Source organism: Nostoc sp. ChiQUE02 (assembly GCF_034531305.2).
In the GTDB taxonomy this organism is placed as follows: Bacteria; Cyanobacteriota; Cyanobacteriia; order Cyanobacteriales; family Nostocaceae; genus Nostoc.
In genome coordinates this window covers 57,672-173,014 of sequence record NZ_JAVRBN020000006.1, presented here as the reverse complement: position 1 = coordinate 173,014, position 115,343 = coordinate 57,672, and the positions used below count along the sequence as shown (strand labels likewise).

Annotated in this window: 91 protein-coding genes and 2 pseudogenes (2 of these 93 cut by a window edge); 53 read left to right on the top strand and 40 right to left on the bottom strand. The window is 40.4% G+C overall.

Annotation, left to right across the window (positions count from 1 at the left end; translation table 11 throughout):
• The 16 genes from RM347_RS08625 to RM347_RS08550 form a co-directional block, all read left to right on the top strand.
• On the top strand, positions 1–673 hold the 3' portion of the coding sequence (locus RM347_RS08625) for a phytanoyl-CoA dioxygenase (protein ID WP_322719926.1). The gene continues 179 nt to the left of window position 1, outside the view; only the last 673 of its 852 coding nucleotides appear in the window; its start codon lies beyond the left edge, outside the window; it ends in the stop codon at positions 671–673.
• A 286-nt stretch (positions 674–959) separates the two neighbouring features.
• A complete protein-coding gene (gene rfbC / locus RM347_RS08620; RefSeq protein WP_322719927.1) occupies positions 960–1,517 on the top strand; it encodes a dTDP-4-dehydrorhamnose 3,5-epimerase in 558 nt (185 codons plus the stop codon).
• A gap of 107 nt (positions 1,518–1,624) precedes the next feature.
• On the top strand, positions 1,625–2,863 hold the full coding sequence (locus RM347_RS08615; RefSeq protein WP_322719928.1) for a glycosyltransferase: 1,239 nt from the start codon (positions 1,625–1,627) through the stop codon (positions 2,861–2,863).
• 236 nt (positions 2,864–3,099) lie between these two features.
• On the top strand, positions 3,100–4,413 hold the full coding sequence (locus RM347_RS08610) for an NAD(P)H-dependent oxidoreductase (RefSeq protein ID WP_322719929.1): 1,314 nt from the start codon (positions 3,100–3,102) through the stop codon (positions 4,411–4,413).
• Between the two features lie 500 nt (positions 4,414–4,913).
• Positions 4,914–6,014: a glycosyltransferase gene (locus RM347_RS08605; RefSeq protein ID WP_322719930.1), complete on the top strand. Its 1,101-nt coding sequence runs from the start codon at positions 4,914–4,916 to the stop codon at positions 6,012–6,014.
• A 125-nt stretch (positions 6,015–6,139) separates the two neighbouring features.
• Positions 6,140–8,368: a GumC family protein gene (locus RM347_RS08600; RefSeq protein WP_322719931.1), complete on the top strand. Its 2,229-nt coding sequence runs from the start codon at positions 6,140–6,142 to the stop codon at positions 8,366–8,368.
• Between the two features lie 769 nt (positions 8,369–9,137).
• Entirely contained in the window at positions 9,138–9,857 is a 720-nt protein-coding gene (gene hepC / locus RM347_RS08595) for a heterocyst development glycosyltransferase HepC (protein WP_322719932.1), read from the top strand.
• Between the two features lie 109 nt (positions 9,858–9,966).
• Positions 9,967–11,817 carry a heterocyst formation ABC transporter subunit HepA gene (gene hepA / locus RM347_RS08590; RefSeq protein WP_322719933.1) on the top strand — a complete coding sequence of 617 codons (1,851 nt, stop codon included), beginning with the start codon at positions 9,967–9,969 and terminating at the stop codon, positions 11,815–11,817.
• Between the two features lie 204 nt (positions 11,818–12,021).
• Complete coding sequence (locus RM347_RS08585; RefSeq protein WP_322719934.1) at positions 12,022–13,182, top strand: glycosyltransferase family 4 protein; 1,161 nt, start codon at positions 12,022–12,024, stop codon at positions 13,180–13,182.
• 60 nt (positions 13,183–13,242) lie between these two features.
• Positions 13,243–14,229 carry a glycosyltransferase family 2 protein gene (locus tag RM347_RS08580; RefSeq protein ID WP_322719935.1) on the top strand — a complete coding sequence of 329 codons (987 nt, stop codon included), beginning with the start codon at positions 13,243–13,245 and terminating at the stop codon, positions 14,227–14,229.
• Between the two features lie 148 nt (positions 14,230–14,377).
• Positions 14,378–15,580, top strand: a complete 1,203-nt coding sequence (locus RM347_RS08575) for a glycosyltransferase family 4 protein (protein ID WP_322719936.1) — start codon at positions 14,378–14,380, stop codon at positions 15,578–15,580.
• Complete coding sequence (locus RM347_RS08570; RefSeq protein ID WP_322719937.1) at positions 15,498–16,454, top strand: glycosyltransferase family 2 protein; 957 nt, start codon at positions 15,498–15,500, stop codon at positions 16,452–16,454. Before RM347_RS08575 ends, RM347_RS08570 begins: the two co-directional genes overlap by 83 nt.
• 66 nt (positions 16,455–16,520) lie before the next feature.
• Positions 16,521–17,987 carry an O-antigen ligase domain-containing protein gene (locus tag RM347_RS08565; RefSeq protein WP_322719938.1) on the top strand — a complete coding sequence of 489 codons (1,467 nt, stop codon included), beginning with the start codon at positions 16,521–16,523 and terminating at the stop codon, positions 17,985–17,987.
• A gap of 35 nt (positions 17,988–18,022) precedes the next feature.
• On the top strand, positions 18,023–19,144 hold the full coding sequence (locus tag RM347_RS08560) for a glycosyltransferase family 4 protein (RefSeq protein ID WP_322719939.1): 1,122 nt from the start codon (positions 18,023–18,025) through the stop codon (positions 19,142–19,144).
• A gap of 377 nt (positions 19,145–19,521) precedes the next feature.
• Complete coding sequence (locus RM347_RS08555; protein ID WP_322719940.1) at positions 19,522–19,812, top strand: PqqD family protein; 291 nt, start codon at positions 19,522–19,524, stop codon at positions 19,810–19,812.
• 21 nt (positions 19,813–19,833) lie between these two features.
• A complete protein-coding gene (locus RM347_RS08550) occupies positions 19,834–21,015 on the top strand; it encodes a glycosyltransferase family 4 protein (protein ID WP_322719941.1) in 1,182 nt (393 codons plus the stop codon).
• A gap of 209 nt (positions 21,016–21,224) precedes the next feature.
• On the opposite strand, the gene RM347_RS08545 is transcribed toward RM347_RS08550, so the two are convergent.
• Positions 21,225–22,460 (bottom strand): glycosyltransferase family 4 protein, encoded by a 1,236-nt coding sequence (locus RM347_RS08545; protein ID WP_322719942.1) that lies wholly within the window; start codon positions 22,458–22,460, stop codon positions 21,225–21,227.
• 428 nt (positions 22,461–22,888) lie between these two features.
• On the opposite strand from RM347_RS08545, the gene RM347_RS08540 reads away from it, so the two are divergent.
• From RM347_RS08540 to RM347_RS08505, 8 genes are all read left to right on the top strand, one after another.
• Complete coding sequence (locus RM347_RS08540; RefSeq protein WP_322719943.1) at positions 22,889–23,038, top strand: hypothetical protein; 150 nt, start codon at positions 22,889–22,891, stop codon at positions 23,036–23,038.
• A gap of 273 nt (positions 23,039–23,311) precedes the next feature.
• Positions 23,312–24,325: a serine/threonine protein kinase gene (locus RM347_RS08535; protein ID WP_322719944.1), complete on the top strand. Its 1,014-nt coding sequence runs from the start codon at positions 23,312–23,314 to the stop codon at positions 24,323–24,325.
• A 52-nt stretch (positions 24,326–24,377) separates the two neighbouring features.
• On the top strand, positions 24,378–25,277 hold the full coding sequence (locus tag RM347_RS08530) for a glycosyltransferase (RefSeq protein ID WP_322719945.1): 900 nt from the start codon (positions 24,378–24,380) through the stop codon (positions 25,275–25,277).
• A gap of 4 nt (positions 25,278–25,281) precedes the next feature.
• Positions 25,282–25,434 (top strand): GDP-mannose 4,6-dehydratase, encoded by a 153-nt coding sequence (locus RM347_RS08525; RefSeq protein ID WP_322719946.1) that lies wholly within the window; start codon positions 25,282–25,284, stop codon positions 25,432–25,434.
• Between the two features lie 32 nt (positions 25,435–25,466).
• Positions 25,467–25,910 (top strand): lasso peptide biosynthesis B2 protein, encoded by a 444-nt coding sequence (locus tag RM347_RS08520; RefSeq protein ID WP_322719947.1) that lies wholly within the window; start codon positions 25,467–25,469, stop codon positions 25,908–25,910.
• A gap of 3 nt (positions 25,911–25,913) precedes the next feature.
• Entirely contained in the window at positions 25,914–27,731 is a 1,818-nt protein-coding gene (locus RM347_RS08515; RefSeq protein WP_322719948.1) for an ABC transporter ATP-binding protein, read from the top strand.
• Between the two features lie 7 nt (positions 27,732–27,738).
• Entirely contained in the window at positions 27,739–28,971 is a 1,233-nt protein-coding gene (locus RM347_RS08510; protein WP_322719949.1) for a nucleotidyltransferase domain-containing protein, read from the top strand.
• Positions 28,972–29,099: 128 nt separating this feature from the next.
• Positions 29,100–29,288, top strand: a complete 189-nt coding sequence (locus RM347_RS08505) for a transposase (protein ID WP_322719950.1) — start codon at positions 29,100–29,102, stop codon at positions 29,286–29,288.
• Between the two features lie 54 nt (positions 29,289–29,342).
• Here the strand turns inward: RM347_RS08505 and RM347_RS08500 are convergent, their stop codons facing one another.
• The 10 genes from RM347_RS08500 to RM347_RS08455 form a co-directional block, all read right to left on the bottom strand.
• On the bottom strand, positions 29,343–29,903 hold the full coding sequence (locus RM347_RS08500) for a DOMON-like domain-containing protein (protein WP_322719951.1): 561 nt from the start codon (positions 29,901–29,903) through the stop codon (positions 29,343–29,345).
• Complete coding sequence (locus tag RM347_RS08495; protein ID WP_322719952.1) at positions 29,900–31,018, bottom strand: phosphotransferase enzyme family protein; 1,119 nt, start codon at positions 31,016–31,018, stop codon at positions 29,900–29,902. The genes RM347_RS08500 and RM347_RS08495 overlap by 4 nt, the downstream gene beginning before the upstream one ends.
• Positions 31,019–31,213: 195 nt before the next feature.
• Entirely contained in the window at positions 31,214–32,524 is a 1,311-nt protein-coding gene (locus RM347_RS08490; protein WP_322719953.1) for a Tudor-knot domain-containing protein, read from the bottom strand.
• 188 nt (positions 32,525–32,712) lie between these two features.
• Positions 32,713–33,252 (bottom strand): WcaF family extracellular polysaccharide biosynthesis acetyltransferase, encoded by a 540-nt coding sequence (locus RM347_RS08485; protein ID WP_322719954.1) that lies wholly within the window; start codon positions 33,250–33,252, stop codon positions 32,713–32,715.
• Between the two features lie 22 nt (positions 33,253–33,274).
• Positions 33,275–33,754: a YdcF family protein gene (locus tag RM347_RS08480; protein ID WP_322720063.1), complete on the bottom strand. Its 480-nt coding sequence runs from the start codon at positions 33,752–33,754 to the stop codon at positions 33,275–33,277.
• Between the two features lie 93 nt (positions 33,755–33,847).
• A complete protein-coding gene (locus RM347_RS08475) occupies positions 33,848–35,032 on the bottom strand; it encodes a glycosyltransferase (RefSeq protein WP_322719955.1) in 1,185 nt (394 codons plus the stop codon).
• Between the two features lie 34 nt (positions 35,033–35,066).
• A complete protein-coding gene (locus RM347_RS08470; protein WP_322719956.1) occupies positions 35,067–36,248 on the bottom strand; it encodes a glycosyltransferase family 4 protein in 1,182 nt (393 codons plus the stop codon).
• A 21-nt stretch (positions 36,249–36,269) separates the two neighbouring features.
• Positions 36,270–37,589 (bottom strand): oligosaccharide repeat unit polymerase, encoded by a 1,320-nt coding sequence (locus RM347_RS08465; RefSeq protein WP_322719957.1) that lies wholly within the window; start codon positions 37,587–37,589, stop codon positions 36,270–36,272.
• On the bottom strand, positions 37,576–38,814 hold the full coding sequence (locus tag RM347_RS08460) for a glycosyltransferase family 4 protein (protein WP_322719958.1): 1,239 nt from the start codon (positions 38,812–38,814) through the stop codon (positions 37,576–37,578). The genes RM347_RS08465 and RM347_RS08460 overlap by 14 nt, the downstream gene beginning before the upstream one ends.
• A gap of 39 nt (positions 38,815–38,853) precedes the next feature.
• On the bottom strand, positions 38,854–40,017 hold the full coding sequence (locus RM347_RS08455) for an acyltransferase family protein (RefSeq protein ID WP_322719959.1): 1,164 nt from the start codon (positions 40,015–40,017) through the stop codon (positions 38,854–38,856).
• Positions 40,018–40,571: 554 nt separating this feature from the next.
• Here RM347_RS08455 and RM347_RS08450 point away from each other — a divergent pair.
• Entirely contained in the window at positions 40,572–42,242 is a 1,671-nt protein-coding gene (locus RM347_RS08450; RefSeq protein ID WP_322719960.1) for a right-handed parallel beta-helix repeat-containing protein, read from the top strand.
• Positions 42,243–42,295: 53 nt separating this feature from the next.
• On the opposite strand, the gene RM347_RS08445 is transcribed toward RM347_RS08450, so the two are convergent.
• From RM347_RS08445 to RM347_RS08365, 17 genes are all read right to left on the bottom strand, one after another.
• The gene (locus tag RM347_RS08445) at positions 42,296–42,751 is read right to left on the bottom strand and encodes an acyltransferase (protein ID WP_428850532.1); all 456 of its coding nucleotides are present in this window, start codon (positions 42,749–42,751) and stop codon (positions 42,296–42,298) included.
• 102 nt (positions 42,752–42,853) lie between these two features.
• Complete coding sequence (locus RM347_RS08440; RefSeq protein WP_322719962.1) at positions 42,854–43,654, bottom strand: FkbM family methyltransferase; 801 nt, start codon at positions 43,652–43,654, stop codon at positions 42,854–42,856.
• A gap of 33 nt (positions 43,655–43,687) precedes the next feature.
• Positions 43,688–44,836 carry a glycosyltransferase family 4 protein gene (locus RM347_RS08435; protein ID WP_322719963.1) on the bottom strand — a complete coding sequence of 383 codons (1,149 nt, stop codon included), beginning with the start codon at positions 44,834–44,836 and terminating at the stop codon, positions 43,688–43,690.
• Positions 44,836–45,879: a glycosyltransferase gene (locus RM347_RS08430; protein ID WP_322719964.1), complete on the bottom strand. Its 1,044-nt coding sequence runs from the start codon at positions 45,877–45,879 to the stop codon at positions 44,836–44,838. The genes RM347_RS08435 and RM347_RS08430 overlap by 1 nt, the downstream gene beginning before the upstream one ends.
• Positions 45,861–47,000, bottom strand: coding sequence for a hypothetical protein (locus RM347_RS08425; RefSeq protein ID WP_322719965.1), 1,140 nt, complete (start codon positions 46,998–47,000; stop codon positions 45,861–45,863). Before RM347_RS08425 ends, RM347_RS08430 begins: the two co-directional genes overlap by 19 nt.
• A 130-nt stretch (positions 47,001–47,130) precedes the next feature.
• Complete coding sequence (locus RM347_RS08420; protein ID WP_428850531.1) at positions 47,131–48,132, bottom strand: glycosyltransferase family 2 protein; 1,002 nt, start codon at positions 48,130–48,132, stop codon at positions 47,131–47,133.
• A gap of 369 nt (positions 48,133–48,501) precedes the next feature.
• Positions 48,502–49,422 (bottom strand): glycosyltransferase, encoded by a 921-nt coding sequence (locus RM347_RS08415; protein ID WP_322719967.1) that lies wholly within the window; start codon positions 49,420–49,422, stop codon positions 48,502–48,504.
• Between the two features lie 275 nt (positions 49,423–49,697).
• Positions 49,698–50,636: an NAD-dependent epimerase/dehydratase family protein gene (locus RM347_RS08410; protein WP_322719968.1), complete on the bottom strand. Its 939-nt coding sequence runs from the start codon at positions 50,634–50,636 to the stop codon at positions 49,698–49,700.
• Between the two features lie 117 nt (positions 50,637–50,753).
• A complete protein-coding gene (locus tag RM347_RS08405) occupies positions 50,754–51,749 on the bottom strand; it encodes a glycosyltransferase family 2 protein (RefSeq protein ID WP_322719969.1) in 996 nt (331 codons plus the stop codon).
• On the bottom strand, positions 51,742–52,770 hold the full coding sequence (locus RM347_RS08400; protein WP_322719970.1) for a polysaccharide deacetylase family protein: 1,029 nt from the start codon (positions 52,768–52,770) through the stop codon (positions 51,742–51,744). Before RM347_RS08400 ends, RM347_RS08405 begins: the two co-directional genes overlap by 8 nt.
• A complete protein-coding gene (locus RM347_RS08395; protein WP_322719971.1) occupies positions 52,767–53,528 on the bottom strand; it encodes a class I SAM-dependent methyltransferase in 762 nt (253 codons plus the stop codon). The genes RM347_RS08400 and RM347_RS08395 overlap by 4 nt, the downstream gene beginning before the upstream one ends.
• A 39-nt stretch (positions 53,529–53,567) precedes the next feature.
• Positions 53,568–54,884: a Rieske 2Fe-2S domain-containing protein gene (locus RM347_RS08390; protein ID WP_322719972.1), complete on the bottom strand. Its 1,317-nt coding sequence runs from the start codon at positions 54,882–54,884 to the stop codon at positions 53,568–53,570.
• Positions 54,885–55,186: 302 nt separating this feature from the next.
• Complete coding sequence (locus RM347_RS08385) at positions 55,187–56,224, bottom strand: polysaccharide pyruvyl transferase family protein (RefSeq protein ID WP_322719973.1); 1,038 nt, start codon at positions 56,222–56,224, stop codon at positions 55,187–55,189.
• Positions 56,225–56,324: 100 nt separating this feature from the next.
• On the bottom strand, positions 56,325–57,587 hold the full coding sequence (locus RM347_RS08380; RefSeq protein WP_322719974.1) for an ABC transporter ATP-binding protein: 1,263 nt from the start codon (positions 57,585–57,587) through the stop codon (positions 56,325–56,327).
• Positions 57,588–57,685: 98 nt separating this feature from the next.
• On the bottom strand, positions 57,686–58,528 hold the full coding sequence (locus tag RM347_RS08375) for an ABC transporter permease (RefSeq protein ID WP_322719975.1): 843 nt from the start codon (positions 58,526–58,528) through the stop codon (positions 57,686–57,688).
• A gap of 50 nt (positions 58,529–58,578) precedes the next feature.
• A complete protein-coding gene (locus RM347_RS08370; RefSeq protein WP_322719976.1) occupies positions 58,579–59,007 on the bottom strand; it encodes a hypothetical protein in 429 nt (142 codons plus the stop codon).
• Between the two features lie 127 nt (positions 59,008–59,134).
• Positions 59,135–60,484 carry a glycosyltransferase family 4 protein gene (locus RM347_RS08365; RefSeq protein ID WP_322719977.1) on the bottom strand — a complete coding sequence of 450 codons (1,350 nt, stop codon included), beginning with the start codon at positions 60,482–60,484 and terminating at the stop codon, positions 59,135–59,137.
• A gap of 1,468 nt (positions 60,485–61,952) precedes the next feature.
• Here RM347_RS08365 and RM347_RS08360 point away from each other — a divergent pair.
• The 8 genes and pseudogenes from RM347_RS08360 to RM347_RS08325 all read left to right on the top strand — a co-directional run bounded on the left by RM347_RS08360 (position 61,953) and on the right by RM347_RS08325 (position 74,893).
• The gene (locus RM347_RS08360) at positions 61,953–64,130 is read left to right on the top strand and encodes a GumC family protein (protein ID WP_322719978.1); all 2,178 of its coding nucleotides are present in this window, start codon (positions 61,953–61,955) and stop codon (positions 64,128–64,130) included.
• A gap of 511 nt (positions 64,131–64,641) precedes the next feature.
• Positions 64,642–65,352: a response regulator transcription factor gene (locus tag RM347_RS08355; protein WP_322719979.1), complete on the top strand. Its 711-nt coding sequence runs from the start codon at positions 64,642–64,644 to the stop codon at positions 65,350–65,352.
• A gap of 238 nt (positions 65,353–65,590) precedes the next feature.
• The gene (locus RM347_RS08350) at positions 65,591–67,408 is read left to right on the top strand and encodes a CHASE2 domain-containing protein (RefSeq protein ID WP_428850530.1); all 1,818 of its coding nucleotides are present in this window, start codon (positions 65,591–65,593) and stop codon (positions 67,406–67,408) included.
• 100 nt (positions 67,409–67,508) lie between these two features.
• On the top strand, positions 67,509–68,240 hold the full coding sequence (locus RM347_RS08345) for a DUF928 domain-containing protein (RefSeq protein ID WP_322719981.1): 732 nt from the start codon (positions 67,509–67,511) through the stop codon (positions 68,238–68,240).
• Positions 68,241–68,480: 240 nt separating this feature from the next.
• A pseudogene (locus RM347_RS08340) lies at positions 68,481–70,669 on the top strand (filamentous hemagglutinin N-terminal domain-containing protein).
• Between the two features lie 116 nt (positions 70,670–70,785).
• Positions 70,786–74,196, top strand: coding sequence for a filamentous hemagglutinin N-terminal domain-containing protein (locus RM347_RS08335; RefSeq protein WP_322719984.1), 3,411 nt, complete (start codon positions 70,786–70,788; stop codon positions 74,194–74,196).
• Positions 74,197–74,382: 186 nt separating this feature from the next.
• The gene (locus RM347_RS08330; protein ID WP_322719985.1) at positions 74,383–74,667 is read left to right on the top strand and encodes a BrnT family toxin; all 285 of its coding nucleotides are present in this window, start codon (positions 74,383–74,385) and stop codon (positions 74,665–74,667) included.
• Positions 74,642–74,893 (top strand): BrnA antitoxin family protein, encoded by a 252-nt coding sequence (locus RM347_RS08325; RefSeq protein WP_322719986.1) that lies wholly within the window; start codon positions 74,642–74,644, stop codon positions 74,891–74,893. Before RM347_RS08330 ends, RM347_RS08325 begins: the two co-directional genes overlap by 26 nt.
• A gap of 156 nt (positions 74,894–75,049) precedes the next feature.
• Here the strand turns inward: RM347_RS08325 and RM347_RS08320 are convergent, their stop codons facing one another.
• Positions 75,050–77,737, bottom strand: coding sequence for a CHAT domain-containing protein (locus RM347_RS08320; protein WP_322719987.1), 2,688 nt, complete (start codon positions 77,735–77,737; stop codon positions 75,050–75,052).
• A 464-nt stretch (positions 77,738–78,201) separates the two neighbouring features.
• On the opposite strand from RM347_RS08320, the gene RM347_RS08315 reads away from it, so the two are divergent.
• The 3 genes from RM347_RS08315 (at position 78,202) to RM347_RS08305 (ending at position 81,343) form a co-directional block, all read left to right on the top strand.
• Entirely contained in the window at positions 78,202–78,756 is a 555-nt protein-coding gene (locus tag RM347_RS08315) for a hypothetical protein (RefSeq protein ID WP_322719988.1), read from the top strand.
• 441 nt (positions 78,757–79,197) lie between these two features.
• Positions 79,198–80,925 carry a ShlB/FhaC/HecB family hemolysin secretion/activation protein gene (locus RM347_RS08310; RefSeq protein ID WP_322719989.1) on the top strand — a complete coding sequence of 576 codons (1,728 nt, stop codon included), beginning with the start codon at positions 79,198–79,200 and terminating at the stop codon, positions 80,923–80,925.
• Positions 80,926–81,001: 76 nt separating this feature from the next.
• The gene (locus RM347_RS08305; RefSeq protein WP_322719990.1) at positions 81,002–81,343 is read left to right on the top strand and encodes a hypothetical protein; all 342 of its coding nucleotides are present in this window, start codon (positions 81,002–81,004) and stop codon (positions 81,341–81,343) included.
• Between the two features lie 500 nt (positions 81,344–81,843).
• On the opposite strand, the gene RM347_RS08300 is transcribed toward RM347_RS08305, so the two are convergent.
• Complete coding sequence (locus RM347_RS08300; protein ID WP_428850529.1) at positions 81,844–86,031, bottom strand: beta strand repeat-containing protein; 4,188 nt, start codon at positions 86,029–86,031, stop codon at positions 81,844–81,846.
• 409 nt (positions 86,032–86,440) lie between these two features.
• Here RM347_RS08300 and RM347_RS08295 point away from each other — a divergent pair, with 409 nt between their 5' ends.
• The 4 genes from RM347_RS08295 to RM347_RS08280 all read left to right on the top strand — a co-directional run bounded on the left by RM347_RS08295 (position 86,441) and on the right by RM347_RS08280 (position 91,231).
• A complete protein-coding gene (locus tag RM347_RS08295) occupies positions 86,441–88,702 on the top strand; it encodes a M10 family metallopeptidase (RefSeq protein WP_322719992.1) in 2,262 nt (753 codons plus the stop codon).
• A gap of 431 nt (positions 88,703–89,133) precedes the next feature.
• Positions 89,134–89,451 carry a hypothetical protein gene (locus RM347_RS08290; RefSeq protein WP_322719993.1) on the top strand — a complete coding sequence of 106 codons (318 nt, stop codon included), beginning with the start codon at positions 89,134–89,136 and terminating at the stop codon, positions 89,449–89,451.
• A gap of 366 nt (positions 89,452–89,817) precedes the next feature.
• The gene (locus RM347_RS08285) at positions 89,818–90,687 is read left to right on the top strand and encodes a zinc metalloprotease HtpX (protein WP_322719994.1); all 870 of its coding nucleotides are present in this window, start codon (positions 89,818–89,820) and stop codon (positions 90,685–90,687) included.
• Between the two features lie 109 nt (positions 90,688–90,796).
• Positions 90,797–91,231: a hypothetical protein gene (locus RM347_RS08280; RefSeq protein ID WP_322719995.1), complete on the top strand. Its 435-nt coding sequence runs from the start codon at positions 90,797–90,799 to the stop codon at positions 91,229–91,231.
• A gap of 111 nt (positions 91,232–91,342) precedes the next feature.
• Here the strand turns inward: RM347_RS08280 and RM347_RS08275 are convergent, their stop codons facing one another.
• Together RM347_RS08275 and RM347_RS08270 are read right to left on the bottom strand one after the other, a co-directional pair.
• Positions 91,343–93,466, bottom strand: a complete 2,124-nt coding sequence (locus RM347_RS08275) for a pentapeptide repeat-containing protein (protein WP_322719996.1) — start codon at positions 93,464–93,466, stop codon at positions 91,343–91,345.
• A 452-nt stretch (positions 93,467–93,918) separates the two neighbouring features.
• Positions 93,919–94,557 carry a type I restriction enzyme HsdR N-terminal domain-containing protein gene (locus RM347_RS08270; RefSeq protein WP_322719997.1) on the bottom strand — a complete coding sequence of 213 codons (639 nt, stop codon included), beginning with the start codon at positions 94,555–94,557 and terminating at the stop codon, positions 93,919–93,921.
• 141 nt (positions 94,558–94,698) lie between these two features.
• Here RM347_RS08270 and RM347_RS08265 point away from each other — a divergent pair, with 141 nt between their 5' ends.
• From RM347_RS08265 to RM347_RS08250, 4 genes and pseudogenes are all read left to right on the top strand, one after another.
• Entirely contained in the window at positions 94,699–94,908 is a 210-nt protein-coding gene (locus RM347_RS08265) for a type II toxin-antitoxin system HicB family antitoxin (protein WP_322719998.1), read from the top strand.
• 62 nt (positions 94,909–94,970) lie between these two features.
• Positions 94,971–95,135: pseudogene (locus RM347_RS08260) on the top strand (type II toxin-antitoxin system HicA family toxin); the annotation flags it as partial.
• Positions 95,136–95,303: 168 nt separating this feature from the next.
• The gene (gene aspS, locus RM347_RS08255) at positions 95,304–97,091 is read left to right on the top strand and encodes an aspartate--tRNA ligase (RefSeq protein WP_322719999.1); all 1,788 of its coding nucleotides are present in this window, start codon (positions 95,304–95,306) and stop codon (positions 97,089–97,091) included.
• A gap of 145 nt (positions 97,092–97,236) precedes the next feature.
• Entirely contained in the window at positions 97,237–97,680 is a 444-nt protein-coding gene (locus tag RM347_RS08250; protein WP_322720000.1) for a GNAT family N-acetyltransferase, read from the top strand.
• On the opposite strand, the gene RM347_RS08245 is transcribed toward RM347_RS08250, so the two are convergent.
• Together RM347_RS08245 and RM347_RS08240 are read right to left on the bottom strand one after the other, a co-directional pair.
• Complete coding sequence (locus RM347_RS08245; RefSeq protein WP_322720001.1) at positions 97,666–97,821, bottom strand: hypothetical protein; 156 nt, start codon at positions 97,819–97,821, stop codon at positions 97,666–97,668. The two genes, RM347_RS08250 and RM347_RS08245, sit on opposite strands and share 15 nt — an antisense overlap.
• Before the next feature lie 163 nt (positions 97,822–97,984).
• The gene (locus RM347_RS08240; protein ID WP_322720002.1) at positions 97,985–98,140 is read right to left on the bottom strand and encodes an arginine synthesis PII-interacting regulator PirA; all 156 of its coding nucleotides are present in this window, start codon (positions 98,138–98,140) and stop codon (positions 97,985–97,987) included.
• Between the two features lie 109 nt (positions 98,141–98,249).
• On the opposite strand from RM347_RS08240, the gene RM347_RS08235 reads away from it, so the two are divergent.
• The 3 genes from RM347_RS08235 (at position 98,250) to RM347_RS08225 (ending at position 101,042) form a co-directional block, all read left to right on the top strand.
• Positions 98,250–99,053, top strand: a complete 804-nt coding sequence (locus tag RM347_RS08235) for an SAM hydrolase/SAM-dependent halogenase family protein (RefSeq protein WP_322720003.1) — start codon at positions 98,250–98,252, stop codon at positions 99,051–99,053.
• Positions 99,054–99,696: 643 nt separating this feature from the next.
• Positions 99,697–100,353, top strand: coding sequence for a DUF2301 domain-containing membrane protein (locus tag RM347_RS08230; RefSeq protein WP_322720004.1), 657 nt, complete (start codon positions 99,697–99,699; stop codon positions 100,351–100,353).
• Positions 100,353–101,042 (top strand): ElyC/SanA/YdcF family protein, encoded by a 690-nt coding sequence (locus RM347_RS08225; protein ID WP_322720005.1) that lies wholly within the window; start codon positions 100,353–100,355, stop codon positions 101,040–101,042. Before RM347_RS08230 ends, RM347_RS08225 begins: the two co-directional genes overlap by 1 nt.
• Positions 101,043–101,101: 59 nt before the next feature.
• Here the strand turns inward: RM347_RS08225 and RM347_RS08220 are convergent, their stop codons facing one another.
• Positions 101,102–102,181 carry an alpha/beta hydrolase gene (locus RM347_RS08220; RefSeq protein WP_322720006.1) on the bottom strand — a complete coding sequence of 360 codons (1,080 nt, stop codon included), beginning with the start codon at positions 102,179–102,181 and terminating at the stop codon, positions 101,102–101,104.
• Positions 102,182–102,487: 306 nt separating this feature from the next.
• On the opposite strand from RM347_RS08220, the gene dprA reads away from it, so the two are divergent.
• The 3 genes from dprA to RM347_RS08205 all read left to right on the top strand — a co-directional run bounded on the left by dprA (position 102,488) and on the right by RM347_RS08205 (position 105,760).
• Positions 102,488–103,630 carry a DNA-processing protein DprA gene (gene dprA, locus RM347_RS08215; RefSeq protein ID WP_322720007.1) on the top strand — a complete coding sequence of 381 codons (1,143 nt, stop codon included), beginning with the start codon at positions 102,488–102,490 and terminating at the stop codon, positions 103,628–103,630.
• Positions 103,631–103,929: 299 nt separating this feature from the next.
• Positions 103,930–105,036 (top strand): saccharopine dehydrogenase family protein, encoded by a 1,107-nt coding sequence (locus RM347_RS08210; RefSeq protein ID WP_322720008.1) that lies wholly within the window; start codon positions 103,930–103,932, stop codon positions 105,034–105,036.
• 334 nt (positions 105,037–105,370) lie between these two features.
• Positions 105,371–105,760, top strand: coding sequence for a hypothetical protein (locus RM347_RS08205; protein WP_322720009.1), 390 nt, complete (start codon positions 105,371–105,373; stop codon positions 105,758–105,760).
• Between the two features lie 191 nt (positions 105,761–105,951).
• Here the strand turns inward: RM347_RS08205 and RM347_RS08200 are convergent, their stop codons facing one another.
• On the bottom strand, positions 105,952–107,250 hold the full coding sequence (locus RM347_RS08200; protein ID WP_322720010.1) for a cation:proton antiporter: 1,299 nt from the start codon (positions 107,248–107,250) through the stop codon (positions 105,952–105,954).
• Positions 107,251–107,666: 416 nt separating this feature from the next.
• Here RM347_RS08200 and RM347_RS08195 point away from each other — a divergent pair, with 416 nt between their 5' ends.
• Both RM347_RS08195 and RM347_RS08190 read left to right on the top strand, forming a co-directional pair.
• On the top strand, positions 107,667–107,936 hold the full coding sequence (locus RM347_RS08195; RefSeq protein ID WP_322720011.1) for a hypothetical protein: 270 nt from the start codon (positions 107,667–107,669) through the stop codon (positions 107,934–107,936).
• Positions 107,937–108,410: 474 nt separating this feature from the next.
• A complete protein-coding gene (locus RM347_RS08190; RefSeq protein ID WP_322720012.1) occupies positions 108,411–108,782 on the top strand; it encodes a hypothetical protein in 372 nt (123 codons plus the stop codon).
• 140 nt (positions 108,783–108,922) lie between these two features.
• Here the strand turns inward: RM347_RS08190 and RM347_RS08185 are convergent, their stop codons facing one another.
• Both RM347_RS08185 and RM347_RS08180 read right to left on the bottom strand, forming a co-directional pair.
• Positions 108,923–110,080: a glycosyltransferase gene (locus tag RM347_RS08185; protein WP_322720013.1), complete on the bottom strand. Its 1,158-nt coding sequence runs from the start codon at positions 110,078–110,080 to the stop codon at positions 108,923–108,925.
• Positions 110,081–110,125: 45 nt separating this feature from the next.
• Positions 110,126–111,286, bottom strand: coding sequence for a glycosyltransferase family 4 protein (locus RM347_RS08180; protein ID WP_322720014.1), 1,161 nt, complete (start codon positions 111,284–111,286; stop codon positions 110,126–110,128).
• A 537-nt stretch (positions 111,287–111,823) separates the two neighbouring features.
• Here RM347_RS08180 and RM347_RS08175 point away from each other — a divergent pair.
• Positions 111,824–114,046, top strand: coding sequence for a hypothetical protein (locus RM347_RS08175; protein WP_322720015.1), 2,223 nt, complete (start codon positions 111,824–111,826; stop codon positions 114,044–114,046).
• A gap of 13 nt (positions 114,047–114,059) precedes the next feature.
• On the opposite strand, the gene RM347_RS08170 is transcribed toward RM347_RS08175, so the two are convergent.
• Both RM347_RS08170 and RM347_RS08165 read right to left on the bottom strand, forming a co-directional pair.
• Positions 114,060–114,416 carry a hypothetical protein gene (locus tag RM347_RS08170; protein ID WP_322720016.1) on the bottom strand — a complete coding sequence of 119 codons (357 nt, stop codon included), beginning with the start codon at positions 114,414–114,416 and terminating at the stop codon, positions 114,060–114,062.
• 99 nt (positions 114,417–114,515) lie between these two features.
• A protein-coding gene (locus tag RM347_RS08165; RefSeq protein ID WP_322720017.1) for an aspartoacylase crosses the window boundary here: on the bottom strand, positions 114,516–115,343 show its 3' portion. The gene runs 72 nt beyond the window's last position; 828 of the gene's 900 nt are visible here — the last part of the coding sequence; its start codon lies off the right edge, out of view; the stop codon is at positions 114,516–114,518.

Genomic DNA, 115,343 nt, shown 5'->3' with positions numbered 1-115,343 from the left:
TAGCTCCGAACTGCTCAAAGCTGCTTACCACCAATTGTCTCAGATGGAAAATCCCAACAACGGCCATCTAGATGAAAAGTTACCACAAATTTCCACAGTTACAGGTTTACCAGAATTTTATGCCTGGGGGATAGAGAAAAGACTGGTCAACATCATCGAAAATTATATTGGTCTTCCCATTGCTTTTCATGGTGTACATTTACGCAAAGATTTTCCTAGTAGACATCAGTTTGGGACGCTACTATGGCATAGTGATGCAGAAGATCGTCGGATTATCAAAATCTTTATTTACTTGAATGATGTAGAAGAAAAAACTGGGCCTTTTGAATACATTCCCCGTTCTTTAACTTCCCTATTTAGTTGGAATTATTTTCGACTTTATTACAAACTTTGGAAGTCAGGCTATATGGGTATCGATGATGAAGAAGTAAAACCAGTCATCCCCAAATCAGCTTGGAAATCCTGCCCAGGCCCAGCAGGTACAGTCATTATTGTAGATACGAAAAATGCTTTGCATCACGGCACAGTCCGCACAGAAGAACGGTCAGCGCTATTCTTTTGTTACACCGCCAACCCGCCCGAACGACCAGACCTCTGCACTCAATACTGGGATGATACTTATCCCAGAGCAGAGTTACGTTCTTCATCAGATGCAGTTAAAGTTCCTACTTAATACCCTTTCGTAGGGCGCGTGGAACTCACCCTACGAAGTTGAAGGTGATTAAATCCACTTTATTACAATACGCTTGGGTTAAGAAGAATAGTAGGTTGGGTTGAGCAACAGCGAAACCCAACAAAGCCTTGATAATGTTGGGTTTCGTTCCTCAACCCAACCTACGCCAGTTTTAGTTTTTAGCCTTAACCCAAGTGTATTGCACTTTATTGCTGTTATTTTCTGGCGTAAATACTAAGCAGTTAACAAGTATTTCTGTACTCAATAATTATCTCAAAGGAATCACATGATTTTTACCGAAACCGTACTCAAAGACGCATTCATTATTGATTTAGAAGAAAAGCCAGACCACCGTGGTTTTTTTGCTCGGTCTTTCTGCGCTCAAGAATTTGAAGCACACGGATTAAAGCCAACAGTTGCTCAATGTAACCTGTCTTTTAACTACAAAAAAGGCACTATCCGGGGAATGCATTATCAGATTCTGCCAGCAGCAGAAACAAAATTAATTCGCTGTACTAAAGGCGCAATTTATGACGTAATTATTGATATGCGTCCTGAATCTCCCAGCTTTTTATCACACATTGGTGTAGAGCTAACCCCAGAAAACCGCCGCGCTTTATATGTTCCAGAAATGTTTGCTCACGGCTATCAAGCACTCACAGATGAGACTGAAGTCGTATATCAAGTGGGTGAATTTTACACCCCAGGGTATGAAAGAGGTTTACGCTATGACGACCCATTCTTTAACATTGATTGGCCTCTAGATGTGACTGAAATATCTGAAAAAGATTTAAATTGGCCTTTGTTGAGAATGATGACTGTTGGCGGTACAGCTTCCAGATAACTATAGGCTCTTTCTCTGCACGATGCCAGTTGTTACAACGCGGGGAAACCGCGCAACACACTGGCTCATCTGCGTGAGGTAAAAAATAATTAATTAGGTAGAAATAAATGCCAAATAAAATTCTATCTCGTGTCGGTAATACTATCTCTTTTGTATCCAAAAAAGTCCAAGCTCGGATCAATTACGCTAAGACTTTACAGGTTGTTTCCCTAAAGCCTAAACAGCCTTCCAAAGGAAATGTACTTCTTTCTTATCGGATTGAACCATTTCTCATCAAACCAGGTCAGCCTATCCCCAATGACCAAAGTTGGAACTGGGAATGTCTACTAATCGCCCAAACTTTTTTAGACTTGGGCTATAACGTTGATGTCATCCAATTCCATAATGATAAATTCGTTCCTCAAAAGGACTACGCATTTTTCATTGATATCCGTCATCGTCTAGAAGCGCTTGCACCAAAGCTTAATAAAGATTGCATCAAGATTTTCCACGTTGACATTGCCAATATGGTGTTTCGCAATGCAGCTGAATGCAACAGACTTCTAGAACTCCAACATCGCAGAGGAATTACTTTACGTCCACAGCGATTTGAAACGCCCAATTTGGGAATTGAATATGCCGATTATGCTACCGTATTAGGCAACAATTTCACAGTTGATACATTCAAATATGCGAACAAACCAATGTATCGTATTCCCATTTCTTCGTCACTCGTTTATCCCTCTCCCAACGAAAAAGACTTTGAAGCGGTAAGAAAGAATTTTATCTGGTTTGGTGGTAGCGCTCTAGTTCTCAAGGGATTAGACTTGGTTTTAGATGCCTTTGCCCAAATGCCGGAATACCATTTAACAGTTTGTGGCCCGGTAAGCAATGACAAAGAATTTGAGCAAGCTTTCTATAAAGAACTGTATGAAACACCCAACATCCACACCTATGGTTGGATTGATGTTAGCAGCCCTGACTTTTTAAAGATTACAAATAATTGTTTGGGACTTGTTTATCCTTCCGTTTCTGAGGGACAGGCAGGAGCAGTAATCACTAGCTTGCAAGCCGGATTAATTCCGATTCTGAGCTACGAATCTGGTGTTGATGTTCATGATTTCGGTGTGATTTTCGATAATCTTTCCCTTGAAGAAATCAAGGCGAAAGTTAGAAGTATTTCCAATTTGCCTGTTGAAGACCTAAAGTTGATGTCTCAGAAGGCGTGGGAATATGCAAGAGCAAATCATACCAAAGAAAAGTTTGCCCAAGCCTACAGAAATGCTGTGGAGCAAATTATCGAAAATCACAGCCAGAAAAAACAGACTGGTTCTATAGCATCTAGCAAACAGCTAGTTAACACTTAGCCCTGGCGATTAGAAATCGCGGCTATACAAACCAAGTCCGCCTGCGCGGACTGATGAAAATTAAGGGTTTCAAATCCGCGCAGTCCAGTTTTGCGACTTCTAGTAGCTTGGTACAAGATGTCGCTAATTCCAATTCCCATGAAAATGTACTTAATATTTAGCTGTAACAAATTATTAAGTGCAAAATTATCGAGAATTTGTATCACAATAAACAGTTCCAAAAAGGAGTTTAGTTCATGATTATTATCGATCGCGCCTTACGAGCTAGAGCAGCAGCAGGCAATCCCATCAAAGTGGGAATGATTGGTGCTGGTTTTATGGGTCGAGGAATTGCCAACCAAATTGTCAATTCAGTGCCAGGAATGGAGTTAGTTGCTATATCCAATCGCCAGATTGATGCAGCTAAACAAGCTTATTCGGAAGCAGGAATTGAAGATATTCAAGTTGTTGCAACTGTCAGCGAATTAGAAGATGCGATCGCTAACGGTAAGTATGCAGTCACAGAAGACGCTAAGTTACTGTGTCGGGCCGAGGGCATCGATGCATTAATCGAAGTCACGGGTGCAGTGGAATTTGGCGCTCAGATCGTTATGGAAGCGATCGCCCATTGCAAGCATGTGATCATGATGAATGCCGAACTCGACGGCACCATTGGCCCCATCCTGAAAGTGTATGCCGATAAAGCTGGCGTCATTCTCAGCGCCTGTGATGGCGATCAGCCAGGGGTACAAATGAACCTTTACCGCTTTGTCAAAAGCATTGGTTTAACTCCGTTATTGTGCGGTAACATTAAAGGACTCCAAGACCCCTATCGCAATCCCACCACCCAAGAAGGATTTGCTAAACGTTGGGGTCAAAAGCCCCACATGGTGGCTAGCTTTGCCGATGGAACCAAAATTTCCTTTGAGCAAGCGATCGTTGCCAATGCCACGGGTATGAAAGTCGCCAAACGGGGAATGCTGGGATATGACTTCAACGGTTATGTCGATGAAATGGCCCATATATATGATGTTGAACAACTCAAAGAACTGGGCGGCATTGTCGATTATGTTGTTGGAGCAAAACCTGGCCCAGGCGTATATGTATTTGCCACTCACGACGACCCCAAGCAACAGCACTATCTCAACTTATACAAATTAGGCGAAGGCCCACTTTACAGCTTCTATACTCCTTATCACCTCTGCCATTTTGAAGTTCCCTTGTCCGTAGCGCGTGCTGTTCTGTTCGGTGATGCGGTTATGTCTCCACTAGCAGGCCCGCTAGTAGATGTTGTCACCACCGCCAAAATCGACCTGAAAGCAGGAGAAACCTTAGATGGCATCGGCTACTACATGACCTACGGACAATGTGAAAATTCCGATATTGTCCAACAGCAAAATCTTCTACCAATCGGTTTAGCTGAAGGGTGTCGCCTCAAACGAGATATTTCTAAGGATCAAGTCCTCACTTATGAGGATGTGGAATTACCTGAAGGCAGACTCTGCGACCAACTACGAGCCGAGCAAAACACTTATTTCGCCACAGAAAAAATCTTGGTAGCAGTTGGGTAATATCGGTTCCAAAAATATTTGCCACAAATGAATTGGCTGTAGGGGCGTACAGCTGTATGCCCCTATATGTTTGTCGCTAGAATTTCATCAAGAGGATAGGAAGTTATATTGCTGAACACTAAAGTTGTTGATAGTAATATCAAGTCCGGGTAATTAGTTATGATTTCCACAGTCATTGCACCCCACCCCCAACCCCTCCCCGCAGGCCTACGGTGTACACACAAGTCCCATTACCCCCCTCAATCCCCCCTTATAAAGGGGGGAAGCCGGAAATCTAGTTCCCTCCCCTTTCCAAGGGGAGGGTTAGGGTGGGGTAAAACCTTGGTTAATCAGCTATTTCAGACTTGTGTGTACACCGTAGCCCCGCAGGCGGGGAGGGGAGACAAAGCGTAGCTTTGGCGGGGTGGGGTTCTTGAGGTTTAATGAGTAACTAAGCGGACAGGATAGTAACTTGCTGGGGAGCGTTTAAACAAACCTGATCGAAACTTTAGGTCAAATTCATGAAAATTGCTCTAGTCCATGATTATTTAACCCAGCGAGGTGGGGCAGAGCGTGTGTTTGAACTGCTTTGTAAGCGCTATCCCGAAGCAGATATTTTCACATCTTTGTACGATCCACAAAAAACTATTGATCTAGGCGATCGCATAGTCAACACAACTTTCTTACAAAAGATTCCTGGTGCGGCAAAATATTTCAGGTCGATGGCTCCTCTATATTTTCCTGCCTTTCGTGCCTTGGATCTACAAGACTACGATTTAATTATTAGCAGTAGCACCAGCTTCGCCAAAGCAGTGCGAAAAAATCCCAATGCCCGCCACATTTGTTTTTGCCATAATGTCACTCGTTTCTTATGGGATACAGCAACTTATTTAAGAGAGTACGGAGACTATAGATATTTTGCTCCTTTAATCGAACAAATATTTCAAGTAATGAGAAAGGTAGACCTGAAATATGCACAGGAACCTGACCTTTATATTGCTAATTCTAGTGTTGTTGCCCGCCGGATTGAAAATATTTATGGCAAAAAGGCAATGATGGTGAACTATCCAATTGATACTAGTAAATTTGTTTTTTCAGATATAAAAGATGAATATTATCTGGCCTCCGCTCGGATGATCAGTTATAAGCGACTTGATATAATAGTCGAAGCTTTTAATTGGTTAGGGTGGCGGTTATTAATATCAGGCGACGGGCCAGAACTAGCACGGTTAAAATCTAAAGCATTACAAAATATTGTGTTCTTGGGACACGTAAGTGATAGAACCCGCAAAGACTTGTTTTCCAAAGCCAAGTCTATTATTGTCGCAGCCCTAGAAGACTACGGATTAGTTCCGGTAGAGGCTAACGCCAGCGGCACACCAGTCATCGCCTATGGTGCAGGTGGAGTATTAGATACTCAAATACCAGGTGAGACAGGAGTCTTTTTCAAAAGACAAACACCCGAATCTTTACAAGTTGCATTACTAGAAGCCAATGGCATTTCTTGGGATTACGATCGCATCCGTAATCATGCAGTAGCAAATTTTTCAGAAAATGCCTTCTTTGGGAAAGTTGAGCAAATTATTAACCAAGCTTGTGGCGTGCATCAAATATTCATTTGATTTCTGAATCTCTTTCCATGATAAGATTACCTATTTATTTTTGCTCTCGTCCTTGGCGGTTCGTAAAAAAATAGGTATTCTTCGGAGAATCTCTTAGCGTAAGTCTTGAAGACAAGGATATAAAAGTGGTTCAAACTAGTCTAAATCCTCAAATAAGTGCAGCTTCTGAAAGTGAACCAAGTTACGGACAAATGTTTGCCGTATTTGTGCGGAGATTTCCTTGGTTTTTAGCAGTATTAGTTAGTTCTATTGCTATTGCAAGCATAGTAACTGTAAAGACAAAGCCTACTTATAAAAGTTCTATGCAACTGCTAGTAGAACCTAACTATCAAGGTAAGACAGAAGGTGCTGGGTTAGACAATCAGTTTACTGACTCTAATGTGGTCATCGATACTGCGACCCAGCTTAACTTGATGCAGAGTTCGGGACTTATCCAAAAAGCAGTTGATAAACTTCAGTCTGATTATCCAGATATAAGTTCAGGTGAAATTAAAGCTTCTTTGGTCTTAACTCAAATCAGGAGCAAAGAAGATAATGTCGCTACTAAAATATTTCAAGTTGAATACACCGCTGGAGATCCAGAAAAGACCCAAAAAGTTCTGGGTGCAATTCGACAAGTTTATGTGGAATATAACAAACAGCAACAGAGTTCGCGTTTGCAGAAAGGTCTACAAATTATCAGGGAACAATTAAGTAAAGCCAGTGAAGAAGTAAACGCTGCTGAGACAAATTTACAAAGGTTTCGTAGAAACCAGAACTTAATTGATCCAGAGTCACAGGCCAAAGCAATTGAGACAGCTTTGAACAATCTTGCCCAAGAAAGACAGACAACTCGTGCTCAGTATGGCGAGGCTTTGGCACGTCAAAAATCTTTGGAAGAACAACTTAACCGTTCTCCCCAAAATGCTCTAGTTGCTTCTCGCTTGAGTCAGTCTACTCGCTACCAAAGCTTACTCAACGAAATCCAAAAAACCGAACTAGCACTAGCACAGGAACGTTTACGGTTTACAGATCAAACTCCGAGTGTGCAAAAGCTCAAAGAACAGCTTCAGGGCCAGAAGGAGTTATTGCAACAAGAGGTAGGAAGAACTTTAGGCGGAAAGTCTGCTGGTGCATTCACTTCTGGAGACTCTCTTCTTGAACGAGGACAGCTCGGTGAAATTGATCTCAGCCTTGCGGGTCAGCTAGTAGAAACGCAGACCAATATAGTTGCTTTAACTGCTCGCGATCAAAGTTTGGCTCAAAAAGAAAACGAGCTGCGTTTTGAAATCAAACGCTTCCCGCCTCTGTTGGCTTATTACAACCGGATGCTACCGCAGTTGCAATTTAGCCGTGAAAGGTTAGAACAGCTTTTAAGAGCAGAGCAGCAATTGCGGCAAGAACTTTCCAAGGGTGGATTTAATTGGGAAGTGGTAGAAGATCCTCAAAAAGGCGCACAATTAGGCCCCAATCTCCAACAGAACTTGCTGTTAGGTGCTGTAGTTGGGTTAATGTTAGGAGGCATTGCTGCCTTTATTCGAGAATCGGCTGATGATGCAGTTCACACTACTGCTGAATTAGAGAAGCAAATGGCCATGCCGTTGTTGGGAACAACTCCCAAGTTACCGCCAGCCAAACCCAAAGAATCAATGATCAAGTTGCCTTTTGGCAAGCCAGAAGTTCTCGCCCCCTGGACAATTCAGGTATTGCAATCTCCACCGCGTTGGGAATCGCTGGATCTGATTTACAAAAACATTGAACTTTTAAATACTGTTACTAATTTAAAATCTTTGATGATTACCTCAGCTTTAGCCGATGAGGGTAAATCAGCTTTGGCGTTGGGTTTGGCAATGAGTGCTGCCCGTTTACACAAAAGGGTACTGCTGATTGATGCCAACTTACGCGATCCCAGTTTGCACCACCAACTAAATCTTCCCAATGAGCAGGGGCTTTCAACTTTATTGGCGAGTGATACAACTCTACCCAACCAAATTAGTCTTCAATACTCAGGCTCCGCCTACATCGATATTTTGACCGCTGGCCCCAAACCTGCTGACCCAGCTAATCTGTTGAGTTCCCCCCGGATGATGCAATTAATGGCAGCATTTGAGGAAAACTATGATTTGGTACTGATAGATGCTCCCCCAGTTCTTGGTTTAGTCGATGCCATGCTCACTGCCTCATCTTGTCGTAGCGTGGTCATGGTGGCAAGCATTGGTATTGTGACGCGAAGTCAACTTAATCAAGCGACAGCCATGCTGAGTAAGTTAAATCTGATTGGGGTTGTAGCTAATGGGGTATCAAACTCTAGTAGTAATTACGTACCTTATATCAAACAACAGCAGTTAGCTCTACGTCAAGCTGTAGAAAAGTAGCTAGTACCGCTAGATGCTAGATCCCCGGCTTCGTAAAAGTTGCCGGGGATTTGGCGTTTCGCATTTGTAATCAAAATTTCATTTTGTTGCGATCAGGATAAAATCAGTATATTTATGCTATCTTTATTGGTTTTCAGAGAAATCACTGGCTCTTTAAAGAGTAAATAAAGAATTTATTTGAGCGATCGCTATTTCTACATAGTCTTATATTCTAGAGATTAAAGCACCTTCATAAAGGCTAGAAGACAAGAGTGGACTGGTTTTTTTAAATCTCTCGACACAATGAACACCTCAACGTAATTAAACGTAGTGGCCTGGCACAGCTAAAATGATGCATTAGATGTAGGTTGGGTTGAGCAACGCGAAACCCAACATTAATAGGAGTGTTGGGTTTCGTTCCTCAACCCAACCTACAAATTTTTTTGCAACAATTTAGCCTTGCCACGCCAGTAGATATAGATTCATGGGTAATTTCCCTCTACACTTCTCTACTGTCAGTAGTTCCCGGAAAATCATAATTTACCCATGAATGTTAATAGTAGCGGTGATTGCTACCTATCTAATTAGTATCTCTCTAATTTCTACATCTCTACACCAGCAGAATTCTGCACGATATGTGCTTGGCTGAGTGGCAAATAGCAATAACATATTTTGCCCTCAATTATCTCCAACTTTTTGGACTTACAACAAGATTCGGATTTGGGTCTTTGGCATTAATAGCCTTTGATAACGCCTCAGTAATTCACTCCTGTATAAACCCAAAGACATTATGACAACTTCAATAATTCCAACTCTAGAGAATTTATATGATGTAACCCAGGAACACCAAGGTAATCGTGGGTACTGCACACTCCAATGGCGGCGGGGTAAGCTGTTGGTGAAGGCACCTGGACGAGTTAAACAACCATATCTACCTGCATTAGATAGTAAGCGATCGCTAGTAGAATGCTTACAACATTCTCCTGTAAATTTGGTAAGCATAGATCCAAAATTGGGTGAAGCTTTACTCAGGTTTTGGGCAGATGCATGTGAAGAAGCTCAAAAGCCAATATTCCTCAGCATACCCGCTGGAAAAAAACTGCCTAACGAACCCTTCAGACAATTGCAGCGAGTAATTGATTGGATTGCTGCTTTCGTGTTGCTGCTATTAGTAAGTCCAGTCATGTTGGGATTGATTGTATTAATCCAGGTTTACTCACCAGGGTCACTTTTTTGCCATGAATGGCGTGTTGGAGAACGGGGTAAACTCTTTCAAGCGATGAGCTTTTGCACGCACAATATCACACCGCTAGGGCGTTGGATGGGTAAATACAATCTCCACAATCTGCCACAGTTATTTAACGTGCTGCAAGGTGACATGAGTTTGACAGGATCTCATTGTTGGACTTTAGAAGATGCAGTACAGCTAAATAAACTACCAGAAATTACGGCTTCATGGGAAGTAGAGGCACAGTCTCACCTGTTACATCTGGATAGCCAAACCCTGTAATTTATCTGTGCGGTAATTGATGAAATCATCTACCGCACTGAGGCTAATCCAAAAATTGCTTACATCTATAGCGGTCTATCTACCTTGCCAAACTATTATTATAAAATCCATGCATTCCCAATTTCCTCAAAAATTTCGTAGTCTGCTCAAAGCTACCAGCTTTTGGCAAGATAACTATTTGATATTGCAAGAATTTAAACACTTTCGCAAAATTGCAATTTTAGCTCTGATATTCTCGGTTTTGGCGGCAACCTTTGAAGGTGTAAGTATTGGTTTCTTACTTTCCTTTTTGCAAAGTTTAACCAGCCCCAACGCTCAACCTGTGCAAACAGGAATAGACTGGTTTGATATTTGGATTTTGGGAGCTAAGACATCAGCAATTAATCGCCTCTACCGTGTATCTTTACTAATTTTATTGAGTACTTGGTTACGTGCCACTTTCAATTATTTTTCTCAAGTCTATACTGAATTATCTCAACTACATCTTGCCGACCGCTTACGTAAGCAAATTTTTGAACAGTTACAATCTTTATCGCTAAGTTACTTTGCTAAAACTCGTTCTGGTGAACTAATTAACACAATTACCACAGAAATTGAAAGGATTAGACAAGGTTTTAGTGGCGGGGCATTTTTAGTAACAAGAGGACTAACAACCTTTGTCTACTTAATATCAATGTTTTTGATATCATGGCAACTAACGCTGATATCAGCATTACTATTTACACTTTTAGGTGTGGGGTTGTCGAATCTGAATGCTAGAGTCAGAGAATCAAGCTTTGGCATGACCACTGCTAATGCCAATTTTACATCAACAGCCATAGAATTTATTAATGGCATTCGCACTGTTCACTCCTGTGGTACTCAAGAATTTGAGCGTCAGCGTTACTATAAGGCTAGTGATAAAGTAATAAGTACTACAACCAAAGTTGTATTCACCTGGACACTTGTTAAGCCAATTGCCGAAGGGGTAGCGACTACAGTATTGGTCGGAATGATTATTTTGGCGTTCACTAGCCTTGTTACCAATGGAACACTACAAGTTGCTTCTTTGCTAACCTTTTTCTTTGTGCTGTTTCGCTTCATCCCCTTCGTTCAAGATATTAACGGCACGAGAGCATATCTTAGTACTCTACATGGCTCGGCAGATAATATTAAAAATCTCTTGACCAGTGATGAAAAATATTACTTTCAAAATGGCAAACTTGAGTTTAAGGGATTAAAAAGGTCAATAGATTTAGTATCTGTAGATTTTGGCTATGATGAAGAAAATTTAGTGCTGCATAATATTACCCTGACCATTGAAAAAGGGAAAATGACAGCATTAGTTGGAGCATCTGGTGCTGGTAAAACAACCCTTGCTGATTTAATTCCACGGTTTTATAATGCTACAGATGGATATCTTTACATTGATGAGGTTGATATCCGGCAGTTTGAAATTAACTCCCTACGTCGCAAAATAGCTGTTGTCAGTCAAGATACTTTTATTTTCAATACTAATGTTTGGGAGAATATTTCTTACGGTACTCCAGAGGCGACTAATGATGAAATTGAAGAAGCAGCTAAACTAGCAAATGCACTAGAATTTATTTTAGAAATGCCCGAAGGTTTTGATACCCAATTGGGAGATCGGGGTGTTAGGTTATCTGGAGGACAAAGACAGCGAATTGCTATTGCGCGTGCTTTACTGCGGAACCCAGAAATTTTGATTTTGGATGAAGCAACTAGCGCCTTAGATTCGCTATCTGAGCGTTTAATTCAAGATTCATTAGAAAAGCTATCTGTTGGGAAAACAGTAATTGCGATCGCTCACCGTCTTTCTACTATTTCTAAGGCAGATAAAGTAGTAGTTTTAGAACAGGGACGGATAGTAGAACAAGGTAAGTATCAAGAACTTCTGGAACTCAAAGGCAAGCTTTGGAACTATCATCAAATGCAGTATGAAGTAAGGCAATCAGATTAGACCAATATCCAATTTTCAAAATACTTTCAACCTATAAATCGGCTGTATATTCTACAGCCGTATGCCCATAACTATTTATCTGTATCAGTAATTTGATGAAATAATATCAACAAAAAAACAGTACTCTAAAGGTTGATTATCTCAGAAGATAATTTTTTAGTAACTATTAAACTTAGTGCAATATATTAATCAATAACAGAAAAAATGTACCAAAAATTAATTGATCCAAATCTGATTTATCAATGCTCCAATTTTGAGGTAGGTGAAGGCGGGGGTGTTGAAACTTATTTAGCTTCTCTATTTGAACATCGACCAGCAGAAGTTAGCGATCGCGTGATAAAATCACTTAAAAATGTCGATCAAAGCCAATTCAAACTGCTGCACATCCACAGCCCAGATTTACTATTGCAGCTTACAGGCGAATGTCCCGCAGTTTTCAGTGTTCATAATCATTCATTCTACTGTCCTAGCGGCACAAAGTATTTAGCAGGGCAGCGGACAATCTGCGATCGCAACTTTTCTTACTTAGGATGTACCTGGGGTAAATTAGTAGATAAATGTGGTAGCCGTAGACCGTTAAGAACTCTTCAAGAACTGCAAACTACTCATCAGTTTTTAGATGTTTTAAAAAAGGTAAAAATTACTTTTGTTGCTAATAGCGAATATGTGCGGCAAGAATTGATTCAAAATGGTGTACCCCCTGAGCAAACTGTAACGCTACACTGTGGAATTTCAGTACCGCAAACAGCAACTGCACCCCTAAGTTTAGAAGTTCACCAAAATCATAGAATTTTGTTTGTTGGTCGCATTGTTTCTGATAAAGGTTTGGAATGGTTACTCAAAACTTTAATACATACAGACCCGCAAATTCAACTTGATATCGCAGGTGAAGGCTGGGAACGACCCCTCTTAGAAAAGTTAGCAAACACCCTCAAATTGAGTAACCGGATCACTTGGCATGGTTGGTGCGATCGCAACAAATTAAATCAACTTTATCAACAGTGTTTTGCAGTCATCTTTCCTAGCGTTTGGCCTGAACCTGCGGGTCTTGTGACTCTGGAAGCATACTCTCGTTATCGACCTGTAATTGGTAGTGCAGTCGGAGGAATTCCAGAACATTTACGAGATGGAGAAACGGGTATTCTTGTTCCAGGTAATAATATCAAAAAACTGGCTGATGCCATTAATGAGTTGTATCTAGATCATCAAAAAAGCCGATATATGGGCGAACAAGGTCATGCTTTGTTGATGAAGGAATTTACAATGAATGCTCATGTAAAAAACCTGCAAACAATTTATGCAAAAACAATAGCAGAATTTCCTTCTAGAGCGAAAAAAATATATAGCCTATCTCAAGCTAAATAAGCTGAATTTGGTCAAAATAGCAAATGGCGCATCTTTGAAGTAAATATAAAGGTAAAAAATATGTCATTGCATCAAGAATCCCAACAACCTTTAGTTAGTATTATTATCCCCACCTATAATCGACCAGAGTATCTCAAGCAAGCGATCGCAAGTGCTATAAAACAAACTTACCGAAATATTGAAATTATTATTTCTGATAATTGTAGTTCAGAAAACCCCCAAGCAATTGTCGCATCTTTTGGTGATTCACGCATCAAATTTTGGCAGCATCAGCAAAATGTTGGCATGTTAGCTAATCAGCAGTATGGCTTCAATTTGGCGCGAGGTAAATATGTTGCTAGTCTACATGACGATGATATTTGGAATGAAGACTTTTTAGCAAAGCTTGTACCACCGTTAGAATTAAATTCTGATTTAATTATCGCTTTTTGCGATCAATATATCATAGATGCTAACGGTATAATCAATGAGATTGGAACTGAAGAAAATACACGGGGTTATAAGCGAGATAAACTAGCAAAAGGAATTCATCAACCTTTCTATAAAATTGGGTTGGTAGATAAAAGTATACCTACTGCTGCATCTTGCGTAATTCGCAATAATTCGGTGGATTGGTATAGTATTCCCTCAGAAGTTGGCGGTATGTGGGATTTATATTTAACCTATCTGTTCTGTATATCTGGTCGTGGCGCTTACTATTATCCAGAAAGATTGACACGATATCGCGCCCATGAACAAACTGATACTATGCTCAGTGGTAGTCGAGATGTGCAAGCAAAAATTCGTAAAGCTAAAAGCGAAATGTTTTGTTATCAAGTCTTTCTAGAAGACCCTCGTCTACAGGAATTTAGAACTCATTTTCAACAGAAATGGTTAGAAGCTAATACCACTTTGGGAATTGGTTTGCTACGAAGTGAACAAATAGCAGCAGCACGTCATTATTTTTGGCAGGTGCTGAATAAACAAAAATTTGATGTGCGAACTCTGGCAGCACTTGGTCTCAGTTTTACGCCGCGATTTTTAGCAAATAAGTTAATGAAAATATAGAAATAATAGAGCAATCATGTCTGAGTCTTAGAAATTATTATTTTTACAAACTACAGAGATGCAGAGGATATGGTAAGAGTAAAAATCAGAATATTTTAACTTTATTTTGCATCTTTACGTGAGTTGATATTACTAAGGAAAAGAGTGGATGAAACTTTGTATTGTTACTCATAAAATCAAAAAAGGTGATGGTCAGGGTCGGGTAAATTATGAAGTTGCTCAAGAAGCAATTCGTCGTGGTCATCAATTAACATTATTAGTTAGTGAAGTTGCACCAGAACTAGAAGAAAATAGTCAAGTTCATTGGATCTCAATTCCAGTCAAAGGCTATCCCACAGAATTTGTTCGTAATTTCATATTTGCCCAAAAAAGTGCCGATTGGTTACGTAAACATCGCTCTGACATTGATTTAGTTAAAGTCAATGGAGCAATTAATATGGCTGCGGCTGATGTGAATGCTGTACATTTTGTCCACAGTTCATGGTTGCGATCGCCAGTTCATATTTCCCGCAACCGCCGCGATTTATATGGTTTATACCAATGGCTGTTTACGGCTTTTAATGCCCGTTGGGAAAAACAGGCTTTCCAAAAAGCGCAGGTTGTTGTAGCTGTATCCGAAAAGGTAGCCCAGGAATTAGTCAACATTGGTGTACCGCGTTCTCGGATTCGCGTAATTGTTAATGGCGTTGACTTAGAAGAGTTTACCCCTGGCCAAAGCAATCGCCAAAAATTAGGTTTACCGGAGAACGTCACCTTAGCACTGTTCGCCGGAGACATCCGCACACCTAGAAAGAACTTAGATACGATACTGCACGCCTTGGTGAAAGTTCCCGATTTACATCTGGCGGTGGTAGGTCATATCGAAGGTAGTCCTTTCCCACAACTAGCAGCTTCCTTGGGGTTAAGCGATCGCGTGCATTTTGTTGGATTTCGCCGTGATATCCCCGAAATTATGCGGTCAGTAGATTTATTTATTTTTCCTTCCCGATATGAAGCTTGTAGCCTCGTATTGTTAGAAGCACTTTCTTCAGGACTACCAGTAATTACTGCCGCAGCTACCGGAGGTGCAGAGTTGGTGACATCAGAATGTGGCATCGTCTTACCCGACTCAGATGATATCGATGCTTTGGCTGTAGCGCTGATGTCTTTAGTGAGCGATCGCCCGTTGATGCAGCAAATGGGTCAAGCAGCTCGCTCTGTGGCAGAACAACATAGCTGGATTACTATGGCACAAACTTATGTGGATCTATTCGAGGAGTTAAGCAAGAATGCGGAACACCGTTCTCATACCGACTTATCGTCGTCCACAAGACCTATCACGCTGCCTTTTGGCGCTACAGGAGCAAACTAAACCCGTCGATCAGGTGATAGTGGTTGTCCGTGATACGGATGCAGAAACTTGGGAATTTCTGGCCCAATTCAAAGCGGACAATTTGCCACTACATACTGTGAAAGTGACACAACCGGGCGTAGTAGCAGCCCTCAACGCCGGATTAGCAGCAGTGGAGGGCGATATCGTTTCCGTTACTGATGATGATGCCGCACCTCACGCAGATTGGTTAGAGCGCATTGCCGCTCACTTTAGCTTTGATAGTTGCATTGGCGGTCTGGGTGGGCGTGATTGGGTACACCACGGCAGCAAATTAGAAGATGAATCCCGCCTATTAGTCGGTCGATTGCAGTGGTTTGGGCGAGTGATTGGCAACCATCACCTGGGAGTGGGAGAACCCCGTGAAGTCGATATTCTCAAGGGTGTGAACATGAGTTTTCGTACCCAAGCAATCGGGCAATTGCGCTTTGATGAGCGGATGCGTGGTACAGGAGCGCAGGTACACTTTGAAATGGCATTCACTCTGGCATTAAAGCGGGCTGGTTGGAAGATAATTTACGATCCTAACGTTGCTGTAGATCACTATCCGGCACAACGTTTTGATGAAGATCAACGAAATAACTTTAATGAAATTGCCTTTATTAACTTAGTCCATAATGAAACTTTAGTTTTACTAGAGCATTTGTCACCTCTACGCCGGATTGTATTTTTGTTCTGGGCAGTATTTGTGGGTACATGCGATAGTTTGGGCTTAGTACAATGGCTGAGATTTTTGCCCAGCCAAGGGCAATTGGCGGGGAAAAAGTTATTAGCATCCTGGCGTGGGCGTTGGCAGGGATATAAACAATTCAAAATACAGAATTCAGAATTCAGAATGAGGCAGAGCCTCGAATGACTTCATTCCCAGGCTAGAGCCTGGGAACGAGTTGAACTTATTTTTTATATGTACATCTAAAATTGAATGAATTCTAAGCAGATACTTTTCAATAGTTTTTTACAAGAAAACTATTCTCCCGAAGAGCGATCGCTACAGGGTTGGATGGCGATCGCAGGCTTTATATTACTGACTGTAGTTTGCTATTTTGCTGGTGCTACTGCCGCATTACGCCTAATTTACCCGGTGACAGCTTTAGTAGTAGCCGTATTTTTATACTTACGGCATCCCATCCTCTACATCAGCTTTACCTGGTGGATTTGGTTTCTCACACCCTTAGCTACCCGCTTAGTTGACTATCGGGTGGGCTGGGATCCTACCCGTCAAATGCTTATAGCGCCCTACTTAGTGGTGTTTATAACCATAGCAACATTCTTACGACACTTTCCCCGTGCTTCTCGCCAAGGGGGCTTGCCGTTTGTTTTGGCTTTTATTGGAGTCTTCTATGGCTTTCTAATCGGTCTGATTTATAATGCACCAATCCCTGTAGCCCGCGGTCTGCTAGATTGGCTCAGTCCGATCATCTTCGCTTTTCACTTATTTAGTAACTGGCGAGATTATCCCAGCTATCGCCAGAACATTCAGCGAACATTCCTCTGGTGTGTGTTGCTTTTAGGAGCTTATGGCGTATATCAATTTGTGGTAGCTCCTGAGTGGGATAGGTACTGGCTCATAGAATCAAAACTATTCATGAGTTCTGGAAACCCTGTGCCTTTTGGGATGCGCGTCTGGAGTACATTGCACTCAGTCGGCCCCTTTGGTTCCGTCATGCAAGCTGGGTTGTTGTTGTTATTTACCAGTTCGGGAAATTTAATTTTTCCTGCTTCCGCTGTTGGTTACTTATCCTTCCTGTTGACACAAGCACGTACTAATTGGGGAGGCTGGTTGTTTGGAGTAATTATGATTATGGGTTCAGTCAAGGCCCGGATTCAAATGCGCTTAATCACCATAATTGTGGTGATGGCAATTTGTGTTGTGCCATTGACAACTATCGAGCCAATTTCTGGGGTTGTAGCAGCTCGTTTGGAAACTTTGTCCAATATTCAAGAAGATGGCAGTTTTAAAGATAGATCGGGAAGTTACGACAAAAACCTTAGTTTAGCCCTTTCTAATGGTCTAGGTAACGGGTTAGGAAATATCTGGAAAGTCAACGAAAAAACTGGTCAAATTGAAGTAGTGGTAATTGACAGTGGCATTTTAGATATGTTTTTCACCCTTGGTTGGTTTGGAGCCATCTTTTATATGGGTGGATTAATCTTATTAATTGTTAGCGTTAGCAGCTATGGTGAAGGTCGTTTCGATAGTTTTATCAGTGCTGCCCGTGCAATTGGGATCAGTTCCGCTGCACAGTTAGTTATCGGTAGCGGCATGTTGAGCGTGGCAGGGATGATTCTTTGGGGATTTTTAGCTATGGCTATGGCAGGACATAAGTACTATAGCAATCCTCAAATTTCTTCTAAGATCCCTGACTTTTTAGAGAAGTCGAGGATCTGATAAATCTTACAACTTAAATAGGATTGTTATAGATTATGAAAGTAATTATTGTAATGCCACTAGCCGAGCAAAGAGGCGGCGGTGAAATGATGCTCTGGGATTTGGTACAGCAGGGACGTAATGCTGGTGTTGAGTGGCTGGTGATATTTTTAGAAGACGGCCCGATGGTAGAGCAAGTAAAGTCCCTCGGTATTGATACGCGAGTTGTGGAAAGTGGACGTTTGCGCCAAATCCACCGTTTTATTGGCGCTGTTTTGCGGATAGCTGCGATCGCTCGCCGCGAACGTGCAGATATAATTGTCAATTGGATGTGGATCACGCATATATCTGGAGGTTTGGCAGCAATGCTGGCAGGGCTGCCTGCTGTTTGGTATCAACTAGAAGTACCTAGTGATAAAACTTGGTTGGTACGACTCGCTACTTTAATCCCAGCGCGGGCAATTATTACCCTCTCGCAAGATGGTAAGCAGGCACAGGCAGAGATTTGGCCCCACAGACCAACACCGTTGGTTTATCCTGGTGTCGCATTAGATCGATTTGAGCCTGATGCTTTACCAACTCCAGAAGAAGCACGGCGGAAACTGGGCTTACCTTTACACGGGCCGTTGATTGGAATTGTTGGGCGATTGCAACGATGGAAGGGAATGCACGTATTGGTGCAAGCGATGCCCAAAATTTTACAGAAGTATCCCGATGCCCATTGTGTGGTGGTTGGCGGTAAGCATGATTTAGAACCGGATTATGAAGACTTTTTAAAAGCAGAAATCGCCGCTTTGGGCTTGAATGACCAAGTAATTATGGCTGGGCTACAGCGTAATATCCCAGAGTGGGTGCAGGCGATGGATGTATTCGTTCATGCATCGGATAAAGAGCCGTTTGGGATTGTGATTATTGAGGCGATGGCGCTGGGTAAACCTGTAATTGCTGGCAGTGCAGGCGGCCCGACAGAGATTATTACCGATGGCATGAATGGACTATTAACACCTTACGGCGATGCGGATCAATTAGCGATCGCAGTTCTTCGCTATCTTGATGAGCAAGAATTTGCCCAGAGTGCAGGAGTAGCTGCCAGGCAACGCGCCCTCGATTTTTCAACGCAGAATTATGCCCAAAATTTCATTAATGCAATTCGTTCTGCAATGCCTAGTGTTTCTTAAGTTAATGTAGCATTTTCCTAATGTGGGAAATTGGTTGATAGGGAGAGTTAACAAAGATTTGGTTTGAACAATCAAACGAGCAATCACCACGTGCAACATCATAGGTTGCAGACTTGCTAGCATCCAAGAGAGGCACTATGTTTATAGAACCCATTAGTTACAGGTTTTGGTTGATGCCTAATCTAGACCACCTCTATTTTTAGCGAAGGTATTGTTATACACTACCTAAAGTATGTATTTATTAGTTGTGAATACTAACCTTTTAACTTGCGACGATTCAACCTCACGTAAGCTTGACGCAATTGTAAGGCAATTGGTAGTCCGAAGTAACAGCTTAATGAACACTAATTAACCAGACTCGATATATTCTGTAAAAAATGACACTACAAATAGCCTTAAATCAAAAAGTGTCCTTATCTGCAAATGTTCTGACTCAAGACTTAGCAGGGGAATCAGTTTTACTGAATCTGCAAACTGAAGAATATTTTAGTCAAAACGAAGTTGGTACAAAAATATTCTTTGTGCTAACTGAGTCAGATTCTATCCAGACAGCTTACGACACCTTGCTAAAAGAGTATGAGGTCGAGCCAGAAAAGTTAAAACAAGACTTGCTCAAGTTTATTGATAAATTAGTTAAGGCTGGACTAGTGGAAATTACTGATTCTTAACTTGAAGCAAATAATCAAATCATGCGTGTACTGATGATTGGTGCTGGGGGCGTTGCCTTGACAAGACCCTTAGATTGGGCAGTCAAAGCAGGTTATGAAGTTTGGCTACTAGGAGATGTAGACCCCTATGAAACTGAAGCTCCTAAAAATTACCGCTATTTCCCCACTGTTTGGCGAAAGTATCTAGAGGAGTTTACCAACACCTACCCATACGAAGATCAGATGGCCGAGGAAATGGCGGAGCCATTACGTAAACTTGCAGACGAATTCCAGCCTGATATTATCCATGTCCACGCCATTGGTTGGCACGCCCAGTGTTGTGTCCTGGCAAATCTAAGCCCTCTTGTCGTCTCTGCTTGGGGCTTTTTAAATCATTTGCTACAACCAGAAAGGGAACTAAGCAAGCATAAGGATAGGGTTAGCCAAGTGTTCAAGAACACTGGTGTGCTGATTGTAGAGACACCTAGTTTGATTGAGAAATCCAAAGCACTGCTAAACCCTAATCAACGAGTAGAATTAATTCCTTTAGGGACAAACCCCCAACATTTTCGCACTGGAGTCACCAAGGATTTGCCAAAGTGGCGGCGGGAAGTATTGAAGATTACCGAAGCACCCACAATTCTGCTTTCGCCCCGTGGTTGGTCTAAACTGTACAACCACGAGCAGATATTTGCAGCCTATGCACAGGCTTATCCCCAATTCACAAAACCGACGGTACTCGTCTTTTCAAAGCTAGGGCGTGGCGGTGGGGAGGAAGCAGTGGCTATTTACGAAAGCATCCGCAAAAAAGCAGAAGAACTCGGCTTATTAGAAAATCTGCGCTGGATGCCAGCCCTACCTTATAATTTCATGCCTACAGGCTACAACTTAGCAGATGTAATTATCAATTATCCTACCAACGATGCCTTTCCTTCGACACTCATTGAAGCAGTTGCCTGTGAACGCCCAGTGATTACCTGTGATTTATCAGCTTATCGAGGTACTTTTATTGAAGAATTTTGTACTTTGGTAGAACCTAAAAACCCAGATGCTCTAGCAGAGGCAATGATTAAAGTTGTCAATCAACCTCCCCAAGAGCGAGAAGCACATCTTGCACAAGCACGGCAAGTTATTGTCGAGCAGTATGATGAGGCGATTTTACAAAAGCGGCTGTTCCAGATATATGAAGATTTGGCATCTGCTACTAAGGTAATCTCTGCCTAAATTTTCCATCACTAAATTTGATTTCTGCAAGCCGCACACTCGTAACTTCCAGTCATGAATTAGGCGCTCCGTAAATGAAGTAAATTTGTAAGCTGTCACACATTTAAGTTGCATAAATAGGGCGGGCAAGATGCCCACCCCACAAGAGTTTGATTTAATCCGATTATGTAATTTATATGTTTTTTAGCTTATTAAAATTACTCTATTGTTCAGTTATAAAAACGAGATCCCATAGTTTCTCTTTTCTTAATTGCGCGAGCGTAGCTATTTTCTTGTAGTAGACCAATCCGTTCTATGTTGTACTCGTTCAGTACTCGTTTGCGTGCAGCTTGACCTAACTCCATTCGCAAAGATGGGTTGCGTAGTAATTCAACCACTGCTTTAGCAATCTGATTAGGGTTATGAGGGGGAACGAGTCTTCCACATTTACCATGATTGAGTTGCTCAACCATACCTCCAGAACTACTTCCAACTATTCCACGAGCAGCAGCCATAGCCTCAAGACAAACGAACGGAAAGTTTTCCCATAAACTAGGAAATACGCACAGATCAGTGGTTCCTAAATAAGATGGAATTTTGTCAAGTGGTACGAAACCTATGAACTCAAGTGAATTTATATAAGGTTGCAACATACTTTCAATATACTGTTGCATATCTAAATTAGGGTTAGGTGAAGGACGTTTTCTGCCAATAAATCGAAAGCTTACTTCCGGGTGCTGCTTCAATACAATCGGTATTGCTTGAGCAAGATCAAGAATACCTTTTCGGTTTTCAAGTCTGCCAATAAAAGTTACTACATTAGTCTGATTCTCAACAGGAATCTCTAAAAGCTCCCTTGATGGAACATATGGGTAAGGTACAAGAGATATCTTGTTACGATTTAATTTCCAAGCCTTGATCAACTCATCAGCTATTGCTTGAGAAGGGGCGACAATTTCATCTGCTTTTAGAGCATGGATATATTCAATATCCTCTTTAAAATTATATTTCCAGTTGCGGTTAATACCTTTACTACGTAAGACTCCCATATCGATATATTTACGGACTTCATCTAACAATGAGGGCTTTTCTTTATTTATCTTTGCGGCCAAGAAAGCTGGCGTATGTAACTTAACTACAAGTGGGATTTCTGGAACAAGGTGAACAGCTTCTCGTGCATCAGCATTATAATCAGTGCCTTCGACCACATCAAACTTGACTAATGAGTGCCTTTCGGCAAAAAGTTGACCAATTCGCTTTACAAAGTTTGTTGGATCAGTTTCATTAATTCGATGAACTAGTATCTCGTTTTCAGTTTCGGTTCTAGTACGATACCTACTACATGCAAATACCTCAACTTGATGACCTCTTTGTTGTAGAACCCTAGCTGCCTGATATACATATGTAGCAATACCTCCATATGCTGTATCGGGTGGATATTCGTAGCTAATAAAAGCAACTTTCATGCGTCTTGACTTTTGGTGGACTATAACTGACTAAGTAAGTCGGCGTAAATAATTAAAGCTTTGTAGTGAGGACTAAAGTCCTCAAATGAGGGCTGAAGCTCTCACTACAAACTAATCTCAATATTTTTTACATTACTTAACCTAGTTTCATTTATTCTCGCCTACTTACTTAACCCAAAATCCTAATAAAACCCTATCACTGATCTATCAATTTTTAGAAGAAGAACCCTTTCGCAAGCTGCAAGGTTATTTCATCTTCCACAGGGCATGAGTAGTCAAGTTAATCTTGTCATTTGCACCGTAGCTAATTTACGCTACAGAGTACTAATAAATTTAACAATCTTCATGTAAATTTAATTTGGTGATGGTATTATTTTATAGTCTGATAACTCCAAATAAGTAAAACAAAAAAAATAAGGGTTTCTCAAATGGCTCAATCTGAAAACGCGAAAAAAAACTATTCTGAACCTGAATTAAAAGCTCACGGTAAAATATCTGGTTTGACACAACAAGTGGGTGGTAGCGGTGGTTTCGGCACTACAACCAGGCCCGTCCCAATCACTGGTCTTCCTTTTTAAGGAGCATCAAAAAATACAAAGATAGTCAATCAAGTTTCCGCGTGTAAATTCCCACTTTTTCAGATCAAGTGAACGAGTTTTATAGCGGTGTGCAGTTGAGTGAGATACAAAACACTTTCCTGAAATGCTTGCACAGTAAGGAATTTAGTATTTCATTCAATCGATAACCGCTATAACAACAGTAACATCAACCAACAGTTGAATTGGATGTCCTCGTAGCCACTGTAGCCAGTGGTTAGAAATCGTATTTTCTACCCCGTCAGGTTGTTGCAAATGTCGATTAAAAACGATAATTATTGCTATCAGTTTTATGGACTCAACCTGTCTATTAATAGACTGCTCCCAGGGTTAGTTACTGTTAACAGTTCTGCACCGATAGATGTTGCTATTCACTTAGTTGGTAAACAGCAGAGTCAACTGCCATTACTCGACCAAGCTTTTTGGAATGTGCCGCTTGAGTGGTATCAACAAACAGGCTTCCACCTGTGGACAGCGCATCGGGATGACGGTACTTACTGGAGAATACGCTCTTTTGATGGGGTTGATTGCTTGGAATTCATCTTGAATCCTGACGGCAGTCAAGTTTGGGGTTTTTGGTCTAGAGATGCACTATTTACGGATGCGGTATCTTTGCTGCTGGGTTGTGTACTTGGTCATCTGTTACGGCTGCGGGGAGTGACTTGTCTTCATGCCAGTGTGGTTGCAGTTGATGGTAGCGCGATCGCCATTTTGGGACAATCAGGCGCAGGTAAATCAACCACAGCAGCAGCGTTAGCTAGCCGTGGATTCTCCGTATTGGCAGATGATATTGCCGCACTTATTCCTGATGAAAAAAGGTTTTGGGTACAATCTGCTTATCCTCGTCTACGCCTGTGGCCTAATTCTGTAAATGCCATTCACGGCTCAATAGAAGAGTTATCACTAGTATCAACTAGTCTAGATAAACGCTTTATAGATTTGCAAATAAAAGATAGAGAACAGTGGCAGTTTCAATCCCAAGCTTTGCCATTAATTGCTGTCTATATATTAGGAAAACGTGACTCAAACCTGACAGCACCTATAATTAACTCTCTTTCTCTACCTGAAGCAATGAAGCATCTAATGTTCAATTCCTATGGGCGTGCTTTGCTCACTTCTCAACAGTGTAGACAGGAGTTTCAAGAATTAGGTCAATTGGCAAAGACTGTTCCTGTCCGTGAGTTATTACTTCCTGATAATTTGGGGAGTTTGCAGCAAATTTATGATGTTATTTTAGAAAACTTACACCTGATTCATACTTTGGTTTAGCAACACCAGTAATTTGAATATCTGCCTATATTTACTAAGCAAATTTTTAAATATGCCAGTTTTTAAGCCAACCGTCAGTGTTATTATTCCTACTTACCAGCGTGGCCACCTTGTCAGTCAGGCAATTAACAGCGTTTTGGCACAAACCTACAAAGACTACGAAATTATTGTCATCAACGATGGTTCTCAGGACAATACTCCGCAAGTCCTGGCTGAATTTAGCGATCGCCGCATTACCACTATTCATCAAGCTAATCAAGGATTGTCTGCGGCTCGTAATGCTGGAATTCGCTCTGCTAGAGGGAAGTATGTCGCCTTTTTAGATGATGATGATCTCTGGGAACCTCAGAAGTTAGAAAAACAGATTTCCGTCTTGGAAGCCAATCCACGCATTGGTTTGATCTATTCAGATTTACTCTTTTTTTCTGATAAGCGGGGTTTGTTTCCGGGTTCGTACAATACAGCATTTCCTACCCCGAATCTTCAGGTATTATGGACTCTCTTTAGATGCAACTACATTCCAGTCCCAACGGTTGTTGTGCGTCGAGACTGTTTAGATAAAGTGGGTTTGTTTGATGAAACTTTGAGATGTTGTGAAGATTACGATTTATGGCTGCGTCTGATTGAAAAATTTCCGATTTATTTTTTAAATCAACCCTTAGCGCGTTATCGGCAATCGCCGAATAGTCTTTCTCAAGATGAAGAGCAGATGTGCACTAGCCACCTGCGTGTTAAGGAAAAAGTCATCAATCGCAATCCAGAATTCCTAAAATTTCCTATTAATTTTCTCGATCCTTACTTTTACAATATCTACCTCAGACTTGCCAATTTACATATTCAAAATCATCAAATAGAGCAAGCACGTAGAGTTTTGCATCGCTATCGAGAAATGCGGGGTGAAACCGCTAGGTATGAGGAGTTGCGATTATCTATATCTACTGAGCAAATTTAAGATCATGCATTTTCTTATTACTGGCGGGGCCGGATTTATTGGCTCTCATCTTACAGAACAATTGTTATCAGCAGAGTCGGCTATTAATTTTTTAGTTGCATCATCTTTGCTCAAAAATGATAATTATTTAAAACAACGGTATCCTCTATCTGCTTAATAATAACAAAATCATAAAATATCTAAGTAAAAATGAACTATTTATCTAAATTCTTCAAATTAAATTTTCAAAACAAACAAATTTTAATTAACACTTTTATTGTATTAACATTAGTTAGATTAGGTTTATGCTTGCTGTCATTTAAAATCTTGCATAAACTTCTATCAAGGCTAAGTAACACCAAACCTAAATGCCAAGAAAAATACCACATCTCTATTGACAAAATCATCTGGGCTGTTGAAGTGAGCAGTCATTATATGCCTGGTGTCAAGTGTCTGGCGCGTGCCTTGACTTGCCAGTTTTTCATGAGTCGCCACGGTTATACATCTAATCTCTGCATTGGTGTTGCCAAAGGTGAAGAAGGAGAGCTAAAAGCTCATGCGTGGTTAGAAAATCAGGGACAGGTTGTAATTGGCGATGTTGCAGACCTTTCTAATTTTAGCCAACTGGCATCTTTTACAAAAGAGCATATTTAAAATATGAAAGCAGGCAAAACTTTAAGATATAAAATCCAGCAAAGCTTACGCATTCTGCCTGCCTTGCGCTTAGTTTGGAACAGTAGTCCTCGTTTGACTATTGCTTTGGTTGCACTTTTGGTTATTCAAGGTTTATTGCCTCTACTCTCTCTTTATCTGACCAAACTCATCGTAGATACAATAGCCGCCAGTGTTAATGTTGCCGATAAAGGAGCCGCCTTTAATCGAGTATTACTTTTGCTTGGCTTCTTTGTTGCTATCACCCTAGTAACTACCCTGTGTTCTTCCTTGACTGAACTCGTGTATGCCGCCCAATCTCAGCGACTCACTGACTATATGCAAAATATCCTCCATGCTAAATCAATTGAGGTAGACCTGGAGTATTACGAAAACTCTGAATATTATGATGTCTTGCAGCGAGCGCAAAAAGAAGCTCCTTCTCGACCGGGGCAAATCCTACATCGTTTGGCATGGCTATGTTTGAGTAGTATCTCCTTGGTGGCGATGCTAGGGTTGCTACTGTCATTGCATTGGGGAATAGGGGTTATCTTATTTGTTGCCGCGATTCCGGCCCTGGTAGTGCGGGTGAAATATTCTGGTATCATGTATCATTGGCAGCGTCAGAAGACAGCCCAGGAACGCCAAGCAGGCTACTTGAGTCGGATACTGACTACCGAGCAACACGCTAAAGAAATTCGCTTGTTTGATTTGGGTTCTTTTTTTAGTCAGTGGTATCTGCGCGTGCGATCGCAACTATACCAGGAAAACATAGTCATGACCAAAAGACAGTCTGTGGCTAATCTTGGTGCTCAAGCAACGGCGACAACTTTAGTTTTTGCTGCCTATGGTTTCATTATTTATCAAACCATACAAGGCACTATCCGTTTTGGTGATTTAGTACTCTATTACCAGGCATTGCAACGAGGACAAAACGACCTGAAAAGTCTCTTGGGTGGTCTGTCTGGTTTATATGAAGACAATCTATTTCTCGCTAACTTATATGAATTTCTAGACCTGAAACCAAAGGTTGTAGAACCATTATATCCAAAACCTCTTCCCATACCAATGCAAAATAGTGTTGTGTTTAATCATGTCAGCTTTCAATATGCAACTACAAAGCGTCAGGCACTTCAGGATATTAATCTGACTATTCGCCCAGGAGAAGTGGTGGCGTTGGTAGGAGAAAACGGCTCTGGTAAAACTACTTTAATTAAGCTTTTGTGTCGCTTATACGATCCCACTTTTGGTAACATTACCATTGATGGCATAGATTTACGCCAATTTGAAATTGCTGCCCTCCGTCGTCAAATTAGTGTGATTTTTCAAGACTATACGAAATATCATCTGACTGCTAAAGAAAACATTTGGATGGCAAATATCAATCTGCCATTCACCAATGACAAAATTATCGCTGCTGCCCGTCGTTCCGGTGCTGATGATGTTATTAGTAAGCTACCTCAAGGTTACGATACCATACTGGGTAAATTCTTTGAACAAGGGGAAGAATTGAGCATCGGTCAGTGGCAAAAAATCGCTTTGGCAAGGGCATTTTTGCGAGATTCACAGTTAATAGTGTTGGATGAACCAACTAGCGCTTTAGACCCGAAAGCCGAAGAAGAGGTGTTTCAGAATTTCCGCCAACTCATTAAAAATCAAGCTGCTATCCTCATCAGCCATCGCTTATCAACCGTCAGAATGGCTGACTGTATCTACGTGATGGCAAACGGTTCAATTATTGAAAGCGGCACCCATGATTATCTGGTGCAGTTGGGCGGTAGCTATGCACAGCTGTTTGAAACTCAAGCCCAACACTATAAGTAAGTAATTTATGATTACATTAAACCAGTCCATTAATCAATTTTCAACAAAGGTTAGCCGTCAAGAAATCGAGCTACTTCTCTGTTGTACCCGAACTCGCATAGATGCCGAAACAGCAGAACGAATTCAAACCCTGCTCCAGCAAGACATAGACTGGGTATATCTCATGCAAATAGCAGATCGTCATGGGACGATACCACTCCTGTACCAGAGTTTCAAGACTACTGGGAGAGAAGCTATTCCCAAAACAGTTTTAACTCAGCTTCAGAATCATTATCACACTAATGCTAGCCGCAACTTATTTTTGAGTCACGAATTGCTTAACCTTCTTAAGCTCTTTCAATCTCACAAAATTCCAGCAATTCCTTTTAAAGGACTTGTTTTAGCTATTTCTATTTATGACAACTTAGCGATGAGGCAGTTTAGCGATTTGGATATTCTGGTAAAACAACAGGATATAGTCAAAGTTCAAGAATTATTGATTACTCAGAAATATCAACTAGAGAGTGACAGTGGTTGGCAACAAATTTTTGTCCATAGTCAGAAACCAGAAGTAGTGGTGGATCTTCACTGGGAACTGACTCCCTTGCATTACTTCCCTTTTAAACTTCCTGATTTTGAAACTTTGTGGCAACGAAGCAAGTTTTTAACTCTTAAAGGCGAATCTATCATCGACTTCTCTTCTGATGATTTGTTGATCATCCTCGCTGTACAAGTTGCCAGAGGAGTTAATGAAGGTAAAGGATCTTTAGCTCAAATTTGCGATTTAGCTGAATTATTCCGCATTCAACAGACATTGAATTGGGAACAATTATTGCAGCAAGTAAGCAGTTTGGAACTTAAAAGACCATTCTTTATTAGTTCACTTATAGTTAATACTCTCCTGAATGCCCCTTTGCCAGCGCAAGTAAAGCAGGCTATTCAAGAACAGATCCAAATCGATCCAACAATTTTAATTTATGCTGTACGGATGCAGAAACAGCTTTTCACGGAAATTAAAAGTCCACTGATAATTCAACTTTTTTTTCAGCACCTGATGATAAATGGTCCACTCAGTAGAATGCCAGATCGTGTTTATCTAGTATGGCAATTTTTGAGTTTTACTGTCAGGTTTGTAATCACTGATACTAACCAACAAGACCGAGAATTTTTCCCATTGCCATCTGGTCTTTCTTTCTTATACTACTTAATCCGACCAATACGGTTGGTGAGCAGATACATAACTAACAGTGCATACAGATGAAGGCGTTGCATAATAGAGGGATGAATTGAGGTGTTCTACTGGGCGTTGTTGCGTGAATAGGGAAAAATGGTAAATTTTACTTATCCCCATTTCACACCTACTTTGAACATTGGGCGGCTAGTTTGATCATGAATACGAAAACCAAAGCCAGCTATAAAGTTCGTAACTGGAAAGAATACGATGCAGCGCTAAAGCTTCGAGGCAACATTACTTTCTGGGTAAATGAAGAGGTGGTCGAGCAATGGCGAAACGAAAATAAAACTGGACGAAAGGGAGCCTCGAATTATTATAGTGGCGTTGCGATATATCGTTATTAAGTTAAGTATCTACAGCTAATATTCCCAACTTCACAAGCTATATGAAAATGTATCTCACAACTTAACAATAAAACTATCCCGCAGATGAAAGTCAGCCTCCACGCCTAGATGAGTTAACGCCCAGTAAGTCACCTCACCATCTCTATGTTTAATAACGGTAGTAATGCCAACTTCAATAGCTTGTTCTGCTGAGATAATTTTATCCAAATCGATATCTAACGTAAATGCTAAACCGTCGGCTTGATTCTGAACGCTAAACGGTAGCTTTTCAAAAGCTGTTTCTTCTTGCATCCCTTGACGATACCCATCAAAGCGATAGACATTCCAGTGTCCGGCAGGGGAGAGGTTGAATTCCCAATATCGTGCAGAACCATTGATGCCAAGGAAAAACTCGAAGCAGGTATCTTCCCACAGTTCATGCTTGCGTGATGGTGCATTGGATGGTGGAGCGATACCTCCGGTAGGCTTTGCCAACGCAATTTCTTTTAAATCACCTCCAAGGCTGTAGCAGATTGTAAGCTGATTAGCATTTCGGGCGATATTACCTGCAATTTTTAAATTAAGCAGGGATTTTGTAGAAGGAAAGGGTTGCAGGGAAAATGTCTGTTCGTTCATTTCATGTCTTGGATAATGTTGCAAATCTGCGTTTCTTGAGATTCGATACTTTCGGTAAGCTTAAACTGGACGATCGCTCTTGCCAAGTTATGTTCTGGATACTTAACTTTGAAGTAGACATTCCCTGCTAAATAATCAGCAAAAAATCTCAGTCCTAATTCAAAGGCGATGAGGCGGATGGCATCATATATGTATGCATAATCATTCTCGGTAAGAAATGCCTTGGCCACAGCAAGATAACCATGTAGGATTTCCTGGCACAGGTCAGTGTCGAAATAAACACTTTCCCAATTCTCGGTTTCTTCTCCAGCAGGATTGCAACCCGATCGCAGACAATCACCAATATCGTAATGTACCAAACCGGGTTTAACAGTGTCGAGGTCAATGACGCTGACAGCTTGCTGGGTAACAATGTCAAACATAACATTGTTGATTTTCGGATCGCCGTGCATCAGACGCAGAGGTAGAATGCCTTGAGCTTTGGCATTTTCTAGGATATGTGCAAAAGTTTGGCGATCGCTAACAAACTGCAAGCAATAATTAACTTCAGCAGATTGACGCGCACTAGTTTTCGCCAACACTTCTTCGTAATGCTGGAGATAAAGCGGTGTAATATGGAACCCTTCAAGGGTGTCAGCGAGTTTTTCTGGTGGTAAGTCGCTAATCAGATTGTGAAACATCCCCAAGGCATAACCGATTTCTTTCGCGTGTGAGCGATCGCGCATAGTATCAAAGGACTGGGAGCCTTCAATAAAGCTAATTGCCCGCCAAAAGGAGCCATCTGCATCCCTCCAGTGGTCTTGAGTATCTTTGGTCAATAGTACGCGTGGAACTTCCCAGCGACGATTGAGGGGTGTATGCTGCAACCGTTTGCGAACATGCTCAGTGAAGGTACGCATATTCTGCATAATCAGTTGTGGCTGACGAAACACCTGCGTGTTGATGCGTTGCAGAACAAAATGCTGTTCTTCTGAGAAATCTAGAGTCACCAAAAAGGTGTCATTGATATTACCACTTCCAAATGGTTTAACGCCTCTAACCTTCCCCAGTTGGGCAAATTGGTTTGCGATCGCCACCAGATTCTGAGCGCCCTGTGTATTGAATTCTTCTGTCATGTGTTTGGCCTGCACTACTCCTCGCCTACATTGCACAAAGGCAATAGGGGATATCGTAGCGCAAGTGTCAATATAATTCGTAATTCGTAATTTGGAATTCGTAATTAGTAAAAAGTACTATATGCTAGCACAGGGCGCGACGCAGAATCACCCATCGGAGATATTGCTCTCGCCGCCCTTGTGCTAATTCAACAGTTAGGAAATCTCGTCACTATCAACCCACTCATCATAGGATGAGTCATAACCAATGTAGTGAACAAAGTATTGCTGATTTTGGATTTGCTCAATCGTTGCGGAATACCAAGCCTCTTGGTCATCATCCCAACATTTTACCTTTTGACCTACTGCATATCCATTATCATCAGAGGAGCGAAGATCGCGAGTCCGAATATCATCTTCGCCCACCCACTCGTCATAAGATGAACCATAACCAAGGTAATGAATAAAGAATTGCTCATCTTGGATTTTCTCAATTGTTCCCTGATACCAATCTTCGTCTTCACTATCCCAAACTTCTACAGTTTTGCTGACTTCATACTGATTTTTATCAGACTTGACAGCAGAAGTAGACGAAATATCTTGAATAGGCTTTTGTTGCTCTTGTTTAATTTCTTCTTTTACTAAAGCATAAGCTTCCAAAATCAAGCCGCGAGCGACAGTTTGAATTCCTGTATGCTCATAGTAATTGGTAGTTTGATCTAGGAATGCTGCGACAAAATCTAAATTATCATCAGCAATCTGAATAAAATTACCCAAATGACTAGAAATTGATTGTGGGGTTATGCCTGTTTTGGATACTAAGTTATTCATCCAACCTTGTACGGAGTTAAAACCCTGGCTGATAAAACCAACTTTATCAGAGGGATTACTACCTGGGAGAAAGTTATTGATGGCTAAGAAAACGGGATTTTGAGCTATTACGCCTGTATCAGTGCCACTAATAACTCCGTGAATTTTGCTGAGGAAATCGGGGCCTAATGGCATAATTCCGTCTAGACAAACTAGAGCTACCATCCGCATTAGGGATGCATTTTGATAGTTGTTAGCGAGAGAATTAGCGAACTCTTGGGGGTTAGGTTGAGGAATGCCATTTAGTTTACAAAAGGCGATGATTTCAACAGCGATTTTCAGTGCCAAGTCGATGGATTGAGTTACATCGGCTTTGGGAGTAATGTTGCCTAAAAAAGACAGAAAGCCGATTTTCTCACTAACTTTATTCGCTAAAGCTGCTGCTGCCATAGCTGTGTCTGCTTTATCAATTGTTTGATAAAGTTTGATTGCAAACTGGTAGCCTTTTTGAGGATCTTGGTATAAGACAACAGCGCGATCGCGGATTTTTTGGATTACCTTAACGTCGGTTTCTCCAGTAATGGTGCGGATATTATTCTCAAACCCCACCAAATTGCTCCACTCACCTGGTGCTACATAATCAAGAGCTTTTAAAACTTTGACAGTGATATTGTCAGTTGGTAATTCGTCAACCAACTGAATAATTGATTTATCCATCAGCCGATCCTCAAAACTCAAAATATTGTTACAACACGGCTCAGATCAGCCCACATCCTACAGGAAGCGACGCCGGGCTAATTGCTGAACCGTATTTATAGAGTTCCCTGACCTGACCAAAAAATAACGATTTTAGTAATAGGTGCTGCAACGCCCCTGCTCCCTGCCCCCTGCTCCCCTGCCTCTTATCAAAGCTTTCGTTGCTTGATAGGTTGAGCCGGATTACCTGCATAGATGGTCATTGGCTCTAGTGATTTCCCAGTCACGCCACCTAAAGTTAGTACTGCTCCGCGACCAACTGTGACCCCTGGCCCAATTACCGACTTGGCGGCAATCCAACAACTCTCTTGAATATGGATTGGGCCATCAATTAATTTAAAATCAGGATGATTCCAGTCATGATTTCCAGTGCAGAGATAGGCCCCTTGAGACAGGCAAACATGACTTTCAATGGTGACAGGAGCGACGTTATCTATCCACACACCTTCCCCAATCCAAACAAAATTACCAATATTTAACCGCCAGGGAAACTTTACCCGCACTCTAGGTTTAATGCGGACACCTTGACCGATTTTAGCCCCAAAACTCCGGAGTACCCAAAGCTTAAAAGCTGAAAATGGTAGCCAATAACTTTCAACTAAGGGCGATCCTGCAAAGTACCAAAGAAGTTGCTTCCAGTATGGTACGCCTGGAGTATAGTTGCCAACGGTATATTGATCTAGACGCATGGGGTGGATAAACAACAGTGGGTTAAGGGCTGGCTCCTGTACGATCTGTGGCAATCCAGAGGAGAGAGCGAACAATATCGCGAATAATACGGAGAAAGGATTCAGAATCAGTTTGCTTGGATGGTACAGAAATGGGAGTAACGGCAATACCTTGGCTACCAAGAACGAAGGTGGCGATCGCCTTGGCTCTAAGCATGTGAAAATCTGAAGTAATGAGAAATAGATGTTGAAGTTGCCGTTGTTTGAACTCAGTAACAACTGAGGTAAAGTTAGTTACAGTATCTGTTGCCCGAATGTCGATGTGTAAACGACTCTTGGGTATCCCTACGGCTTGAAAAGTTTCATATGTTTTTTGAGGATCTGGAGGAGAAGACACCCAGATTTCTAGAGATGGATACCATTGAGCTAGTTCGGCAGTGAATTTTTCTCTAGCTGGATCGCCGCCTAAAATAAAGAAAGCTTGGGGTTGGGGTGCTTGGTTGATGGCGATCGCTAAACGCATAGGTATGACACTCAATACCACTAAAATAAGACTTAAACTTAGTAAACAGATAAAACGGTATACTTTAGCAAGTCTAGATTTTTTCACTTGAGTCTACCTTAGGAATTCCGGCAAAGGTTTTTTATCGATTACAGATTTATAAACCTGAATCAACTTGTCAGCAGCACGATCCCAGGTATAGTTTTGGAAAATGAACTCACGGGCGCGATCGCCCATTTCTGTAGCCTGCTGAGGATTACTTAAGCACTCAATTAAAGCATTAGCAATAGCATTGACATTAATCTCAACAACATGGGCAGCTTCAGCTTTGGCAGCTTCAGGAAAATTGCAACCAGTTGTAATTATACAGGGTAATCCTGAAGCCATACCTTCTAAGATCGATATACTGAAACCTTCTGAGTAAGAAGGCGCAACATAGAAATTAGCAGCAGCTAAAGCAGCATATTTTAATGCTCCACTTACCATCCCGGTGAAGGTAACAGCATCTAGACAACCTGCTTGCAAAAAGTAATTCTGAGCTTTATCCATAAATCCGATATTATCTGGGCCTGCCACAACTAGATGTGTGTGAGGAAACTGATTATGGACTTTGGCAAAAGCAGGAGCTAGTAAATCTAAACCTTTTTTAGGGTCAATCCGACCAAGAAACAAAATTAGAGTTTTACCTCTAGTCTCTGGAAACTGCTGATAAAAAATCTCTGGATTTGGGAGTCTTTCAAATTCTTGGCGGTGAATTCCATTAGGAACAAAAACAGTATTTTGGAATTTAAGAGAATTGATATTTTCTAGTTCAAAACTAGACGTAGCCTGGATAGCGCTAGAATTTTCGATGCCGGGATTTTCAAATACTTTATAATAAATTCTTTTTTTCCATGCTTTGTAGGATAATGCCCAAGGTTCTAGCATCCCATGAGGAGTTACAATATACGGAATCTGGAAATATTTACATATTGAGTGGGCGACTGAAATCATCGGAGCAAAAACTGTTTGGCTATGAACTATATCGTAATTATTTACATTTTTAAATAACCAGTTAATCAAAGAGTAACTGATGATAAAATCATCTCGATACCAGCAATTGAAATACTGCACTCGATAACTTTTTTCACTAATCCATTCATTCAGTGGTACGTCTAAATTATTAGAACCATTAGCATGTGTTGTCACCAGATCAACAGTAACACCTAGACGGGCAATTGCTTCTACTAGCTCTGTGACAATTTTAGATGTTCCACCATAAGTTGCGCCAATATAAGGAGCAATAAATAAAATTTTCATAACTTAATTAATAAAAAATTTTTAATTTGGGATTTTATCTGGATATCATTGCTATATCAACAGCTTTTAAAAGACCCTCAGCAAACTTTTGAGGAGCATAATTATCTACAATTTTTTGGCTGAAGTATCCCATATTGCTTCTGGATTCTAAATCCATTTGATGAATAGTTAACAAAGCACGAGTCATATCTTCTCTACTTTGTGGATCGAATAAAAGACCATTTTTGCCATTGTCAACAAGTTCATACCCAGCTCCCACAGTGCGGCTAGATAGAACTGGCAACCCAGCGGCACAAGCTTCGTTCAACACTAACCCCCATTGCTCTTGCAACGCAGGATGCACAAAAGCATTAGCCAAGCCATACCAATCTCCAATTGCTTGGTAGGTAATAAAACCAGGCAAATGAACACAATCTGACAATTTTTGCTCAACAATCAGATTGCGGATAGAAGATTCTTCTTCTCCACTACCACAAATTACCAGATCCCAAGCTTGTTCATCGCCAATTTGTTGGCGATAAGCAGCAAAAGCTTCTACAAGCCGAAATACGTTTTTGCGTTTGATTAAACGGGTGACAACAATAAAATAAGGTTTGGCTGGAATTTTTGGTTGTCTGTGCCTAGCCTTAATAGGATCGAGTCTTGCTATCTCTGCGCGTTGGGTAAAATAGTCATTGTCAACTGCATCGTAACCCAGAAAAATCCGCTCATGGGGCAAGCCTAACTTAATTAAATAGTCACGGTGTAGTTTACCACCCACAAGAGCAGCATTATATTTTCTGACATAAAGCCAAGATTTCAATTGCTCCTTCCACCACTGGCGCTTTTCGTCATCCCATTTACTCTCACTCATCACAATGGTGGGAACATTATGTTTTCGACACCAGGTAAGTGCAGCACGAGATATCGGAAATCCCCATCCAGGAATAGCAAGGATATCCGGTTGTAAAGTGTCTAAACAAGACGGTAATAAAGATGCTGGGACAGTAGATTCTTGATTGCGAGGAGTTGAGGGAGATGTTGTAGCTATTGGCAATAAAGTTTTTAGAGGAAATGTAATTTCTTGCTCTACATCACCCCAAGGATGTTCTTGAGTATTATCTGTAATTTGAATTGCACTAAAAGCCCAACCTTTTTGCTTACAGGCTGCGTAGGCAGCACGTAGTCGTGCAGCGTGATAACCTCCAATATTGTAGAAAATGACAACTATATGCATAGCTATTAGTGTTTATAATTTTTAAACTGAGTTGTTCAAGTAAAAATGACGTGTTGACAAATAACTCTGTCTAAAATATTTCCGTTTCGTCCAAAGAAGCAAAAAACATGGCCAAAAAGCCATGCCAAACCAAGCATAAATTCCTGGTAAGTCTCCGCCACGTAAAAGGGGTATTAAACAGGCACATAAAATCGCCCGAACCAGGATGCTGGCAAAGGGATGAATCCTTGTACTATAACGGACTATAGAAGCAAATATTTTCCCGTAAACAATTGAGAAGAAGGTAATTCCGATAAGCCCACCTTCTGCATAGAATGAACCTATTAATGATGGTGAAATTCCGAGAGTTCCTTTGCCTTTACTAATAGTGAGATTAAGTTTATTCATATAACCACCCACTGGTTTTTCCGGCCACAAAGCTCTAGGAATAGGACGCATCAAAATTTCTAAATGCTCCATACCCCAAGAGTAATCTAAACGTTCGGGGTAGACTTGCTGTATCATGACAAAACCATCAAGCATATTGGCATCTTCAGCACTAAATGCCCGTTCAAAGGCTGCCTGATTGACTGTATCTTCTGCTAAAGTTGTGTTTCGCATCGCACCAGCCACCGTAAACATGGTAATAGCTAAGACAGCAACAATAGTGAAAATAATCAGACGAGTTTTTGGTCGATAGGAAGACGACAAAACGATCGCACTAGCGAGCATCCATCCCAAAAATTGGAAGCGACTAGTAGGGCTAAATGTGTAATAAGACACACTCACCAAAATAGAAAAAGCCATGATTTTAGTGGAAATTGACGAAAATCCGCCAAATTTCCATACACAAAGGATTAAGGTAGCAATTCCTACTAAAACCATCGGAAATAAGTACAAGTAGCCACTAACATCAAAAGCTAAGGATTGTCCTGCTGCTACTTGTGCACCTACCCGAGCGCGAACGTACAAGACTACAGGCAGGCAAATTAAGCCAAAATTGATAACTTTAGGAGACAGCCACTGCAAAAAGGAGCGATCGCCAACAGGTTTAATAACAGGCAGAGATTGCTTTTGGCACAACATATAAGTTGCTATTAAGCAAATTTCCCCAAACACCATGTAATTTAAAGCAACGAGAGCTGCCTCTGTTGTGATTGAATTAAAGCCGCCTAAATTACCAAGACTTACCCAATTACCAAAGCCGCTAGTAACTGCCCAATATCGGTAGGAGCTAATGTAAAATATGAAACTGGTGATAAATAGCGGGACTTCGTCATTTCGCCACAACATCCAAATCCCACTAAAAACGATCAGTCCAATTTGGATGAAGGCTAAATCGGGAAATTCAAACAACAGCATAAGGTAGAGCTTGGAGAGATTGCTGCAATCGCGACAGGCTAAAACAAGAAGTGTCGGTAGATTTTTTAGCGAAGGCTTCTAATTGCCAAGGATTATTTAAGCAAAAATCGAGAGCTTGGGCGATCGCTTGCCCACTCACTTCGGGTAAAATCAATCCGTTAACTTGATTTTTTATCACCTCACCACAAAATCTAGAAGTAATAATTGGCATTTTCCAAGCTTGAGCTTCTAATTGAGTCAGTCCAAAACCATCAGAAAGGGTGGGAAACAGCAAAACATCTGCCTGCTGATAGTACATAGCTGTAGCACTTCTAGAAACTGAACCAATCCACTGTACTTTAGCGTGAAATGGTTGCGGTATAGAAATACCTGAAGAACCAACCAGCCAAAATTCTATCGGCTGATGACTTAGAAGTTCAGCAGCTTCTAGTAGTGCAGCAAGACCTTTTCGCAAGATCACTTGTCCCAGAAACAGCACCCGCAGGGGACGTCCATCTGAGAAAACAGGGGGGTAAGTTCGCACAAAATCATCCGCTTGTTCAGGTGGTTGATACGCAAGGGGGATAATGTCAATTTTATGTTTAGGGATACCTGCTTTCTGTAATGCTTGACTTGACCAAAGCGAGTTAACTAGGATTCTGTCAGCCAATGAACATTCTTGCTGCCATCTAGTCCAGTAGTGAGATGGTGCTGGTTGCCAGTTCGATTGATAAGTAGGATGTCTGGCGTGTTCTTCCATAACCAACTTTTCCTCGAATGGCCCTGGATCAATTTGACCAAGGATAGTGCGCCAGCCTTTAGCCTTGGCATAACGAAACAGTTTTAAGGCGGCGTAACTGTAGGCAAAAAACGTCGGGCGAGAATTGAGAGTAGAGAGTTGGAGGTCAAGCTTGTATAGTAACTGAGTTGCATTTTCTTGGAACCAGTCATTACGTGCAATGATCTGTTCCCATCCACTATTTTTTTGAATTCTTTGAGCTATTTCAAAGCCAATTAACGAACTACTAAAGGCGTGAACAGACGCTGGGGCTAAATCTGCGTGGAATCTTTCTCGTAGATTAGCTAACAAAGGTTTAGGTAGTCTATTTAGTAAAGAATGGGGCGGAACCCATGCATCTGTAATGAGGTGGGCTAATTGTCCAGCCTTGTGTAGCGATCGGGGAATAGCATAATGCTCACGCGCTCCCAGTTGACAACAAATCCAAGATGAAAATTTTTCAATCATATATAAAATACATTTTTTAAGTAATTACCTTCTTAATAGTTAGTCGTTTATCTTCAATCTGGAGTGCAGAAAATTACGTTCACATAGTAAAAATAAAATATGGCAAACCAATAAAGTGAATAATCCTCCCCCAAGGGCTAATAATCCATGTACTGGACGACCATCTAAAACTTCAAATGCCCATGCACTAATAAATGTAATAATAGGGAAATGACAAATATAAATAGTATAAGATTCTATGCCTAGAATCTCGAAATATTTATGAAGAGGATGTTTACAAATTGATAACGGTAAACTTGTTATTAACAGAACTAAAGTAGAACCTAGTATAGCGTAAACTAAAATTAGTAATAGCGATCCTAGAGGGAAGTGTGTAGCGATAAAAGTGATTATTAACAATAAGCTGCTAACCCAAATATCTTTTTTTGTAAAAATTAGTTTTTTTTGAGATCCAATTTCTGCTATTAATGCACCACTTAACCATATTGGATAATGAATTAGGACTTGAGTAGCAAAACTTGGCATGAAGAATAATTGTCCTAAAACTGCAACAACTACTCCTGCACTATAAGCAGGCAATGCTCCGAAATTACGAAGCTTCAACCACAAAGGATAAAGCAGATAGTAGATAACTTCATAAGCCAGAGACCAAAGGGGGCCATTACTACCAAAGTCTTTTCCCATGCTACTAGGTAACATGAATAGTGCAGGAAAGATGGAAGTTACGGAAAATTCTTTTTTGAGAAAGTTTTGATCAAGTAAAAGATCGCCTGTCAAGGAAGTATAAAGTGTGGGGTATAAAAAGCGACCCGCTATATCTAAAATAGCTGTTAAAGCAAGAGCAAGAATGTAGGGAGGTACTAAGCGGTGGCAGCGACGATGGAAGAAGTTTATGACATTTAACTGAAAAGTTTTACTTTGAGCTAACTGCTTAGATACCCTTAAATGAATAAAAAAACCGCTGAGAACAAAGAAAATTATTACAGCTTCGTGCCCATATCGTAAGCTTGCAGAAGCGTAAACCAAAATTTCTGCATACCAAGAGTGGGGATGTTGAGACCATCCAATATTGCCTACCCACAAAAGCCAACGACAATGTCCAGCTAATACATAAATAGCCAAAAAGCCACGTAAGGCATCAAGGCTTCGGAGATTTAGAGATAGGATCTGCTTTTGGAATTCTGGTTTTTGTAATTCTGTCATAGTAGTTTTTTGGAATTAGGGTAAAGCTCAGAACTCAAGCTACAACCGAATAATATACTCTCCTTAAAAACTCCAGGTTTCAAAATGGATGGGGTTTAGGATTTGCAAAAAGCTTATTCTTTCTATAAATTAGTAAAATCTGATAATATCAGTGTCTACTAATGTAAATTTACCTAATTTATTTAGTAGGATTCTAAATTTCTGCTAAAGTTTTCAGTGAAATTTCTCTTATAGAAGAATTAAAGACCGCATTATGATATTGAACAATTAGTGAGTTTAGCAAGGTAATAAAGTAAAGGTATAAGATTAAACCTGCCAATTATCATGTGCATTTACTGTTATTTACTCAATTTACCTCAATACATACAGCAGTTTGCAAGCAAGTAAGTGAGTTTTTTGTATTGCTAACAAACTACATGGTTTTTCAGATAACTTTGACTTAGGGAAGACGCTTTTCAAAGTTGTTAATATTAAGTTACATCTGAGGAAAGACATAATTTGTAAATACGAAAATCTCAAATTTAATTTTTTTGAAATTATTAGGAAGTTAAACAATGGATCGTCGTACTTTTTTAATATATGCAGGTTTTGGGTCGGCAATAAGTACACTAAATACACTGCTGACTAATACATCATCAGGATTAGCACAGAAAAGCACAAATAACAATAAGATTTCACTTGTTCAAACACAAACAAATCGCTTCGTGAATGTTTATACATTTGGAAAACTTGTGAGTGGTAAGACTAATAAAGCTTATATCATTGCAGCTAATACTAAAATAATTCAAAAAGCCATTGATACTGTTGGTCAGAAAGGTGGAGGAACTATCTATATACCGAAGGGCTATTACCAAGTAGCACCAGAAAATCTAACAGTTGATTCACCATCTTCAATTGTCATCAACTATGACAATATTACGTTACTTGGTGATGGTATTGGCAAGACTATTATTGATAGTAGAGGTTCTTGGTCTCTTATGAAAGGACAAGTCGTCAGAGGCCATGGAATTATGATTAAAGGCACTGATAATTCTCTCTACCCAAGGAAAAACATTACAATCAAAAATCTGGAATTACAAGGTGGTACAACTGGATTCACTGGTGATAATTCATGGCCTGCTAACCCAAAAACTGGGGATGGGTGGGACATTACTCATAAAGGTATATGTTTAGATTTCGATAAGCACTTAGACAATATTACTATCGATTCTGTTTACGTACACGACTTTAGAGGAGAGGTAATTTACAATGGTGGACTTTGGCTTGGTAAACTTACCATATTAAATACAAAATTAGCAAATTCTAATGGTTCAATGCTGAGTGTCGATGCTAATCTGACTGTGACTAATTGTGAATTTGTTAATACTGCAACTGCCTGGGTTGAAAATGCACCTATCTCACCAAACAAGTCTTATTATTTTGATAAATGTATCTTTAAAGATTCTATAGGTCATGGCTTAGTTGTAGCGCAAGGTAAATTTCCATCAGGTCGTAAAGTAACAATTACTAACTGTAATTTTTCTAACTCTCCTTCAGGCATTTGTCCTTTTGGAGGGGCTAGCAATTTCATTGTGACAAAAAACAAATTCTTTGATGTGAACAACGCCTTATTAACTAGTGGCGTAAATAAAAATATTCAATTCTATCAAAATGAAATATATGGGCAACAAAAACCAATAAGCACAGCTTACCTTTTTGGCAAATTATCTAATGTAGTCATCAAAAATAATTACCATCAGGCAGCCACTAATACTCAGAAAGTTGCCTGTATTTTGTATTACGCAGATTTGGAAAATATAGTAATAGAAAATAATATTTTTAAAAATTGCCGCACGCCTGAGCAATCAGCTGATCTTACTAATGAGCGTCCTTTATTCAGAAATAATCAATATATCAACGTGGAAAGACGTAATGCTCAAGGAGCTTACATTTTATGGTGGGGACAAGAAACACCGTATATGGTTACTCCCAAGTGTGAAGAATTAGTGTTAAAGAACGACACTAGCAGTGCAGTTACAACAGTAAGCATGAGTATTAGTCGTTATATTGATGGACAAGAAGTATTAGTCACAGGTGGAAGTATTAACAAAAAAGTAAAACTACCTCAAAATTCTGATACTATTCAATGCCAAAGCGACAGATTGCTGAGTGGAAAAGGTGAGAAAGTCAGACTGAAATTTAAAAAATCTACCCAGAAGTGGTATGAAATCCCTTATAGTACCTGAATGCTCAGTTTATTATTAATCGAACTACCTGAGATTTGAGATGCCTAGACTTTTCAAAATAGCCACGGTTGGTAGTTTAAAGTGTAGTGCAAATCGGGCGATCGCTTTTTGATAAATCGGGCTGGATTACCAGCTACCACAGTATATGGTTCTATATTCTTTGTGACTACTGAACCAGCACCTACAACTGCTCCCTCCCCAATCGTCACTCCCGGTAAAATTATTGCACGATAGGCAATCCAACAGCGATCGCCAATAATCACATCCCCACCCTTGTCTGCAAATTCTGGTGAGTGCGGATCGTGCCCTAGTGTTAAAATTGAAGCTTCCGGACCAATGGAGACATCACACCCAGTCTGAATCTGGTAGTGGCGACCATCAAACAAACAGCCGAAATTGATGACGTTGCGATCGCCCAAATAAATTTTTCTGCCGTTGAGAAATTGACATCTCATTTGTACAGAAGTACCTTCTCCCACCGCTGCTAAATAACTTTTTAGATAAGTCATGCGGATTTTACGGGATGGCAAGTTTCCAATCAGATGATTATAGCTGTAACTTAAAACGCTACCAGCAAAAATTTTTAAGTTCAAGGGTGTATCAGAGATGACTTAATTTCGGTATGCTGAAATAACAGTACAGTCAACAGTGGTATCCTCACCACCTTTAATGGTATAACCATGCTCACGCAACAACGAAATTAGAGACTCACCTTTAGTATCAAATTCGTGAATTTCTAAGCTAATCCAACGAGGATATTTACCCTTGTTTAGGATCGCTGGTAGCACTTCATATTCACCTCCTTCTATATCTAACTTGAGCCAACAATCAGATTCAATCTCAGGTAGAGTACAAGGAATAGGAACTCCTGGAGGTTCTTCGTTAATAAAGCCTGTATGCGAAGACTGAGAATGGTAATAAAGGGTAGTATTTTTTGACCATAAACCCAATGGATGTATCCCCACAAGCAAGTTATTTAAAGCCAAGTTTTTTTGAAGTAGTTGAAAGTTAGCTGTATCTGGTTCGTAGCAGATTAACTTTGCTTCAGGAAAGTAACTGGCAGCATGCACTGCAAACATCCCAATATTAGCTCCGCCATCAATAATAGATTTAGGTATAAAATTAGGGACTTCATAACCTCCCCTAACTAATTCACCACCAATTAGGTAGTCTGCCTCATTACCTTGACGCATACAGAAATAGATTAATTTATTCTGAATATACAATCGGATCTGAACAAAATCTTTTTCTGCAAAATTATTGATCCACTTGATCCACCATTGGCGTAGCTTGACACGGTAAAAACCCATTGCAGTTAAACCAGCCACGAGAAAAGCAACCAATTTATCTCTAAAGTTCGCACCTTTATTAGCGTTACTACCTAATTCTAAAATAGTATTAATAGTAGACATCTTGAATATTTACTCCTATAAATTAAATAATAATTATGCATTTACTTTAAATGAAGTCAAAACTATATTAGCATTCAAATACCAAGAATTTTCCTGAAAATATCTCTCCCATTTAGGATTAGGAGGATTTTCTAATATTTTTTTGATCCCCTCCACAATTGCATCTACATCATCTGGTTCAACCCAAATTCCCAGATCATACTTCTGAATTACAGAGCGTAAAGAACTTTCACCAGATGAGGCAAGACAAGGTTGACGATAATTAATAGCAGTATTCAAAACACCACTGGCAGAATGAAAAATACTGCTGTAAGTCAAAATAGTAATATCGGTAGCTGCAAAAAAGTTACCAATTTCTGTATCTGCAATAAAACCTATTTTCCAACGACATCGTTCTGCAACTCCTAATGTTTTGGCTAACTCATGATAAAAAGCTACAGGTCGTTGCGCTGATGACTGTTCTTTGCCTGCTATAACTAGGTACAAATCAGGAAAATTAACCATTGCTTGAATCACGAGATCGAGATTTTTGTTATCTCTTATATGTCCAAAAGCCAGCATAACTTTGGCATCAAGGGGCAAGTCAAGACTGATTCGCATTTGTTGCCGCGACTTATTTGCATCAGGAAAGTGATATATTCCATGAGGAATCACAGTTGTTTGTAGTTGAGGCATGGGTCGAACTGTATCCAAGTTAATAGAATCATGGACAAAGGCTTGGGAAAGAAACGAATAACCACAAGCGATCGACCAACGATGCCACCAATGAGGACCAACAACAAAATCACGTACAGGATCATGGACGATAGCAGCAAAGACAACCCCTTTTTTGACCAGCCGCTTCAAGCGACCAGACCATAGAGGTGCAAAATATTCTACATAAGAACCAAGTACAACATATTGAAAATTATTTTCCTCAATAAAATTAGCTAATTGAGTAAAATTATTCAGAATGACGGTAGTAGAATAAACGGCTTTTAAAACTTTATGAGGTAGTGGTTGAGTCAAAGCTATTTCCTGCAAGATGGGAATAACTTGATATTTCTCTCCTCTACCAGTTTGGTATTTAGGAGTAGTAAGTAAAATAACATCTACTCCCAAATCAACTAAAGCATTAGCTTGTTCATGGGCATAATCAGCAATCCCACCATAACTAGCTGGCGAGTAGTAGAGAAGTTTCATCAGAGAACCGTTTTTAGTTTGAGGCTACGAAGTCTCTGTCTGCATTCTTGGCAATGCTTCAATCCAGACAAAAATCCTTCCCAATACCCGACTACACCCCAAAATTTAGTCAGGTATTCAAACACAAAAATCCGCAACAATATATCTGAGTCTTCGTATGCTTTAAAACGCCATATAGTTGGTGCTAATCGCAGTAATCTTAGTCCCACACTAACTAGAAAACCGATCAGGAAAAGTGACGCAATCCAAATTGGGAAAGCAAAAAGTAAACAGACTAAACCGATGAACAGTAGTAAAGGTTCCAGTAACAGCCTTCCACCTACCATAAGTCCATAATCTAACCAAATACCTGCCTCTCCACTACCACGAAAGTTGCGGCGAGCTTCTTTACAAAAAGATTTCAATGTTACAGGACGCTCCCAGTAACAACGTGGGATGGAGGCAGAAGCTACACGATTTGTTGTTTGATGTAACAAGAGAGCAAATACCATATCATCCCCTGCCAAAGTTAAGTCTTCTGGATATCCACCAATTTTCTCCCATAAAGACTTGCGATAGGCAATTGAGCGTGAAGAAGCATGAGAGGTGGGATTGGCAATAAATTTTAGTCCTTTGAATAAAGTATATTCAGACCTTGCCCAATTACTTTTTAGGTCTTCACGACGAACTTGCCAACTGCCCATTACTGCTTCTAGTTGACTATCCGCAAATAGAGGTTGAACTAAGTCTTCCAACCACTGGGTTTCCCAAGTGCAACCAATGTCTGTAGAAACAATTATCTCGTGTTTTGCTTTTGCGATCGCTAAATTTCGACCGCGAGCTACATTACAGCCAATTTCTTGAATGACACGCAGGGAGTAAGGTTGATTGGGTTTGTAGTTTTGCAAAAATTCCCAAGTACCATCTTTTGATCCACCATCTACAATCACAATTTCGTCAGGTAGACAAGTCTGCGCTTCCATTTGGTTGAAGAAAGCAGCACATCCTTCCCGGTCATTTAATACAGTAGTGACGAGTGAAAACATTAATTTAACTGGCGACATACCTCTACCCATAACTTCATATTACTAGCAACCTTTTTGAAATAATTTTTTAAGGAATCATCCCAGAGAAATCCTTCCTGCTTTGCTGACCATTCCTCAATACGCTCTGCCAATTCAACTGTTGCATCACTATAGTTTTGAGAAGGAGACAATGGACTTTCTAGTAAAGGCAGCATGTCATCAATGACGACCATACCTGCTAACTCATTCCAAAGGTCTTTGTAGAGGTTATGAGGAGAGCGGCGATGCTCAACAACAGGTGAGCCAACTTTGATACTATGCCCCACTGCTTGGGCGCACTTTTGCACAAAGAAACCGCTAAATATATCACCAAAACGGTCTAGTTTCATGCCCCCAACTGGATGACCCATTTTGACATAATAGTAAGCTGGGATAGCATCTCGAATAATCCCAGTGTTTTGGGTATTAATGGGCATTAAAGTATTTGGAGCCAGTAAATAATCACTGGTAAATTTTTCCTTGGCAATACAGCGAGTTACCAATCGAGTTGCAGCATCAACATCTGGATCGCCAGACCAAAGACCTGCATTGATAGCAACAATTCCCGTAGAAATTTCGGCATTAATTTGGGAACAAGCAATATCACGACGTTGATAAGGAAAACCTCTGGCATAAACTGTTTCTCCACTTCCTAAAGAAGGGCATTGAACCTCCATCATGGAACATAAATTGAACCAGTTGTTATGTCCTACAGCTGTCAGTAAAGAAACTTCTTGACCGACCGCAGAATGTCCTGCTAGAAAAGACCAATCCTTTAGGGGATAATTATCGTCATCAATGGCAATTATCGTATGGCAGCGATCGCGATAAGCCATCAAAAACCCGATATTACGGCGGTTGTCAGTCTTCCAAGGAATTTCAGCAGCAAGTTTTGGGAAAGGCTTGAGAAACTCATTTTGCTCCTCTGGTCCTAAGTAATACCAAGGTAGCCCCTGCTTTGTATACTTCTCCACTTGCTCTCGACAACTAACTGGTGTTGATAAATCGCCCACTACGTAGAAATTGACTTTATCTAGAACACCATTGGTTAGTAAGTGGTCATAATACTCATTGATGAACTCACCACCATAAATAGTAGTTACAACAATACCAAATTTCATAGAATCTTTCCAAAAAATAGGTCGTTACTTTCGTTACTGTTAAGTAGATTGCCAGAAAACATTCTTCACAGCAAAACTACTCTGCTTGCAAAAACTTTTTTAATCTTAATCTGTTAGAGATTAATCTTTGTTAGCTAAGTACAGGCTCATACCCCATATCCCGAATAAGTTGATACTGAGATTCAGTAGGATAGGAAGTTTGATATGGATACAAGTACCGTGAACCAGTTACTCTACCACGTAAACCGGCCTCAATACGCCTGTAGAAATTGAGTGTTCCATATATTGTTTTTCTGAGTGGAGAGTAATGAGAACGCTTTTTTATAGCTATATCGTGAGAAATATCTGGAATATTGCTCAAGTATTTTAAGGATTGATACATTCCAGCTTCAAATACCAGCTTAGTGAGGGGGTCAATTTGGAGATAATTTTCTTTTAATTGAGCTTCGATGATACTTAAAAAATTATTCCAATCTACAATTCTATGATTTTGGCTTGTACCACTAGCAGTAATTTGTCCCATCGAATGCAAGCGATAAAGCACAAGACAGTCAGGAACAAATTCAAGTTTGGCATTGTGTAATAGCAAACGAAACAGCAACTCAGAATCTTCTGAAGGCATTAAGTCAGTTCTGTAAGCACCAACTTGCTTGATAAATGAATGTCTTAGCATACAAGCTTGAAAAACAATATTCCAAGTTTGTAAAAACCAGATTATAGGGTTTTTGTTCAGAGGTAACTGTCTCTGTTGCAAGACATGATTTTCAAAACGAATCTTTTGAGGGTCTATGTAAACCTTAGCCCAAGGACTATAAGCCATATCAGCGTTAGAGGCTTCCAATGCCTTAACTTGATACTCAATTTTATTCAAAGAACACAGATCATCACTATCAAAAAATTGTATATAATCTCCAGTTGCAACCTTTAATCCGGTATTACGAGCTGCTCCTGGTCCTTGATTTGTTTGGCAAATTAAAGTTATTTTTGAACCGAAAGAGCGAATAACTTCTACTGAATTATCTGTTGAACCGTCATCCACAACAATAATTTCTGTTGGTTTTAGCGTCTGGGACAACATATTCTCAAGTGTTATTCCAATCAAATCAGCTCGATTGTAGTTAGGAATGATCACCGAGACTCTAGACATAATTGATTGCTAAATAACTTGAACAAATTTAAGTAAAATTATTTTGTTGCTAACAGGAGAAAGTTGAATATTCAAGTAGTCTTCTGTTGAACGATATCCGCCCAGATTTAGATATTTGGTCTGAGTTTTTTGATAGCACTTCGTAGCAGCCATTTGGGGCTAAATAAGCTAAAAAATGAGATGAGAAAAAAGTTGAGCATTTTATATATATAGTATTTGCTAGACAATGGAATATTTGTATCTCTACTTTGTTTAATTTTTGCTTTTATATTTCTCCAAACGTCTGATCTAGTGTGTCTAATACTTAGTAATTTAATTCGGTAATGAGCGAACTAAATACTCGTTTTCATAAAATCAATTAATACTAGTTATTTCATAAATTTCTTTAATAGCTAGAGTTTCACCTTTTCTTGAAGCATGATAAAAGCGGCGGTCTTTGCTACTCATTCGCCAGCTGGTATAGTATTGTAATAGCTTTTTTCGCCAAGAAATCTGGATCGGCATTTGTCCTCGGAAATACTTCAACATAATTACCGAGTAATTTACCCCTTCCATTAACCTTAATAGATAATCTTCTTGGAGACGAAAGCCTGGAATTAAATGAGTCACCTTTAAAGATATAAACTGTCCTATACCTAAACCAGTATCACAGGCTGTAAACGCTAAATCGATGTCTCCACCGGAGGTAAGTACTTTACCTTTACGATCCATATCTGCTCGTTCAGGTTGGTCGCATAATAACTTGGCATACTTTTGAGCAACTATCTTACGTACACACAGACCAGCTCCATAGGGAACTATTTCATATTGATCCGATAAGTTTGACCATCGATCTCGATCAAATTCCTGAATAGCTAACAGTGGCCAATAAGGCTTTGTCCATTCTGGAGGTGGTTCTTCAAAGTATGGTATGATTTGTCCTCCCCATGCTCCCAGAATTGGCCAATCTTTTGTAATCTGCAATGCCCTTTCCAAAAAATCTATGTCTAAAATATTATCATCATCCACAAATACTAAGGTTTCACCTATCGCTTCCTTAATACCTCGTAGTCGAGCATGAGTTAAACCCAATTGTTCTTCTCGAATGTGGCGAGCTTGCGAATGCCAGCTTAAGTCAATTTCTGAAGAAAGTAATTTTTGGCTGGCGTTATCAATTAGTAAGAATTCCCATTGTTCTAGTGGAAGAGTTTGAGATTTTAGTGCCGCTAGTACTTTGCCAAGATAATCAGGTCGAGGATTGTGGGTGCAGGTGATAACACTAATTACTGGTTTCATAAAAGATAGATTTATTATTGTATTGGATATTATAATACTAATTTATAACTTCTACGGTATAAAACTCGTGGCTCAACTTCGTACCACACTTGATAGTGGACACAGCTATACGAACCCACATTTCCCAGTCTTCACATCAGCAGGAAAAGCGACGGTCAAACCCTCCAAGCGGTTCATATACATTACGCTATAAGCTAAACCCCATAAAGGTCGCGATGTTTTCTTGGGAACAGGCAAAATAGTAGCTCGATAAGAATGTTACTCACTTATGGAAATTATTTTATAACTGTTTGAGAATTATTTAATAAAATACGAATGCCAGATGCAACTGACCATTGAGGTGCAAAATTTAATAACGAAAATATTTTTGATATATCAGCTTGGGAATGTTGAATATCTCCAGGTTGGGCTTTTTTAAAATGAATTTCTGAGTTCCACTGGGTAAAATAAGTTTTTAAGTTATTAACCAATTCCAGTAGGCTAGTTTCTTGACCAGTACCAACATTACAAGTTATACAAGAGCCAGGAGAAAGGGGATTAGTTAGAGCTTTTGTAAAAGCAGTTGCAACATCTTGAACAAAAATAAAATCTCTTGTCTGTGTACCATCTCCGTAAATGGTAATGGGTAAACCTTTGTGTATAGCCTTAGTAAAGATAGAAATCACGCCAGAATAGGGTGAATTTATATCTTGACGAGGTCCAAATACGTTGAATAGCCGTAGTGCAATAAAGGATATATTTGACTTTTGAGCGAATAAATTTGCATATTGTTCACTTACTAATTTTTGTAATCCGTAAGGAGAAATCGGGTTTGTTAGTTGCTCTTCAGAAATGGGTAAATAGGCTTTATTTCCATATACTGCTGCTGAACTTGCAAAGACAAGTCTTGGGATATTTAAAGCTTGGCAAAGCATTAGAACAGAAATCATGGCCGAAAGATTATTGTTATGAGACTCTAATGGTTCATTCCAAGATTGAGTGACGGATGGAGTCGCTGCTAAATGGGCAATTCCATCAATAGACTGAGGTAAATCTTTTGGCTGACAGTCCAGTAAATTTTTGACTAATAATTTGAGCCGAGGATGTTCAGGTAAGTTTTCTAATCGACCTGTACTGAGGTTATCAACTACAGTAACCCTATGACCTTCTCTTAACAGTTGCTCTGTCAGATGAGAGCCAATAAAACCTGCTCCACCAGTAACAACAAAATGCATGATTGAAAATTTCAGTTAATTAAATAAAACTAATTTGCAGACTTGCAACTTCATACAGTTTCAACTAGTTATTGCAGCAATACTCGGTTGTGATACTCTTTTAATATTTCTAATAGTTCAGAGTCGTAATATAGCCTTGAGTTCACTAAGGATAGGAGCAGGCAATGTGTGCCGTGCAATTGACTTTATGAATCTTTTCATACGTTCTTTCCAATTTTGAATACCTTTTGAAAGGTAGTACAAGTTAGGATGATGATCGGGAAATAGAGCTATATTCAAAGCTTGCCAAATTTCAGTATCCTTGACCCCTTGTTCCGACAAATACTTCTCTAACCAGTTTAAGAAGATTAGCTGAGCAGAATTCCATTGTGTTGGATTATAATGTCCTTGAGCTTGTGCAACATAACAGCAGCTATTTGGGTGTTGCCTGTACCTGTCCCAACAACCACTTTCTATAAATACAGATGCCTTGAGACAAACCTTATAAAAGAAGGCTTGATCCTCAAACATACCTCGAAAAGACTCCTCGAATCCGCCGACATCTTGTACTAGTTCGCGTCGCATCAGGACACTACAAATACCTGGTGTTTCTGCTTTGCCTTTTAAGAAAATCTTGATCAGTGTTGGCGGTTTTACCAAAGTATCAGCTTTTACTCCTAACAATCGTCCATAATCACGTTGAGCATTTTCAGGATTACCCGTCCAGTTGTACCACATTAAAGTAGAGCCATAAACCATTGAGGCTTCAGGCTGTGCTGCCAATATTGCCACTTGCTTTTCTAGTTTCTGTGGTAACCAGATGTCATCGGCATCTAGAAGGGCGATATAGTCACCTTTGGCATTACGAACACCCAGATTGCGCGTCGCACTCATGCCACGATTTTGATGACCTTCATGTTCCACATAGCGCACTTTTTCCGGATATTGTTGGGCATATCGCAAGGCTATGTCTGTACTTTCATCAGTTGAGCCATCGTCTGCTAGCAACAGTTCCCAGTTGTCGTAAGTTTGGGCGAATATGCTTTCTATTGCTTCTATAAAGAATTTCTCGCCTGCATTCAAGAAGATGATAATGCAAGAGACTAATGGTTTTTTATTCATCTCTTCAGTCATTAAACCACCTCGATAATTGCTTGGCAAATTCTTCCCCATTCCAGTTTTCAACCCCGAAGCGAGGTAATTGAAAACAGTCGCTTTCTCGCCACACAATATCTTGAATACAAGAACAAGCGCAGGCAAATCCTACTTCTGAAATCAGGTTGACTGTCTCTGTGGTGTAATCGCCATGTGGATAAGCAAAACTAGTCACCGGACGATTGAGAATTTCTTCTAAATCAGCTTTGCTCTGTTGAATTTCATGTCGTTGAAAGGCTAATGAGTGTGCTGAGAGAAATGGATGTGTGACTGTATGAGCGCCGATTTCTACTAGTTCCCCTTGCTCCAAGGCTAGTAGCTCCTCAGGTAAAAGTGAGCAGTGAGTCTTACGTGCTATTGGTTCAACCATAGCCCAAGCTGATATCTCATCTAATGCCTTTAGTCGATCGCTTTCCGGCAGAGATTGCAATAGTTGCCAAATTGAGTAATAGAAAAATAGGCGAGAACCTGGTTTAGCTTCCCAAGGATGGCGATCGCGATCGTAGTCATCTTCACTGCAATCTGCTGCTGTACCCAACTCCCAGTGGTGAGTGGTAGTTTTAATCTTCAGGGAAAACTTCTCTGGTAATTTCTGCGGTTGCAAAAGTAGCCATTCTAACTCATCCCACCAAAACTCGCGTTGCTTTCCTATGTAACCAGTACTGATAAAGACGGTTGCTGGGATACCGTAGCGCTCTAGCAAGGGTTTGGCATGATGAAGATTATCGGCGTAACCATCGTCAAAAGTAATAGCTACTGCTCGGTGGGGAATGTTTCCATGCCGATGTGCTTGAGCTAATTGCTGGAGACTAATGGGGTAGGCATATTTTTGCAAAACTTCCAGATGCTCGGCAAAGTGTTGTGGGGTCACACATAGAGACCAGGGGTCTAGGTCTACTTCAGCGACGCGGTGGTACATTAATATCAGACTCTTTGAAGCCAATCGCCTCTGAAGTTGCTGTTTCACTCGTTGCAATCTGCCAAGTCCAGGTATTCTCATGAAGTCACCTGGGGTTTGACTGCCCTGACGGTGATTGTCACTTCATAGTTAGAATCACGGTAATCTAACTCTTCCTTTCGCAGTTCCTGACTTGCCAGCCCTTGTAAAAAAGCAGTTGCTGTCAGTACATTTCCATAGGTTTTAACTTGAATATTGGCGGCTGGAAATACCTCTTGAAAGAGTCGCTGTGCAGATAGAGTTGTGTAATTCCAATACCAGCTATTTTTCCATTCTTGGTCGCTGAGTTGGGTAATTCCCGGAACTGTCACCAGTACGACTCCCCCTGGCTTTAGTATCCGGTAAATCGTTTTCAGTGCTAGTCGTACCTCATAAATTAGCTGGAGGGTTTCAGTTAGGATCAAACAATCAAATGTGTCTGATGGAATATGATCGGCACTGGTGAGGTCGCCAACGAAAGTTGCCTCTGGATTGCCTTCTACAGCATGGAAAACATCGTTTTTGGTAACGCGATCGCCCCCAAATTTATTAGTATAAAAGCTGTCTCCAATTTCTAGAACACGCCCTTTAATATCATCACAATGACTGCCAAGAAAGTTCTCGATATAGTAGCGGTCAATGGGAAGACCTCGGTCGAAGCCCCAAGCCTCGCTAATAGGTTTTAAGCGTCGCAGGTTCCCAAAGTTCACTGCTCCAACAGGTAGGCAGTATTCAGTTCCTTGTAATTGAGCTTTGAGTTTACTACGAATAGAGACTGGTAATGTATGGCGTGCAATTGACTTTAATAGTTTTTGATACATGTTAACGGCTCATAGATTAAGAACAAGATTCCGTTGTATTTATTCTGCCTCAGATACTTTTATCTTCTGGCTTTCTTCTTGGTAATCAAAGACACTTATTTTCTGTAAAGATTGACAGGGGCTAGCACCGCTTTGCAAGTTAATTGGCAAATTGTGCCAAGGACAAACAACACAATCATTTCGCAGATAACCAGCCGCCAAATCGGCTCCTTCATGGGGACAATACCTATCGAATACAACTACTCGTCGCTCGTTTATTTTGGCAGCACATAACTTTTGTGATATTGGTCTAATCTCACCTAATTTCAACTCTTTAGAGTCTAATATCAGCTTCGTATCACCAACCAATTTTCTTGATGAAGTCTTCACAGAAATCTCTTGAGGAAAAGCCATTGACGTATCATCAAATTTTGATATTATTTCTGGAGAAATAATATAATTTTGATTTTTTTCTTGAGCAATAATCGAGTTATTTTTTTTGCTAATATTATGAAATTTCCTAACTACAAATTGAGTAAATTCTTCCCAAAAACCATCATTTGGTTGAGAGTAAATATAGTCATATTTATAAGGTGAGTGTGGGTTGAGGAATTTTGGCTTATCTAGCGTCATTCGCAAACTAATAACGTGTCGAGTTGCATCCGTACTATTAATCTCAGAACTATGTAAATGCTCTCCATGAAAAATCAGTGCATCACCTGGCTCTAATTCAAAATTCAGTGCAGAGCCAAAGTATTGGTCGCGCTGAATTTTACCATCTTTTGTACAAGGAAGAAGCTTGCCATATACTTGAGGATATATATTTAATCCATTACCTATCTTGACTTTACCAATAGCAATCCAGATATTAATAGAGTTTGTAGGACATTGATACCAGCTATCATGATGTGGCCCGTGGGCTGTAACTTTTCCATTCCAAGCAAACGTATTAAATTCATCTTTTCTCTGCACCACAATATCGTAGGGAACATGAAATCGGACGTTCGGATATTCTTCAAAGTAGAAAGCTTTCTCTTGCTGAAAAACTTTCTTGATTAGCTTTTTTGCTATCTTTGGAGCAAGGGAACGAACAACTTCATAGGTATGATGAGTAACTGACGGTAATTCATCTAGATTAATAACTTCATGAAAGGCTTCAAAGCCTTTATTTTTTATTTTTGCGGCTTTTTCTTGACCCGTAGCTCGACGAATTCCGTTGAGACTAGCTTCTTGCAAACTTTCAAAATAGCCGATAGCTTGCAAGGATTGTCGAACAATAATGACTTCACCAGATAGAACCCGTTCAGAAATTTTTTCCTGTAGCATTGATTCTGTATGGTCATGAAGGCTGATGTTAGTAACTGTAGGATGTTGCATATTAAATAGCTAAATTTTACAAAGGTCTGTAACTAATGGCTGAAGCATCAAATTTTTCAATAAGAATATGTAGGCAGGATACATTAGTATTCAGTCTCCTGATGGCAAAGATTACTGATAAGAAGTTAAAACACATATTCATTGCATAGTGATTCATGAGGTTTGTTAACCGATGACGATTGAAAGTCAAGCATCATCGGTTAACACAACCATACATGCTTTCAAAAAATGTGTAGTAGCTTCTCATGTTTGGCTAAAAAATAATAATTAGCATTAAAAATTACACACTATTAATAAGAAAATTAAACCATTCTTCTTATAGACTTAAACAATTGTTTGACATTTTTCTTTAACCCTTTTTTATATAAATCTCCTGAATAAGTTTGGTAGTTAGAGTCAATTTCTATACGCCGGAAGTTTTCATATTTATAATTTTCGCTATCAATACGTACTAATTCCACTTCTGAATCGCCAGAGTCAACAGACGCTCTGATAAATTCATCGCGTACTTCTTCTAGCATTTTTTGAGAGCGATCGCAGCATTCCTTTGCCTTTGTTCGTGCTTCCTGTGTTAAGCAGTAATCAAAAGCTTTTTGTAATTTCTCATCAGTAAGTTCATCAACTGTGAACATCACAGACCAGCCAATTTTTTCCGCTTGGCGTTTAATTTTAGCACCTCCGGCTTCTGGATCAATAGAAATAGTAGGAACACCATTCTTCAAAGACAACACAGTTCCGTGTAAGCGTGTGGTGATTACTAAATCCATCCGAGCAAGCAGTGATTCCACCTCGGCTGGAGTACGCAACCCTGTAGTATTTGTATCTAGTCGAGTATCAATTTTTACGACTGCAACTTCCCGTGAAGCTAGAAATCTGTGAATAGCAGTGTTTGTAATATCTGTCAAACCTTGTTCATAAGGCTCTACCAGACAAACACCTACAACAGGTACTAATTTCCGAGGAGAGATAAAAGTAATATCAGGATTAACACGTACAGAACTATCTCGTTCTAACAAAACATCAAACGGATTAGACTTATCAAGCGATTCAAGCATTGTCAAATCAAGTCCGATAAGGCGACAGCCAGCAAAATGAGTTAAAAACTCTGTTTCTAATGTTCCTTTGGCTAAGAAGGGGCCACAAACAAACACAATCTGTGAATAGTTTTTGGGATCGGTGAGTCGCCAGTTAATACCACCAGTGAAAGGGGGATCAACTGCAATATCATAAGATATACCAGCACTTTCTAGCCAATCGCAAGCTAGTTCAGCTGCCAAAAGATCCCCAGCTGTAGCATGTCCCTCTTCAAAGCTAAACCAACCTGCAACAAGAGTTTTCATATATAGATATCTTGATTATTTTGAGTACAAATTTGATAATGATTTAAGTGACAAATGCTCTATGTTATTCATGAGAATCACATAGAGCATTTGTGGAAATTTATATTGGTGTTTTCCATCGATGCGGTATGAGAACATTACCAAATCCAGATTCCTTTGATACAGCACGACTGCGGATTTTTCCTTCTTCAATGTCAAAAAATGTGGCAGCTTTAACATCGTCAACAAATTCTCCATTGCACATCAGTGTCGCATTGATTATGTAGCGGCCAGGGATTAATAAAAATTCATCAATTTCACAAATAAATTTTGCTTTTTTCTCTGAATTTGTCATATCTTCTTTAGAGTAAATAGCGGAGTCAAAATATGTCACTGGCTGACCATATTGGTCATAAATTGTAAAAGAACAAGACAATCCAGCACGAATTTCAGTTATATGAAAAATAAAAATAGCGGAATAACCTGTTGTTAAAGTAACTGATGAATAACTGCCACCAGTGTAAATTTCTATATGAGTAAGTCGTGCTAGACCATTACCGTTACGATCTGTTCGTTCTAAAAGATTCTGTGATGATGCTTTTTCTAGAGTTCTGAGGTAAGTGCCTACCGCTTTATCTGTTGTATCGTCAGCTAACACCGTTCCTTGCCCCAGCAAAACACCACGACTGCAAAATGCCTGAACTACCCCCAAGTTGTGACTAACAAATAGTACTGTTCGCCCTTCGTTTTTTGAGACATCCTCCATTTTTCCCAAACACTTTTTCTGAAACTGCACATCGCCTACTGCCAACACTTCATCTACAATCAAAATCTCCGGCTCTAAATGCGCTGCCACGGCAAAGGCTAACTTTACATACATTCCTGAGGAATAACGCTTCACTGGCGTATCTAAAAACTTCTCTATCTCAGCAAAGGCCACAATTTCATCAAACTTATGCTTAATTTCTGCTTTACTCATCCCCAGAATTGCACCATTGAGGTAGATATTTTCTCTTCCTGTCAACTCTGGGTGAAACCCTGTACCTACCTCTAACAAACTGGCAACTCTTCCCTTAATTTTGATGCTTCCTTTTGTTGGTTCAGTAATCCTACTGAGAATTTTCAAAAGTGTAGATTTACCCGCACCATTTCGCCCTATAATGCCAACTCTGTCGCCCTGCTTAATCTCGAATGATATATCTTTTAATGCCCAAAACTCCTCCTGTAAATTGTGAATGGAGGATTTTCTATTTCGCAACGGTTTCAGTAAACTTTTAGCCCCATTAGCAATTACATCGCGCAGTGCAGTATAGTTTTCTTGTTGCTGATGTCCAATAATATATTTTTTACTCAGGTTCTCAACTCTAATAACAGTGTCAGACATTGGCTGTTTATTTTGTCACAATGGTGTTGTGCTTATCTAATTGAATACAAAAATGGTTGGCAGCGATCGCTCTTTTAAATTCAGTCGAATTTATTCCTTTAAATCACATCGGCAAATGTCCGTTCTGTCTTCCGAAAATACCAGATTCCGCTGAATAATAATAAAAAGACTAGTGTCAAAGACAGGAAAAAACCCGGTAAATATAACTTGGACTCACCCCCCAAAATCGCCCATCGAAATCCATCAATTACTCCTACTATTGGGTTTAAAGAGTATAGTAATTGCCACTTTTGGGGAATAATGCTACTGCTAAATCCCACTGGCGAGATATACAGACCGAACTGTACAATAAAGGGCACAATGTAACGGAAGTCACGATACTTGACATTTAAAGAAGCAAACCACAATCCTGCACCCATCGAAGCAGCAAAGGCAATAGCAATAAACAATGGTAATGTCAAAATCCGCCAACTGGGGACAAAGTTATACCAAGCCATTAATGCCAGTAAAATCATTCCCGAAATCAAGAAGTCTACAAAGCTAACTACTACTGCACTTGTCGGTACAATTAAGCGAGGAAAGTATACCTTTGAGATTAAATTGGCATTGCCAATCAAACTATTACTGCACTCCGATAGGGAATTCGCAAAAAACTGCCAGGGTAACATCGCCGAAAATACCAAAATTGGATAAGGCGCACCTTGTGAAGGCAACTTTGCCAATTGTCCAAACACAATTGTAAAAACTACCATAGTCAAAAATGGACGAATCAGTGCCCAAGCAATACCGATCGCAGTTTGCTTATACCGCACCAAAATATCACGCCAAGCAAGAAAATAAAATAATTCTCTATAGCGCCATATATCTTTCCAATACTGCTGCTCTGTGCGTCCAGCTTCAATCAGCAACTCCTGTTTGGAGACAATTTTTGCACTACTCATAGTTCTTGATTGAAGATTAATATCTTTAACGAAATGGCACTAAATAACACTTAACTCACAAACTGGAAACCTCTAAGACCTTGATAACCAACGTGTCTGGCACTCCTACGAGTAAACTCCCCAACAGAAGGGTTCCCTAAAGAATCAATCACTCCCGTAACTTGCTGCCATAATTCTTGTGGTGCTACCGAAATTTCATAAGTACGATCGTCACACTTACGAATATGATACCAAGTTGTTTGCTGACACTCTTCACACCAAAAAGCTTCTAACCATTCCCCTTCTATCGGTACTGCGGTTTGGTTTGCTACTAACATCAACGCATTCCGCCGACTCATGCCTCGTTGCTGTAATTGACCTGCCTGGTCAGCAAACATTTTATATTTCTGACTGACGCTATCGATATGGCAGCTATGAATGGGGCAATAAATAGCCCGTCGTTTGGAACGTTTCCGATTTCGGTCACACCTTCTCTGCAATTTAACCTCCTGTATAGACAAAAACTATGAGCAAGGAAGGCTATGGTGGAGGGACTGAGATCAATAAGACCATCGAAGCCCAACTCCTAAAAAATACAGCAAAAATATTCAATTAACCTCGACATGCTTACTTTAGATCGCTTTGAGACATGGTTCTTACCTCATCAGAGAATAGTGCCTGCTGCAAAACATGCAAGTATTGTTGAGAGATAACTTTAGGTGTGAAGTGCGATCGCAAATACTGGCGACCTGCTATGCCCATCTGCTCTCCTATTTGTGGATCTCGATTCAGAAAGCGAATAAATTGCGCTAGACCTTGACTGTCACCATTGTCAAATGTCCCACCACAGTTGGCTTCAGCCATCAGTTGTCTGAGATATGAAGTCTCGGAGCAAATTACTGCTATTGGTCGCCCAGAGGCTAAAGCTGAGTAAAGTTTGCTGGGAACAACTAAACCCTCTGTAGTTGCATCTACACTCACTAGTGATAGATCGCAAGCTGTTAAAGAATAGGGTAACACTTGCTTATCTTGATAAGGTAAAAACGTAAAATTGTTCAGCCCTAACCGATCTACTTCCATGATTAATTCATCGCGTTTGGCACCACCACCAATGCAGACAAACTGAATTGGCTCATCTTGCAGTTGCTTTGCAGCTTCCAACATGGTATCGATGTCATGGCAGCGACCCATATTGCCAGAATAGAGGACGGTAAATTTATGAACTAGGTTATACTTCCAAGCAAACCAGTTTTCTCGCTTGGCAATCGGCACGATCGCTTCTGGGTTAGCCCAACTGTGAATTACTGAAATTTTCTCAGCTACTTCGGGACAATGCGCTACTACCTGTTGTTTCATCGCGGGGCTAAGTACTATAATCCCTTTGGCTTTTAACCAAACCTGTTTGTTGATCGCACGCCACAAGCGCACTAGCCAGTTACGCTTTGGAATTACGCCTAATGCGATCGCAATATCAGGGTATAAGTCATATAATACGCAGATATAGGGCAATCGGAACAAGATATAAGCCAGATATCCAATCACTGGCAAAAATGGGGGAGCTGTAGTTAATAACAGTATATTGTTACGACGCCAAGCTTTGAGGAGATAAAGTGTAGCCCGTAAGGTATATAGGACGCCATTAACTGCTTTACCACGAATCCTTCCCGGCCAGAGTTGGGCAGTGCGCGATCGCTGAATTCGGATTTGGTCAGCCCATTCAATTGCTGGTGCCGTATCAGAACGAAATGCATATCCTGGCTGACTTGTAAAAACTTCAATATCCACCCCTTGCAGTCCTAACTGTTTCACTAGTTCCTCGATCAACTGCCCTGTAGCGGCATAATCTGGGGGAAAAAATTGGGTGATTACAGATAATTTAATTGATTGTTGAGTTTTTACAGAATGTTGATTTTTTGCATTTAACTGAGTAGAAATGGATTGTAAAAAATTTGGATTAATCCATTTATTAAGTCTCATTGGCTATATCCTGGAAGATAAAAGTTATATTTGAATTACGTTACTGCAAATAAATCAATCCATCAATTTCGATTATTAAAGCTTGAAACGTTTTTGAGAAAAACCTATAAAACTTACAGATACGCAGATTATTATAACGAGCAAGGCTAACTAACAGAATATTTACTCTTTTTAGTTTGTACTATATTTTTATCCAAATATAGGAACACAATGATGCCAATAATACGTGTTAAACCGCAATAAACATTTTAATACTGCGTCTAGGAGCTTTCTCTGTAAGCACTTTTATTAAGTTACTAAGGTATGTACTTCAACTTCCAAAGATATATTTAACGGTAGTAGTCTTTCTTTTTCAGTCACGATAGCTATAGAGATTTAGAACGAGCACTGTTGTTTTTGATCAATGGTTGATTTTTATCATTACATACAACTTGTTAACTAGAGTTTTTATTCTCTATCTTTTGATAGATTGTAAGATTCGACTTTCACAATATCATGTTTCAATTTGAAATCAAGTCCTTCATTAAAAATTTATATTTTTTAAATATATCTAAGTTAAATCTTTATAATATTAACATTTTATCGGCTAGCAAATTGTTGAATAACGAAGCAAGTGGGCATAAATATTTGTCGTTGGGATTAGGACATGAAATAGCTATGCTAAAAGTGAAGCACTCTATTTGAGAGAAGGAGAGCCAGCGATCGTTGAGATGCAAAGTACGATAGCGCAGGGTTACACAGCATTTGGGAGTTTTCCCCATTAGTAATTGCACCAAGCTAAGGCACAGAAAAAAGAAAATTTTCGCGTAGGTTACAAAAGTTTATATAGTTAAGTTTAATTGTACCGACCTACTTATAGTTTTCAGACTTAAATTTTGAAAAAACACTGAAGCTGAATCTACATTTTTATGTATAAGTTATATCAATTTATCTCGATTTCACCAATTGGCCACTGGCTGTGTTTCCACTGGTTCCACATATAAATCGTTTTGATGAGAGAATAATCAAACACTATTTAGTTATGACAATGGGCGAAATAGGCGTTGTTTTAAGTACAAAATTCTAAAATTTGGTATTGAATAAGGCAGGAGACAAGAGATTCCGCTTATATTATGGGCATTCAACCGCACCTAAACTAGAGCCACGCAAAACTTGTGAGAGACTTAAACCCTTCCTCTCTCTGGTCGCGGCAGTTCTTGCTGAGGCAGGCAGGAGGAATACTACCCTTTGCAAGAACTGCCTTTCTGATCCAAGAATACTTAGTATTATTTTAGTATTATTAATAACCATGCATGGCTACGAACTAGCAACCTGTATTAAAGAACAAATACGGAAATTCAATCATAAGTTTATAAAATATATATCCTGTTTAAGCTAGATTGTTGCTTATATAGAACTACCTCACTGAAGCTTTTGTCACCCTTTTTACTTAATCCTGTCCAGTGTCTTATCAAATATTAAGTAGACGATGGAGAATTATCCTTTTCAATCCTCAAGTTCTGATCACAGTAATAATTCTGTGTCTCCACTTCCTCAAAATCAACTTGTTCCGTGGACTGAGGAACAAGGAGATGGGTGGAGCTTTCAAGATTTTCTAAGTGTTTTACAGCGGCGAGCGCTAGTCATGACAGGTGTAACGATTGCTGTGATGACAATTGTAGTTATTAACTTGGTGCTAAACCGGAAGCCCCCAGAATATGAAGGCACTTTTCAACTGCTAGTGGAACCTGTAAATGATGACACCAAAGTTGTGGATGTTGTCAAAGACCTTAACTCACAGAAGTCTAGTCTAGATTATGAAAGCCAAATTCAGGTTCTTAAAAGTCCTGAACTGATGAGAAGTACCCTTGAACAGTTGCAAGTTTCCTATCCAGAAATCAACTATTATTCACTTCTCGAATCTCTGAAGATTACTCGATTAGGTGAGACCAAGATAATACAAGTTCGCTATCGAAGTAACAATCCAAAGCAGACTCAAGTTGTACTAAAGCGAATTGCTGAGAATTACTTAGACTACAGCCAAGTCAGGAGGCAAACCAAGTTACGTCAAGGGCTTCAGTTTGTTGAAAAACAATTACCATTTACACAAAATCGGGTAGATAAACTTCAAAAAGAGTTGCAACTTTTTCGACAAAAGTACAATTTTAACGATCCAGAAACCCAAGCAGCGCAAATTGCTTCGCAAACTCTTGAATTCTCTCAACAAAAACAAGCAACTGATCTACAATTAGCTCAAGCTCGTGCTAATTTTGCTATCCTAAAAGAAAAAAATGCAGTAACGACAACTCTGAATAATGCTCCTTTATATCAGCAGTTGATTACTCAAATACGCCAATTTGATATTCAGATTGCTACAGAATCAACTCGTTTGCAAGAAGAAAATCCAACCATCCAAACATTGAAAGAGAAACGAGCTAGTCTTTTACCTGTACTACATCAAGAGGCGCAGCGTTTATTGGGTGTAAAGTTTGCAGAAGTAGCAACGCAACTTCAGACGTTAGAAGTACAAAGCCAAGAACTTACTAAAATAGAACAGAAACTTGCACAAAGACGCAATCAATTGCCAGTTTTAACAAGACAGTACACTGAATTACAGCGTAAATTACAATTTGCAAATGAGAGTTTAAATCGGTTTTTATCAAACCGCGAAAATCTCCAAATTCAAATATCCCAAACAGAGCTGGGTTGGCAATTACTTCAAGCTCCAACTACACCAGAAATTCCTATTTATTCTTTGAATATTCCACGCAATTTGAGCTTGGGAATAATTGCAAGTATCCTTTCAGGAATTGGTGTTGTATTACTGATAGAAAAGCTAGATAATACCTACCATACTGTTGAAGAACTAAAAACCAAACTAAAGCAGCCTTTGTTAGGGAATATTCCTTTTGAAAAGCAAGTTCAAACTAGGCAAAACCGCACTTCTAATCAAAATATTCCCTTAGCAAATATACCAAATTATTTTTCTCAGGGAATTGCTAGTTTGAGTGTTTTACCAGATCAAGGATATGGTGACTCTTCTACTAATTTTTCAGAAGCCCTGCGGGTACTTTATACAAATATTCAACTACTAACTTCCGATCGCCCGATTCGTTCTATAGTTATTAGTTCAGCTATGGCTGGTGATGGGAAGTCTACGGTTGCTCTCCATCTAGCTCAGATAGCTACAGCAATGGGACAACGAGTCCTACTTGTAGATGCCGATCTTCGTAAACCCACAATTCACGACTTATCAGATTTAAATAATCTATGGGGATTAAGTAATTTAATTTCTACAAATTTGCCAATGGGAGAAGTAATGCGACAATTACCTTCCATGAACCAATTATCTGTAATTACTGCTGGGCCAATACCACCCGATCCCACGAAGTTGCTCTCATCTCAAAAAATGAAGCAACTAATGGCAGATTTCCACAATAGTTTTGACCTAGTGATTTATGATGTCCCTCCCTTAGTGGGATTAGCCGATGCTAGCCTGATAGCACCCCATACTGATGGACTTTTGATAGTAGTCAGGATTCATAAAACAAATTCTTCAATCCTAAAAGTAGCTTTAGATAACCTGAAAATTTCTCGATTGAATATATTAGGCATAGTTGGTAATGGTCAGAAAAGTACTATCAATAGTTATTGGAATGTAGACTAGTCAGGAGTGCGAAACTCCAAACCTTTTCGGCGATTGATATACATCAAATATAAGCGCACCCACCTAAAACTTGAGCAGGGAATTTATAGTACATTTTAACTATAGATGTCACCGAGATAATCAAGGATACGATCGCATTACGTCTTAAATCTCCTGTACTGTCCAAGTAACAGGTGAATGGATCGGCTGAATTTGCCTGGTGGCTGGCAAAGTTGATCTAGCTGACTCCATCTGGGCCAAGTAACTGCAACCAGGGATTGACTTTTACACCGTAGTAGTTTCCATATATCGCTCAAGCTATTTCTGTACATTGTCAAATTTTGAATTTAGAATTGCTGTCTAGATTTGCACTTTTCTGCATAGCTTGAAAATTCATCTCCAATTAAAATAGGTGCATAATTCAACGAGTAGAGTTAGATATAAAAGGTGCAAGATATGAATCTCAAGGAAAACACCATAGAGTACAGGATTTTTTTTAAAGCTTAAGGTAACTTTTAAATTGGATGAAAATATGGTAAACGTAAGTTTGAAAGAAGATCAAGTTTATAGACATTTACTAGTGGAAAAAAAGCTGGGTATTCTTGTTGTTGATGACCATCAATTAATTTTAACTGGTACTCTCGATGTATTAAGTCGAGAGTATCCTGAAGCTGCTATTATTAAGGCTCAGACGGGAAAAGAAACACTTTCTCAACTTCAATTTCACCAGTTTGATCTGATTGTGATGGATTTATCAATTCCCGATCGCCAAGGGGATACAGCAGAAATTGATACCGGAATTAAGCTGTTGCAAACTTTGCTCAAAGAATATCCCCATCAGAATTTTATGGTGCAAACTAGTTATGTAAAGGCCTTAATCCGAATCAAACACGAGATTGATAATCATCAAGGTGGGTTTGCGATCGCAGATAAAGGATTACCCGAAAGTGAAATGCTGATGCGGGTTAATTTGGCACTTCAGGGTGCAACTCACACCAAAGACATCAAAACGGGGATCGAACTCAAACCAGAATGGTTGGAAGTGTTGCGGTTGGCTTTTGAAGAGAGTTTGACAGATAAAGCGATCGCCGACCGAATGTATAAATCAGAAAGAGCAGTACGCACTTACTGGACGAAGATTCAGGATGTTTTGGGGGTGTATCCTGAAGACTGCAAGCAAAGTGGTAAAAATATGCGAATCCTCACCGAAATTCGTTCCCGTGAAGAAGGCTTAATTGATTAATACGCAAAAAATTAATCTGGAAGCTAGATGAAAAGGAGAATCTGGAATCGCATTTGGAAAGAATACGGATTATGGTCGCTGGCTGCACCGCCAGGGATCGGATACTGTTGGCGAATGTAATACATTATTGTCTTATTAAGTATTACGTAAGCTCAAACCTTCAATCTGTAGTTGCGGCTTTGAGTTGTAACACTTTTGTCCGTGCGTTTGTAACACTTTCGCCAACAGTATCGGGATCGTGGTGCTGTTGTTGGTGATGTTGATCCGAATAACTGGAGGAATGCAATCTTGGGAATGGATGCTTCTCGATACGATGTTACGTTTGCGTCCGGTAGAAAAACCTGATGAACGTGTAGTAATTGTAGGTATCGACGAAAAGGATATTGAATGGGTTAAGCAATATCCAATTCCAGATGAGAAGATTGCAGAGTTACTCACTAAATTAGAAACTTATAAACCGCTAGCTATTGGGTTGGATATCTTCAAAAATGTTCCTGTGGAACCTGGTGGGGAAAAACTAGCGCAGATATTAAAAGCAAATTCTAATATTATTGGTATTGAAAAAATATTACCACCCGGAGAAACTTCTCCACCCCAAAGTTTGCCAGCAGAACGAGTTGGATTTGTCGATTTATTTAATGATGAGGATAGCAAAAATCGACGCTATTTGTTGTATACAAAAAAACAGAATAAGAGTAACAATATCAATGAAGATAAATATTCTTTAGCGCTCCAGTTAGTTACTAAGTATTTAAAGACGCAAAAAATTGAGTTAGAAACGGGAAAAAATGACCCTTATACAATAATGGTTCGTGGGATTGAATTACCCCGAATTACCCATAATTTTGGCGGATACGTCAGGGTTGATGATGGGGGATTGCCAATTTTAATGAATTTCCGCAACAGCGATCAACCTTTTAATGTTGTGTCGCTACGTGATATTCTCAATGGTCAAGTTGATGCAAAATTGCTGCGCGATCGCATTGTCTTAGTTGGCAACCGCAATATGAGCGCAGGTGATATTTTTTATACATCTGCTTTGCCGAATTTAAAATTAAGCGGTCAAATTTATGGCATTGACTATCACGCTCATGTCATCAGTCAAATTCTTAGTAGTGTAATAGATAACCGTACCATGTTACACAGTTGGGGAGAGTTTGGAGAGTACACATGGATATTTATTTGGGGTTTTTTGCCGATTGTTATCGGACGGCTTACCCAATCTGTTTGGAAAAATTTACTGAGTGTGGGTGTAGCAGTATTTTGTCTATTTAGCTGCGCGTATATGATGCTGTGGGTGTGGGGTATATGGATTCCTGTAGCACCTAGTTTTTTAATATTAGCCGTGAATGGGGTAGGTTTGAGTGCTTTTGCATTTTACCAGCATGATAAATTTTTGCGATCGCAAATTAACGAACGTCAAAATACGATTCAGCACACTTTTACCGTAATTCATAATGGCCCTTTGCAAACCCTTGCTTATGGATTAAAGCATATACGTGCTAAAGATATCCCCTACGAACAACTGGTTGGGCAATTTGAAAAGCTGGACCGAGAAATTCGGGAAATTGGCGAATTTCTCAAACTCGAAGCATTAACTACAGAAGAGAGTTTGCGTTTAGGTAGCGGATTAATACTCGAATTGAACCGACCACTTCACGATTTATTATATGAAGTTTATTCCAGTACGTTAGAACGTAAAGATTTTGAACATTTTAAAACATTAAAAGTAAAAATTCGCAATTTTGACCCAATTGATGATAAATATTTAAGTATAGAAGATAAACGCGGAATATGTCTGTTTTTGGAAGAAGCTTTATGTAATGTTGGTAAACACGCTCAAGGAGTTAAACGCATTCAAGCATCGGGTGTTTATAGTGCAAGTAAATACAACTTGTGGGTCAAAGATAACGGTTCAGGGATTAAATCAAAGCTAGAAAACAAAGGCACAAAATATTTTAAAATCCTTGCTAAACAATTAGGAGGAGAGTTTCGCCGCGAATCAGTTTCTCCTTGCGGGACTATATGCGAACTTAGTTGGAAACCCGTGAAATAATTTCAGCTTTGAGATTTTTATTGATGATTCGTTTCATGCAAAGGTGTAAAAAGTAAGATTTTGAAAAGTTTTAGATAACCATATAATCAACAACATCACCATGAGTTATCAACATTTTGCATTTTGGCGAAATAGCCGCAGACTTACAAGCTTGGTTGTAGGCGCGGTTTTCCTCATGACCGCAGTTCCGGCATTTGCTCAGTTTAAACCACGCGATCGCAAACCAGCCAGCGGAAATTCCCGTGCAGGTGGTTCGCGTGGGTGTCCAAGTAGCGGTATTCCGCTGACGCAGCTTGCACCTCAGACATTTATCGGTAAAACCGCTTCCACACGTCCAATGTTAGCTTGGTATATGTCAAGTTCCCAAAATGTGCGATTCCGATTGGCTGAATTTGATTCAGCCAACACCCCTAAACAAATTGGCAAAGTTAAAGAAATAGCGGCAACAGTCGGGATTAACAAGTTAAAACTTCCCCTCGATTACCCCGAACTCACAGTGGGTAAAACATATTTATGGCAAATTGCAATTGACTGCGAAACCGACACGATTATTAGACGTGCAGAATTTACCGTCACAAGTCCTCAATCACTTGCTAAGAACCAATTGACAAGCATTCCAGAAAGCGTAAATTATTACGCTGAAAATGATTTGTGGTATGAAGCACTCGAAGAAGCATTGAAAGCAACCGATAATGGGAAACTGGGGCAAACTGGGGCGACTTTAGTTAAAGAACTTGCACAGTTTGAAATGCTGACGGGTAACAACGTAGATAAAAAAAATATTCAGCAAAGAATCGAATACCTCCAGAAAATAGCCAACGAAAGAATATAGCAGTTTTCATTTGGATGCAACACACTCTGACCTCACTTCCATTCCTATCTCCTAAAAGGAGAGGCTTTGAATCTTACTCCCCTTCCCTGCAAGGGAAGGGGCTGGGGGTTAGGTCTGTATTAAACAACTAAGAACCGCTATAGTTGAATAGAAATGGTGAAAATTTGGCGGTTTGCTGTTACGAGATGGGTGGGATGCGTGGGACCGTTAGTGGAGCTTACCGTAAGTATCGCAGTTTCTATTCATCCTAGTTTTGCTCAGTTAACTCCCGATAACAGCCTGGGAAAAGAGCGATCGCAAGTCATTCCTTTTGATCAAAAAAATGACATCATCGATGGCGGTGCGGCTCGTGGCATCAACTTATTTCACAGTTTTCAAGATTTTAACGTCGGTGATGGTCGAGGTGTTTACTTCGCCAATCCAGAAGGGATAACAAATATCTTTTCTCGCGTTACTGGCGGAAACTCATCAAATATTTTCGGGACATTGGGGGTATTAGGTAATGCGAATTTGTTTTTGCTAAATCCCAATGGGATTGTATTTGGGAAAAATGCCAGTTTAGATTTGCAAGGTTCTTTTTCAGGGACGACAGCAAATAGTTTAGTCTTTCCTAATGGAGTAGAATTTAGCGCTACAAATCCCCAAGCACCACCTTTGTTGGCTATTAATGTACCAATTGGCTTACAGTTTGGTTCGCAACCTGGAAGTATTACTAGTCAAGCAGTAATTCGGAATTCTCAAGGAAATGCTGTTGGTGGTTTGGGTGTTGGCTCTGGCAGCACTCTAGCACTTATGGGCGGTGAAATTGCCTTGGATGGTAGTTTTTTGTTTACTCAAAATGGACAAGTGAAATTGGGCGCAGTCGGTGAAGATACAACCGTTGGGCTAAATGTCGATGGCTCCTCCTTGGGTTTTAATTTACCAGAAAATTTCGGACGCGCACCCATCAACTTAACGAATGGTAGCTTTATTCTTGCAATTGGAAATAGTGCAATTGAACTATTTGGGGGAGATATTGGGCTAAACAGTTCATTTCTTTTCGGTAACAATGGCGGCTCAATTATTGTTGATGCAACTCAACTTAGTTTGGATAACAACTCTGGAATTCAAAGCGGTACTTTTGGTGCAGCGAAGGGGGGTGATATTCAAATTCAAGTCAGCGATGCATTAACTCTCGCTAACAGCAGTCGGATTTTATCCGCTAGCAGCGCTTCTGCTACGGGTGCGGGTGGTGATGTTACTATCAATGCCGGGAAAATCACAACTACCGGAGATGGAACACCAGAAAATAGCGGTGGTATCTCTACGTTTAGCAGTGGAAAAGGCAATGGAGGGAACCTCACTTTAAATGCTACGGAGTCGGTTAACGTCAATGACAGCTTTGTCTCTGTTATATCAGGAGGTGCAGGTAATGCAGGAAACTTGACAGTGCGAGCTACAGATGCTGTCAATATCACTAACCAAGCTTCTTTAAGACTCGGAAGCTTGAGTTCGGGTTCAACAGGTAATCTGCGGATTGAAACGGGCACTTTGCGAGTTCAAAACAATTTCCTAGGGGGGGGAGTGACAGCACTTTCATCTGGTGGTGGAAGTGTCGGTTCTATTTCCATTCAGGCTCGGAATGCGGTTGAGGTGACTCAAAGTAATATATCTACAGGTATTGTTACACCATTTGGAAGTAAAACTCAAGCAACAGCAGGGGATATTACTATTGAAACCCAGCGACTCAATCTCAAAGATGGGGGTTATCTCAGTACAGATACTTTTAGCAGTGCAAATGCAGCTAACACGCTTCTTTCACAAATGCAGGTAATGGTGGTGACATCAACCTCGATATTGCTGATTTATTATTTTTGCGTGGTGGCGGTTTAATTTCAACCACCGCAGGTAGAGCACAAGCTGGTGGCGATGGCGGTAATATCAACATCAACTCTAAATTTATCGTCGCCATCCCCGAAGAAAACAGCGACATCAGCGCCAATGCATACACTGGTTCTGGTGGGAAAGTCCAAATCAACTCGCAAGGTATCTTCGGTATTGAGTCGCGGACAAAGCCAACTGAAAAAAGCGATATTACTGCAAGTTCTCAATTAGGCGTTTCAGGTATAACAAATATTAACGCACCTGATACCAGTTCCATTCAAAACAGCTTCACTGGAGCATCTCCAAACGTCATTGACACCAATGCACTCATCGCCAATAGTTGCATTTCACGCAGTTCCAAGCAAGGTGGTACATTCTTCATCACTGGTTCTGGCGCTTTACGTAATAGTCCAGGGAATGGATTAATTTCTAGCTATTCGACTGGTGAAGTGCGTAATATTGAACCAACATTGCAGACTTGGAAAAAAGGCGATGCAATAGTTGAACCTCAAGGGCTTTATCGACTTGCTGACGGACGTTTAATACTCAGTCGAGAATGTCATTAAAAAAGAACTCTTAATAGGAAGCTTAAAGGCCTTCTAGGGTCGGCACGAGTGTCATGTCAGCTAACGTTACCTGAAAGAAAGACAATTGTCTAAAGTTTTCTTAACTGATATCAAAAATGACCTTTAAAATCCATCCAGCACAAAATAGGCAATTATTACCAAACAAAGGCGCAGAAGTTATGGTGAAAATTTTGCAATTCGCTCTCACAGGATGGTTGGGATGCGTGGGAGTAATTGCAGTTTCTATTCATCCTACTCTTGCTCAGTTAACTCCCGATAATAGCCTGGGGAAAGAGCGATCGCAAGTTATACCTTTTGATCAAAAAAATGACATCATCGATGGCGGTGCGGCTCGTGGCACGAACCTATTTCACAGCTTTCAAGATTTTAACGTCGGTGTTGGTCGAGGCGTTTATTTCGCCAATCCAGACGGGATAACAAATATTTTTTCTCGCGTTACTGGCGGTAACTCATCAAATATTTTCGGAAGATTGGGTGTATTAGGTGATGCAAATTTGTTTTTGCTAAATCCAAATGGCATTGTGTTTGGTAAAAATGCCAGTTTAGATATACAAGGTTCTTTTTTGGGAACAACAGCAAATAGTTTAGTCTTTCCTAATGGGATAGAATTTAGCGCCACAAATCCCCAAGCACCGCCGTTATTAGCTATCAATGTACCTGTTGGCTTGCAGTTTGGTTCACAACCTGGAAGTATTGCTAGCCAAGCAGTGATTCGGGATTCAAGGGGAAATGCTGTTGATGCTTTACGTGTTGGCTCTGGTAGCACACTAGCACTTATGGGCGGTGAAATTACCTTGGATGGTAGTTATTTGTTTACTCAAAATGGACAAGTGAAATTGGGAGCAGTCACTGGAGATACAACTGTTGGGCTAAATGTCAATGGCTCCTCATTGGGTTTTCAGTTTCCAGAAAATTTCGGACGCGCACCCATCAACTTAACAAATAGTAGCTTCATCGTTGCAAGTGGCAATAGTGCAATTGAACTATTTGGGGGTCAGATTGGCTTAAATAGTTCATTTATTTTCGGTAGCAATGGCGGCTCAATTTTTGTTGATGCAACTCAACTTAATTTAGATAACGGCGCTGGAATTCAGAGTGCTACTTCTGGTGTAGCGAAAGGTGGTGATATTCAAATTCAAGCTAGCGATGCAGTAACTCTTGCTAACAGCAGTCTGATTTTATCTGCTAGCAGCGCTTCAGCCACAGGTGCGGGTGGTGATGTTAGCATCAATGCTGGGAAAATTACAATTACCGGAGATGGAATAGCAGAAAATAGCGGTATTCTCTCTGCATTGAGTTTTGGTCAAGGCAGTGGAGGGAACCTGACTTTAAATGCTATGGACTCGGTTAATATCAATGGTGGCTTTGTCTCTGTTGGGTCTGGAGGTGCAGGTAACGCCGGGAACTTGACAATACGAGCTACAGATGCGGTCAATATCACTAACCAAGCTACTTTAGGACTCCTAAGCTCGAGTTCGGGTTCAACAGGTAATCTGCGGATTGAAACGGGTACTTTCCGAGTCCAAAATAATTTCCCAACAGGGGGAGTGACAGCATTTACATCTGGTGGTGGAAGTGTCGGTTCTATTTCCATTCAGGCTCGGAATGCGGTTGAGGTAACTCAAAGTCAGATATCTACAGGTATTGTTACACCACGCGGAAGTACAACTCAAGCAACAGCAGGGGATATTACCATTGAAACCCAGCGACTCAATCTCAAAGATGGGGGTTATATCAGTACAGATACTTCTAGCAGTGCAAATGCAGCTAACATTTTTATTAAAGCTAGTGAATACGTAGAGATTAGCGGTTTCTCTAGCAAAGTATCAAGCAGTACATCTTCTGGCTCAGGAAATGGAGGTAATGTAGCGATTGAAACACCGCGAGTCACTGTCAGTCAAGGAGGATATATAAGCAGCACATCCCTTGAAAGCAGTGGCAATGCCGGGAATATTACTATCCGCGCCAAAGATGTAGAATTGGATGGGTTTATTTTCGTACCTAAAGAACAGTTTTTGGCTAGACTAGACCAAGCTGCGGAAGAATTTTTGTCTGAGCCTCTAACACAAGAAATTCTGTCTCGGTTCGGGGGTTTTTATGAGATAAGTAACTTATCCTCGAATGTTCAGGGAAGTAATACCGATGTCCGAGGTGGCACAATAACTATTGATACAGAACGCTTGCGGTTGAGTAATGGTGGAAATATATCAACCTCAGTGTTATTGGGACAGGGACAAGGGGGTAATTTGGTGGTTCATGCCACTGATTCTATTGATATTACTGGGGTTGGTGGAGAAGGATTAAATGGTTCAGCACCATCCGGTTTATTTGCCGAATTGCAAACTGGAGGTATTGGTTCTGGGGGCAGCATTGATGTTACAACAAGACGCTTAAACCTCAGCAATAACGGACAAATTTCTGCCTCCACATTCAATCAAGGTAATGCGGGAAATATTACGATTAATGCCAATCAAATTGATTTACGCGGAAGTAGCAACATCACAACTCAGGTTGACAGTGAAGCTAAAGGCAATGCAGGCAATATCAGCATTAAAACTCAACTATTAAATGTACAAGAAGAATCCCAGATATCATCAGCAACTCAGGGAAATGGAAACGCGGGTAATTTAACAGTACAAGCTGATAACATTATCCTGACTGGTCCAGACAGTGAGTCTGCAACTGGCTTACTATCATCAGTTGACGAAGGGGCTAATGGTAAAGGTGGTGATATAGATATTACTACCAATCGCCTGACTGTACGTGATGATGCTGAAATCGTCTCTGGCAGCCTCGGTACGGGTGACGCTGGAAATATTAGAATTAAGGCTAATTTTCTGGAAGTTATTGGTAAAGGTAGCGGTATTGCTTCTTTCACAAATGCAGGTAATGGTGGTAACATCAACCTCGATATCGCTGATTTATTATTTTTGCGCGATCGCGGTTTAATTTCAACCACCGCAGGTAGGGCACAAGCTGGTGGCGATGGCGGTAATATCAATATCAATTCTAAATTCATCGTCGCCATCCCCGAAGAAAATAGCGATATCAGCGCTAATGCATACACTGGTTCCGGTGGAAGAATTCAAATCAACTCCCAAGGTATCTTCGGTATTGAGTCGCGGACAAAGCCAACTGAAAAAAGCGATATTACTGCAAGTTCCGAATTAGGCGTTTCAGGTACAACAAATATTAACGCACCCGATACCACTTCCATTCAAAATAGCTTCAGTGGAGCATTTCCAAATGTCATTGACACTAATGCACTCATCGCCAATAGTTGCGTTTCGCGCAGTTCCAAACAAAAGGGTACATTCTTCATTACTGGTTCTGGTGGTTTACGTAATAGTCCAGGGGATGGATTAATTTCAAGCTATTCGACTGGTGAGGTGCGTAATGTTGAACCAACACCGCAGACTTGGAAAAAAGGCGATCGCATAATTGAACCACAAGGGCTTTATCGACTTGCTGATGGACGCTTGGTACTCAGTCGAGAATGTCAGTGAAGAGTATAAAACGTAAAATTGCTGATACTTATCATGAGTGGAAGAAATCTGAGGGCAGTTACCAGGACATCAAGGGCTTTTGTAAATCGGCATCCCTGCAATTAAGGAAGCTAATAGACATCTCCAAAGATGCCTACTCAAGATTTTTATATTACACTTGACTCTATATGGATTATGTATATTTGAATGAAATTTGAATGGGACAAAAATAAAAACCAACAAAATATCCAGAAACATGGCATTAGTTTTGAAGAAGCTACAGAAATATTTGCTGGTGTTGTTTTCACCTCAATTGATGAACGGTACGACTATGAAGAAATTCGAGAAATTAGTATAGGCTCAATCCAAGGCGTTGTAATTATTACCGTCGCCCATACAGACAGAAACGGCAACATTCGATTAATCTCTGCCCGAAAAGCCACCCCTAAAGAAAGGAGAACCTACTATGAATATCTCGCCCAATCGACTTAAAGAACTCCAAAATATTCCTGATACAGCGATTGATACTTCAGATATCCCTGAATTAGATCAGCAATTTTGGGAAACAGCCAAAATGGTAAAACCTGTTAGCCAAGAAGCCACATTAATTCAAGTAGATCAAGATATTCTAGATTGGTTTAAAAGCAAAGGAAAAGGCTACCAATCTCTAATTAACTCCGCTCTGCGCTCTTATATTGAGCATAATTCATCGCTATAACGCCCTAGCTTTTTAATAAAAATATCTGCCCGTAATCACCCTAACTTGATATGATAGGTTGCTAGATCCCCGATTTTTTTGAGAAGTCGGGGATCTGAATTCACTGTTCTTATTAGCTTTCCAAATCTCATGCAAAGTCAGAGGGATCTGTAGCTTTCAAAGCCAATTACCGATCGCAATCATTGTTGCCCAATACGCAGGATTTTCATAGCTGGGATTTATACCTTGCGATTGCGGTAATTCCTTAGCATGAATCATTCTAATTTGGGCTTTTTGCAATGCCTCTGCAATACTCATGCCAGCGTTGCGATAGTTGGTGTAAAATGTTTTGACTAGTTCGGATGTCGATTGATCGCTGACACTCCACAAAGATGCGATCGCACTTTTAACCCCAACTTGCAATGCAACTCCAGCTAATCCTAGTGTGGCCCGGTCGTCGCCAACTGCGGTTTCACATGCAGTCAAGGTGAGTAGTTCGACACCATCTGATTTGCTGTTGAGGTTTCGCAGTGAGTTTTCTAATTGGCTGATGGTAAGTTTTTGGTTTTTGCCTGTGACAATGAAGGTGTCTTCAGGAATGATGCCAAATTGAGCATGACTAGCTATGTGGACAATGGGATATGTGGTTTTGTCAAGTGTCTGCTGAAAACTTTCGGGGAAAAAGTCTTTATCAATGAGGTCGGTATGATTAGGAAATATACTTTCAACCGCACTGATTTCATCGGGAACAGCAAAAAGTTGATCAAAAGTCTTGCCGTCGATTGTGGATTTTTCCGTTAAACCTAAAATTAACGCTTTTTGTGTACTGCGATCGCGGACTTTAGGTGTGGTAAGTCGTAAACTGGGAGTTGTAGCAATTGCGTAGGTTTCGACTAAATATTTCTGTTGTTGACTGTCATAAAGTGCTGCCATTGGAACGCTACGCAAAAACCCATCCTGAATAAATACCAGGGTTTTGACTTTCTCCGGTTTGATATCTTCAGCAAACGGGCGAATTATCCAATCATAAAGCTGTGCCGCAGTTGTTGTATCGTAGCTAAATTCTTCTTTGCCTTTAATTAATCCTGTGCGAAACTCGGCAATTTTTTTCTGTAGCTTGTCGCTGCTAACTATTTTGTTTGTACCTTCTTGATTGGGGTCTTCAATCCACTTAAATTTAGTTGTCTGATTGGGTAACTGCAATAATAGCCCGGTTTTGCCCTCTAAAATTATGGAACTCAAAAACCCAGTATTCTGAAACGCTACACTATTATCCTTGAGGACTTCTCCCACCTGTTTGGGATTCAAGGCACTTAAAATGCAATCATTACCAAAATAATTTTGTAATTCTGCTAGTTTTAAAGCATCAATGGTTTTAACTACTGCCGATAATTCCTTCGCACGTCGTTCATCGGCAATTGCCCCAACTCCTAGCAAATCGAGCCGCGACTGTGCCAATGTCTGGTACAATGGTCGCACAACATCGCGGAAGTCAAACTGTACATCCCGTTCGGCGGTCAAAATATCGCTGCGGATATCTTCCAGGGTATCAAATGCTCGTTGATAAGATGCGATCGCTTCTTCTTTTCGCTTCTCTTTATCTAAAATGCGTCCGGCTTGCCACTCCCACAAATACAAGCTATCTTTTGCACTCAATTTGTTATCTGCTGCAATGATCGCAGCTTGGGTATATTTTAATGCTTTTTCATTCTTTAACGCTTTTTCATTCTCTGGGCTACATTCCCAGAAATGACCCAAAGCACCATTAGAATAAGAAATTAAACGATTATCTTGTAATTTTTTACTTGTTAATACTGAGTTTTCGAGCAAATTTAATGCTTCGTTATTAGATAAAACCCGCTGAGTTGGACAGTAGGTAAAGGGTGAAGTTCCTTTAGCATCGCGCTGCAAGTATGCTAAATCAATTGCCCCATAGAGTTTTGTGGCTGAATCGGGCAAACCTTTAAGAACTTTTAAAGCATCTTTAATAGTTGTATTAAACTCATCATCATTAATAAATTTGCTCTTATTTGTCTGGGAACCCAACTGAATTAAATTTAATAATCCCCGCATCTCTGCTAAAGCTTGTTTTTCATTGCGGGCGAATCTTATACTATCCTGAAAATATTGATAAGCTCTGTTGTAGTCTTCTACGGACTTTTTAGTAAATTCTTGTTCTTTACTAAAAATACCAGCCTTATTTGCAGAATCGGCTTGTAACTCTCGTAATTGACCGCGACTTTTGTAAGCATTACCCAAACTATTAAACACCAAAAATTTATATTCTGGAGTAACTTGTTGCGCTGCATCTAAATACTTAATTGCTTGGTCGTAACTTCCGATTAAGCGATATGCTTCACCGAGAATGCCCAAAGCCGCAACCTGACCGCGTTTGTCGTTGTATTTGGTGGCAATTTGTTCAGCACTTTCTGGAGTGCATTTTATTTCCTGACTTGGTTGATTTTCATAGGTTTTTGACTTATTTACCAGTTGACCACACAAAAGTGCGATCGCTTTGCGGGGTTGTCCCAAATTGCTGTAAACTTGGGCAAGTTCTGACTTCATGCGTCCAACTTGCTGGATATTTTCTACCGCGCCATAGTCACGAATTGCCGCAGATAAGGATGTAATTGCTGCTTTGTTTTCTCCTACTTGTTGGTAAGCACGCGCCAAATTTTCATTTACAACCGCCGTAACTGACGGATTATTTTTATCTTGATTTAATGCCTCTTGCCAATTTCTGATCGCATTAAAAAAATTTCCGGCGTTATAGTCTTTAATTCCTTGTTCAACTAGTGCAGTGGCATTTGGCGTTTGTGCAGATACAACTTGCCCAAACAAAAGACATATTAATAATGTTGTCAAAAATAATACTTGAATCAATCTGTGATGCCTGTTTGGTTTTTGCTGTTGCTGAGTAGAGAAATAAATTAGCATCTTGCAAAGGTTTCCGACCTTAAACAATATCTGCATCCATCGACGTGCAGAGAGTAATGTTGTGAAATATTTATTTTTTATTTTCATATTTCTACACATAGAGAAAATAGTTATTTAGCTTTTATTGTTTAAATTACCAGAAATCAGCAGAAAAAACTGAAACTTTCAAAAGTGTGCAGTTTTCTGCAAAATGGGACGCACCATCATGCGATCGCACAATACAAATTATGCAACTATATATGCATAAATGGTGAATGCATTACTTAGTCATCTCCCTTAGTCTGAGTATTAAAGAAACGGTTAATGAATCGAAAAACAGCAAAAATCATCAATTCATCAACCGTTACTGATGAAATTATCATTATTTTTTAACTCAGATTCAGAGGTAAATTATGTTTTCTCAACTAGTTTGCAACACAGTTTTAGCTACATCTTTGACATTTCCGAATTTTAAACAAACCACTTCAATTGCAATTTTAGTAGCTGGAATTGGATTGTTTGGTATTAAGTCAGCAGATGCCAGAAATGCCTTAGTACAAACATCAGATGTTTCTCAAGCTTCATCTTATGCGATCGCGCAGCTCGTAGATGCAAATTCTCCGATTTACGGAAGTTGGAAGCTAAGATATAGCATTGATGGAGTCGTCTATCAAAGCGTGCTGGTAATGAGCGGATATTCTGGAGTGATGAGAACTAGATATTTTGACTCTAGAATAAATCAGAAGCAGGTTGTAGACCAGGAAATTAGCCTCAAGTCTTCTTCTCAAGGATTAGTTTTATTGGGATATAACCCAGTTTATCCTGGAACTTCCAGAAGACACCCTACTTATGCTGCTGATAACTTTCTGTTTTCTGTTGAGCCTGATGGTTCAGTAATAGCGTATACTTGCGATGATCTACAACAATGTTCAAGTGTAGATGTGGAAAGTATATTGTCCCAATCTTAAATAAAGATAGCGTAAATTTTCTGGCTTTCAAGTTCCCTAGTGGTTAGCGAACTGACAAGTCAGCGCTTGCGCTATCCCGTCTTTTTTTATTACTGCATTTATTGTCTTATTTATCAAGATTAAAATGACCGAATCAGATTTTGATGATTGCACCTTTATGCAATCATCAAGCAAACTATTATGGTATTTTAATTAAGTGATAATACTCATTACATATAGGACTATATTTTGATTGTTGAAAACATACTGAGCTGGAAAAGCCTGTTTTGTCAAGGTTCCATCTTAAATAATTTCACAAATCAGATAGGATTCCTATATCTAATCATTAATGCGATCGCTAAATCAGTGGGTGGGAATAAATAGAACTATATTACTAAGCATAAGTATACATAAAACCCCTACAAATGACAAATGACGACTTTTACAAACAGTAGATAAACAATGGGTTCCTACCTCCGATTTCAACAGCTTTTTTTCATATTGTTTTCCTGCATTAGCATCACTCCACTCGCAGTATTTGCACAATCGACACCCCCATCTGGAGTAACAATTCCCCCTGATATTCCAGGGAAAGTGGAAGAAACTATTCCTCAACCATCACCATCACCAACTATTCCTCCCACACCATCTGCACCAACTGACCGCATACTTCCATCACCGCAACAGGAAAATCTACCCGATACCACCTTTCCTAGCGGTGAAAGTTTCTTTGTCAAAGAAATTCAAGTCACAGGATACTCTGTTTTAGAAGATGAAATCATCGCGTTAAAACGGCCCTTAGAAAATAAAGAAATCACATTTGAGCAGTTATTGCAACTGCGATCGCAAATTACTAAACTCTATGTTGATAATGGCTATATTACCAGTGGCGCATTTATTCCCAATAATCAAGATATCGCTAGCGGTGTCGTGCAAATCCAAATTGTGGAAGGCGAACTTGAAGGAATTTCCATTTTAGGGTTAGAAAGATTGCAAATTGCATACGTGCGTTCCCGGATTGCACGGCTGGCGGGTAAGCCTTTAAACCAAAAACGTCTCGAACAAGCACTGCAATTATTACAACTTGACCCCGTGATTGAACGAGTTAATGCTGAGTTAACCGCAGGTAGCACTCCCGGAAGTAATATTTTACAGGTGACAATTACCGAATCGCCACCATTCCACGCTGGGGTTGTCTTTGCAAATAACCAATCACCTAGTGTTGGTTCAGAACAAGGGAATGTTTTTATTGCTCACGATAATTTCTTAGGGTTTGGGGATAAATTCAATGCTGAATATGCTGGTAGTGAAGGTTTAGACATTTACAATATCGGTTATTCTATTCCCTTTAACGCCCTAGATGGAACGATTGGTGTCCGCTACAGCAACAGTGCTAGCCGGATTATTGAAAGTGAATTTCGTGACTTAAATATCCGCAGCGAAGCCGAAACCCTTTCATTTAACGTCCGTCAACCGTTAATCCACACACCAAATAACGAATTTGCTCTAGGTTTGGCATTCGATTTACGGCGCAGTCAAACCTTCATCCTCAATGATATTCCCTTCTCCTTTACTGAAGGGCCCGAAGATGGGAAATCAAGAGTTACAGTAATTCGCTTTTCCCAAGATTGGTTACAACGTAATGCTAACAGTGTTTTAGCAGCGCGATCGCAATTTAGTTTTGGCATTGATGCAATTGATGCAACCGTCAACGATAGCGGTACTGACGGGCGTTTTTTCTCTTGGGTGGGACAATTTCAATGGGTACAACGGCTATCTCCCCGCATCTTGATGCTGGCTAAAGTTAACACTCAACTTACTCCTGATTCCTTACTTTCGTTGGAAAAAATTAGTATTGGCGGAGTTGATACAGTGCGCGGCTATAGTCAAAATCAACTTGTTGCTGACAATGGAGTAGTTGGAGGTGTAGAAGTTCGTATTCCCCTAGCATCAAATGTGGAAACATTACAGCTAATACCATTTTTTGATATCGGTACAGCTTGGAACAATCGCGGTGTTAATGCCGACCCGCAAACTATAGCTAGTCTGGGGTTGGGCTTAAACTGGCAACCTTTTAACGGTTTGGTATTGCGTGCAGACTATGGTATACCATTGATGGGCACAAGCGATCGCGGTACTTCACTGCAAGATAATGGCTTTAATTTTTCAGTCCGTTATCAACCGTTTTAATATTATAACGATTCTCATTTGAATGAGTTATCACAGGTAGGGGCGCACAGCTAGCTGTGCGTCCTTATCAGGATATATGTTTATCAGCAAATTTCTCTGTTTTGCCTTCCCTGTAGCGACTTCTGTCTTCCCTGTAGCGACTTCTGCCTTCCCTGTAGCGACTTCTGCCTTCCCTGTAGCGGCTTCTGTCTTCCCTGTAGCGGCTTCTGTCTTCCCTGTAGCGGCTTCTGGCTTCCCTGTAGCGACTTCTGTCTTCCCTGTAGCGACTTCTGTCTTCCCTGTAGCGACTTCTGTCTTCCTTGTAGCGACTTCTGCCTTCCCTGTAGCAACTCAAACATCCTCTAAAAGCGATGTCTACAACGGGCTACGCCTACGCAAGCGTACTGTGCGTAAAAGCGTGGTTGTTCCTATTAGCTGAATTGTGTCTGATGAAAGACTTACAGCAGAATTCAGAAGTAAAACAGGCTTGACGCCAGGGTTTGGGACTTAGATTAGACCTCTTGTAAAAGTTACTTTTGGAAGAGGCAGGGAAAAGGAAAGTTCCATTCCTTTCCCCCTTACCCTTTTCCCCACTTCTGCAAGAAGTCTGCAAAAGTCCCTAACACCCCTCCCTGCTTGCGGGGCTACGGTGTACACACAAGTCACCAGTTTTATCCCAATATGCTTGGGATAAGCCAGAAACCCCTCATGTAGAGACGCGATTTATCTCATGTAGAGACGCGATTTATCGCGTCTAAAAAACTGACACGTTAGAGAGACGCGATTTATCGCCGTCTCTACAAAGAATGGACTCGTCAATTATTCCTTGACAGACTACTATTTCCGACTTGTGTATACACGGTAGGCTCTTCGGGAGGAGAGACAAAGCGTAACTTTGGCGGGGTGGGGTTCTTATTTTTGATTTATGCAAGAAGTCTATTAATTAGAACATTCTCGACTCAATAGCAACTGCCCATTATTCAGCCGATATAATCCTTGTGGTTCAATAATTGGGTCGCCTTTCTTCCAGGGACGGGATGTAGTTTCGACACCTCTCACTTCACCAGTTGTATAGTTAGAAACCAAAACCCCAGGACGATTAGTAGTCAAAGCACCAGAACCCGTGATGGTAAAAGAGTTTTCTTGTCGTTTAGTACCGCGTGAAATGCAGCTATTAGCGATGAGTGCATTGGTGTCAATGACTGGAGGTAATTCGGTGAAGCTGTTTAGGATGGAACTAGTATCGGGTGCGTTAATGTTGATTACGCCTGAAACGCCAAGTTCAGAACTGGCTGTAATATCACTTTTCTCGGTTGCCTTTGGACGCGACTCGATACCAAAGACACCTTGCGAGTTAATTTTGACGTTTCCACCTGTTCCTGTGAAGGCATCGGCTGCGATGTCGCTATTTTCTTTGGGGATGGCGATGATAAATCTTGAATTGATATCGATGTTACCACCATCGCCACCTGATTGCGCTGTACCTGCGGTGGTTGAAATTCTGCTACTATTACGCAATAGTAAGCGATCGCTAGCAGTTAAATTAATATTTCCACCATCACCAGAGTTGGTGGTTGCTGTAATAAATCCTTGGTTATCAAGTGTTGTAGAACCAGAATTAATATTAATATCTCCAGCTTTCCCTTGCCCCACACTGCTGGTACTTAGTCGCCCAGCATTACTCAAATATAAAGAATCTGTTGTCAGATAAATATTACCTCCATTGCCCACAGCTGTTGGATTGACTGTACTAAAAACACCGCTAGAAAAACTTGTGGTGCTAACACCGTCAATTAAAATGCGATCGCGTGCATCAATGGTAATATTACCCCCATCGCCTCTAGAATAAGTACCAGCATTGACTATTCCCCCATTAGTTAAAAATAAAGAATCTGTTGTCAGGTTAATATTGCCTCCCCTACCTTCATCTTCACCTTGGAAGGTAGTAAAAACACCGCTTAAGCTTCCATTACTACCGACACCATCAATACCAATAGCATCGCCAGCATTAACTATAATGTCACCAGCATTACCTTTACCGAAAGTGGTAGCAGCAAGTTGTCCACCGTTGCTTAGTTTTAAAAAGTTGGTTGTTATTTGAATATCCCCGCCTTTGCCAACACCTCCATCGTCTAAAAAACTAAAAGCGCCACTTGTGTTATTTCCACTAACACCATCGATAATCACAGCATCGCGGGTATCAATGTTTATATTTCCAGCATTCCGGTTTGCAGAAGTGCGAATTACACCGCCATTTTTTAAGGTCAGCGTTCCTGTTTTAACCTCGATATTTCCACCATTCCCGCTTCCATTAGCAAAGGTATATGCCCCAGTGAAAGAGTTTTTAGCATTGGTTCCGTCAAAAGTAACGGCATCGCGCGTATCGATAAAGATATTACCACCATTACCTTGACCGTCACTAAAAGCGCCGAGTGTACCATTATTTTTTACAAATAATTCTCTAGCGTTGATGCGGATATTTCCAGCCTTACCCGTGCTATTGTTTAGCGCATTAGTGCCTACGGAAGTAAGTAAACCATTTTCTCCACTATCAAAAGTTACTGTATCGCCGACATTGATGGTGATATTGCCTCCATTTCCCTGTCCAAGTGTGTTTCCAGAAATGGTTGCACCATTGGTGACAGAAACTGTATCGCGGGCGTTGATGGTGATATTGCCGCCATTTCCCTGTCCATCTGTGTCTCCAGCAATGACTGCACCGTTGGTGACGGAAAGTGACCCTGTTGTAATTTCGATGTCACCTCCTTTACCTTCACCACTCAGCAAGTAACTAAATAAACCGCTAATACCAATTTTGTCAAGACCAAAAGTTCCACCCTTGACGACACCATCAAAAGTTACTCTATCACGAGCATTGATGGTGATATTTCCACCATTACCTTTTCCTTCGCTATGTGAAGAAGATATTCTACCGCCATTTGTGAAAAACAGCGATCCTGTTTCAATTTGAATATTTCCGGCGTTACCATTGTATCCTTCCGTACTGGCACCGCTAGATAAACCACTACCGCCAATTCCATCAAAAGTAATAGTATTGCCAACATCAAGAAAGATATTACCTCCAGTTCCTTGTCCACCGTTGCTAGCATTTAATCGGCCGCCATCTTTCAGTAGGAAATTACTTGCAGTTATGCGAATATCACCACCATTACCTATCGCGTTATTAATACCGAAATTTGATACTGTACTGCCGGATTTCATTCTGCCTCCAAAACCTGAAAATGTCACATTATCGCGGGCATTAATAGTGATATTCCCTGCATTACCGACTCCACCAGTAAAGCTAGATATTTCGGCACCATTAGTAACAGAAAGTGATCCTGTAGTAACTTGAATGTTTCCTGCTTTCCCAACACCTCCAATGTTTAAATCGCTTTGCAAACCACTAAGCGAATCATAATCCAAGTTATTAAGGTCAAACTTACCCGCGTCAATAAAAACGCCATCTAGCTTAACATTATCAGAGGCTTCGACGGTAATATTTCCGGTATTACCTTGTCCTGATAAATTTGTCGATACTTCACTGCCATTAGTTAACGAGAGTGAACCTGTTTTCAGGTAAATATTTCCTCCGTTACCTACCCCCTCTTGGGACACATTACTACTAACATCGCTCTTAGTATCGAAGACTATATTATCAAGGGCATTAATGCTGATATTCCCAGCGTTTCCTTTGCCAAAGATACTGCTATCAATATCGCCTCCATTGGTAGCTTTTAGCGTACCTGTCGTGATTTGAATATTACCACCATTACCTTGTCCTAAAATACCAGTAGTAACGTAAGCATTATTACTTAGTATAAAAGAGCTAGATTTGATATTTATATTACCACCATTACCTGTTGCTTCTGTCAATACAGCGCTACCAATTCCACTAATTAAATCATCTTTTTGACCTGTAACAGTAACAGCTCCTTGAGCATTGATATTTACATTTCCTGCATTACCTTGCCCGTAGAGATTAGCATTGATTTGTCCAGCATTTTGTAACGTCAATGTCCCAGTCGTAATATTGATATCGCCAGCATTACCAAATGCACTTTTTTGCACTATGTTAGCGATGAAACCTTGATCTATTAACGTTGTATCTCCTGTGGCATTAATATTAATATCTCCACCTTTACTATTTGGAGTACCTAAACCTGTATCTATTCCCGCTCTGAGTATGCTTCCCCCTGTTAAATTTACATTTCGAGCTTGAATTTTGATATTACCGCCACCCGCACCGCGAACATTAACTTCTGCGCCATTACTCAACGAAACATCGGCGCGTTTCACATTCTCAGGTATTACTAAACCCAGATTATCACCAGCAAAATTCAATCTCACATTTCCCCGTGCAGCCAAACCTGCTAACTCAACATTTCCGCCATAAGCGCGAATACTCCCACCATCAATATTGATATTTCCACCAACAAGCAGCAAACTTTTACCATCAGCAACTCGCAAACCCGTAACATCTTGTCCAATAAGATTAGTACCTGCGGGTGCTTGCGATTGATTGATGATTCCCCCACTTGCTTGGATTTGATTAAACAGCAATACTGAAGGATTAATAGTCAACAATGGCGCTGCTTGGGGATTTGTGGCACTAAAAACACCTTGATTGCCAAACTGCACACCGTTCGCAGTTGTCCCGACAAACGAACCCTGCATATTTAAACTGGCGTTTTTCCCAAACACAATCCCATTAGGATTTATCAAGAATAAATTGGCATTAGAACCAGCTATACTACCGTTAATAATCTGGAAAGTACCCAGCTTACCCAAAATTTCTGAAGGGTTATTACCTGTCACCCGTGCAAGAATATTTTGAATATCTGCGCTAGGACTGAAAAAATAAGCACTACGTCCCGCGCTGATGTTAAATTCTTGAAAGCTGTGAAAAAGGTTGATTTGGCGAGTTGCACCACCTGTAATTACTTCTATTGGTAGTCCTTGAAAGTTGTCTATAACTTGAGAGGACTCAGACCCAAGTGTGTTATCAGGCACGATATTGCTTTGCTGTGCCTGGGTTTCGCTAGTGAAGAGACTTACACTTGAGCAGCCCAGCAACCCTGCCAATCCAAACTGCAAATACCTGTTTAATCTGTATTTGATCGTCATTGGGTGCGCTTTTATATAGATTACTTGAGTATCTAATAAAACTGCACCCTTGGATAATAAATAAGCAAATATTTATTAATTATGCAGTTTTCTGCAATCAAGCAAGTCAAAACTAATTGCTAACTTTTGCAATGCAACGGGCTAAATTAAAATGCAGTTTTCTGCAATCTTACATACATAACTATGCATATAAGATTGCAGAAAAGGTGAATGAATAATTTTCGTACTTTTTTTATTTTGTATTGTGTGAATGAATTTGTAACTCCAGTTATAGGCATACTCACACTAACACACAAGATGCGAAGCTATAAGGTATTTTACTTCTGCTTGTATTTAGTAAAAACCTAGCTATAAATTCTCAAAACTATTTGAAATAAAATCTCATTCTGATTCTAAAAAGGAGAAACAGATGTCTAATTTTGTTGGTTTTACTGGTGGTGTTGCTAAAACTGGTTCAATCTATGTAGACAGCTTACTATGGGGCAGTCGTTGGAAAATTGAAAATGACAATAGAAAAATTACTTACTCTTTTGTTGATAATAAAACTTGGGATTACTCCTTCGATAATGCTGAAATAAATGCCTTTACTAATGCAGTAAAATCCTGGTCAAATGTGGCTAACTTCCAGCTAGAGTATTCTGGTTTTAATGATTCTCAAGCTGAACTAACATTTCATAGTGTTGATTCTTCTGTTTTGGGTAGTGATGGCGTACTAGGTCAAGCACAGCCACCAGGAGAATTTTCTAGTCTTTTTGGGCAAGGAGATGTTCTAGTTAACTGGGAGTCCTACCTAGGCGATGATGCAGCCCTCTTAGTTGGTAGTTACTACTACTACACTTTTATCCACGAAATTGGTCACGCTTTGGGATTAGCTCATCCTCACGACAATGGAGGAAGTTCTTCAATCTTTCCAGGCGTTGACAATGCTTCAGATGATGGCGACTTAAATCTCAATCAGTTTGTGACGACAATCATGTCTTACAACACTGATAGCAGTTCCTATTCCCCTGGGTACGATGCAAATTGGGGATTTGCTGCGGGGCCAATGGCATTTGATATCGCAGCCATCCAAAATATTTACGGTATCAATCGGACATACAACACGGGTAATAACGTCTATTTGCTTCCATCGTCTAATGGTGTGGGAACTTATTGGTCTTCTATTTGGGATGCAGGCGGAACAGATACCATATCTGGTCAAGGGGCAAGTAATTCGGTCATTATCGACTTGAACAATGCAACTCTGGCGAATAACGACCCTAATGCTGGCGGTTTCATTAGTCAAGTTGTTGGTGTTAAAGGAGGATTTACGATCGCTAACTCCCAAGGAGGTATATCTGTTATTGAAAATGCCATAGGAAGCAACTTTAATGACACTCTTACAGGGAATGAATACAATAATTCTCTTTCTGGACAGGGCGGGAATGATGTCATCAATGGCGGTGCTGGGAATGATACGCTCAATGGTGGTGCTGGCAATAATACGCTCAATGGCGGCACTGGCAACGATCGCTATCTAATCAATAGTGATAATTACTACACTATCACTGAAAACGCTGGTGAAGGCATAGACACAGTTGAGTCTTCCTTTAGCTTTGACTTGGGCCCAGCTTATTTAGAAAAACTTATTCTCACAGGCACATCTGCGATCAACGGCACTGGTAACAGTCTCAACAACACAATTACAGGCAACAGTGCTAACAATAAGCTCAATGGCGGTGCTGGGAATGACACGCTATATGGTGGTGCAGGCAATGATAATCTGATTGGTGATGGGGTTAAGAATCAAACTAAAACCTTTAGCAATAACTCTGCTCTTAGTATCCCTGACTTGTCCACAATTAAATCTAATCTAGCCGTCAGTGGTTTAAGTGGGTCAATTACTGATGTCAACGTCACTTTAGATATTAGCCACAATTGGGATTCTGACTTAGATGTATTCCTGATTAGCCCAACAGGCACTCGCGTTGAGTTGTTTACTGATGTTGGGAGTAGTGGAAGTAATTTTACCAACACGACATTGGATGATGAGGCAGCAACATCAATTACAGTTGGGACTGCCCCTTTTACCGGAACTTTTAAACCAGAAAGGCTGCTATCTGCTTTTGACACTCAAAACCCAAATGGGACTTGGAAACTAGAGGTCACGGATGATGAAAATATAGTTACTGGTACACTCAATAATTGGTCGCTGCAATTGACAACTCAAACAATTGACGTTGGCAACGATCTTCTTGACGGGGGGACGGGGAATGATACCCTGACTGGCGGTGCTGGCAATGACACTCTCAATGGTGGTACGGGGAATGATACCCTAACTGGCGGTGCTGGTAACGATATACTTACAGGTGGTGTGGGAAGCGATCGCTTTACTTTCAACTCTCGCAGTGAAGGAATCGACCAGATCGCTGATTTTAGCGTACTTGATGATACGATTTTTGTCTCTGCGGCTGGTTTTGGTGGAGGGCTAATTGCTGGTGCAGCGATCGCTGCCAATAGTTTTGCGATCGGCACAGCAGCCACTACAAGTAGTCAAAGATTTATTTACAGCACAGGTAATGGTTCTCTCTTCTTCGATCAAGATGGCACAGGAGCGATCGCTAAAATCCAAATTGCTACACTCAATACCGGATTGTCCCTGACTAACGCAGATATTGTCGTTGCTGGTTAGCTATTTTTCAGGGGTTTGTTGGGTTTCACAGCAATGTCTGACGACAAGCCTTACGGCTACACATTTCTGCATTCTCCAGGTATGAAAACTGCACGCAAACAAGCAGAAAAGGTGGATGTGTGACATGAATATGTCGGATATTGTGTAATATCATGTTCGGCTAATTAGTTACAGTTACCACATCTGTGCAAAAATCGGAAAACCCTCTTTTCCCCAGCAAGAACTGCGGTCTTAATGATAAGTCTTTAACCGGACACGATATAACCCCTCTTTTGTTACTTTCGGCAAAGAATAATCTGCGATCCTTGCCCAGAATTGGTTTTACCCATAGAGCTTCCTTTGGAGGTTTCGGTTTAGTTTGCGATCGCTAATATCATATCCTTACAAGTTCATGCCACATTTATTACACGTTTTAGGAGGATGTCAAAACGATGATTATCGTCATGAAATCTGGTTGTCCTCAACAAGAAATTGAATTATTATTCACAGAGCTTTGTCGTTGGAGTATTGTACCAGAAGTGTCTGTTGGTAAAGACAAAGTAGTAATTATTTTAGTTGGCGATACAACGGAAATTGACGCGCAAGAAGTCCAAAACTTAAGCCCTTTTATTGAGCAAGTGCTGCGGATAAATAAGCCATTAAAACGGGCTAGTTTAGAGTTTCGTTATGGTGAAACCAACGATTTAAAGGTGTTTACACCCTCTACACACATTACCTTTGGTCAAGTCAGTCAAGCTTTAAAACTCTAGCCACAATCTCTCACAAATAAGGATACAGTTCGATATTGAATTTTATTGCTGACTTACTTAACTGGATCTAAATTAACAGCCTAGACGTAGCCAAAGGTAGGCATCGCACTTGTAGTTACTGTCTGGATAAAAAATTATTCCTATAGATAGATGCTTTCTTACTATCTATAAATATGAATTTTATTACTAATATAGAAGTATCAAACAAAACTAAATTAATATTTTTAAAAATTAAGTAGGAAAACCGTACTTATCTGATAGGTTTTCTGTACCATATATCTAAGTTTAGCTGGATACAATCAAAATGTAGCTTAAGTAATGCTGTTTTCTAAAAAATTTACACGGCATTAGCAGGAGAGCGAAAATATGACAAATCAATTGAAAACGGCTGCTTTACTAGCTGCACTAAGTGGTCTTTTAATCGCAATTAGTTATTGGGTAATTGGCGGTTACAGTGGCTTGATGATCGGAATTGGCTTGGCAGCAGTCACAAACCTGGTTTCTTGGTATCAATCAGATAAGATTGCGCTGGCAGCATACCAGGCACAGCCTGTGAGTGAAACAGAAGCACCAGGGCTTTATCGGATGGTGCAGAGGTTGAGCGATCGCGCCAATATTCCTATGCCTAGAGTTTACGTTGTTCCAAGCCAAGGTGCTAACGCCTTCGCTACAGGGCGCGATCCAGAACACGCTGCTGTTGCTGTCACCGAAGGTATTTTGAATATATTGCCAGATGATGAACTCGAAGGCGTTATCGCCCACGAACTCACCCACATTATTAATCGTGACACCCTCACACAAGCCGTTGCTGCTACTGTTGCTGGTGCTATCTCATTCCTAGCCCAAATGGTTAGTTACAGCCTATGGTTTGGCAGTGGTTCACGAGATGACAACAGAGGTGGAAATCCTTTGGGTGTTTTGTTAACAGTCATACTTGCACCAGTAGCTGCAACAATCATTCAGCTGGCAATTTCGCGCACACGAGAATTTTCCGCTGATGCAGGTTCTGCTAGATTAACTGGTAATCCTCGTGCCTTAGCTAGGGCGCTGCAACGGTTAGAAGCCAGAGCCAGACAGATGCCTTTAAATGCCAATCCAGCCTTTGAGCCATTATTAATTATCAATTCCATCTCTGGACAGTTCCTGGGTAACTTGTTCTCCAGTCACCCTGCTACAGAAGTGAGAGTTGCAGCATTGTTGAAATTAGAGCAACAACTGCCAACAAAAGTTTATTAATTTGTCATTAGTCATGAGTCATTTGTGAAATTTACAATGGCTCATGATTGCCAGTACAGGGTGTACTTTTCATCCAAGAGTAAACTTTGCAACTAAGGATGTTTTAACTATGAATGCTAACAACATCGAATCCATTGAAACCACAATAATTGAATCGACCGAATCCATAGTAGTTGTAGAAATCAGTTCTGAAACCGACAAATTAGTAGAAACCGAAATGGCTGGTGAAACTGATGAAGTGAAGCGCGAAACTAAAGCGCTGATTGAGGCGCTAAAAAGACGTGCTCAAGCTGAGGCTGATTCGGCAGGTACTCTCACCCGTGAAACCTATTTGAAAGTTGTGCGTCAAGCACGGGAATTAATTGAAGGAAGGAAATTAATGGAACGCGATCGCTTTCGCTTAGAAAACTCTTGGGCAATAATTCAGGATGAAGCCGAGAGAAACTGGTACTTATTTATGAAAGACGTAGTAGACTTCAGTTTTCGCTTGCAAAAGGCTGCTAAAGCTGCTTGGGAAACCTTCAATCACCCTTATTCTCGTTAATAGGATGCCAAGGGTGCGATGGCACTGAGTGCTCGCTGGAAGCGATCGCAGATAAATTTAGGGGCGTACAGTTAGCTGTACGCCCCTACTATGATTGGAATTGAAAGCAAATCACCCTAAACCCAAAAAATTTGAAATCAACGGCAATAAATTGCTGCACTGTTCAACCAACTTTGTGGCACTGGGTAAACTAGAAACTGTACCTTTTAAAATCTTTATAGCCGTTTTCGCCGCCTTTTGCATCGCCCCCTCTTGAGGACTTTTGCCGGCTTCTACTAAGGCTTTGACTTGTTCTAACGCTTCAGCTTTATCTTCTTGCGCTAAGTTTGTATCAGCCTCAATTGCTGCTTGCAATTGCGTCAACAATTCCTTAATTCCAGGTTTATCAGGTTCGGGTGATCCTGGTAACTCGTTGATGGTATTTGTTACCGTACCGCTAATATCGCCTAAATTCAAAGCTTGTCCGCTAGCATTAAAATCTCTGCCAACACTGCCAATTTCAATTTTGCGGCTGGCATCATTACTGTTAGTCATATTTTTATTCTCAACTTTATTATCAACTTGAACATTAATTGGTTTATTCGCTAATAATTTTATAATCTCTGTCATCTCTCCACTTTGTTGGCGATAAACGACTATTTGCTCATCTTTAGCTTGTAATTGTGCTTTATATTTTTCTTCTACAGCTTGCAATGCTAGCTGATAATTTTGCGTAAAATCGCTATGAATCTTTTCTTTATCGGCATCAAGAGGTACACCAACCTTAACTACTACTACGCCATCACCTTTATTTTCAATACTCTGTAGGGCTAATTCTGTGTCTTCATTTTGATTTTTTACATTTTCAAAGGCATTAACAAAAGCCTTCCAATCAATACCATTATGGAAAATCAAATCAACAGTATTTAAAACCTCTTCAAACAGCTTAGTAAATTCTCCTGGCTGAAAGTCCCCACTACTAGGACGGCGTTCGCTGTCATCGGTTTCCGGCTTGGGGTGTTCTAGAAGATAAACAAAGCGACAATCAACATTATCTAACTGAGTTGAACTTTCAATATTCCATGCTTCCACACAAGCACCAGTCATTTGGGCGCTAGTGAAATTAGTACCAATTGCCTCAGCTAGAGTTAAATTTGCCCACTCTAAACAAGCTCCTTGCAAGTTTGCTTCAGTAATATTGGCATTTTTGAGATTTGCTTCTTTTAAGTCTGCACCTATGAGGTTAGCGCCTTTAAGGTTAGCACCAAGATATGATTTTTTTCTCCCATTGCAGCTTATGAGTAAATTGAGAACAGCAAGGTTAATTAGTATAGTGTTGTCTACTCTAGCAAGGTCGAGCTTTTTGACTTCATAAAAACGAGTGCGTGTGAGGTTGGCATTTCTGAAATCTGTATTTCTGAGAATTGCACCTGTAAAGTCAACATCAGTCAAATCAACCCCACGAAAGCTAGTTCCAGCTGTAGCAGCAAACCCGGTCGCGAATGAGCGAACCCAAGCTTCTTTTTCATTTCCAACCAAACTACGCCAGCCAATGTAAGCACTAAATAATGTAAAGGCAAAGGCGAAGGCGAAAGCAAAGGGTCTGGCTCCGGCTCCAGCTACGGTTCTGGCTACAAAGTTGAAGGTTACGGCTAAGGCTATGGTAAACGCTACGCCTCCACCGAAGGCTCCGGCTATGGCTCTGGCTACAGCTACGGCTACAGCTACGGCTACGGCTACGGCTAAGGCTACAGCTATGCTGTAGAGTACTTCTTCACCGTAGACTCCTGCTAAGGCTCCGGCTTTATTTGCAGTTCCACCGAAGGCTCTGGCTACGACTGCGGCTACGACTATAGCCCCAGGTACAATTACGGCTACGGTTACAGCTACGGCTCCTAAACCTGCTGTTAAACCCTTACGAATGGTAATAATACAAAAAACCAGCAGTAAGATTAAGGAGACTATCGCTATGATGAAGTTTTGAGTATTATTATAGTCCAAAATAGATACTACCAAGAAACCAAGGATGGGTGATAAAAACCCTAATAGCGCTAATAGCAGCCATGAGACTATAAGTAATCCAATTGTCCAACGTCGCTGTAATCCAGCTTTAGCACCTGTGAAGTCAGCATCTTTAAGAATCGCGTTGGTAAAGTTTGCTCCTCTAATATCCGCCTTGCTAAAGTTGGCTCCAGTCAAGTTTTGACCTTTAAAAGAACGACCTCGGAGATTTTGACCTGAGTAGTTTGGCGGCATAATTGTGTCAGCAAGAGGTTTTCACTGAGATGTGATACAACTTTGCTGTGCAATATTCCAGATTTTGGTGAAATATAAAATTTTGGATGCAATACGTGATAAAGACGCATGACTGTGCGCTCTCATCTTTGAAAATTCAAGCAAGTATTAGTACTATTAATAGTATCACCAGTACAATTAAACTGTAATTATCAAAATTACGACGTTAGTCATCAACATTACAATGTTTCTTCTTAAGATTACAATGTTGGTCATCAACATTACAATGTTTCTTCTTAAGATTACGACGTTGGTCATCAACATTACAATGTTTCTTCTTAAGATTACAACGTTGGTCATCAACATTACAACATTAGTTATCAACACTCGAGCTTTTGTAAATAATGTTGAAGTTTTTGTCACCACACTTCAAGTAAAAATACAATTTTTCAGTCAAAACAAAGTGTATGCCATCAAGGCGTAGACATCGCTTGACCGATACCTTTAAGAATTTGCAATATATCATACACCTCTCTAGCAGAGGTAAACAGAGCAAACACCCGCGACAGATCGTATTGAGGAGTAGGTGTTTGCGTCAATTTAATAAATAAAATATCGTCCCCGTTAGTCAACATCCCAAACACAGGTTTATCAGGATGAGGGTTAGCCATCAAATAAGCGAGTGCTTGCGGCAAAGCTGACCAAACCGAAAGTTTAGTTTTTTTAGACTCTAACACCATAACCCACAACTGATTTGGCAGCACCAGAACGTCAATCCGTCCACGCAGTATCTCTTCTCCATCATCCAACACCAACTCTACTGATGACTCTGCGGCAATTTTAAAAGGAGGATCGTAAAACCCTGCTAGTGCAAGTAGGGGGGACACCATCAACAACATCACTGTCCCCTCTAACAAATCACCTTCGCCACGGTGATATAGATATCTGCGCCGCAGTACATCCAAAGAGGTTTTTTCAGCTTTGGTAATTTTAGGTAATCCCTCAGACCATTCTGGGAAAAACTGCTCGTCCTCAATTCGGACTAAACCGAATCGGGTATGGGCATCGGTTAAGCTGGTAATCGCTTCTGTAATTGCTGCTGTCTGTGTCATAGTTTTTCACTTTACTGTTGCTTATCCATATCAGCCATCAAAACAGCCAAACCGACTTAATTGGCATAAATCTTTCTTTTGGCGATCGCAGCTACTCAACTACTCTAAAATTAGATTACCCCACCAAACAACAACCTCAAGATGACCAGAGAATTTAACGTCATTATAGAACGCGACTCTGAAGGTTATTTTGTTGCCTCCGTGCCTAGTCTTGCTGGATGTCACACCCAAGCCAAATCTCTAGACGAACTAATAGAGCGGATTAAAGAAGCTATTGAACTTTGTTTAGAGGTTGAACAAGAAAACGCCGAAGCATTAGAGTTTATCGGTGTGCAGAGGGTTTTTGTTTAAATATGAGCAAACTACCGAGTTTGACTGGACGGGAAGTAATTACAGCTTAAAAAAAAGCAGGTTTTGAGGTAGCAAGAATCCGAGGTAGTTACCATTTTTTGATACACAGTGACGGTCGTCGAACTGTTGTTCCAGTGCATTCTGGTGAAACAATTGGTTTCGGTTTGTTAGCACAGATACTCCGTGATTGTCAGATCAGCCGTGATGAATTCCGGGAACTATTGTAAAAATAGGTAAAACTTACCCTTATGGTGTCATGGATTCTCCTATATGTAGTGTGAGATTATTTGATTTTTTATTTCACCAGAACTACTACAATTACTATTGATGCTAGATAATGGGAAGGCTTTGACATTTTCTTGCAAATCTAGCCCAGACAAACAGAACTAACACTTATGCGAACTCACTATTGCGGCGAACTCCGAAAAGAACATATTGGAGAAACAGTTACCTTTTACGGATGGGTAGACCGTCGCCGCGATCACGGTGGTGTGATATTTTTAGATTTACGCGATCGCTCTGGAATTGTCCAAATCGTCAGCGATCCACAACGCACCCCAGATTCTTACGAACATGCGAACGCCCTGCGAAATGAATATGTTGTCAAAATCACTGGTAGGGTAACACAACGTCCCGAAGAATCGCTGAATACCCGCATCCCAACAGGCGAGGTGGAAATCTACGCCGACAAAATTGAACTCCTCAATGCTGTCCGCAAACAGTTGCCTTTCCAAGTTTCCGTAGCTGACACCGAGACAGTGCGGGAAGACTTGCGGCTGAAATATCGTTATTTGGATTTGCGACGCGAACGCATGGCGCAAAATTTGCAACTGCGTCATCAAATTGTCAAAGCCATGCGTCGTTATCTGGAAGATTTGGAAGGTTTTATCGAAGTCGAAACCCCAATACTTACCCGTTCTACCCCAGAAGGGGCGCGGGATTATGTTCTACCCAGTCGCGTCAATCCTGGTGAATGGTATGCTTTGCCGCAATCACCCCAGCTATTTAAACAATTGCTGATGGTATCCGGCTTAGATAGATATTATCAGATTGCCCGTTGCTTTCGTGACGAAGACTTACGCGCCGACAGACAACCAGAATTCACTCAGTTGGACATGGAAATGAGCTTCATGTCCCAAGAAGAAATTATCGAACTGAATGAAAGCTTAGTTTGCCATATCTTCAAAACAGTTAAAGGCATTGAGTTACAGCGCCCTTTCCCCCGTCTCACTTACGCTGAGGGGATGGAACACTACGGTAGTGATAAACCAGATACACGCTATGGTTTGAAATTAGTTGATGTCTCAGATATTGTCAAAGACTCTGGTTTTAAAGTCTTTCGGGACACTGTTACCAATGGTGGTATCGTCAAAATCCTCCCCATTCCCAACGGTAACGATGTAATTTCTAATGTCCGCATTAAACCAGGCGGTGACTTATTTAAAGAAGCCAGCGAAGCCGGTGCTAAAGGTTTAGCTTATATCCGCGTCAGAGATGATGGCGAAATTGACACCATTGGGGCGATTAAAGACAACTTGAGCGAAGAACAAAAACAAGAAATTTTGCGCCGTACAGGTGCAAAAGCTGGACATTTGCTGTTGTTTGGGGCTGGTGATGCTGCTACAGTTAATAAAACTTTAGATAGATTACGGCAAGCGATCGCTAAAGAATTTGATTTAATTGATCCAGAAAAAATCAACTTGCTGTGGATTACAGATTTCCCGATGTTTGAGTGGAATGCTGACGAAAAACGTCTAGAAGCACTGCACCACCCGTTTACAGCACCACATCCTGATGATTTGAGCGATTTAAAAACTGCACGCGCTCAAGCTTACGACTTGGTACTCAACGGCGTCGAAGTTGGCGGCGGAAGTCTGCGGATTTATCAGCGAGAAATTCAACAGCAGGTGTTTGAAGCGATTGGGTTATCTCCTGAAGAAGCACAAAGTAAATTTGGGTTTCTCTTAGAAGCATTTGAATATGGTACACCACCGCATGGTGGCATCGCCTACGGTTTAGATCGTTTGGTAATGTTGCTAGCTGGCGAAGAATCTATTCGAGATGTCATTGCTTTTCCGAAGACACAACAAGCGCGTTGTTTGTTAACAGATGCACCTTCGAGTGTAGATGCTAAACAGTTGAAAGAATTGCACGTTGCTTCAACTTATAAACCAAAGTCCTAGTGAACTAGCGAATTGTCTAAGTAGGGTGGGCAATGCCCACCAATTACTCGAATTGAGAAAGCAAATATTTTTTTGATTTCACCTCCCATTTCCCTTAAGCAAGCAGCATTGGGTGTAAACTGCATTGAAGTTATGAGGACACTCAATGGAAGTTTTCTTGGCTAATATTAATCATCTTGAAAGTGTTTCAGTACTATTTGATCGATATCGTATTTTTTACAATCAGGCATCAAACCTTGAAGCTGCCAAGGAGTTTCTTAAAGAACGTTTCAAGAATAATGACTCGGTAGTGTTTGCAGCTAATGATAATGGGGAATTAGTTGGGTTTACTCAGCTTTATCCCAGCTTTTCTTCAGTGTCGATGAAACGAGTATGGATATTGAACGATTTATATGTGGAAGAGTCGTATCGCCGGAAGGGAATTGCAAAGTTATTGATGAGTGTTGCGGAAAAATATGCAAAAGAGAGTGGAGCCGTTCGAGTAATTTTAGCTACTCAAATTTATAACATAACCGCGCAAAAACTTTATGAAGCGCGAGATTACATTAAGAATGAAGAGTTTTACCATTACGCTTTACCGTTGCAGTAGTGGCATGACATGAAATTGGGCGTCAGACAGTTGCAGAAAGAATTTTGCAGCAACTACGACGACAACAGTAGGTGTAGAAAATCTACTGCTAGGGTGAGGGAATTGCTGCTGCTGCCAAAATAGAATTAAGCCGCTATCCACAGAACTCCTTATGAGTGAATCAGCAGGGGAAGCAGGGGAAGAAAGAATTTTCAGGTTTTTGTACAGATGCGGGAATCATAACTAATCAGCCGGACATGATATAAAAACAAAAAACCCGCCGTCGCGGGTTACACAACAAAACTATGAACAATGAAAACTTGATTTAGCTGGAATACCTCATCTCAGCTTCCAGTAGACGAATCAGCTGTTCATCGCCTTTTGCTCTGGCTACTTGCAAGCGATGCTCTAGGCTTCTTTGAATATTCGCTCTGTGAGTTTCTCGTGCTTTGCTCAAACTTTGTAGTCTATTTTGACTCATAGTGATTACCTTCTTTAATTTTTCGTCTTATGTCTTGTATTCTTAACATAACACATATTTTGTAGCTGTTGCTACAGAAAAATATTTGTTTATATAATTCTAACAAAAAATGTCCAAGAAGGAGATAGGTCAACAACCACCTTTAACTTTACTGAGCGATTTTAGCGATCGCAATGTTTATGTAGGCATAATGAAGGGAGTCATAGCCCAAATCAACCCCAGATTGACGGTGGTAGACTTAACGCACCAAATTCCGCCGCAAGACATCGCCGCAGCGAGGTTTTGCCTGATGAATGCTTATCCCTATTTCCCAGTGGGGACAGTGCATCTGGCAGTAGTAGATCCGGGTGTGGGAAGCAAGCGACGAGCGATCGCAGTAGAATTTGCTCAAGGGTTTCTGGTAGGCCCAGATAATGGTATATTCAGCGGCGTACTAAGTCAAACTCCAGCGATCGCAGCTGTCGAACTCACAAATTTTAACTATTGGCGAACTCCTCAACCAAGCAAAACTTTTCACGGTAGAGATATCTTTGCACCAGTAGCAGCTAATCTTGCTAGTGGTGTCCCCCTCAAACAGCTAGGACAAGAAATTGATCCAGCAAGTTTAGTAAAACTGGATATAGGCGACTGCAAGCAGACAACCACTGGTGTAGTAGGTTGCATTCAATATATTGACCACTTTGGCAACTTAGTGAGCAACATTCCAGGGAGTTACGTCCAAGGCAAAACTTGGTGTGTGCAAGTTGCTGGGTTGAGCATACCAGGCGGTGAAACTTACAGTGATGTCAAGGTAGGAGAGATAATAGCTTTAGTTGGCAGTCACGGCTGGGTAGAAATTGCCATTAATTGCGGACATGCTCACTCACAGTTACAGATTAATTTACAAGATGCGTTACAAGTCTTGTTTTTCTAAGAAAATTAAGACCAGAAAAAATTGCTAAAGTAAGAAAGTGAAAAATCATCAGGCTCCAAAGCGTCTGTTGCTACTCAGTAGTAAAGGCAAACAAATGGGAAAATCCTAGATATAAAACTAGCTGAGAAATGGCACTTAACAAAAAGCAACTAATTCCCTCAAGCTTTTTCAGCCACAAGCCAATAACTCTCGCCGTGTCTAAAATGGCGTAGACAATATCCCCAATCTGCTAACTCAGGGGTGCTTTTGCCCAAGTCATTTCTCCGAACCCAAGTAAATTGGCATAATGAACCGTTGCACCATAAAGATAACAAAGTGCAATGATTCGGAGGTAGATTCCCACGACAGACTTGTGACAAAATTTGAGAATGCGATTAATCATATAGCCTAGAGCATACTTTTCGTGAGAGCTTGCACCATTCTCAATAACCGGAGTTTGGGTACTGCACACCACCTAAAAATAATGATTTTCGCCCACTGTAAGCAGTAACAAATTCACAAAACTTGTAATTAAACAACTGCTAGAAGATGTAAGTGTAAGAATGGTGACATTAACTTCGTTTCATTGCCCATAATAATAAAAGTAACCCTTGAGCAATTTCCTGTTGTACTCTACTAGAGAATCATCATTATATTCTTAGCTATGACTACACAAACACTCCCTGCACCAGAAGTTTATCAAGGTCAGTTTGGGGAATTTACAATTACTCAGAGCGATCGCACTGGCGTAATTGTCTACCGCGCTGGGTTAATGGTAGCAGCACTGAGCTTTGCCATAGGCAGCGCTTTGATTTTACTCAACAATAACCCGACTGTTGTAACTGCACTGACGCCTCTGTATGCTTGTTTTAGTCTCGCTCTCGGTGTAAGTTTATTTACCATTCATATCTACATGGCATCATTGCACCGAATGTTGCAAATTTTTTGGGCGATCGGTAATATCGCATCAGCGATCTTGGCACTGTCTAGTAGCGATCCTTTGGCTCTTACTGTTTACAATCAGCCGATTACCTTATTCGGAGTTGGTTTTATCTTCGTTGCTTTGACAGGTATTTATTTTAAAGAGGCTTTTTGCTTCAATCGCCTGGAAACCAAAGTATTAACTCCAATAGTACCGCTACTGTTGTTAGGACATTTGGTAGGAATTTTACCAACTCAAGGGGAAAGTATTTTATTAGGAATTTGGGCGACATTATTTTTAGTCTTTGCCCTGCGAAAGACAGTACAAGCAATTCCTGCTGATATTGGAGATAAGTCTGTATTTACCTATTTAAAAGAACAACGTTTAGCTAAGGTTTAATGCAGACAAAAAATCGTCGGCGTCAAAAATTTCCAAAAATCAAAATAATCAAACGCCAAGAAATGTGGACACTTACGGCTCAGGGGTGGGCGATTGCGATCGCTTTGATTGCTTATTTAATATTTTTCACTATTACTCATGTACACTCATTTCTCGCCGTGACTTCCCCCATCAAATCAGCAGAAGTATTAATTGTTGAAGGATGGCTACCAGATTACGCTATAGAAGAAGCTTTGACTGAATTTAAAACTGGTTCTTATCGTCAAATAATTACTACTGGAGGCACATTAGCAAGAGGAAGTTATCTTACCGGATACGAGAACTTTGCAGACGTGTCAGCCGCCACATTTATAAAACTCGGTTTAGAAGCAGAAAAAATAGTAGCTGTTCCGACACCTTTTGTAGTTAAGGATCGTAGTTATGCATCTGCTGCCGAATTTAATCGCTGGTTATCCAATTCAAATTTACAGATACAATCAATTAATCTTTTTTCTTTGGACGTTCATACCCGTAGGAGTTGGCTGATTTTCAAAAAATTACTGCATCCTGAGATTAAAGTTGGTGTGATTGCTGCCAAAACGCAAGATTACGATCCAGAAAAATGGTGGGGTTCTAGCGCAGGTGTACGGACAATTATTGATGAAGGCATCGCTTATATCTATGCACGGTTTTTGGATTGGAAAGCCTAAAAAAGAGGACAAGGGGATGGGTATACAACGTCCCTTTGTCTCCTTATCTATTTATTCAACTACTTACCCAAGATTTGTAATAATGCTTGCCGATAAATTTTGAGACCCTCTGCGTTCAGATGGTCACCATCACTGGTCAAATTTTCTTTAAGAACATTATTTTCATACAATGGTGCTAGTCCTGCTGCTGCAACTGGCACTTTTTCTGTTTCAGCAACTTGATTAATCAGAGTATTAATTTGTTCAACTCTAGAAAGTGGGGCTGCTACAGTTGGATTTGAGCTTGCTGCAACTGTTGAATAAAAAGCCGGAATGAGAAAAATCTCTTTAGTTCCCATTGTGCGGACAAGTGCGATCGCCTCTTGCAGATTTTTGCTAAACAATTCATCACTAATTCCATACCAAGCATCATTTCCACCTATGGCAATAATGGCTTTTTCACATTTCACCTTGGTAGGAATTAAACTTTTAAGTTGTTCTAGTAATGAGATTGTACTCAGTCCATCTAAGCCAAAATTAAAAGTACCATTCCCAAGGGTATTACCAAGTCCAGCCGAAATAGAATCGCCAAATAGGCAACCTGAAAACTGTTTATCTTGGGCAGCGAGTGTCTGATATTGTAGTGCAATTTTCCCTAAGGGTGAAGAAATTACATTGTCCTTTGGAGGCGCATCAGCAGAGCTAGAAGAGGAATTTGCCATGCCGACTAGCTTAGAAATTTTTGACACGTCAACAACTATTTGCTCGCTGGGATAGGCTTTTAGAAAGCTGGCTATTCCTAGACCTTCTGGTGATTTTGCTCCTAAAATAAGGGCAGATCGTAGCGCTGGTATACTTGCTTGATCGCGACGGGCGATCGCTTGGGAAGCAAAAGATAAGATTTGCTTACCCATTCCTGAGTTTAGCAGCTTATCTAGAGCCACAATATCAAGCGACATTTTTACTTGAAGAGCATCTTGAAACTTCTGTTTCTCCTTAGCGCTGAGGTAATCTAGGAAAGATTGCAAATCGCTAGAAGCCTTTTGTGTCTCGCCATAGTTGCGTATATCTGCCACAGGGATCGATTGCTCAAACAATCCGTACCTGACAGTAACTTTTTCGGCTGCCAAACTAGGCAACAAACCAAGACAACTATGCACCAGTAAAAATATTAAGCACCCAGATAGGCTTATTAAAAGACGATAGAAATATTTCATCACAGAAGATAACAAGATAGATAGTCAATAGTTAATAGTCAAGAGTCAAGGGTCAAAAGTCAATAGTAATTGGTCATTAGTCATTGGTCATTGGTCATTGGTCATTGGTCATTGGTCATTGGTCATTAATCAGGAATTATTATTCTCTCCTGCCTCCCCTGCCTCCCCTGCCCCCTGCCCCCTGCCCCTCCCATCAATAGCCAACCTCAATTTGGGAATACTCAATCGAGTAGGTGTGAGGACGGAACAGTGTTAGAAGAAGGTGCATATTGGCTAGCTTGGGCGCAAATTTCTGGAATTGGCCCAGTATTACTGCGACGGCTGCAACAGCATTTTGGTACGTTAGCAACAGCTTGGAACGCTACCAAGGTACAGTTGGGAGAGGTGGAAGGTTTTGGTTTGCAAACACTAGAAAAAGTAGTACAACAGCGATCGCGTTTGCACCCAGAACAACTATTCACTAAGCATCAACAGGAAAACTCTCATTTCTGGACACCGGCAGATGCAGATTATCCTCGCTTACTCCTAGAAACTCCAAGTCCGCCGCCGATTTTGTACTATCGCGGTGAAGTCGAACTCCAAGAAAATCTCGGACAAAAACCGCTAGTTGGAATTGTCGGAACACGCCAACCTTCAGAATATGGTATTCGTTGGACTCGCCAAATTAGTACAGCTTTGGCTAAAAATGGCTTTACGGTTGTTTCTGGGATGGCAGAGGGAATTGACACAGAAAGCCACATCGCCGCCATGAAAGCAGGCGGACGCACGATCGCAGTTTTGGGGACTGGTGTAGATGTCATCTATCCACATAAAAACCGGGATCTGTACAAGCAAATTTTGACAGCTGGGTTAGTCGTGAGTGAGTACCCCACAAAAACCCCACCCGATCGCACTCACTTTCCGCGTCGCAACCGAATTATTGCAGGCTTAAGCCGGGCCATCCTGGTAATGGAAGCGCCGTTAAAATCTGGTGCCCTAATTACGGCCACCTATGCAAATGAATTTGGTAGAGATGTTTATGCATTACCTGGGAGACTGGACGATCATCCATCCCAAGGGTGCTTAAAGTTACTAAGTCAAGGAGCTTCTTTCATTCTTAAGGAACTAGATGAACTGCTAACAATGCTAGGGGCAATACCACAACTTGATGGAGTCGAAACTTCCACAGCACCAGAACAGTTAAGCTTGCCAACTTTATCACCAGAATTGCAAACGGTAATGGATGTGTTCGCCGCAGGCGTGCCGGAGGCACTCGCAAGTGAAGCTTTACCCTTCGATTTTATTGTCCAACAAACCAGTATGCCTGCTGGCTCAGTTTCCAGTGCTTTGTTACAGCTGGAACTTATGGGCTTCGTTTCGCAACTACCAGGAATGCACTATCAGAAAAGTTAAGAGTTAAAAGACAACAACATTATTTAGCTTTGTTTTTAGTAATTTAACTATGCCTCCAGCCCTCTTCTAACCTAATACAATTTTTAATTGTATAAAAAGTAAACTTGTTAAGAAGTATGTACATAGATTAGGATTGGGGATCGCTTTTGAGGAAAACTTTGCGATTTACTGAATGTACGTCTCTAGCAACATCTTTTTTTTAGCAGAAATTTCGTTAAATTGTATAAATCATACTTGTAACCGATGGCAAACAGGACGCAAAACTGGTCAAATAAAGTTAGTGTTGCGAATCTGGAGTAATGACAGACAGCGTTTTAATTCTTGGTGGACGAGGGCGGATTGGTAGCAGTGTTGCTCAGGATCTAGCTACCCACACCCAGGCACAAATTACAATTACTGGACGTTCTGCGGAGTTCGGGAGGGCTGTCAGCTTGTCTTCGGGAGGACAAGTGGAGTTTTTGATATTGGACTTGGTAGAAGTTGACAAGCTGCGAGAAGCGATCGCAAACTCTAACTTAGTCATTCACTGTGCTGGCCCATTTCATTATCGAGATACTAATGTTCTCGAAACCTGTATTTCTCAAGGCGTTAACTACGTAGATGTCAGCGACCATCGTTCCTATACCAGCAAAGCTCTCAATTATCATGAACAAGCTGCTGCTGCTGGTGTGACGGCAATTATTAATACTGGTATTTTTCCTGGTATTTCTAACAGCATGGTACGTCAGGGTGTTGAACAATTTGATAAACCAGAAAAGATCCATTTAAGTTATTTGGTTTCGGGTTCTGGCGGTGCTGGCATTACGGTGATGCGGACAACTTTTCTTGGATTACAGTATCCTTTTGAGAGTTGGATAGATGGGAAATGGGAAGTAATCAAGCCTTATAGTGAAAGAGAAATAGTTGAGTTTCCACCTCCCTATGGACGCACTGGAGTTTACTGGTTTGATATGCCAGAAACCTTTACACTGCCCCACGCTTTCCCATCAGTAAAAACTGTAATTACTAAGTTTGGCTCTGTTCCCGATTTTTACAATCACCTAACTTGGATTGCGGCACACATTTTTCCTAAGTGGTTAATGCAGCGTCGTTACATGATTGAATTTCTGTCTCATGTCAGCCATTCGATGACAGATGTCACTAATAATTTTAGTGGAATTGGGGTAGCAGTTCGTTCAGAAGTTACAGGGCAAAAAAATGGTGAAACAGCCGTTTATTGTTCAACTGTAGTGCATGAAAATACGGCGGTGGCTTCCGGTTGTGGCACGGGTAGTATTGCCCAATTATTACTAGAAGGTAAGCTTAATAAACCAGGAGTTTTTGCAGTAGAAGAAGCACTACCAACAAATTTATTTGAACAGGTAATGCAAAGCCGAGGAATTAAAATTCATCACAGATGGTTATAAATCGGGGCGTACAGATGTACGCCCCTACATTTTGATCAAATATTTCGGGGAATGCTAGAAGTGGCTATCCGATAATAAAGTAAAAATTTCAAGCCGCTTGAGTGGACAATAGTTTTGAGCTGCTGAACTTGAGTTCTAAGCGGGATATCATTAAACATGACAGTTTGCAGCTAAAGAACTCAGGTAGTATTAATTGAACTATAGCTAAAAATTAATATATCTTGCGGTAGAAGAAAGAACTGTACCTAAACACTTAGTATGCCTGTGAGCCTGAAATATTGAATCTATTTATACAAAATAAAGGCTCATAACAAAAGATTAGGAAAGTTTTTCCATGCAAAAATTTCTATTAACTTTAAAACAAGCATTACGTTCAAGCTTTTTGGTTGTTGGCTTAATGATTTTCATCAGCTTGTCAGGTTCTTTCATTTTCGTTCAGCAAGCTAGTCATGCAACTACTCTTGAAGAATTAAAGCTAATACCTCCACAGTATAAACCAAATTCAGAAGAAAAAATTAATCGTGCTAACGAATTTGACCCAGGTGTTGGCATTCAAGAAGAAGAACGACAAGAAGCTTATGAGCAAGCAATAAAAGATTCAAAGAATCTTAATACTATAGAGAAGACTTACGAAAGGAATTTGAAGGCTGAACAAGCACAAAATCCCCCAGAAAGCTTTGGTGAAAAAGCGAAAGAAGTTATTGAAAAGGTGACAGGTAAATAGGGAATATAGACCTAAGCAGCAACCGCTTCCCTACTAGCATTGGGGAGTAAGCTTTAAAGTCTCTCTCCGGTTTTGAGTCAGGTTTATAAAATTAAATTGTAGGGTGTGTTATCGCTTTAGCGTAACGCACCATCAACAATTTAAGGTGCGTTAGTCTTTGGTATAAGACACCCTACAAACAAAAACTGCCTCTACTCAAATTCATCTATTGTGGCACGAGGAGTAGCGTTTCCCTGATTAGCAATATTTCGCTCATACCACTTCATTAATGGAGTTGCACTAATGCCATGTATAATCACAGAAGCCACAATAGTAGTGTAAGTTATCCAAGCAATTTGTTCGGCTGCTTCACCTTTTAAGCCATGACCAAACGCATAGGCAAGATAATATAAAGAGCCGACGCCGCGAATACCAAACCATCCAAACAACCACCGAGTTCCTGGATGAAAGGTTCGGCGGCGTGAGTTTAGAGGGCGTTTACCTATTGTGCTAATCCAGACTCCTAGAGGTCGGATTAGGAAGAATAATAAAATTATCACTAATAAAGATTGCATAGCATAATTGAGCATAGGCTGCAATAATAATATTGAACCCAATAGTAAAATTGTTCCAACTTCTAGCAGCTTTTCAACTTGCTCAACAAATTCCAACTGTTCTAGCGGTTTTTCAGGATTTCTGTAACTGCGTTGGACAACTAACCCAGCAACAAATACTGCCAGAAATCCATAGCCATTCACCATTTCTGTTAATGAATAAGTTAGTAGAATTGTGCTGATAGCAATAAAATCTTCCATTAACTCATCAGCACGACGGCGTTTTTGAATTCTTTTTTCAATCCAAACTATAGATTTTGCAACAACAATTCCCATAATAATGCCAGCTGCGATCGCCCAAATTAAATCAACTGCAATCCACTGTTTAAACCAGTTACCCCAGTTGTTATCTTCTAATGCATGAAGACCAAAGTAAACGAAGGGAAAAGCTAAAGCATCATTTAACCCACCTTCAGAAGTTAAACCAAATCTCAACTCATCTTGGTCGTTTATATCGGTAAGTTGTACTTCGGATGCTAATACTGGATCGGTAGGTGCAAGAATTGCTCCTAATAAAATCGCTTCTCCCCAATTCATCCCTAAAAACAATTTACCCACAGCAGCCAGAGCAAGAATTGAAATTGGCATGAGAAATACAATCAATCGCACTGTAATATCCCAAACCCCCAACCTTAGAGGACGAACAATTCTTAAGCCGCAGCTAAACACAGAAATAATTACTACAAGTTCTGTTATTCTCTCCAGCACTTCAGCATTAAAAACTTCATCTCGACGTAATTGAATCAGCCCAAAGGCATAAGGCCCTAGCAAAATACCAACTAAGAGATAGATAAGGGCAAAAGAAAGAGGTAAGCGAGCAATCCAACCCGATCCTAATGTGACCATCAGCAGAAGTAGACCAATCACAAATAGGTCAATAATATAGATATCTACCATATAGCGATTTATATAAAAATTAGGTGTTGTTTTGTAAGCTTAGTTGCAATAGCTTTTTATTAGGAATTACCTATGGGCAGATTTTCTTGAATTGAAAATTCAGACACGCCACCAAATTGGAGAAGGAAGGAATAGATAAATTTGGCGTTGGCTTTGCCCAACCGAGACATTGCGCCTTGATTATTTGCTCTGGATTAAAACACAGCCACTAAAACAATGGGATGTATGTAGCACCGGAATATGGCTAATACACACCTGTGTGCCCCTACGAATTGTCTATATTCCCTACTTTCTCACTCAGATATTGCCCATTTTAGTACAAATATACTATAATGGATATAGCGTCCACAAAGCCTAGCCAAATGCATAACGGCTGTGTGAAAACCTTCTGGAAGATGGATTCAAGGGTTAGTTCGATGATGAAGCATTACATTCTCAACCTCAATCCGACTGCCAAGCATGAATGGGATCGGTGTATTTTACGCGATCCTCTGACTGCCAAACGCCCAGACATTGCTAAACTCATTGCTGAAGCAGTTGGTGCTGATACAGGTAGTTATTTAGTGAGTGTGAATATTGAAGTTCAAGTTTTGGAGCAAGCCGCAGTACCTCAAGCCGAACAACTCTCGCTTTCGTTTCCAGAGGTGAGTGTGCCCTCACAACCACAACTGCGGGAAGTAGCTTGAGCTACAGTACAGAGTTTAACAGAGAATAATTAGCCTGTATAAGCAGCCTTATTTCGTTAGCCCCAGGCTTTAGTCTGAAGGCTAACGGAATCATGAGTCTATAGGCTGACTAATTTTATAACGCAAAATTAATCGCCCAAAGCTAATTTCAAAAACTCAAAAAGTTGTCTGATAGAGAATATATGTAAATATGAGGTTCTAATTTAAAATTTGTTGAGAGTTTATTTGAATTTCATTTTCGCTAAAATTTGGGAAACTGGCTGTAAATAACTAGTGGATAACGATCGCTATTTTTGCATCTCAGACATAGCCTTTTCTCCCCTAATTCAGTACATTTTTACTATAATAGATATATAGAGTCCACCAAGCTTAGTTAAGTGTAAGACTGCTCTGTGACCGCCTTTTGGAAAATAAATTCAAGGGTTGGTCTTATACTTAAACACTACATTTTTGACCAAAGAGGAAAATTATTAAATGATGCAACTGAGTCATTATCCAGCTGCAATCGCACAAGCTGCCCAACGGGCTAATGAAATAGACTCTCAGTTGATGGCAGTGCAGCACCAAGTTAACCGATTTGAAGGTAATGCAGATCGCGTCGCCGCCTTTGAGATGGATTTGAAAAATGATGCTCAACGCAAGGCTCGTCGCTTTGAAGTGCTGCTTGTGAATCAGGAATATCAAAAGGCAATAGACACCCAAATTCGATTAACTGTCGATAAAGCAAATGCGATCGCTCATTTGGAATATCTGCGTAACCAGTTTAGTGTAGCTAAGTTGGAAGCAAGATTAGCGATTGCCCAACAACTCTCTGATTTTGAATCTCGTGAATTAGTTGGTTTGTAATCACACCCATAAACTCCAGACTTCAAAAGAGGCAGGGAGCAGGGAGAATTGGGGAGAAGAATTTGCAGTTTTCCCCCTGCCCCCTGCCTCTTCCCTGGGGTTATCCAAACAAAATCGGTGATTGTAGATTAACCAGGTATTTATATGTGAGACAGCAGTTGGGCAATTTGCTGATTAATAATTGCAACATCAAAACGCTGACTAGCCGTAGTTCTGGCATTCTTGGCTATAGTTGCAGTTATTTCCGTCTCCTGAAGACAGGTGATAATTACTTGTGCAAGTTCCTGGGGTTCTCCTGGTGTTACTAGAAAACCATTAAGTCCATGTTCTACTAATTCCATTACACCTCCAGCTTTTGCTGCAACTACAGGTTTTCCACATAGCATTGCCTCTACAATCACTCTACCAAACGGTTCTGGGGAAGTAGAGGTATGTGCCACCAAGTCACAAGCTGCCATTAACTGGGGAATATCTGAACGAAATCCTAAAAATTTGACACGATTTTCTAATCCCAGTTCAGCAACTTGCTGGTGTAACCTTTGGACGTAATCTTGTTCGCCAAACAGTGCATCACCTACTAAAATTGCTGTCACCTCTGGCGGACATTTGGCAAGGGCATCAATTAAGATATGCTGCCCTTTCCAAGGTGCAAGACGGCTAAAGTGTCCGACTACAAATTTTCCTTCTAATCCTAACTGTTGCTGTAATTGTTTAATCTCAGACTCATCAGTTTGATAATTTTTTGGCTCAAAGCCGTTATAGACAACTTCGATGATATCTTTACGTCCTCCTGCTTGCACAAAGGCTGTTTGACTAGCTTGGGAATTAGCAATTACTAATGATGCAAAACGATTAGCTAAGTTAACAGCGATGCGAAGATTAGTTTGGCTAAAATGTTCTTTGGAAAGAATATCATGTAAATGATATACCAGAGGGCGACGACTGAAAAAACTTGCTAATGCTCCGACAACTAATGCTTTTTGAGTATTGGCATAAATTAAATCATATTCATGCGCTTTTTTTATTACCTTAGTAATCAAAGGCGCAAGTTGCCCCAGACTCTTTAATCCTTGTACCAAACTACTTTCTTTGCGAACTTGGATTGCTTGAGTTGCAAGAACTTCTACTGGGATATTATTTTGCTGCAATAAATCTTTAAATGGCCCATCTGCAAATAAACCTACCAAAGCGCGATGCCTACGGCCGGCAAAGCCAACGCCATAAGGTTTAGCAATATCTATTAAACATAATTCGGCACCGCCTGGTTTACCGCTTTGGTCTAGGAAAAAAATTTTCATTCTACCTCTATTTTATTCCACGTAGCATTTATTAGATTTACTTGTCTAAGCTAATAAAATATTTCGTACTTGTTGGGCGATTTTATTCCAGTCGTAGTGTGTGGTAGCGTACTGGCGACAAGCTTCTCGTGAAGGTATGGGGATATTTCCCAATAGTGCTTGTTCTAATTTTTCAGCAATGGCTGAGGCTTCGGTTGAAGTAGTAATTAAATTGGGTGAAAATTCTGATAGAATTTCTGGCATTCCACCAACTGGGGTACATAAAATAGGAGTACCACAGGCTAGAGACTCGACTATTACTAATCCAAATCCTTCAAAAGATTGACTAGGCATAATCGTCAACTCAGCAGCTTGGTAAGCTATAGGCAATTGCTCATCGGGTAGAAAACCTAAAAATTTAACGTTGTCATCTAGCCCTAATTCTGTAGCCTGTTGTTGTAGTGCAGCTTGGATGTGACCACGACCTGCGATCGCTAGCCAGACATCTGGTATTCTGGGCTTAATTATAGCCAATGCCTGCAATAATTTGTCAACTCCCGTTCGATGTACTAAGCGGCGTGATGTAAATAGGATACGGCGATTACTTGGCCAGCCTAGCTTTGCACAAGCCTCCTGGGGTGATAAATTTGGTTGAAACCAATTAATATCAACTCCACCAGGGATAACATTAATTTTGCTCCACGGTACTTGATATTTATCATGTAAAATTTTACCAAATGCTTTGCTCAAAACAATGAAGCGATCGCAGCGATTATAAGTATTTTGTTCTATTAGCCAGTGCTTGATTAAAAGACTGAGGTTTTTATTAACTACCTCTTGCTGACTCTCAGAAGCCCAAGGGCCATGAAAGTTAAAAGTAACTGGTACTCCTTTTGGTAAAATATCTAAAATAGGAAAGCTATATAATGCAAAGTGCAAATTAATAGCATCTAGTTTACTTGTTCTTATTTTCTTAAAATTAGTGCGAATCGACCATAATCTTTGCCAAATAGCACTATCAGGAGAAGCCAAGTTAGTCAGCTTGATTGGCGAATTTATTTCAGTCTCCGGTAGACCGACTCCACATAATTCAACCTGGTCTTGATTTGCTGCTAATTTATGAGTTAGTTCATAAATATACCTTTCTAATCCTCCGGGACTTTTGGGGAACCAGCCTAATCCCAGAGTAAGAATAGATGCAGATGATGAAGCAGGTTTATTTTCCACTGATGTGTCTCCTATAAATATATTAAAATGCTAAGGGTACACAGATGTGTGCCCCTACAGCAGTTATATCTAAACCTGAATAACTAAAATTTCTAAATACACATTAGCAATAAACTTTTTTATAGAACACCAATTTATAAACTATTTATATGTCAACGTCAACAATGAATTAAAACCTGTGTTTTTATTAACTAGCCAACACCGAGCTAGTCACATATAATACCTGCAAATTAAGGAACGTGAATCCTAGATAGTGATAAGGAAAAAGCACTCTTAATCATTAAATATCCAATTTAAATGTATTAATTTTTACCATAATTGTTTAAAAACAAGTAAATATTAATACCTTGAATAATATTTACTGTTAGCTGAGGTTTTAAAGAATAATGTGAGATTTATAAAGTTTATGTAAATAAAGTTTATAAGCTTTATATATCCATACATTACCTATATTTTAACTGCTCCAAAATAGTTATATTTTTTTGCGGATTTCTTAAACAATGATTGTATATAAATAATTAAAAGCTTAAAAAATATATGAAACATAGATTACTGACGGAGTTAGTAAAACTGCGTCAAAAGCTCAACCAGCATATAAATAAATTACCTAAAATCAGATATTTACAAAAAAGTAAAACTTTCAAATTTTTACTCAGTCTGACTGTTGGAGTAATTGTTACTACCATTGGAATTACAACAGACTGGGCAACAACTGGAACGCCCACACTCACCTACAAAACATCGTGGATAGGTAATACTTTTGGCAGTGGAAATCTGCGGGTACAAAACAATATTGAGGCAATGTATGTTGCCCCTGATGGCACAGTTTATACCAATAGCCATTGGGATGAAGCGGGAACAGAGGCAGCAATCTATAAAGATGGTAAGGTTATTGGTGCCCTTGGAGATACTCACGGCTGGAGTCGTGGTGGTGGCAAAGCTGTAACAGCAAATAGTAAATATATTTACATTGCCATGACTCAAGGTTCGAGGGGCAAAACAAATGAAGATTACCCACCAGAAGGAACAACTTGGCACTGCGTTAGACGCTATGACTTGTCGGGAAAACCTGCACCGTTTCCTAATGGGCGTGGCTGGGATAAAAGTATGTTAATTACCAGTACTAAAAGTGAAGTCACTGGATTAGCAACTGTGGGAAATGAGTTGTATGTGAGTGATTTTGCTGCTAACCGCATTCGTGTGTATGATACTGATACGATGAAGGAACTTCGCAGCTTTACCGTTGCCAATCCTGGAGCGATCGCAGTTGATCCACAAAAAAATCTGTGGATTATTCAAAGTAAAAATGGTAGTAATCCTGCGAAAATTTTACATTATTCCCAGAGTGGAAAGCAATTGCCCCAACAGATTGCAGATATCGTCGAACCAACAGCGATCGCTGTTGATCGTGAAGGTAAGCTGTTAGTGGCAGAAAATGGCCCACGTCAGCAAATGTTGATTTATGACATCAAAGATAAGCCGGTGCAGGTGGGTAGTTTCGGCTGTAAAGGCGGTATCTATGCAGGAGTTCCTGGTGAAGTTCGAGATTTAAAACTTTACGGACTTACCGGAGTTGGTACAGATGCTTCAGGCAATATCTATATAAATAGTAATGGTTTCAACAAATCAGGAACAGATTTGCGGAAATTTTCGCCATCGGGAAAACTGATGTGGCGATCGCTGGGATTGATATTCGTCGATAATGCAGATGCCGATCCTAAAACTGATGGTGTAGATTTGTTCACCAAACAAGAACACTATCAGATGAACTATAGTAAGCCTGCTGGTAAGCAATGGACTTACAAAGCCTACACTTTAAATGCTTTCAAATATCCTCAAGATCCACGTCTGCATACATCACCAGATGGAACCTTTGTTCGCCGCATCCAAGGGAAGCCGTTTTTGTTCCTCACAGATATGTATAGCAGCTTTCTGCAAATATATCGTTTTAATCCAGCCACAGATGGCAAAGTTGCCATCCCAGCCGGCATGTTTGTCGGTACTAATGGCGCAGATAAACCATTTCTCACTGGAAATTGGCCACCGCATCAACCAGAACAAGGGGAATGGATCTGGCGCGATCGCAACGGTAATGGCAAATTTGAAAAGAACGAATACGATCGCAGCAAAGATTATCCTCATCTCGGCGGCTGGTGGGTAGACAGCAAAGGAGATGTTTGGAAAGCTTTGCGAACCCAAGATGGCACAGCTATCCGACACTATCCTTTACAGGGAATAGATCCTAAAGGCAACCCCATCTACAGCTATAGTTCGATGGAAAAGCAAACTACTCCCGACATTTTTAACGACTTGCGGCGGCTCGAATATTTCCCCCAAACAGATACTATGTATTTGTCAGGCTTCACAGTAGATCATCCCGCATTCGGCGACGATACTGGAGTTGCTGGATCTGAAATTGCCCGTTTTGACAATTGGAGTAAAGGAAATCGGACTCCCAAATGGCGAATTGTGATTCCCTACGACACCACCGGCAAACGCGAAGTGTCTACAGCTGCAATCAGTGTGGCGGGAGACTATGTATTTGCGGTGACAGTCAAAACCGCAGAGGTATATGTCTACAATGCTAAGACGGGAGCGCAAGTACAACAGTTAAAACCAGGCCCAGAAGTTGGCAGCGAAAGTGGCTGGATTGATATACCCTACGGTATCCGCGCTTTTCGGCGTTCCAATGGTGAGCATTTGGTATTTGTGGAAGAGAATTGGAAAGGAAAGGTGATTATGTATCGGTTGCTGGGGTGAGTATTTACAGCAATTACAGATACAACACAGCTTTGTTACTAATTCGTAATTCGTAATTAAGAGTCGCTTGCGGGGGGGGTGGGGGCAATACGCTTGGGTTAAGAATAATTGTAGGTTGGGTTGAACGGAGTGAAACCCAACAAAAGCTTGAAAACGTTGGGTTTCGTGCCTCAACCCAACCTACATAATTTAATTTTTTGGCCTTAACCCAAGCGTATTGGAGTTGGGGGTGGGGTTCTTCTAGCTCACTTAACCGAGAACCGCTATATCGAGAAATCAAGGAATAAGGATGAGAAGCGATCGCTAATGCTATTTTTCGACAATTGATTAAGCGGTTTGGAAAACTCTCTGAGGAAATGCGCTCTTCCATTTCTGGTTGATCTTTGCCTGTACTTGCAGATTTGAGCGAAGCATTGCTTGATTTTACTAACTTGGTTGATTTGTAATCTTGGTTAAAAGGGCGAATAAATTAAACTACCTCTTGGTACTTTTGGCTTAGATACATCGCAATTCCTTTCTCGTAGTAAGCTGCTTCATTAATAAAAATAGGATAGACAGTAGACTCTCCCTCATATAAAATATCTTTTCCTTCAAAAGTCATAAACATTGGATCGCCTGGATTCAGAGGTTCATAATCTCTAAACTGAAGCTGGGGGTGAATCATGGCTTGAATTTCCCCGCGTAGGTGCAGCCCGTCGTAGGCATCGCTTCTAGGATAATCGATAGTCTCAATGTATTTATAGAGTGTAAGCGGGCTGTTTGTCTGCGGAATATTACTTTGGTTGCACCCTTCAAAATAGTCTAAAATTCCATAGATAAGCTGCTCTGTTTGCTGAAATAATTCAGCGTTTAAAATATTCTGAGCCACAGCACCAACTTCTATAACAAAACCCAATTCACACAAAGAACGGAGAAAACCACCTTCTTTAGATTGTTGATTAATAAAAACCTTTACCATCGGATTAATAGAAGTTAAATAAGCACCTAACCGAAGTAATAAAGGATGCATATCACAAAAAATCAGACTTAACCCCATGTTGGCAGTTGTGCTGTGCAAATCAACAATTACATCCACAAAGGGCTGATTTTGTGGTTGTAGTATTTGTTGAATTGCTTTTGCCCGCGTATCTTCATAACTTGAGAGTTGGGGATTTTGTAAACCTTGATTAGTGAAGCAACGATTTAAATCCTTATCAATGTATCGTTTGCCCTCTTCAATAGCTTTAAGATTGCCAAGTAATGCCAGAGTTTCAAAACTTGATTTATTGATTAAATTAGGATATTGCTGAAACTTTTT

Excerpts from the sequence above, each read along its gene's own strand:
- RM347_RS08470 (WP_322719956.1), bottom strand. The coding sequence starts at position 36,248 with ATGCATATAGTTGTCATTTTCTACAATATTGGAGGTTATCACGCTGCA.
- RM347_RS08270 (WP_322719997.1), bottom strand. The coding sequence starts at position 94,557 with ATGACACAGACAGCAGCAATTACAGAAGCGATTACCAGCTTAACCGAT.
- RM347_RS08265 (WP_322719998.1), top strand. The coding sequence starts at position 94,699 with ATGACCAGAGAATTTAACGTCATTATAGAACGCGACTCTGAAGGTTAT.
- RM347_RS08295 (WP_322719992.1), top strand. The coding sequence starts at position 86,441 with ATGTCTAATTTTGTTGGTTTTACTGGTGGTGTTGCTAAAACTGGTTCA.
- RM347_RS08610 (WP_322719929.1), top strand. The coding sequence starts at position 3,100 with ATGATTATTATCGATCGCGCCTTACGAGCTAGAGCAGCAGCAGGCAAT.
- RM347_RS08550 (WP_322719941.1), top strand. The coding sequence starts at position 19,834 with ATGCGTGTACTGATGATTGGTGCTGGGGGCGTTGCCTTGACAAGACCC.
- RM347_RS08615 (WP_322719928.1), top strand. The coding sequence starts at position 1,625 with ATGCCAAATAAAATTCTATCTCGTGTCGGTAATACTATCTCTTTTGTA.
- RM347_RS08205 (WP_322720009.1), top strand. The coding sequence starts at position 105,371 with ATGCAAAAATTTCTATTAACTTTAAAACAAGCATTACGTTCAAGCTTT.
- RM347_RS08380 (WP_322719974.1), bottom strand. The coding sequence starts at position 57,587 with ATGTCTGACACTGTTATTAGAGTTGAGAACCTGAGTAAAAAATATATT.
- aspS (WP_322719999.1), top strand. The coding sequence starts at position 95,304 with ATGCGAACTCACTATTGCGGCGAACTCCGAAAAGAACATATTGGAGAA.
- RM347_RS08385 (WP_322719973.1), bottom strand. The coding sequence starts at position 56,224 with ATGAAAACTCTTGTTGCAGGTTGGTTTAGCTTTGAAGAGGGACATGCT.
- RM347_RS08335 (WP_322719984.1), top strand. The coding sequence starts at position 70,786 with ATGACCTTTAAAATCCATCCAGCACAAAATAGGCAATTATTACCAAAC.
- RM347_RS08430 (WP_322719964.1), bottom strand. The coding sequence starts at position 45,879 with ATGTCGCCAGTTAAATTAATGTTTTCACTCGTCACTACTGTATTAAAT.
- RM347_RS08250 (WP_322720000.1), top strand. The coding sequence starts at position 97,237 with ATGGAAGTTTTCTTGGCTAATATTAATCATCTTGAAAGTGTTTCAGTA.
- RM347_RS08525 (WP_322719946.1), top strand. The coding sequence starts at position 25,282 with ATGCATTTTCTTATTACTGGCGGGGCCGGATTTATTGGCTCTCATCTT.
- RM347_RS08235 (WP_322720003.1), top strand. The coding sequence starts at position 98,250 with ATGTCCAAGAAGGAGATAGGTCAACAACCACCTTTAACTTTACTGAGC.
- RM347_RS08440 (WP_322719962.1), bottom strand. The coding sequence starts at position 43,654 with ATGTCTACTATTAATACTATTTTAGAATTAGGTAGTAACGCTAATAAA.
- RM347_RS08435 (WP_322719963.1), bottom strand. The coding sequence starts at position 44,836 with ATGAAACTTCTCTACTACTCGCCAGCTAGTTATGGTGGGATTGCTGAT.
- RM347_RS08585 (WP_322719934.1), top strand. The coding sequence starts at position 12,022 with ATGTACCAAAAATTAATTGATCCAAATCTGATTTATCAATGCTCCAAT.
- RM347_RS08465 (WP_322719957.1), bottom strand. The coding sequence starts at position 37,589 with ATGCTGTTGTTTGAATTTCCCGATTTAGCCTTCATCCAAATTGGACTG.
- RM347_RS08445 (WP_428850532.1), bottom strand. The coding sequence starts at position 42,751 with ATGACTTATCTAAAAAGTTATTTAGCAGCGGTGGGAGAAGGTACTTCT.
- RM347_RS08495 (WP_322719952.1), bottom strand. The coding sequence starts at position 31,018 with ATGACAGAAGAATTCAATACACAGGGCGCTCAGAATCTGGTGGCGATC.
- RM347_RS08580 (WP_322719935.1), top strand. The coding sequence starts at position 13,243 with ATGTCATTGCATCAAGAATCCCAACAACCTTTAGTTAGTATTATTATC.
- RM347_RS08365 (WP_322719977.1), bottom strand. The coding sequence starts at position 60,484 with ATGAGACTTAATAAATGGATTAATCCAAATTTTTTACAATCCATTTCT.
- RM347_RS08410 (WP_322719968.1), bottom strand. The coding sequence starts at position 50,636 with ATGCATTTTGTTGTTACTGGTGGAGCAGGTTTTATTGGCTCTCATCTG.
- RM347_RS08210 (WP_322720008.1), top strand. The coding sequence starts at position 103,930 with ATGACAGACAGCGTTTTAATTCTTGGTGGACGAGGGCGGATTGGTAGC.
- RM347_RS08300 (WP_428850529.1), bottom strand. The coding sequence starts at position 86,031 with ATGACGATCAAATACAGATTAAACAGGTATTTGCAGTTTGGATTGGCA.
- RM347_RS08545 (WP_322719942.1), bottom strand. The coding sequence starts at position 22,460 with ATGAAAGTTGCTTTTATTAGCTACGAATATCCACCCGATACAGCATAT.
- RM347_RS08330 (WP_322719985.1), top strand. The coding sequence starts at position 74,383 with ATGAAATTTGAATGGGACAAAAATAAAAACCAACAAAATATCCAGAAA.
- RM347_RS08230 (WP_322720004.1), top strand. The coding sequence starts at position 99,697 with ATGACTACACAAACACTCCCTGCACCAGAAGTTTATCAAGGTCAGTTT.
- RM347_RS08240 (WP_322720002.1), bottom strand. The coding sequence starts at position 98,140 with ATGAGTCAAAATAGACTACAAAGTTTGAGCAAAGCACGAGAAACTCAC.
- RM347_RS08555 (WP_322719940.1), top strand. The coding sequence starts at position 19,522 with ATGACACTACAAATAGCCTTAAATCAAAAAGTGTCCTTATCTGCAAAT.
- RM347_RS08510 (WP_322719949.1), top strand. The coding sequence starts at position 27,739 with ATGATTACATTAAACCAGTCCATTAATCAATTTTCAACAAAGGTTAGC.
- RM347_RS08480 (WP_322720063.1), bottom strand. The coding sequence starts at position 33,754 with ATGCGTTTAGCGATCGCCATCAACCAAGCACCCCAACCCCAAGCTTTC.
- RM347_RS08280 (WP_322719995.1), top strand. The coding sequence starts at position 90,797 with ATGAATGCTAACAACATCGAATCCATTGAAACCACAATAATTGAATCG.
- RM347_RS08450 (WP_322719960.1), top strand. The coding sequence starts at position 40,572 with ATGGATCGTCGTACTTTTTTAATATATGCAGGTTTTGGGTCGGCAATA.
- RM347_RS08520 (WP_322719947.1), top strand. The coding sequence starts at position 25,467 with ATGAACTATTTATCTAAATTCTTCAAATTAAATTTTCAAAACAAACAA.
- RM347_RS08175 (WP_322720015.1), top strand. The coding sequence starts at position 111,824 with ATGAAACATAGATTACTGACGGAGTTAGTAAAACTGCGTCAAAAGCTC.
- RM347_RS08345 (WP_322719981.1), top strand. The coding sequence starts at position 67,509 with ATGAGTTATCAACATTTTGCATTTTGGCGAAATAGCCGCAGACTTACA.
- RM347_RS08225 (WP_322720005.1), top strand. The coding sequence starts at position 100,353 with ATGCAGACAAAAAATCGTCGGCGTCAAAAATTTCCAAAAATCAAAATA.
- RM347_RS08570 (WP_322719937.1), top strand. The coding sequence starts at position 15,498 with ATGCGGAACACCGTTCTCATACCGACTTATCGTCGTCCACAAGACCTA.
- RM347_RS08190 (WP_322720012.1), top strand. The coding sequence starts at position 108,411 with ATGATGCAACTGAGTCATTATCCAGCTGCAATCGCACAAGCTGCCCAA.
- RM347_RS08405 (WP_322719969.1), bottom strand. The coding sequence starts at position 51,749 with ATGACTGAAGAGATGAATAAAAAACCATTAGTCTCTTGCATTATCATC.
- RM347_RS08425 (WP_322719965.1), bottom strand. The coding sequence starts at position 47,000 with ATGAAATTTGGTATTGTTGTAACTACTATTTATGGTGGTGAGTTCATC.
- RM347_RS08315 (WP_322719988.1), top strand. The coding sequence starts at position 78,202 with ATGTTTTCTCAACTAGTTTGCAACACAGTTTTAGCTACATCTTTGACA.
- RM347_RS08355 (WP_322719979.1), top strand. The coding sequence starts at position 64,642 with ATGGTAAACGTAAGTTTGAAAGAAGATCAAGTTTATAGACATTTACTA.
- RM347_RS08560 (WP_322719939.1), top strand. The coding sequence starts at position 18,023 with ATGAAAGTAATTATTGTAATGCCACTAGCCGAGCAAAGAGGCGGCGGT.
- RM347_RS08185 (WP_322720013.1), bottom strand. The coding sequence starts at position 110,080 with ATGAAAATTTTTTTCCTAGACCAAAGCGGTAAACCAGGCGGTGCCGAA.
- RM347_RS08390 (WP_322719972.1), bottom strand. The coding sequence starts at position 54,884 with ATGCAACATCCTACAGTTACTAACATCAGCCTTCATGACCATACAGAA.
- RM347_RS08490 (WP_322719953.1), bottom strand. The coding sequence starts at position 32,524 with ATGGATAAATCAATTATTCAGTTGGTTGACGAATTACCAACTGACAAT.
- RM347_RS08325 (WP_322719986.1), top strand. The coding sequence starts at position 74,642 with ATGAATATCTCGCCCAATCGACTTAAAGAACTCCAAAATATTCCTGAT.
- RM347_RS08415 (WP_322719967.1), bottom strand. The coding sequence starts at position 49,422 with ATGAAACCAGTAATTAGTGTTATCACCTGCACCCACAATCCTCGACCT.
- RM347_RS08170 (WP_322720016.1), bottom strand. The coding sequence starts at position 114,416 with ATGGAAGAGCGCATTTCCTCAGAGAGTTTTCCAAACCGCTTAATCAAT.
- RM347_RS08485 (WP_322719954.1), bottom strand. The coding sequence starts at position 33,252 with ATGCGTCTAGATCAATATACCGTTGGCAACTATACTCCAGGCGTACCA.
- RM347_RS08455 (WP_322719959.1), bottom strand. The coding sequence starts at position 40,017 with ATGACAGAATTACAAAAACCAGAATTCCAAAAGCAGATCCTATCTCTA.
- RM347_RS08475 (WP_322719955.1), bottom strand. The coding sequence starts at position 35,032 with ATGAAAATTTTATTTATTGCTCCTTATATTGGCGCAACTTATGGTGGA.
- RM347_RS08290 (WP_322719993.1), top strand. The coding sequence starts at position 89,134 with ATGATTATCGTCATGAAATCTGGTTGTCCTCAACAAGAAATTGAATTA.
- RM347_RS08535 (WP_322719944.1), top strand. The coding sequence starts at position 23,312 with ATGTCGATTAAAAACGATAATTATTGCTATCAGTTTTATGGACTCAAC.
- RM347_RS08285 (WP_322719994.1), top strand. The coding sequence starts at position 89,818 with ATGACAAATCAATTGAAAACGGCTGCTTTACTAGCTGCACTAAGTGGT.
- RM347_RS08400 (WP_322719970.1), bottom strand. The coding sequence starts at position 52,770 with ATGAGAATACCTGGACTTGGCAGATTGCAACGAGTGAAACAGCAACTT.
- RM347_RS08605 (WP_322719930.1), top strand. The coding sequence starts at position 4,914 with ATGAAAATTGCTCTAGTCCATGATTATTTAACCCAGCGAGGTGGGGCA.
- hepC (WP_322719932.1), top strand. The coding sequence starts at position 9,138 with ATGACAACTTCAATAATTCCAACTCTAGAGAATTTATATGATGTAACC.
- RM347_RS08575 (WP_322719936.1), top strand. The coding sequence starts at position 14,378 with ATGAAACTTTGTATTGTTACTCATAAAATCAAAAAAGGTGATGGTCAG.
- RM347_RS08195 (WP_322720011.1), top strand. The coding sequence starts at position 107,667 with ATGATGAAGCATTACATTCTCAACCTCAATCCGACTGCCAAGCATGAA.
- RM347_RS08395 (WP_322719971.1), bottom strand. The coding sequence starts at position 53,528 with ATGTATCAAAAACTATTAAAGTCAATTGCACGCCATACATTACCAGTC.
- RM347_RS08460 (WP_322719958.1), bottom strand. The coding sequence starts at position 38,814 with ATGATTGAAAAATTTTCATCTTGGATTTGTTGTCAACTGGGAGCGCGT.
- RM347_RS08360 (WP_322719978.1), top strand. The coding sequence starts at position 61,953 with ATGGAGAATTATCCTTTTCAATCCTCAAGTTCTGATCACAGTAATAAT.
- RM347_RS08310 (WP_322719989.1), top strand. The coding sequence starts at position 79,198 with ATGGGTTCCTACCTCCGATTTCAACAGCTTTTTTTCATATTGTTTTCC.
- RM347_RS08565 (WP_322719938.1), top strand. The coding sequence starts at position 16,521 with ATGAATTCTAAGCAGATACTTTTCAATAGTTTTTTACAAGAAAACTAT.
- RM347_RS08305 (WP_322719990.1), top strand. The coding sequence starts at position 81,002 with ATGTTTATCAGCAAATTTCTCTGTTTTGCCTTCCCTGTAGCGACTTCT.
- hepA (WP_322719933.1), top strand. The coding sequence starts at position 9,967 with ATGCATTCCCAATTTCCTCAAAAATTTCGTAGTCTGCTCAAAGCTACC.
- rfbC (WP_322719927.1), top strand. The coding sequence starts at position 960 with ATGATTTTTACCGAAACCGTACTCAAAGACGCATTCATTATTGATTTA.
- RM347_RS08500 (WP_322719951.1), bottom strand. The coding sequence starts at position 29,903 with ATGAACGAACAGACATTTTCCCTGCAACCCTTTCCTTCTACAAAATCC.
- RM347_RS08530 (WP_322719945.1), top strand. The coding sequence starts at position 24,378 with ATGCCAGTTTTTAAGCCAACCGTCAGTGTTATTATTCCTACTTACCAG.
- RM347_RS08275 (WP_322719996.1), bottom strand. The coding sequence starts at position 93,466 with ATGCCGCCAAACTACTCAGGTCAAAATCTCCGAGGTCGTTCTTTTAAA.
- RM347_RS08375 (WP_322719975.1), bottom strand. The coding sequence starts at position 58,528 with ATGAGTAGTGCAAAAATTGTCTCCAAACAGGAGTTGCTGATTGAAGCT.
- RM347_RS08515 (WP_322719948.1), top strand. The coding sequence starts at position 25,914 with ATGAAAGCAGGCAAAACTTTAAGATATAAAATCCAGCAAAGCTTACGC.
- RM347_RS08540 (WP_322719943.1), top strand. The coding sequence starts at position 22,889 with ATGGCTCAATCTGAAAACGCGAAAAAAAACTATTCTGAACCTGAATTA.
- RM347_RS08505 (WP_322719950.1), top strand. The coding sequence starts at position 29,100 with ATGAATACGAAAACCAAAGCCAGCTATAAAGTTCGTAACTGGAAAGAA.
- RM347_RS08200 (WP_322720010.1), bottom strand. The coding sequence starts at position 107,250 with ATGGTAGATATCTATATTATTGACCTATTTGTGATTGGTCTACTTCTG.